The 104215-nt window shown below is 67.3% G+C and carries 86 protein-coding genes, 1 pseudogene and 1 riboswitch (1 of these 88 only partly in view); of the genes and pseudogenes, 30 read left to right on the forward strand and 57 right to left on the reverse strand.

The window, feature by feature from the left end:
* The 3 genes in view from DESTE_RS16250 to DESTE_RS16260 are tightly spaced (each overlapping or abutting the next) and all read left to right on the forward strand, a layout consistent with a single transcriptional unit that may run on beyond the window.
* Positions 1 to 60, forward strand: partial view of a substrate-binding domain-containing protein gene (locus DESTE_RS16250; protein WP_035068896.1) — the end only. It extends 801 nt beyond the left edge of the window; the window shows 60 of its 861 coding nt (coding positions 802-861); the start codon falls outside the window, past its left edge; it ends in the stop codon at positions 58 to 60.
* Entirely contained in the window at positions 53 to 871 is an 819-nt protein-coding gene (locus tag DESTE_RS16255) for a 4Fe-4S binding protein (RefSeq protein ID WP_051384521.1), read from the forward strand. The genes DESTE_RS16250 and DESTE_RS16255 overlap by 8 nt, the downstream gene beginning before the upstream one ends.
* A complete protein-coding gene (locus DESTE_RS16260) occupies positions 868 to 1818 on the forward strand; it encodes a radical SAM protein (RefSeq protein ID WP_035068899.1) in 951 nt (316 codons plus the stop codon). The genes DESTE_RS16255 and DESTE_RS16260 overlap by 4 nt, the downstream gene beginning before the upstream one ends.
* A 124-nt stretch (positions 1819 to 1942) precedes the next feature.
* On the opposite strand, the gene msrA is transcribed toward DESTE_RS16260, so the two are convergent.
* Together msrA and DESTE_RS16270 are read right to left on the reverse strand one after the other, a co-directional pair.
* Positions 1943 to 2650: a peptide-methionine (S)-S-oxide reductase MsrA gene (gene msrA, locus DESTE_RS16265; RefSeq protein WP_156925399.1), complete on the reverse strand. Its 708-nt coding sequence runs from the start codon at positions 2648 to 2650 to the stop codon at positions 1943 to 1945.
* 158 nt (positions 2651 to 2808) lie between these two features.
* Positions 2809 to 3864, reverse strand: a complete 1056-nt coding sequence (locus DESTE_RS16270) for a phosphotransferase family protein (protein ID WP_035070744.1) — start codon at positions 3862 to 3864, stop codon at positions 2809 to 2811.
* A gap of 295 nt (positions 3865 to 4159) precedes the next feature.
* Between DESTE_RS16270 and DESTE_RS16275 the strand changes: the two genes are divergently transcribed.
* On the forward strand, positions 4160 to 5839 hold the full coding sequence (locus tag DESTE_RS16275; RefSeq protein ID WP_035068902.1) for a DEAD/DEAH box helicase: 1680 nt from the start codon (positions 4160 to 4162) through the stop codon (positions 5837 to 5839).
* Between the two features lie 271 nt (positions 5840 to 6110).
* Positions 6111 to 6599 (forward strand): YajQ family cyclic di-GMP-binding protein, encoded by a 489-nt coding sequence (locus tag DESTE_RS16280; RefSeq protein ID WP_035068904.1) that lies wholly within the window; start codon positions 6111 to 6113, stop codon positions 6597 to 6599.
* A 243-nt stretch (positions 6600 to 6842) separates the two neighbouring features.
* On the opposite strand, the gene DESTE_RS16285 is transcribed toward DESTE_RS16280, so the two are convergent.
* Entirely contained in the window at positions 6843 to 7241 is a 399-nt protein-coding gene (locus tag DESTE_RS16285; RefSeq protein ID WP_035068907.1) for a hypothetical protein, read from the reverse strand.
* 199 nt (positions 7242 to 7440) lie between these two features.
* Positions 7441 to 9330, reverse strand: coding sequence for a methyl-accepting chemotaxis protein (locus tag DESTE_RS16290; protein ID WP_245590882.1), 1890 nt, complete (start codon positions 9328 to 9330; stop codon positions 7441 to 7443).
* Positions 9331 to 9728: 398 nt separating this feature from the next.
* Between DESTE_RS16290 and DESTE_RS16295 the strand changes: the two genes are divergently transcribed.
* The 5 genes from DESTE_RS16295 (at position 9729) to DESTE_RS16315 (ending at position 16670) form a co-directional block, all read left to right on the forward strand.
* Complete coding sequence (locus DESTE_RS16295) at positions 9729 to 11693, forward strand: ATP-binding cassette domain-containing protein (protein WP_035068911.1); 1965 nt, start codon at positions 9729 to 9731, stop codon at positions 11691 to 11693.
* Between the two features lie 209 nt (positions 11694 to 11902).
* Positions 11903 to 13309 (forward strand): Na+/H+ antiporter NhaC family protein, encoded by a 1407-nt coding sequence (locus DESTE_RS16300; protein WP_051384523.1) that lies wholly within the window; start codon positions 11903 to 11905, stop codon positions 13307 to 13309.
* A 625-nt stretch (positions 13310 to 13934) separates the two neighbouring features.
* Positions 13935 to 14222 (forward strand): co-chaperone GroES, encoded by a 288-nt coding sequence (gene groES / locus DESTE_RS16305; protein ID WP_035068913.1) that lies wholly within the window; start codon positions 13935 to 13937, stop codon positions 14220 to 14222.
* 43 nt (positions 14223 to 14265) lie between these two features.
* The gene (groL, locus tag DESTE_RS16310; RefSeq protein WP_035068916.1) at positions 14266 to 15912 is read left to right on the forward strand and encodes a chaperonin GroEL; all 1647 of its coding nucleotides are present in this window, start codon (positions 14266 to 14268) and stop codon (positions 15910 to 15912) included.
* 164 nt (positions 15913 to 16076) lie between these two features.
* On the forward strand, positions 16077 to 16670 hold the full coding sequence (locus DESTE_RS16315) for an HAD family hydrolase (protein WP_245590883.1): 594 nt from the start codon (positions 16077 to 16079) through the stop codon (positions 16668 to 16670).
* 390 nt (positions 16671 to 17060) lie between these two features.
* Here DESTE_RS16315 and DESTE_RS16320 read toward each other — a convergent pair whose 3' ends face one another.
* The gene (locus DESTE_RS16320) at positions 17061 to 17327 is read right to left on the reverse strand and encodes a hypothetical protein (protein ID WP_015946683.1); all 267 of its coding nucleotides are present in this window, start codon (positions 17325 to 17327) and stop codon (positions 17061 to 17063) included.
* A 285-nt stretch (positions 17328 to 17612) separates the two neighbouring features.
* Positions 17613 to 17732: riboswitch (SAM riboswitch) on the reverse strand.
* A gap of 315 nt (positions 17733 to 18047) precedes the next feature.
* On the opposite strand from DESTE_RS16320, the gene murJ reads away from it, so the two are divergent.
* On the forward strand, positions 18048 to 19658 hold the full coding sequence (gene murJ / locus DESTE_RS16325; RefSeq protein ID WP_035068919.1) for a murein biosynthesis integral membrane protein MurJ: 1611 nt from the start codon (positions 18048 to 18050) through the stop codon (positions 19656 to 19658).
* A gap of 146 nt (positions 19659 to 19804) precedes the next feature.
* Here the strand turns inward: murJ and DESTE_RS16330 are convergent, their stop codons facing one another.
* From DESTE_RS16330 to DESTE_RS16340, 3 genes are all read right to left on the reverse strand, one after another.
* Positions 19805 to 20182: a hypothetical protein gene (locus tag DESTE_RS16330; protein ID WP_035068922.1), complete on the reverse strand. Its 378-nt coding sequence runs from the start codon at positions 20180 to 20182 to the stop codon at positions 19805 to 19807.
* 104 nt (positions 20183 to 20286) lie between these two features.
* The gene (locus DESTE_RS16335; protein WP_245590884.1) at positions 20287 to 20583 is read right to left on the reverse strand and encodes a hypothetical protein; all 297 of its coding nucleotides are present in this window, start codon (positions 20581 to 20583) and stop codon (positions 20287 to 20289) included.
* A 182-nt stretch (positions 20584 to 20765) separates the two neighbouring features.
* Positions 20766 to 21329 (reverse strand): hypothetical protein, encoded by a 564-nt coding sequence (locus DESTE_RS16340; RefSeq protein WP_035068927.1) that lies wholly within the window; start codon positions 21327 to 21329, stop codon positions 20766 to 20768.
* Between the two features lie 437 nt (positions 21330 to 21766).
* Between DESTE_RS16340 and DESTE_RS16345 the strand changes: the two genes are divergently transcribed.
* Positions 21767 to 22033 (forward strand): transposase, encoded by a 267-nt coding sequence (locus tag DESTE_RS16345; protein ID WP_035065287.1) that lies wholly within the window; start codon positions 21767 to 21769, stop codon positions 22031 to 22033.
* Positions 22027 to 22809 carry an IS3 family transposase gene (locus tag DESTE_RS16350; RefSeq protein WP_051384524.1) on the forward strand — a complete coding sequence of 261 codons (783 nt, stop codon included), beginning with the start codon at positions 22027 to 22029 and terminating at the stop codon, positions 22807 to 22809. The genes DESTE_RS16345 and DESTE_RS16350 overlap by 7 nt, the downstream gene beginning before the upstream one ends.
* 138 nt (positions 22810 to 22947) lie before the next feature.
* Here the strand turns inward: DESTE_RS16350 and DESTE_RS16355 are convergent, their stop codons facing one another.
* Positions 22948 to 23298, reverse strand: coding sequence for a PilZ domain-containing protein (locus tag DESTE_RS16355; RefSeq protein WP_245590885.1), 351 nt, complete (start codon positions 23296 to 23298; stop codon positions 22948 to 22950).
* 691 nt (positions 23299 to 23989) lie between these two features.
* On the opposite strand from DESTE_RS16355, the gene DESTE_RS16365 reads away from it, so the two are divergent.
* Positions 23990 to 25771, forward strand: coding sequence for a sigma-54-dependent transcriptional regulator (locus tag DESTE_RS16365; RefSeq protein WP_035068931.1), 1782 nt, complete (start codon positions 23990 to 23992; stop codon positions 25769 to 25771).
* Between the two features lie 302 nt (positions 25772 to 26073).
* Entirely contained in the window at positions 26074 to 28107 is a 2034-nt protein-coding gene (locus tag DESTE_RS16370) for a methyl-accepting chemotaxis protein (RefSeq protein WP_035068934.1), read from the forward strand.
* 289 nt (positions 28108 to 28396) lie between these two features.
* Here the strand turns inward: DESTE_RS16370 and DESTE_RS16375 are convergent, their stop codons facing one another.
* The 3 genes from DESTE_RS16375 to DESTE_RS16385 form a co-directional block, all read right to left on the reverse strand.
* Positions 28397 to 29488 carry an HD domain-containing phosphohydrolase gene (locus tag DESTE_RS16375; RefSeq protein WP_035068936.1) on the reverse strand — a complete coding sequence of 364 codons (1092 nt, stop codon included), beginning with the start codon at positions 29486 to 29488 and terminating at the stop codon, positions 28397 to 28399.
* Between the two features lie 423 nt (positions 29489 to 29911).
* Positions 29912 to 30823: a PAS domain-containing protein gene (locus tag DESTE_RS16380; protein WP_035068939.1), complete on the reverse strand. Its 912-nt coding sequence runs from the start codon at positions 30821 to 30823 to the stop codon at positions 29912 to 29914.
* Positions 30816 to 32042, reverse strand: coding sequence for an HDOD domain-containing protein (locus DESTE_RS16385; RefSeq protein ID WP_035068942.1), 1227 nt, complete (start codon positions 32040 to 32042; stop codon positions 30816 to 30818). The genes DESTE_RS16380 and DESTE_RS16385 overlap by 8 nt, the downstream gene beginning before the upstream one ends.
* A 637-nt stretch (positions 32043 to 32679) precedes the next feature.
* Between DESTE_RS16385 and DESTE_RS16390 the strand changes: the two genes are divergently transcribed.
* The 3 genes from DESTE_RS16390 (at position 32680) to DESTE_RS16400 (ending at position 35684) form a co-directional block, all read left to right on the forward strand.
* Positions 32680 to 33156, forward strand: a complete 477-nt coding sequence (locus tag DESTE_RS16390) for a CvpA family protein (RefSeq protein ID WP_035068944.1) — start codon at positions 32680 to 32682, stop codon at positions 33154 to 33156.
* Positions 33157 to 33246: 90 nt separating this feature from the next.
* Positions 33247 to 34119 carry a nucleoside triphosphate pyrophosphohydrolase gene (gene mazG / locus DESTE_RS16395; RefSeq protein ID WP_035068947.1) on the forward strand — a complete coding sequence of 291 codons (873 nt, stop codon included), beginning with the start codon at positions 33247 to 33249 and terminating at the stop codon, positions 34117 to 34119.
* Positions 34120 to 34295: 176 nt separating this feature from the next.
* Entirely contained in the window at positions 34296 to 35684 is a 1389-nt protein-coding gene (locus DESTE_RS16400) for a hypothetical protein (protein ID WP_245590886.1), read from the forward strand.
* 324 nt (positions 35685 to 36008) lie between these two features.
* Here the strand turns inward: DESTE_RS16400 and DESTE_RS16405 are convergent, their stop codons facing one another.
* Positions 36009 to 36215: a hypothetical protein gene (locus DESTE_RS16405; protein ID WP_035068950.1), complete on the reverse strand. Its 207-nt coding sequence runs from the start codon at positions 36213 to 36215 to the stop codon at positions 36009 to 36011.
* 223 nt (positions 36216 to 36438) lie between these two features.
* Here DESTE_RS16405 and DESTE_RS16410 point away from each other — a divergent pair, with 223 nt between their 5' ends.
* The 3 genes from DESTE_RS16410 (at position 36439) to DESTE_RS16420 (ending at position 41644) form a co-directional block, all read left to right on the forward strand.
* Entirely contained in the window at positions 36439 to 36621 is a 183-nt protein-coding gene (locus DESTE_RS16410) for a hypothetical protein (protein WP_035068953.1), read from the forward strand.
* 232 nt (positions 36622 to 36853) lie between these two features.
* Positions 36854 to 38047, forward strand: coding sequence for an AI-2E family transporter (locus DESTE_RS16415; protein ID WP_035070763.1), 1194 nt, complete (start codon positions 36854 to 36856; stop codon positions 38045 to 38047).
* 294 nt (positions 38048 to 38341) lie between these two features.
* A complete protein-coding gene (locus DESTE_RS16420; RefSeq protein WP_035068956.1) occupies positions 38342 to 41644 on the forward strand; it encodes a sensor domain-containing protein in 3303 nt (1100 codons plus the stop codon).
* A 304-nt stretch (positions 41645 to 41948) separates the two neighbouring features.
* Here DESTE_RS16420 and lon read toward each other — a convergent pair whose 3' ends face one another.
* The 20 genes from lon to DESTE_RS16520 all read right to left on the reverse strand — a co-directional run bounded on the left by lon (position 41949) and on the right by DESTE_RS16520 (position 63366).
* Positions 41949 to 44672, reverse strand: a complete 2724-nt coding sequence (gene lon / locus DESTE_RS16425; protein ID WP_035068958.1) for an endopeptidase La — start codon at positions 44670 to 44672, stop codon at positions 41949 to 41951.
* Positions 44673 to 44691: 19 nt separating this feature from the next.
* Positions 44692 to 45015 carry an acylphosphatase gene (locus DESTE_RS16430; protein WP_035068961.1) on the reverse strand — a complete coding sequence of 108 codons (324 nt, stop codon included), beginning with the start codon at positions 45013 to 45015 and terminating at the stop codon, positions 44692 to 44694.
* Between the two features lie 114 nt (positions 45016 to 45129).
* Positions 45130 to 45807: a RadC family protein gene (gene radC / locus DESTE_RS16435; RefSeq protein ID WP_035068964.1), complete on the reverse strand. Its 678-nt coding sequence runs from the start codon at positions 45805 to 45807 to the stop codon at positions 45130 to 45132.
* 194 nt (positions 45808 to 46001) lie between these two features.
* A complete protein-coding gene (locus tag DESTE_RS16440; protein WP_035068966.1) occupies positions 46002 to 47126 on the reverse strand; it encodes a DNA polymerase III subunit delta in 1125 nt (374 codons plus the stop codon).
* Between the two features lie 90 nt (positions 47127 to 47216).
* Entirely contained in the window at positions 47217 to 47804 is a 588-nt protein-coding gene (gene lptE, locus DESTE_RS16445; RefSeq protein ID WP_084559509.1) for an LPS assembly lipoprotein LptE, read from the reverse strand.
* 2 nt (positions 47805 to 47806) lie between these two features.
* A complete protein-coding gene (leuS, locus tag DESTE_RS16450) occupies positions 47807 to 50329 on the reverse strand; it encodes a leucine--tRNA ligase (protein ID WP_035068969.1) in 2523 nt (840 codons plus the stop codon).
* A 248-nt stretch (positions 50330 to 50577) separates the two neighbouring features.
* A complete protein-coding gene (nusB, locus tag DESTE_RS16455) occupies positions 50578 to 51075 on the reverse strand; it encodes a transcription antitermination factor NusB (protein WP_035068973.1) in 498 nt (165 codons plus the stop codon).
* Positions 51076 to 51079: 4 nt separating this feature from the next.
* Positions 51080 to 51550 carry a 6,7-dimethyl-8-ribityllumazine synthase gene (gene ribH / locus DESTE_RS16460; RefSeq protein WP_035068975.1) on the reverse strand — a complete coding sequence of 157 codons (471 nt, stop codon included), beginning with the start codon at positions 51548 to 51550 and terminating at the stop codon, positions 51080 to 51082.
* Between the two features lie 99 nt (positions 51551 to 51649).
* Positions 51650 to 52879, reverse strand: a complete 1230-nt coding sequence (locus DESTE_RS16465) for a bifunctional 3,4-dihydroxy-2-butanone-4-phosphate synthase/GTP cyclohydrolase II (protein WP_035068978.1) — start codon at positions 52877 to 52879, stop codon at positions 51650 to 51652.
* An 89-nt stretch (positions 52880 to 52968) separates the two neighbouring features.
* Positions 52969 to 53676: a riboflavin synthase gene (locus tag DESTE_RS16470; RefSeq protein ID WP_035068981.1), complete on the reverse strand. Its 708-nt coding sequence runs from the start codon at positions 53674 to 53676 to the stop codon at positions 52969 to 52971.
* 45 nt (positions 53677 to 53721) lie between these two features.
* Positions 53722 to 54960 carry a bifunctional diaminohydroxyphosphoribosylaminopyrimidine deaminase/5-amino-6-(5-phosphoribosylamino)uracil reductase RibD gene (gene ribD, locus DESTE_RS16475; RefSeq protein ID WP_035070771.1) on the reverse strand — a complete coding sequence of 413 codons (1239 nt, stop codon included), beginning with the start codon at positions 54958 to 54960 and terminating at the stop codon, positions 53722 to 53724.
* Between the two features lie 5 nt (positions 54961 to 54965).
* The gene (locus DESTE_RS16480; RefSeq protein ID WP_245590922.1) at positions 54966 to 55505 is read right to left on the reverse strand and encodes a deoxycytidylate deaminase; all 540 of its coding nucleotides are present in this window, start codon (positions 55503 to 55505) and stop codon (positions 54966 to 54968) included.
* A 365-nt stretch (positions 55506 to 55870) separates the two neighbouring features.
* The gene (glyA, locus tag DESTE_RS16485; RefSeq protein WP_035068984.1) at positions 55871 to 57109 is read right to left on the reverse strand and encodes a serine hydroxymethyltransferase; all 1239 of its coding nucleotides are present in this window, start codon (positions 57107 to 57109) and stop codon (positions 55871 to 55873) included.
* Between the two features lie 379 nt (positions 57110 to 57488).
* Positions 57489 to 58736, reverse strand: a complete 1248-nt coding sequence (gene fabF / locus DESTE_RS16490) for a beta-ketoacyl-ACP synthase II (protein ID WP_035068987.1) — start codon at positions 58734 to 58736, stop codon at positions 57489 to 57491.
* Positions 58737 to 58915: 179 nt separating this feature from the next.
* The gene (gene acpP, locus DESTE_RS16495; RefSeq protein ID WP_035068991.1) at positions 58916 to 59146 is read right to left on the reverse strand and encodes an acyl carrier protein; all 231 of its coding nucleotides are present in this window, start codon (positions 59144 to 59146) and stop codon (positions 58916 to 58918) included.
* A 185-nt stretch (positions 59147 to 59331) separates the two neighbouring features.
* Positions 59332 to 60075: a 3-oxoacyl-[acyl-carrier-protein] reductase gene (gene fabG / locus DESTE_RS16500; protein ID WP_035068994.1), complete on the reverse strand. Its 744-nt coding sequence runs from the start codon at positions 60073 to 60075 to the stop codon at positions 59332 to 59334.
* 256 nt (positions 60076 to 60331) lie between these two features.
* Positions 60332 to 61324 carry a beta-ketoacyl-ACP synthase III gene (locus DESTE_RS16505; protein ID WP_035068997.1) on the reverse strand — a complete coding sequence of 331 codons (993 nt, stop codon included), beginning with the start codon at positions 61322 to 61324 and terminating at the stop codon, positions 60332 to 60334.
* A 184-nt stretch (positions 61325 to 61508) separates the two neighbouring features.
* Positions 61509 to 62549 (reverse strand): phosphate acyltransferase PlsX, encoded by a 1041-nt coding sequence (plsX, locus tag DESTE_RS16510; RefSeq protein ID WP_035069001.1) that lies wholly within the window; start codon positions 62547 to 62549, stop codon positions 61509 to 61511.
* Positions 62542 to 62721 carry a 50S ribosomal protein L32 gene (gene rpmF / locus DESTE_RS16515; RefSeq protein WP_007527626.1) on the reverse strand — a complete coding sequence of 60 codons (180 nt, stop codon included), beginning with the start codon at positions 62719 to 62721 and terminating at the stop codon, positions 62542 to 62544. Before rpmF ends, plsX begins: the two co-directional genes overlap by 8 nt.
* Positions 62722 to 62766: 45 nt before the next feature.
* Positions 62767 to 63366, reverse strand: a complete 600-nt coding sequence (locus DESTE_RS16520) for a YceD family protein (RefSeq protein WP_035069004.1) — start codon at positions 63364 to 63366, stop codon at positions 62767 to 62769.
* Positions 63367 to 63607: 241 nt separating this feature from the next.
* On the opposite strand from DESTE_RS16520, the gene rpmB reads away from it, so the two are divergent.
* The 4 genes from rpmB (at position 63608) to DESTE_RS16540 (ending at position 67153) form a co-directional block, all read left to right on the forward strand.
* Positions 63608 to 63817 carry a 50S ribosomal protein L28 gene (rpmB, locus tag DESTE_RS16525; RefSeq protein WP_035069008.1) on the forward strand — a complete coding sequence of 70 codons (210 nt, stop codon included), beginning with the start codon at positions 63608 to 63610 and terminating at the stop codon, positions 63815 to 63817.
* A gap of 158 nt (positions 63818 to 63975) precedes the next feature.
* Positions 63976 to 64941, forward strand: a complete 966-nt coding sequence (locus DESTE_RS16530; RefSeq protein WP_035069011.1) for a DMT family transporter — start codon at positions 63976 to 63978, stop codon at positions 64939 to 64941.
* Between the two features lie 327 nt (positions 64942 to 65268).
* Entirely contained in the window at positions 65269 to 65991 is a 723-nt protein-coding gene (locus tag DESTE_RS16535; RefSeq protein WP_035069013.1) for an FxsA family protein, read from the forward strand.
* Between the two features lie 43 nt (positions 65992 to 66034).
* A complete protein-coding gene (locus DESTE_RS16540; protein WP_245590887.1) occupies positions 66035 to 67153 on the forward strand; it encodes a rhomboid family intramembrane serine protease in 1119 nt (372 codons plus the stop codon).
* Positions 67154 to 67349: 196 nt separating this feature from the next.
* Here DESTE_RS16540 and DESTE_RS16545 read toward each other — a convergent pair whose 3' ends face one another.
* Together DESTE_RS16545 and DESTE_RS16550 are read right to left on the reverse strand one after the other, a co-directional pair.
* Positions 67350 to 69560, reverse strand: a complete 2211-nt coding sequence (locus DESTE_RS16545) for an ArnT family glycosyltransferase (RefSeq protein ID WP_245590888.1) — start codon at positions 69558 to 69560, stop codon at positions 67350 to 67352.
* Positions 69557 to 70171, reverse strand: a complete 615-nt coding sequence (locus DESTE_RS16550) for a phosphatase PAP2 family protein (protein WP_035069016.1) — start codon at positions 70169 to 70171, stop codon at positions 69557 to 69559. Before DESTE_RS16550 ends, DESTE_RS16545 begins: the two co-directional genes overlap by 4 nt.
* 248 nt (positions 70172 to 70419) lie before the next feature.
* Between DESTE_RS16550 and DESTE_RS16555 the strand changes: the two genes are divergently transcribed.
* Positions 70420 to 71895 (forward strand): MATE family efflux transporter, encoded by a 1476-nt coding sequence (locus DESTE_RS16555; RefSeq protein WP_035069019.1) that lies wholly within the window; start codon positions 70420 to 70422, stop codon positions 71893 to 71895.
* Positions 71896 to 72086: 191 nt separating this feature from the next.
* Here the strand turns inward: DESTE_RS16555 and DESTE_RS16560 are convergent, their stop codons facing one another.
* The 3 genes from DESTE_RS16560 to DESTE_RS16570 all read right to left on the reverse strand — a co-directional run bounded on the left by DESTE_RS16560 (position 72087) and on the right by DESTE_RS16570 (position 77753).
* Positions 72087 to 72389 carry an MTH1187 family thiamine-binding protein gene (locus tag DESTE_RS16560; protein WP_035069022.1) on the reverse strand — a complete coding sequence of 101 codons (303 nt, stop codon included), beginning with the start codon at positions 72387 to 72389 and terminating at the stop codon, positions 72087 to 72089.
* A gap of 33 nt (positions 72390 to 72422) precedes the next feature.
* Complete coding sequence (locus DESTE_RS16565) at positions 72423 to 74204, reverse strand: motility associated factor glycosyltransferase family protein (RefSeq protein ID WP_035070783.1); 1782 nt, start codon at positions 74202 to 74204, stop codon at positions 72423 to 72425.
* Positions 74205 to 74393: 189 nt separating this feature from the next.
* Positions 74394 to 77753: a hypothetical protein gene (locus tag DESTE_RS16570; protein ID WP_035069025.1), complete on the reverse strand. Its 3360-nt coding sequence runs from the start codon at positions 77751 to 77753 to the stop codon at positions 74394 to 74396.
* A 158-nt stretch (positions 77754 to 77911) separates the two neighbouring features.
* Between DESTE_RS16570 and DESTE_RS16575 the strand changes: the two genes are divergently transcribed.
* On the forward strand, positions 77912 to 78736 hold the full coding sequence (locus DESTE_RS16575) for a nitroreductase family protein (protein ID WP_035069027.1): 825 nt from the start codon (positions 77912 to 77914) through the stop codon (positions 78734 to 78736).
* A gap of 411 nt (positions 78737 to 79147) precedes the next feature.
* On the opposite strand, the gene DESTE_RS18700 is transcribed toward DESTE_RS16575, so the two are convergent.
* Complete coding sequence (locus DESTE_RS18700) at positions 79148 to 80017, reverse strand: methyl-accepting chemotaxis protein (protein ID WP_425411706.1); 870 nt, start codon at positions 80015 to 80017, stop codon at positions 79148 to 79150.
* 12 nt (positions 80018 to 80029) lie between these two features.
* Positions 80030 to 81568: pseudogene (locus DESTE_RS18705) on the reverse strand (Cache 3/Cache 2 fusion domain-containing protein); the annotation flags it as partial.
* 168 nt (positions 81569 to 81736) lie between these two features.
* Here DESTE_RS18705 and DESTE_RS16585 point away from each other — a divergent pair.
* Entirely contained in the window at positions 81737 to 82279 is a 543-nt protein-coding gene (locus DESTE_RS16585) for a hypothetical protein (protein WP_035069031.1), read from the forward strand.
* Positions 82280 to 82282: 3 nt separating this feature from the next.
* Here the strand turns inward: DESTE_RS16585 and DESTE_RS16590 are convergent, their stop codons facing one another.
* From DESTE_RS16590 to DESTE_RS16665, 17 genes are all read right to left on the reverse strand, one after another.
* The gene (locus DESTE_RS16590) at positions 82283 to 83890 is read right to left on the reverse strand and encodes a gamma-glutamyltransferase family protein (RefSeq protein ID WP_035069034.1); all 1608 of its coding nucleotides are present in this window, start codon (positions 83888 to 83890) and stop codon (positions 82283 to 82285) included.
* A gap of 204 nt (positions 83891 to 84094) precedes the next feature.
* Positions 84095 to 85867, reverse strand: a complete 1773-nt coding sequence (locus tag DESTE_RS16595; RefSeq protein ID WP_035069036.1) for a YcaO-like family protein — start codon at positions 85865 to 85867, stop codon at positions 84095 to 84097.
* Between the two features lie 1290 nt (positions 85868 to 87157).
* Positions 87158 to 87889 carry a 1-(5-phosphoribosyl)-5-[(5-phosphoribosylamino)methylideneamino]imidazole-4-carboxamide isomerase gene (gene hisA, locus DESTE_RS16600; protein ID WP_035069039.1) on the reverse strand — a complete coding sequence of 244 codons (732 nt, stop codon included), beginning with the start codon at positions 87887 to 87889 and terminating at the stop codon, positions 87158 to 87160.
* A complete protein-coding gene (locus DESTE_RS16605; RefSeq protein ID WP_035069042.1) occupies positions 87886 to 88557 on the reverse strand; it encodes a hypothetical protein in 672 nt (223 codons plus the stop codon). Before DESTE_RS16605 ends, hisA begins: the two co-directional genes overlap by 4 nt.
* Positions 88557 to 89147 (reverse strand): imidazoleglycerol-phosphate dehydratase, encoded by a 591-nt coding sequence (locus DESTE_RS16610; RefSeq protein WP_015946737.1) that lies wholly within the window; start codon positions 89145 to 89147, stop codon positions 88557 to 88559. Before DESTE_RS16610 ends, DESTE_RS16605 begins: the two co-directional genes overlap by 1 nt.
* Positions 89148 to 89208: 61 nt before the next feature.
* Positions 89209 to 90000, reverse strand: coding sequence for a twin-arginine translocase subunit TatC (tatC, locus tag DESTE_RS18710; protein ID WP_035070786.1), 792 nt, complete (start codon positions 89998 to 90000; stop codon positions 89209 to 89211).
* A 659-nt stretch (positions 90001 to 90659) separates the two neighbouring features.
* Positions 90660 to 90977, reverse strand: coding sequence for a Sec-independent protein translocase protein TatB (gene tatB, locus DESTE_RS16620; protein WP_035069045.1), 318 nt, complete (start codon positions 90975 to 90977; stop codon positions 90660 to 90662).
* Between the two features lie 173 nt (positions 90978 to 91150).
* Complete coding sequence (guaA, locus tag DESTE_RS16625) at positions 91151 to 92698, reverse strand: glutamine-hydrolyzing GMP synthase (RefSeq protein ID WP_035069048.1); 1548 nt, start codon at positions 92696 to 92698, stop codon at positions 91151 to 91153.
* A gap of 301 nt (positions 92699 to 92999) precedes the next feature.
* Positions 93000 to 94460 carry an IMP dehydrogenase gene (gene guaB, locus DESTE_RS16630; protein WP_035069051.1) on the reverse strand — a complete coding sequence of 487 codons (1461 nt, stop codon included), beginning with the start codon at positions 94458 to 94460 and terminating at the stop codon, positions 93000 to 93002.
* A gap of 351 nt (positions 94461 to 94811) precedes the next feature.
* Complete coding sequence (locus tag DESTE_RS16635) at positions 94812 to 95453, reverse strand: tetratricopeptide repeat protein (RefSeq protein WP_035069054.1); 642 nt, start codon at positions 95451 to 95453, stop codon at positions 94812 to 94814.
* Complete coding sequence (locus tag DESTE_RS17805; protein WP_084559510.1) at positions 95443 to 95583, reverse strand: CcmD family protein; 141 nt, start codon at positions 95581 to 95583, stop codon at positions 95443 to 95445. The genes DESTE_RS16635 and DESTE_RS17805 overlap by 11 nt, the downstream gene beginning before the upstream one ends.
* A 29-nt stretch (positions 95584 to 95612) precedes the next feature.
* Positions 95613 to 96299, reverse strand: coding sequence for a cytochrome c biogenesis protein (locus DESTE_RS16640; protein ID WP_035069057.1), 687 nt, complete (start codon positions 96297 to 96299; stop codon positions 95613 to 95615).
* Positions 96300 to 96537: 238 nt separating this feature from the next.
* A complete protein-coding gene (locus DESTE_RS16645) occupies positions 96538 to 97215 on the reverse strand; it encodes a heme exporter protein CcmB (RefSeq protein WP_035069059.1) in 678 nt (225 codons plus the stop codon).
* The gene (locus DESTE_RS16650) at positions 97209 to 97868 is read right to left on the reverse strand and encodes an ABC transporter ATP-binding protein (protein ID WP_035069062.1); all 660 of its coding nucleotides are present in this window, start codon (positions 97866 to 97868) and stop codon (positions 97209 to 97211) included. The genes DESTE_RS16645 and DESTE_RS16650 overlap by 7 nt, the downstream gene beginning before the upstream one ends.
* The gene (locus DESTE_RS16655; RefSeq protein ID WP_035069065.1) at positions 97868 to 99793 is read right to left on the reverse strand and encodes a heme lyase CcmF/NrfE family subunit; all 1926 of its coding nucleotides are present in this window, start codon (positions 99791 to 99793) and stop codon (positions 97868 to 97870) included. The genes DESTE_RS16650 and DESTE_RS16655 overlap by 1 nt, the downstream gene beginning before the upstream one ends.
* A gap of 229 nt (positions 99794 to 100022) precedes the next feature.
* On the reverse strand, positions 100023 to 100445 hold the full coding sequence (locus DESTE_RS16660) for a cytochrome c maturation protein CcmE (protein WP_035069068.1): 423 nt from the start codon (positions 100443 to 100445) through the stop codon (positions 100023 to 100025).
* 503 nt (positions 100446 to 100948) lie between these two features.
* Positions 100949 to 101983, reverse strand: coding sequence for a hemolysin family protein (locus tag DESTE_RS16665; RefSeq protein WP_035069070.1), 1035 nt, complete (start codon positions 101981 to 101983; stop codon positions 100949 to 100951).
* 289 nt (positions 101984 to 102272) lie between these two features.
* On the opposite strand from DESTE_RS16665, the gene DESTE_RS16670 reads away from it, so the two are divergent.
* Both DESTE_RS16670 and waaF read left to right on the forward strand, forming a co-directional pair.
* The gene (locus tag DESTE_RS16670) at positions 102273 to 103004 is read left to right on the forward strand and encodes a D-glycero-alpha-D-manno-heptose-1,7-bisphosphate 7-phosphatase (protein ID WP_051384527.1); all 732 of its coding nucleotides are present in this window, start codon (positions 102273 to 102275) and stop codon (positions 103002 to 103004) included.
* Complete coding sequence (gene waaF / locus DESTE_RS16675) at positions 103001 to 104035, forward strand: lipopolysaccharide heptosyltransferase II (protein ID WP_035069072.1); 1035 nt, start codon at positions 103001 to 103003, stop codon at positions 104033 to 104035. Before DESTE_RS16670 ends, waaF begins: the two co-directional genes overlap by 4 nt.
* Positions 104036 to 104215 lie beyond the last annotated feature (180 nt).

Consider the following 104215-nt stretch of genomic DNA (forward strand, 5'->3'; position numbering starts at 1 on the left):
CCCGCCATTTCGCCGCGCGGGCAGGAACTGGTGGAAAAGCTGGGGGTGAAGGATGTCTGATGCGGGTGCGAATGCCGTGCACGCCATGGGCGGCACGGCCAATCTGACGGAACTGAAGCCCCGCATGAGCGCGCGCGCCCGTACCGTGCGCCTGTGGAACCGGGCGATGCAGGTGGTCATGCTGGCCGTCATTGGCCAGTGGTCGTTCTACGGCATCTTTCGTTGCCCCTTTGTGGTGCCGTACGTCAGCTGTCAGAACTGTCCGGTGGTGGCCTGCCACGGGCGGCTGTTCACCATGTTCTGGGGCGTGTGGGCCGGGTGGCTGGCACTGGCGGCCCTGTTCGGACGCGCCTTCTGCGGGTGGGCCTGCCCCGGCGGCACGGTGAACCGTCTGCTCGGGATCTTCGCCCCCCTGCGCCTGAAGCCCGGCAGCCTGGCCGCGCGCCTGCTGCCCCTCGGCAAGTACGGCGGGCTGGCGCTGGCCATGTGGGCCTACTTCGTGCTGGGGCAGCCGCGCGTCAACGTACCCATCCGCACCGGGGAATTCTTCGGCGCGGTGTCCCTTACCTTTGAACATGCCATGCCGCTGTGGCTGGTGCGCACCTGGACTGTGGTGGGCCTGCTGTCGCTGGGGGTGGCCATATCCGCCGCGTGGTGCCGTTTCGCCTGCCCGGCGGGCGGGGTGCTGGAAGTGGTGCGCCGGTTCGCCCCGTTCTCGGTGTACAAGACCGACGCCTGCAACGGCTGCGACAAGTGCCGCAAGGTCTGCTACATGGCCACGCGCCCGGAAGAGACCAACTGTACCAACTGCGGGGACTGCCTTGGCTCGTGCCCGCAGGATTGCATCGGCATCGGGCGGAAGCCGCGATGAACGCGGGCGATTCGCGCCATCCGTGCTTTACCGCCGGGGCGCACGCAACGCACGCGCGCATCCACCTGCCGGTGGCGGCGGCCTGCAATATCCGCTGCGGCTACTGCGACCGGCGGCACGACTGCGTCAACGAGTCTCGCCCCGGCGTGACCAGCCGCGTGCTGCACCCGGCAGAGGCCGCGCAACTGGTGGACCGGGCCGTGGCGGCGCTGCCGCACCTTTCGGTTGTGGGCATCGCCGGTCCGGGCGACCCGCTGGCCAACCCCGGCCCCACGCTGGAAACCCTGGCCCTGGTGCGCCGCGCGCATCCCGGACTGTTGCTGTGCCTGTCCACCAACGGGCTGGCCCTGCCGGAACATGTGAATGCGTTGGCCGAACTGGGTGTGGGGCACGTCACCGTGACCTTGAACGCCGTGGACCCGGTGGTGGGTGCGCGTTTGTACCCCCATGTGACCGGTGATGATGGGCATGCGCTGCACGGCGCGGAAGGCGCAGCGTACCTGCTGTCCCGGCAGGAGGAAGCCCTGACGCGCCTTGCGCGGGCGGGCATTGCGGTAAAGGTGAATACCGTGGTGGTGCCCGGCGTCAATGACGCCCATGTGGAGGCGGTGGCCCTGCGCGCCGCCGCGCTGGGGGCATCGCTGATGAACTGCATCGGACTGATTCCGGTTGCGGGCACGCCGCTGGGCGGCTTGGCCGCACCGGGACCGCAGCTGATGGACGCGGTGCGTGCGGCTGCGGGGCGACATCTGCCCCAGATGCGCCACTGCGCGCGCTGCCGGGCCGACGCCGCCGGATTGCTGGGCGACGGCGGCACGCTGGGCGGGCTGGGCCTGCTGCCCATGCAGCCGGACCATCCGCGCCGGGGGCATGGCCCGTCGGGACTGCCGAATGTGGCAGGCCAGTCAGGCATGTCGGGGTGTACGGGGCGGCGGCGCTGCGACTGAGGGCGGTGCGGCCTTGGGAACGCTACCGCGCTTCCTGACCGAACCACGTGAAAAGACAAAAGGACGCCGTCCCGTCATGGGCGGCGTCCTTTCCTGTTTCCGGGTGGCGGCCCCGCGAACCGGATCACTTTTCCGCGCCCCAGACCTGCTCAAGCCGCCGGTCGCGGCCGCAGCCGGTCCGGTAGTAGGCGTAGCGGATGGGGTTCTTGCGGTAGTAGTCCTGATGATAGTCTTCGGCGGGCCAGAAGATGGAGGCGTCTTCTATGCTGGTGGCAACCGGCTTGCCCAGGCGCGCCTCGATGGCTTTCTTGCTGGCCTCGGCGGCATTGTGTTGCGCGGCATTGGCCACGAAGATGGCCGAGCGGTACTGGTTGCCCCGGTCGCAGAACTGGCCGCCCGCGTCCAGCGGGTCCACGTTGCGCCAGAAAACGTCCAGCAGGGTTTCGTAGCTGACCTTGGCCGGGTCGTAGGTCACCCGCAGGGATTCGGCATGCCCGGTAACCCCGGAGGACACCTGCTTGTAGGTGGGGTTGTTCACGTTGCCGCCGGTGTAGCCAGAAGTGGTATCCAGCACGCCATCCAACTGGTCGAAGGGCTTTTCCATGCACCAGAAGCACCCCCCGGCGAACACGGCGGTGGCCGTCGTTCCGGTGGTTGTTGACCCGGTAGACGCCTGCGCGGTGGCGTCCTGCGCGGCGCGGGCGGTGGCGGGCAGCAGCAGCGCCGCCGCCAGCAGCAGGGCGGAAAGGGGCAGCAGGTGCGCCAGCGCGGTCAGCGCGGCCAGGGCAGGCGCGGTGCTTTCGATGACAGTGGGGTGAAGCAGGGTGGACATGATGCACTCTCCCGTGCCGGAGGCGGTGCGTCGGAAATGGCGCGCCCCTTCGGGCATCATGTCAGATATAGCACGCCCGCGCCGGGAGTACAGGGGGCGTTGTCCTGCATGGCCACGTGGCGGCGGGGTGGCGGAGGCGACGCGCTGGCGGCGGATGGCTATCCACCGGCCCACATGTCCGCCAGTTGCTGGCGGTGGTGCAGCAGGATGTCGCAGTAGTCCAGTTCCATTTCCAGCATGTCCCGGTCGCTGCGGCGCAGCCACTCCGACAACCAGCCGAAGCGGGATGCCAGCACCATCAGCGGCAGGTGACGCAGCGTGTCGGCCTCCATTCCGGCAAGACCGTACGGCGGTACTCCTTCGCGCAGTGCGGTGGTGAACCCTGCGGCAAAGCCGCGCCCCAGGCCCGAAGGATGCTCGAACCCCACGCAGCCGATGCAGTTGGCGGCATCGTACAGCACGGGCTGCGCCCCGGCGAATTCCCAGTCGATGACCCCGCGTAGCGCGGCCAGCGGTTCGGAAACCGGTGCCCCGGTGGCGTCCGTCAGGGCAGAGTCGTCGCCATCTCCGCAGGGCGCCCAGATCAGGTTCAGCGGGTGGGCGTCGCCGTGGGCCAATACCACCGGCTGGGCGGCCAGCACGTCGGGCAGGACCTCCAGCGCGTCGCGTACCGGGTGCAGGCGGCGGGCGGCATCCGGCTGCCTGCGGGCCACCGTTTCGTGCAGCCCGGCGATGAACGCGGGCAGCGGCGGCACCGGCGCGGGGGGCAGTCCTGCGGGCAGGTTGTCCCCGGCCCGGTGCAGGGCCAGCAGCAGGGCGGCCACCGCGCGTCCGCGCCAGCCGTGGTCCAGGTAGTCCGGGCGGGGCGGTTCCGCGCCGGGCACGAAGGGCGAAAGCTGCCAGTACCCGGCGTGGGGCGGCGTGTCCGCCTTCAGCACGTAGCGCAGATCGCCACCTTCCACCGGCAGGTATGCGGGCACCAGCGCGGCCAGTTCCGGACCGGATACGGCGGGGTCCGCCAACTGCGCCAGCAGCTCGCCCATGGCCTCGCGCCGGGGCACCTGCGTCGGGGCCAGCCGTTCCAGCATCCACAGCCGTCCGTCGTCGGCCTGCACCGCCGTGCGCGTAATGCAGCGTTCCGGGCTGCCGGGTAGCGGGAATTCCGCGGCCAGGCGGCGCGGGGTGATGCCGAAACGGTGCAGCAGGTCGAGCATGGAAACTCCGGGGCGGTTGATATGGCTGTTGAGGTAGCGGGAAAATGGAAGGGCGCAGTGTTCCATGCCGGGGGCACCGTGTCCAGTCGACCGGGGGCGGGCACGCGGCGGCAGGGTGATGCGGACAGGTGATGCGGAGAGGGGGAGGAGAGGGCCGCGTGTCCGGCGTCCTCTGGCGTTCCCCGGCATTGCCACGCTCGCCGGGGCAACGTAGAATCTCCCGGCGTTACGGTTCCGCCTTCCGCGTCCCGTGTTCGAACAGCCAGGCCCCCGGCCATTCCGGAGTGTTTCCGCCGTGACCTTCGCCGAACTGCCCCTCGACGCCCGCCTGTTGGCCGGGGTGGAAAGCATGGGCTACCATCTGCCCACCCCCGTGCAGCGCCGGGCCATCCCCGCCGCGTTGTCCGGGCGCGACGTGCTGGCCCTGGCCGCAACCGGCACGGGCAAGACCGCCGCCTACGCGCTGCCGCTGCTGCAACGTCTGCTGGAGGGTCCGCGCGGGCAGGTGCGGGCGCTGGTGGTGGCCCCCACGCGCGAACTGGCCGAACAGATTCACGACCATATCCGGCGGCTGGCCTCCATGACCCGCCTGCGTTCCACCACAGTCTACGGCGGGGTGGGCATCATGCCGCAGGCCCTGCGGCTGCGCACGGGCGTGGAGATCGTGGTGGCCTGCCCCGGTCGGCTGCTGGACCACCTGCGGCGCGGCAACCTGGACCTTTCCGCCCTGGACGTGCTGGTGCTGGACGAGGGGGATTCGCTGTTCGAACTGGGCTTTCTGGCCGACGTGCGGGAACTGCTGGCCGCCGTGCCCGCGCGGTGCCAGCGCATGCTGTTTTCCGCCACCTTGCCGCAGGCCGTGCGCGGCCTGGCGGGCGAGGCCCTGCGCGACCCCGTGACCGTCAGCGTGGACGCGCAGGCCCCGGCGGCCACCGTGGACCATGCCCTGTATCCGGTACCCGCCCACCTCAAGACCCCGCTGCTGAAGGCCATGCTGCGCGCCCGGCTGCTGCCCGGCCTGGCGGAGCATTCCGGCGCTGTACATGCGCCCGAATTGCCCGATTTTCCGGACATGCCGGAAGACGTTGAAGGCGACATCGATGATGGCAATGGCGATGGCATCGACGACGCTGCCGCCAGACAGACCGGCGGCGATCACCCGCCCGCGCACTTCGTCGAGGATGAGCCCCTGGCCGGTGCGGTGCTGGTGTTCGTGCGCACCCGGCACGGGGCGCGCCGCCTGTGGCAGCAACTGGCCTCCACCGGGCTGCACGTGGGGTGCCTGCAGGGCAAGCTTTCGCAGCGGCGGCGTCAGGCCACGCTGGACGGGTTTCGCACCGGACGCTACGCCGTGCTGGTGGCCACCGACGTGGCCGCGCGCGGGCTGGACATTTCGCGGGTAACCCATGTGGTGAACTACGACGTGCCCGCCACGGCGGACGCCTACATCCACCGCATCGGCCGCACCGGGCGCGCCGCGCGTTCCGGCACGGCCATGACCCTGGTGGCCCCCGGCGACGAGACGGCGGTGCGCCACATAGAGCGCGCCCTGGGCGGCCCGGTGACCCGCTGCCGCTTCGAGGGCTTCGACTATGGCGCAGCGGCGCGCAGTCCGGAAGGGGCGCGCCCGGCCCTGCCGCCCCGGCAGGCCCGCCTGCCCGGCGGTCGCAAGCCGCAGCTGCAAGCCGCCGAGGTTCCGGAACCGCCGCGCCAGCCCGCCCGCCCCCGTCCGGCCCGCCATGCCGTGCCCCCGGCGGCCCAAGGTGCCCTGGGCGGTGCGCAACAGCCGCAAGGTCAGCAAACGGCCAAATCTGTCAGGCCGCAGCCCGGCCCCGGAACTTCCGGGCATGCGGGGCAGGATGCGCGCCCCAAGGGCGGTAGGGACGGGATGGGCCGTGAAGGCAGTGGGCGCGGGTCTTCCGGTGGTTCGTCCGGTGGTTCTTCTGGCGGCTCCGGGCCCCAGTCCGGCAGCTGACCGCGCATTCCGGCCTGCGCCGCATCGGCAGCGGGTCAGATCACGGTCCGGCGCAGGCTCCGGTTCGACGCACCTCGCGCTGGCTTGAACCATGACGCTCCCTTTGCTACATCCTGTGTCCTCATGCAGGATCGGCAGGCCTTGTCCGAACCGATCTGGCCCGCCTTGGCCCGACTTGACCTGGCCCGGCCCGACCAACACCTGCGGCCACCCGGCCCCCAGAACACGTTTCAATCCGCGTGCCCACGGCACGCTCCATCCGGAGGTTCGCATGCCCTCGTTCGACGTGGTCAACAAGGTAGAGATGCAGGAACTCGATAACGCCGTGAACAACGTGAAAAAGGAAGTGGACACCCGCTACGACTTCCGCAATTCCGTCACCGAAATCGAACTGCATCGCGGCGACAAGCGCATTCACCTGCTGGCGGGCGACGAAATGAAGATGCGCGCCCTGCAGGACATGCTGCAATCGCACTGCATTCGGCGCAAGGTCGATCCCAAGTGCCTTGAGTTCAAGGACATCGAACCGACGTCCAAGGGCCAGGTCAAGCGCGACGTGGTGATCCAGGAAGGCATCACCAAGGATGTCGCCCAGAAGATCGTCAAGAAGATCAAGGAGTCGAAACTGAAGGTCCAGGCCGCCATTCAGGACGACCAGGTGCGCGTGACCGGCAAGAAGATCGACGACCTGCAGGAAGTCATCCAGTTGCTGCGGGGGGAGGAGCTTGGCGTACCTCTCCAGTTCGTCAACATGAAGTAGGGCGGTGCTCGGGGGCGGCCTGCGGCTGCAACGCGGGGGACGATTAGTGGAAGACCGGGATAACTGCACTCCGTATTTTTTGTGAAATGGCATTCCGACCCGCCGCGTGCCGAGGTAAACGGATTGCCAATCAAGCGAAAACGCCCGGACACATTGCGTGTTCGGGCGTTTGTTTTGATGTGCAGCTGTCGTCGGAAAGTACAGCCCCTGCTGGCTTGTATGGTCCGTTCAGGCAACGACCCTTTACCCGGCACGTCCTTCGCGCACGGCGGCGGCAAAGGTTTCCAGGTCGTTGGGCTGTCCGGGGGTGTGATCTTCCGGGTAGAGCAGGGCGGACATGTAGAACACGGAATCGATGCGCAGGGCGTTGGATGCGCTGGAGGCAAAGCGCGACAGTCGGTCGGCGATGGCATCGCGCTCGCGCCCCTCGAACTGGGGCAGCAGGTCGCGGGCGCGGTCGGGCAGCGAGGTCAGCAGTTGCGCCTTGCGGCGCATCAGGTCGCGGTAGGCGTCCTGGTCCTCGTTGCGATGCAGCGCCTGTTCGGCCTCGTGTTCGATGTCACGCACGGTGGCGGCCATTTCTTCGAGCCAGTGTCCAAGGGCTTCGCGCCCCTTGCGGGCGTCGGGTTCGGTGGCGGGCATGGATGGCACCTCCTGTATAGCCTTAGTACCCTTGTGCGGGCCGGGGCGCAAGCGTTGCGCCCCGCGCCTTGTGCTTCCGCATGGCTGGGCAGCCAGGGGGCATGGAAGGGGCGGCGAATCGAGCAGAAAGGGGCGAGGCGTCGTGCGCCCCGCCCCCGTGCATCGTTGATGGCGGATGAGGGGCCGGAGCCCCCGCGGCTCAGCGCCGCAGTTCCAGCCGTACGCCCTTGCCAGCCGTGCCGCCCGGCGTGCCGCCCGGCGTGCCGCCCGGCGTGCCGCCCGACAACTGCGAGGTGTGCGCATCGCGTCGGTAGGATGCGCTCTTGAAAAAGTCGCATTTGGCGCAGTTGCCGATCTTCTTGGCAAAGGTTTCCTGCACCTGTCCGCCGCAGAAGGTGCCGGTAACCCCGGCACAGCTGAAGCCGTGGTCGGGCCAGGCGGGACAGATGCCCATTTCCTTTTCCTTGGGGCCGCCTTTTTCGCGCCCGCACTTCTTGAATTCCCAGCAGGGCAGGCCCTTGCCGGCCGCCGCTGCGGCTTCGGCCGTGTCGGCCCCGTCGGTTGCGGAGATGCGCGCAACGGTGCGCGAAAGGTCGCTGGAACGCCCGGCCAGGCTGAAGATGTCCTGCGCGGCGTGGTTCATCATGTCCATGGTGCGTCCGGCAATGCCGGTAATGGCCTCCACCGCGCGGTTGATCTCGGCGGATGTGGCCGACTGCTGCTCCGCGGCGGTGGCGATGGACTGCACCTGAATGCTGGTGTTGTCGGTAAGGGTAAGGATTTCCGACAGCGCGGCGCCGGAATCCTGGGCGCGGCGGGCGGCCTCGTTGACGGCGGCGCGGGCCCCGTCCATCTCGCGGGCGGCGGCGCGCGAGCTTTGCTGGATGCCGGTGATCACCTCGCTCACCTCGCGGGTGGCGTTCATGGTCTTTTCGGCCAGTTTGCGCACCTCGTCGGCCACCACGGCGAATCCGCGCCCGGCGTCACCGGCGCGGGCCGCCTCGATGGCCGCGTTAAGCGCCAGCAGGTTGGTCTGGTCGGCGATGTCGGAGATCACGTTCATCACCTGGCCGATGTTGCCCGCCTGCGCGTCCAGCGCGCCCACGCGTTCGGCCAGTTGGCCGATGACCTGCTCCACGCCGTCGATGTGGGCCACCAGTTCGTTCACCTGGCGGGCGCCATCCACGCTGCGGCGGCGGGTTTCGGCGGCCTGGTCTGCGGCGTGGGCCGCGTTGCGGGCCACCTCGAGGACCGTGGCGTTCATTTCTTCCATGGCGGTGGCGGTTTCCGCCGTGCGCTCCTGCTGGCTGTTGGCCCCCGCGTTGGCTTCCTGGATCAGGGTGGCCAGGTCTTCCGCGGCGCGGGTCACCTCGTCGGCAGCCGACATGGAGTCGGCGGCAAAGCGTTCGATGCGCGACGAGGTGCTGGCCAGACTGCACTGGGCGGCGCGCAGCGCGGTCATGTCGCGCAGCAGCACGAAGCTGCCGTGGGCGCGCCCCGCCGTGTCGGTGATGGGCCGCGCGATCAGGGAAAAGTGGATCAGGCAGGAGGCGGCATTCATGTGCGCCGTGGCGCTTGCGCCCGCGGGCATTCCGCAGGCGACGGGAATGGCGATTTCTCCGCTGGCGGCACGGCCTTCGCGGGCCTGGCGCAGCAGTTCCGCGCCCTTGGCGTCGGATGGTGCCGGACGCAGCCCCAGCGCTTCGAGAGAGGCAGGCAGGGCGGGCGCAGTGGATCCCGCGTCGAGCAGGGCCAGCAGTGACGGGGACGCACAGGTCACCATGCCCCTGGCGTCCAGCAGCATGTAGGGTTCAACCCCGTCCAGCGATTCCAGGATGGCCTGCCCGGCGGCGGCGTTGCGCAGCGCTTCGTCACGCAGGGCGGCGATGGCGGCGGCGGCATCACCCATGGCGGCGGGCGTGTCGCCTGCGGCGGCGCTGCTGTCCTTCAGGGCCGTGTCGTGCAGCAGGCGTGCGTCGGCTTTTTGCCCGCAGCAGCGGCCTATCAGCAGGCCGACTGCGGCGATGCAACCCGCAGCCAGGCTGGCAATGCCATGCGCTGCGGAAAGCGTGCCGGAAACAAGCGGCACAAGAACGGCTGCCCCGGCCGTGAGAAGGCCGGTGCCTATGGCACAGAACACGGTTTGTGAAGAAAAGTGGCGCATGGATACCCCGGGGGATTGTGGCGTGTGCGCCATTTCCCATGGCGCTTGATGCGACGGTAGTGCTGCGTCTATCTCTTGCTGTGGAGGCATGTCAATGTTAGCGCGTACTTACGTATGTTTTTGTGTTGTAGTGCTAACGTTCCGGTATCGCAGTGTTTTGTGGACTTGTTTCGTCCGGCTTGCCCGGTGGCCGGTTGCGCGTTAAACTGATTGATTGAACGCTATATCCGGCTGTTGGCGGACTCTCTGCGGACATTTGTTCGGATAGTCGAATTTTTGTTCGGCATTTTTGCGGCAACGTATATTTCTGGTGGGATACACGCATGGCACTGCTCGGCATACAGGACGTCACGCTCAACCTCGGCACCGGCAAGCTGCTGGACGGGGCCACCCTGCACGTGGAGCAGGGCGAGCGCATCTGCCTTGTGGGGCGCAACGGCGCGGGCAAATCGACGCTGCTGCGGCTGATGGCAGGTGACCTGCGCCCCGATGCGGGCGAGGTGGTGCGCACGCCGGGCATGCGCTTTGGCAGCATGCCGCAGGAGGTGCCGGTGGACATGACCGGCCCGGTGTTCGGCATCGTGGCCGGGGGGCTTGGTCTGCAGGGCGCGGCTCTGGCTGCCTTCCATGTGCTGGAAGCCGCGCGCGAGGCGGGCCGCCCCGTGGACGAGGCCGCCCTGGCGGCGGCGCGGCGCGGTCTGGAATCGGGCGAGGGGTGGGAGCACTATGGTGACGTCGTCTCCGTATGCAACCACCTGCGGCTGGACCCGGAGCGCGAGTTCTTCACCCTGTCCGGCGGGCGCAAGCGCCGGGTGCTGCTGGCCCGCGCGCTGGTGGCCTCGCAGGACCTGCTGCTGGACGAACCCACCAACCACATCGACATCGACACCATCGCCTGGCTGGAAGAATATCTGATGCGCCGCGCGCGCACGCTGGTGTTCGTCTCGCACGACCGGGCCTTCGTGCGCCGCCTGGCCACCCGCATCGTGGAGGTGGACCGGGGCAGGCTGCATTCCTACGCCTGCGGGTACGACCAGTATCAGGAGCAGCGCGAGGCCCGGCTGGAGAACGAGGAGCGTCAGTTCGCCCTGTTCGACAAGAAGCTGGCTCAGGAAGAAGCCTGGGTGCGCCAGGGCATCAAGGCCCGGCGCACGCGCAACATGGGCCGGGTGCGCGCCCTGTACGCCCTGCGCGAGGAACGCGCCCGCCGCCGCGAGAAGCAGGGCGGCGTGGCCATGCTGGCGCAGGAGGCGGAACGCTCGGGCAAGCTGGTCATCGAGGCGCGCAACGTGTGCTTCGCCCACGAGAACGCCAAGTCGGTGCTGCGCGATTTTTCGGCGCTGATCCAGCGCGGTGACCGGGTGGGGCTGATCGGGCCCAACGGCTCCGGCAAGACAACCCTGCTGCGCCTGCTGCTGGGCCAGCTGACGCCCCATTCCGGCGAGGTGCGCCACGGCACCCGGCTGGAAATCGCCTATTTCGACCAGCTGCGCACGGCTCTGGACGGCGAGAAGTCGGTCATGGACAACGTGGCCGAGGGCGCGGACACCATAGAGGTCAACGGCAACCGCCGCCACGTGGCCGGGTACCTGCGCGACTTCCTGTTCGAGCCGGACCGGCTGCGCCTGCCCGCCAAGGTGTTGTCCGGCGGCGAGCGCAACCGCCTGCTGCTGGCCAAGCTGTTCACCCGGCCGTCCAACCTGCTGGTGCTGGACGAACCCACCAACGATCTGGACGTGGAAACACTGGACCTGCTGGAGGAACTGCTGGCCGAATATCAGGGCACCGTGCTGCTGGTGAGCCACGACCGTTCCTTCCTGGATGACGTGGTGACCAGCACCCTGGCCTTCGACGACGACGGCAACGTGCGCGAGTACGTGGGCGGCTACACCGACTGGCTGCGCCAGCGCCCGAAACCGGCAGCCGATGGGGCCGGAGGAGATGCGGGGCCACGCGCGAACGGCCAGGCGGGCGACGGCCCAGGCAACGGTTCCGGCAATGGCCCCGCCAACGGCCAGATCCGCAAGCTGACCTTCAAGGAGCAGCGAGAACTGGCCGGGCTGCGCGAGGAACTGGCGGCCCTGCCCGGCAACCTGGACGCGCTGGAGCGCGAGCAGGCCACGCTGGAAGCGCGTCTTGCCGAGCCGGATTTCTTCACCACCGACCCGGAGGGCTTCAACGCCGCCGCCGCGCGCGTAGCCGCGCTGGAAGGCGAGCAGACCGCCCTGCTGGAACGCTGGGAGGTTGTGGAGGCGCGTATCGCCGAGCTGGCCCAATTCCGCGAATGACCGCGAACAGCCGCGAATAACCGGCGCGGCATGATATTCCGGGGACGCCCCCGCCAGTTCGTCTGGACATGCGGCGTCCCCGTTCCTATCTGCACGGTTCGCCGTCGCGCGCGGCAGGCGCGCGGCGGGCTTTTCCATCCGGGTCTGATCCGGACATTTCACACGTGCATGCATCGGCCCGGCAACACCGGGCTTCAAAGGATATTGTCATGTCCCGTACTTCTCATGTCGCCACGCCCCCGCACCAACCCGCCCCCAACCCTGTGGCCCTGCTGCCGCTGGGCCTGTTCCTGGTCCTGTTCATCGGCGCGGGGCTGGCTCTTGGCGCCGCCGGAACGAAGATGGCCTTCTACCAGCTGTCCCCCACGGTGGCCATTCTGCCCGCCATCGCCCTGGCCCTTGTCCTGCGCGAAAGGGCTCCGGCCACGGCGGGCCTGCCCGGCGGGCTGACCCGGCGGGTCAACGTCTTTTTGTCCGGCGCGGGCGAGATCAACATCGTCACCATGTGCGTCATCTACCTGCTGGCGGGGGGCTTTGCCTCGGTGGCGTCGGCCATCGGCGGGGTGGAATCCACGGTGAACCTGGGGCTGTCGCTGGTGCCGCATCGGCTGGTGCTGCCGGGATTGTTCGTCATTTCGGCCTTCGTGGCCACGGCCATGGGCACCTCCATGGGTACCATCGCTGCCGTGGGGCCCATCGCGGCGGGCGTGGCCGCCCAGACCGGCATGGATGCCGCGCTGCTCATGGGCGCGGTGGTGGGCGGGGCCATGTTCGGCGACAACCTGTCCATGATCTCCGACACCACCATTGCGGCCACCCGCACCCAGGGCTGCGACATGCGCGACAAGTTCCGCATGAACTTCGCCATCGCGCTGCCCGCCGCGCTGCTGGCCGTGGCGGTGTTCTGGATGGCGGGCGATGCGGGCAGGGCCGCCGCGCCTGGCGGTTACCGGCTGGTCACGGTGCTGCCCTACATCGCCATCCTGACCATGGCGCTGGCGGGCATGAACGTGTTCGCCGTGCTGTTTGCGGGCATTGCCCTGGCGGGCGGCGTGGGCATGGCCGTGGTGGAAGGCTACACCCCGCTGAAATTCGCCCAGGACATCTACAAGGGCTTTACCGGCATGCACGAGATCCTCGTGCTGTCCATGCTCATGGGCGGCCTTGGCGAACTTATCCGCTATCAGGGCGGGGTGGCCTGGCTGCTGGCCGCCGTGCGCCGGTTCACCGACCGGCCCGGCAGCAGCCAAGGGGCCGCCGCCCGCACCGCAGAGGCGGGCATCTCCGGGCTGGTGGCCGTGGCCGACCTGTGCACCGCCAACAACACCGTGGCCATCATCCTGACCGGGGGCATGGCCCGCGAGATCGCCGCCACCTCCGGCGTGGACCCGCGCCGCAGCGCCAGCCTGCTGGACATCTTCTCGTGCGTGGTGCAGGGGCTGGCCCCGCATGCGGCGCAGGTGCTGCTGGCCGGATCCATCGCGGGCATCTCGCCCGTGGCGGTGCTGTCGGCCAACTACTATTGCCTGTTGCTGGGCGTGGCTGGGGTGCTGGCCATCCTTGTCGGTCTGCCGCGTGCCCCGCGCACGACCGTGACCGAGGTCGAGCGGGTGTAATCACCCAATACGCCCAATGCGCCCGGTACGCCCGAAGCGTGCCCGAAATCTGCCCGGACAGTGCGGCAGGGCAGGTTGCCGGCCTGTCTGCCTGGATATACTGTCCGGGTAGCCTGCCTGGGCAACCTGTTCGGGCTGGCCGCCCAATCTTCCGTATTTTTCGGTTTGCAGACCTGGGGGATACGGGGATAAGGGTGAGATGGACGGATGCGTGCGAAAGTGCCCAATTTTGCAGGTTTTTCCGCAAGGAATACCGGGCGTGCAACCCGCTGGATTTGCAGGGTGCGCGAAGAAAATGCAAAAAAATGCACACGCCCCCCTTTTCAAGCCGTAAACCTGCCTTATTATCCAACGCGGTTGCCATGCACCGCCACCGCGTCAGCGGGAGCGGGCGCGCAGCCGCATCCGGCAGCCAGACCCGGCCCCTGCGGGTTCAGCCACAGCCGAAAAGCCACGATACACCGGGCGAGACGAATTTCGCCCCCCGCCACCCGGCGGGAGGGCGCGCGCGTGACACTGTCATGACGCGCGGCGAGATGACCGCCCTTGTCGCTGGCACTCGCACCCCGTGAGTGCCAAGAGACGGGACAAACAGCGATCACCTAAAGTTGGAGGACTAGTTGTCATGAATCTGAAGCCTTTGAATGACCGCGTTCTGGTGAAGCGCCTCGAATCCGAAGAAAAGACCGCTGGCGGCCTCTTCATCCCCGACACCGCCAAGGAAAAGCCCTCGCGCGGCGAAATCGTCGCCGCCGGTCCCGGCAAGGTCGCGGAAGACGGCAAGCTCATCGCCATGACCGTCAAGAAGGGCGACACCGTGCTCTTCAGCAAGTACGCCGGCACCGAGATCAAGCTTGACGGCGTCGAGCACCTTGTCATGCGCGAAGACGACATTCTCGCCATCATCGAATAACGCCCTGCGAAATCAGAACTTTCTCCCGAGGAGGATGAATACAATGGCTTCCAAGGAAATCCTGTTCGACGTCAAGGCCCGTGAAAAGCTTTCCCGCGGCGTGGACAAGCTCGCCAATGCCGTGAAGGTGACCCTCGGCCCCAAGGGCCGTAACGTGGTCATCGAAAAGTCTTTCGGTTCGCCGGTCATCACCAAGGACGGCGTGACCGTGGCCAAGGAAATCGAACTCGAAGACAAGTTCGAGAACATGGGTGCCCAGATGGTCAAGGAAGTTGCTTCCAAGACCAGCGACATCGCCGGTGATGGCACCACCACCGCCACCATTCTGGCCCAGGCCATCTACCGCGAAGGCGTGAAGCTGGTGGCCGCCGGCCGCAGCCCCATGGCCATCAAGCGCGGCATCGACAAGGCCGTTGAAAAGCTGGTCAAGGAACTCGGCACCCTGGCCAAGCCCACCCGCGACCAGAAGGAAATTGCCCAGATCGGCACCATTTCCGCCAACTCCGACACCACCATCGGCAACATCATTGCCGAGGCCATGGCCAAGGTGGGCAAGGAAGGCGTCATCACCGTCGAGGAAGCCAAGGGCCTGGAAACCACCCTTGAAGTGGTCGAAGGCATGCAGTTCGACCGCGGCTACCTGTCGCCCTACTTCGTGACCGATCCCGAAAAGATGGTCTGCGAACTCGACGAGCCCTTCATTCTCTGCAACGAGAAGAAGATCTCCAGCATGAAGGACATGCTGCCCGTTCTCGAACAGGTGGCCAAGATGAACCGCCCGCTGGTGATCATCGCTGAAGACGTGGAAGGCGAAGCCCTGGCCACCCTGGTGGTCAACAAGCTGCGCGGCACCCTTCAGGTTGTGGCCGTGAAGGCCCCCGGCTTCGGCGACCGCCGCAAGGCCATGCTGCAGGACATCGCCGTCCTGACCGGCGGCACCGTGGTGTCCGAAGACATGGGCGTGAAGCTCGAAAGCATCTCGGTGGCCGACCTTGGCACCGCCAAGCGCGTTGTGGTGGACAAGGAAAACACCACCATCGTCGACGGCGCCGGCAAGTCCGACGACATCAAGGCGCGCGTGAAGCAGATCCGCGCCCAGATCGACGAAACCACCTCCGACTACGACCGCGAAAAGCTGCAGGAACGCCTGGCCAAGCTGGTGGGCGGCGTGGCCGTGATCAACGTGGGCGCCGCGACCGAAACCGAAATGAAGGAAAAGAAGGACCGCGTCGAGGACGCCCTGAACGCCACCCGCGCTGCGGTGGAAGAAGGCATCGTCCCCGGCGGCGGCACCGCCTACATCCGCATCTCCAAGGTGCTGGACGACGTGAAGCCCGCCGATGACGACGAAGCCGCCGGCGTGAACATCATCCGCCGCGCCATCGAAGAACCGCTGCGCCAGATCTCCTCCAACGCGGGCTACGAAGGCTCCATCGTTGTCGAGAAGGTGCGCGAAGGCAAGGACGGCTTCGGCTTCAACGCCGCGTCCGGCGACTTCGAAGACCTGATCAAGGCTGGCGTCATCGACCCCAAGAAGGTGACCCGCATCGCCCTGCAGAACGCGGCCTCCGTTGCCTCGCTGCTGCTGACCACCGAATGCGCCATTGCCGAAAAGCCCGAAGCCAAGAAGGACATGCCCATGCCCGGTGGCGGCATGGGTGGCATGGGCGGCATGGGCGGCATGTACTAGGCCGAAAGGCTGGTACAGCGCGCGCATCATCGCACGTGACTGTGGGCCGGAACCTTCGGGTTCCGGCCCTTTTCGTTTGTGCGGCGGGGGGAACTGCGAGGATGCGGGCCATTTCGACTTGACGCGAACCCGGAGCACGGGCACCACGGGGCAGGAGAGGAACCATGGCGAACGCGAAACACACGGACGCGAACACCGCGCCGGACGGCATGCAACCCACGAACGAGCCCGACAGGCCATTGCTGCCTGACAGGGCGCTGCTGCTGGACTGGGGCGGCACGCTGATGCGCGTCATGCCCCGCTGGATGGGGCCGCAACACGGCTGGACCGACGAGGAACCCATGCCCCACGCGGGCGATGTGCTGTGTGCGCTGGCCGCACGCTGGCGGCTGGCCCTGGCATCCAATGCCTCGGAATCTGAAGAAGAGCCCATCCGCGCAGCCCTTGCCCCCATGGGCGTGGGACCGCTGCTGGCCGGGGTGTACACGTGGCGCTCGGCAGGGTCGCCCAAGCCCTGGCCGCCGTTCTGGGCCCACGTGCTGCGCGATTTGGGTCTGCCTGCCAATAGGGTCGTGATGATTGGTGATGACTGGACCGGCGATGTGTGGGGCGCCACGCAGGCGAGGATGCATGGCATCTGGTTCGATCCGCCGCGCAACGGAACCGTGCGCGAGACGCGCACCGCGCCCCGCGTGCGCACCATGCGCGACTTCCGCGAACTGCCCGACCTGCTGGCCGAACTGGGGTTCGCGAACTGACCGGAATTGGCCGGAATTGGCCGGAACTGACCGGAACTGACCGGAACTGGCCGGAACTAACCGGAACTGGCCGGAACTGGCCGGACCATCGGCCTGCGTCGATCGGAACAATGGCGGCGACGCCGGGGCAGGGGTACCCCGCGCCTGGCCCGGCCGTTGGCCGCCGTGCATGCCGCGTTCATATTCCTTCTGCCGCCAATGTGAACGCCCCCGCCGGTTTCCCGACGGGGGCGCTTTCGTCTGTCGTCATGTGTGCCGGGCCATGGGGGCCGCCGGAGCGCGCGGGCACGCGGGGCGGGGGAGTGGCCCGGAAAGCGATGCGTCGAAGGCCGGGACAGGCAACGCAACGGGCAGGGCGCGCTGCCGGACGCGCCCGCCGAAGGTGCCCGGCTACACCAGGTAGCCGCAGGAATGGATGATGTTCTTGCGCAGGGTGCGCCCCTTCCAGACCGCCTCGGGGCCTTCGCTGCGGATTTCCTCGCTCACGATGTCGCGCAGTTCGCGCATCTGTGCGTCGGTGAGTTGCAGGCGAGTCATGTCACCCATGAGTTCCAGCGGGTCGGACCAGCAGGTGGGCATGGGTTCGTCCTCGTTGTGGTAGAGGTAGTAGATCACACACTCGCCAACGGGCTGCAACTTCTCCAGAAAATCCTTCATCGTGTCTCCCTTTTTCCGCAAAGCCGTCCGGGCTTCGCGTGGTCAATCCGCCGGGGGCTGGGCCGGCGGACCACCGTGCGCCCTTGGGCTGTCCGCCGTCCCGCCGGATGTTCCGGCTGGGTGTGTGGCGGCCCCCGTGGCGCAACGGCCTGTTAGCTGCATTTTTTTTCTGTGGGTGCGCAATTGGCCTGAAATCCACCCACATGCACCGCACGGCTCCAGCGCCGGACGATGCCCCCAAAACAAAAAGGCCCCTCGCGTGGAGAGGCCGACGCCGCAAGCCCGCGATCATGATCCCGTGCGCGACACGGTAGGTGTTGGCACCTTGCCCGACCGACGGCGTCACGTCAGGGCAGGTTGCCGGGCGGTCACAGGGCCGTACCCTCGCGCCTCTCTCCATGAATGGGGCATATCTAGCGGTTGAGTGCACAGTTGTCAATGGATGAACAGGAAATCAGGAAATACTTGTATAGTTGTCTTTTCAGCATGATAGACAGAATAAAAAGTGGTTTCGTATAGTACCACTGCTGATAAAAATGTGACTGCGCGCCCGAAAGCCCGAAAAAAGGGAGCGGGCGATGTCGTTTTCATGGGCAGGGCTGGCGCGGGTGTGGCGCCCGCCCTTTCCGTTGTATGGTCAAGCGGGGCGGTATGGGGTAGTGGTTCCTGCGTACCGCACGTCCATCACGCCTTGCTCGCCACAGGAGAGTCCGCCGCCGCATGAAGCTGTTCACCCGCACCCACCAGATGGGCGCCGCCGCCCTGATCATGGCGGCCAGCGTCTTCGCCTCGCGGTTCATGGGCCTTCTGCGCGACAAGGTCATTTCCTACCTGTTCGGGGCCACGGCAGAGGCGGACATCTACTTCGCCGCCTTCGTGGTGCCCGACTTCATCAACTACCTGCTGGCGGGCGGCTACTTTTCCATTACCCTCATTCCCCTGCTGTCGGAGCGCTTCGAGCGCGATCCGGAGGACGGCTGGCGCTTCTTTGCCGCCGCGTTCTGGTGGATAACCATCACCATCTGCCTGTTGACCGGCGTGGCGTGGTGGTTTGCGCCGGAACTGGCCCGCGTGGCCGCGCCGGGCTTTGACGCATCATCCACGGCGCGGCTGGTGCGCTTCCTGCGCATCATCCTGCCCGCGCAGGCGTTCTTTCTGCCGGGGGCGTGCGTCACCGCGCTGCTGTACATGCGCCGCCAGTTCGCGGTGCCCGCCATGGGGCCGCTGGTGTACAACGGCTGCATCATCGGTGGCGGCGTGCTGTCGTGGCTGCTGGCCCCGACGCGCGGCATGGAGGGGTTCTGCTGGGGCGTGCTGGCGGGTGCGGCGCTGGGCAGCTTTGCCCTGCCGTTACTGGCTGCCGCGCGCGGCGGCGGGGTGCGGCTGGGACCGGTGCTGCGCCACCCCGGCGTGCGCCGTTTCGCCCTGCTGGCCCTGCCGCTGATGATCGGCCAGTCGGTGGTGGTGCTGGATGAGCAGTTCGTGCGCATCTTTGGCTCCATGACCGGCGAGGGCGCGGTGAGCCTGCTCAACTATGCCCGGCGCATCATGCTGGTGCCGGTGGGCGTGGTGGCCCAGGCTGCCGGGGTTGCTTCGTATCCGTTCCTGGCGGCGTTGGCCGCCAAGGGTGAAACCGACGCATTCGACGCCACGTTGTCCACGGCGCTGCGCAACGCCCTGGCGGTGATCATTCCCCTGTCCGTGTGGATGCTGCTGGCGGCGGAACCCACCATGCGCCTGATCTTTCAGGGCGGGGGGTTTGCCGCCGCAGAAACCCTGGCCTCCGCGCCACTTCTGCGCGTGATGCTGTGCGGCGTGGCCTTCTGGGCCGTGCAACAGGTGGTGGGCCGGGCCTTCTATGCCCATCAGGATACGGTGACCCCGGCTGTGGTGGGCACCCTGGCCACGCTGGCCGCGTTGCCGCTGTATGTGCTGGCGGGCCACGCGGGTACGCACGGCACCCTTGGCGTGGCCGTGGCGGGCACGGCGGCGGTGGCCGTGTACACCGTGGCGCTGGCCCTTGTCTGGCGCAAGCGCCATGGTGAGGGTGGACTTTCCGGCATCATCGGGTGCGGCGCGAAATCTCTGGCGCTGTGCGCCGCCGCCGCGCTGCCTGCCTGGCCCGCGCTGGCCTACGCGCCGCTGCTGGCCCCGGCGAGCCCGGCGGGCCAACTGTGGGGGGCGTTTCTGGCGCTGGCCATCAGCGGCCCGGTGTTCGCCGGAACATATCTGCTGCTGGCGCGCCGCTTTGCCCCGGAACTGGCGGAACCGGTGCTGTCGCGGCTGCGTCCGTTGCTGGCCCGCCTGCGGGGTGGGCGGCAGGAAGGCTGACGGACGCCCTCCGTACGGCGGGCTGGTCGCCAGACGGCAGGACACCCCGCGACTCTCGTCTGTTGCCGGATCACATGTGAAAGCCTCCGCTGCGTTGCCGCAACGGAGGCTTCAGTGCATGAAAGACCGGCAGACAGCCTGTTCTGCTACTGTTCCAGGCCGCCCTCACCCTCGTACATCACGCCGCCTTCTTCTTCCATTTCCAGGGTTTCCACCTTTTCCTCCAGCCATTCCAGAACGGCGCGGGCGGTATGGTAGTTCAGCACGACCTTGGAGCGGATGTGGCGGGTGATGACCTTCAGGTTCTCGTCGTAGGGGGCCACTTCATGGCCGAAGCTGCCGTCGGGCGCCACCAGGCGTTCGGAGAACGGCGGCATCTTGTCGGTTTCTATGTAGAAGCTCATTTCGATCTCGCCCTGCGGGTTGATGCCGCCCCACACACCGTGGGCGTATTCCAACCGCACGCCGGAATCGTGCTCGTATTCATAGCGGATTCGGGTCGGGTATTTCGGATCCTGACTCATGGACGCTCCTTGGGAAAGTATGGGACCGGCCAGGTTTGTCCAGGCTGGGCCAGGCAGACAGGCCGGGCAGGGTCTCGGGCGCTCCGGCAAGCCCGGTTGCCGCGTCAGCCGATCAGCGAAACCAGCGTGCCTGCGATGCGTTCGGGCACCACCAGCGGACTCTGGCGGCGGGTGTCGCCCCTGGGGGGGCTGTAGCCCGCGCGTTGCAGGCGCTGGCGTTCGGCCGCCGCATCGGCCTCCATGTCATCGACGACGGTCTGGGTCTTGTCCAGCAGGGTGGGGGACGGCGGCGGCAGGTAGGGTGGGTCGCGCCACGGGTCGAGTGGTGCGGACATGGCCCGCAGCAGCCCGGGGCTCATGCGGCGCAGTCCGGGAAGCTGCATGGCGAAATCCGTGGACATGTCCGCCTCCGGGCCGTTCATCCTGTCCGGTTCCTTGGGCGCGCATTCTAGGGTAGTCGCCGGGTGAAGTAAAGGCGCGCCCCCCGCAACGGAAAGGCCATGGCGCGCTGGTGCACGCCATGGCCCGTGTGATTCGCGGTTCGATTCGCGGTGTGATCGGGGCAGCCCTGTGCTTGCCGGGGCTATTCGGCGCCCGGTTCGTACCCCGGCAACACGATGGACGACGGGGCACCCGCAGCGCCCGAACCCTTGGGACAGTCCTTGAGCAGGGTGCAGATTTCGCAGCCGCCCTTGAACGGGAAATGGGTGACCACGGCGTAGCGGCGCGACAGGGTGGGGCCGTCGCCGTTGTAGGGCAGGCCTTCGGCCTCCAGCGCGGCGCGCAGTTTGTCGGTGGGCTTGGGCGCCGGGGCGCAGCCCACGTCCTCCACTTCGGGCAGCAACATGTGGACCGCACTCATGACCATGGTCTGGGCCAGGGAGTTGATGATGAACGCGTCGGAGGGAGAGGATTCCCACGCGGCGTCCACGTCTTCTTCCACGTCGCTGTCCAGCCACACCACAAGGTACTGGATCTTTCCGGTGTTGATGTGCAGCGCGTGCAGCTTGTCCATCCAGGCTTCCCAGCGCTGCATCAGGCGGTTCATCACTTCGCCGCCGATGCGCGTTTCCTGGCTGGTGTTCATCAGCAGTTCCACGTCGAAGTAGGGCTGCACGTCAAGCCTTTCCGCAGTATGTTCCGCCATGTCCCTGTCTCCTGGGGTTGTGCTCGTGTGGGGGCGGCGTGCGCCGGGGCGCTGCCGCGCTTGCGAGGGCCGGGGCCGATGCCCGCACCTGCATGGCGGACCGGTTCGGCGTTGGCCCGGGGTATGCGGCGTGGCCGGATTGTCCGGCGCTGCTGCGCTATCCCCGTGTTGTCGTGGACGAGACTTTGCGCGAAAGGCACGGGGCGCGTCAAGGGACAAGGGACAAGGGAAGGTGGGGACAAGGGAAGAGGAGGATGGGACAAGGGCGAGGGCGGCAGGGTGCAGGCGCCATGAAGGTGCGCGGGGATGCCCTAGCGCGCAGGCGCGGTGCGCCCACTGGCAAGGGACTGGCAAGAGGCTGGCAGGGGAAGGGTATACTGCCCCCCATTAACAAGGTGGCCCTGTTAAGGTAGTTTTCTTCCATCCTTGGAGGAAGCATGAAACGCCGAGTCTGGGACAGCAAAAGCAAGGCCCGCATTGTGCTTGAGGGATTGCAGGGTCGCTCTGTGGCAAGCATTTGCAGTGAGTATCAAATCACTCAGGGTATGTATTACCGCTGGCGCGACACGTTGTTGGCCAATGCCGCCCTGGCTTTTGAGGTGGGCGCCACTAACCGACGAGAAGAACGCCTTGCGACAGAGAACCAAAAACTCAAGCAAGCCGTTGGCGAACTGACGCTGGAGTTAAAAAAAAACGACTGGTAAGCGGCAAGCGCCGATCCGGCCAGGCCCAGCTTCAGCGCGATGCCGAACTCTTGCCGTTGATCGAGTCCCTGAAAATGGAACATCCCTTTTGGGGCTATCGCCGCGTATGGGCCACCCTTCGGTATAAAAACGGCCTGATCATCAACGTCAAACGAGTGGCACGCCTGATGCGTCTGCATGGCCTTGGGGTGAAGCGCGCAGCCTTGCGGGCAAAGCGCACCCCTTCCGGAAGCAAGCCGCGCCCCGTCCGCCCGTGTCAGTGGTGGGGCATCGACATGACCAAGGTCATGACGGAAGGCGGCTGGGTGTATATCGTGCTGGTGGTGGACTGGTTTTCCAAGAAGATCGTGGGCCACCATGCCGACTACCGGAGCCGGAGCCATGAGTGGCTGCAAGCTCTGGATACGGCTATCCAGACGCACTTTCCCGGAGGCGTCCGGGGGCACGGCCTGAGCCTGATGAGCGACAACGGCTGCCAACCGACAGGAACGGCTTTTATGCGCGACTGCGCGACTCTCGGCATCACGCAGGCGTTTACCAGCTACAACAATCCCAAAGGGAACGCGGATACCGAGCGGACAATGCGTACGATCAAGGAAGAGCTCTTCTGGCTGCACGAATGGCGTAGCCTGGAACACCTCAACCGCGCCCTCTCTGACTGGATAGAAAACTTCAACACCACATACCTGCATTCGGCGCTTGGCTGGAAGACTCCGCAAGGCGTCCATCAGCAGGCAAACAAAACCTGGAGGAATTCTCCCTTAAAGGCCGCTTGATTTAAGGGGGGCATTACAAGGGCGAGAGACAGGCGGCAATGCCGGGGCGGCGGGCGGTCCGGACGCCGGGCAAAAGCGTGCCCTCCGCGCGACCGGGATTACCTTCGGGGCCGCGCGGCAGATGGGGGGGATGGGCGGCTACTGGACGAAGTAGCGTTCCATGAGGGCATGGCTGGCGGTATCACCGCCAATGAACGACGCGCCAACCCGCGTGGCGCCCTTGCCGCGCTCGTTGCGGGTGCTGCGGCAGCGCATGCGCACCGGCGGGTTGCTGTCGTCCAGGCGAAAGATCACCTCGAATTCGGCGTCGGCCAGACGCATGTCCAATTCGGCATTGGGGGGCATCCGAAAACCCACGCCGTTCAGCGAGATGTCGTGCAGTTCCACGGGCTGGTAGCGTCCGTAATGGCCGTCCGGCTCGGTGACGTACACCACCCCCCGGCAGGCGGATGGGATGACGCTCGAAGGAACGCCTGTCCGTGTCGTCACGCGATTTGGCCTCGCGGCGCAGCAGGTAGCGTTCCAGCAGCCCCTCCACGAGGGCCGTCGTGGTGATGCCCATTTCTTCCGCGGCGGTGTCGATGCGCTTCAGCAGGTCGGGGTGAACACGAAGTTCGCGGAATCTTCTCATGGCGGCTCTCCAGGGTTGTCCACAAAAGGCAGACAATGACGCGTGTTGCCAAGACATGAAAAGTCCGTGCCATTTGTGCGGTGCTTGATGTTTTTTTTTGAAAATATTCTATTATAATACCATATTGAATCTTGCTTTATGGTTCGATTCCGGCAAGGGCAGACCGAAAAACGGTCCGGCCGGACTGGCCCGCGTCCGGAGAATACGGACAGTGGGGCCTGTGCGGGGGGCAAGACAGGGCATGGAAACCTGCGTGATGCAGCAGGGCATAAATCTACCCCCCTTTCAGAAAAAACAATGCTGTGGCATAACATATGAACAGGTGCGCGCCGCATGGCCCGTGCTGCTGGACAGCGGGAGTCCGGAGGGGGATCCGGGGGCCGCCGCATCACTGCTGGGGAATGTGTTCATTCAGGATGTTACGGGATTCGGCGTGGCACATCTGGTTGCGCAAGGGCGCGTCCAGGTGTGTCATGACGCGCGGATGCACGACAGGCTGCGCGCCTGCGCGCAAGCGGGGGCCGGCGGATACGGCCGGTGGAAGGGACCATGGCAGACGTTCTGGTGATTGATCCCACGCGGCGGTACAGGGAATACCTTGTGCCCGCCATTACCGCTGCCGGGCATGCGTGCCGCGTGGTTTCCACCTGCGAGGAGGCCGTGGCCAGCGGGCGTCGCCGTGCGTGCGACGTGGTGCTGCTGGACGTGGATACGCCCGGCCCGGATGGGCTGGCCTGCCTGCCGGAACTGTCCGCCATGCGCGGACAGCCGGAGGTGCTGGCCCTTACGGCCCTGCGCACGGGAAACCGGGCGGAGGACGCCATCCGCGCCGGGGCGTGGGATGTGCTGCTGCACCCCATCCCCGAATCCTCGGTCCGCCAGGTGCTGGAACGCTGCCTGTACCATCACGCCGCCAAGGTGGCCCTGATCGGCCAGGCCAACATCAAGCGCGGTGACATCATCGGCGCCAGCCTGCCGCTGGAGCGCTGCCTGCACTCGCTGGGCGTGGCCGCCCGCACCGACACCAACGTGCTGATCCTGGGCGAAACGGGCACCGGCAAGGAATTGTTCGCGCGGGCCGTGCACGAGAACAGCGAACGTGCCGGGCGCGGCTTCATCGTGGTGGACTGCACCAACCTGCCGAGCACCCTGGCCGAAAGCATCCTGTTCGGGCACGAGCGCGGATCGTTCACCGGGGCCGAGGCCGCGCGCGACGGCCTGTTCAAGCAGGCCGACGGCGGCACCATCTTTCTGGACGAAATCGGCGACCTGGATCTTTCGGTGCAGAAGTCGCTGCTGCGGGTGCTGCAGGAACGCACCTTTCGTCCCATCAGCGCCCGCAACGAGGTGCGCAGCGATTTCCGCCTGGTGGCCGCCACCAACTGCGACATCGAGGACATGGTGCGGCGCGGGGCCTTTCGCAAGGATCTGTTCCACCGCCTGAAGACCCGCATCATCCAGTTGCCCCCCCTGCGCGAGCGGCGCGACGACATCGAACCGCTGGCCCGGCACTACGTGGACCGCATCTGCCGCCAGCACCGCCTGGCCGCCAAGCAGATGTCACCCGACTTCGTGGATGCGGTGCAGATCTACCACTGGCCGGGCAACGTGCGCGACCTGATCAACGCCCTGCACTACGCGGTGCAGGCGGCCTTTGCCGAACAGCGGCTGTACCCCCAGCATCTGCCGGTGGAGATTCGCGGCCACGTCATGCGCGCCCGGCGCGATCTGGGCCCCGCGCGCGAGCATGAAGAAGAGGTATACCCGCCCATGCCCGATGGGGGGGCGGTCATGGCAGAACCTGGGAACGGAACCGGGGGCAACGGCCGTGACCACGGGGTGGAGCCCGGCCCGTTCGGCCCTGCCGGTCTGCCTGGATATTCTGACGCGCCCGGTCAACCTGGTGCGTATGTGCAGTCCGGCGCGTACGGCCTGTCCGGTGGACCTGGCCTGCCGGGCGGCGCTGCCATGGCCGGAGGGGCGGGGATGCCGGGTCAGGCGGTTCAGTCCGTTCATTCGGGCGCTGGCGGGGCATTCGTCATGGCCGGTGCCGACCGGCACGGTGAGCCTCGCGCCATGGCAGCGCCATCGTCGGACACCTGTCCGCCGCCCGTGGAGCGGGAGCGGTTCGGCTTCGCCAACGAGGTGTTCCCCTCGTTCCGTTCCGCGCGCGAGGTGACCATGGACCGCATGGAGTCCGCCTATCTCATGGAACTCATCCGGCGCAGCCGGGGCGAGATAGCCTCGGCCATCGCCCTTTCCGGCCTTTCACGCGCCCGGCTGTACGAGTTGCTGCAGAAGCATTCCATTTCGTTGCGCACCGGCAACTGACCGGCACCTTTCCTTCCCTTTCCGTTCCACGGCTACGGGCGGCCCCTTTCGCTGTGCGCGCATGCGGTCTTTCCGCGCGGGGTTTCGCCTGCATGGCGCGGCGCGACGATTGGCGCGCGACTTCCGGTTGCCGGAACGAGACAACGGCTTGTCATCTCTGTTACATGGCAAGAAAGGCAGGCCGCCGGGAAGGCGCGTGCCACGGTTTGAAGCACATTGGGTGATCACGTGTTCCCTAATGTTCGTGAGTGGTTGTCCGATACAAGAAGTACACACTCACCTTGTTACCGTGCGAGGCGTGCATGAAACTGACGATTCTTCGCAAATTGCTCATCCTGGTCATCTGTATCGTGCTGCTGACGGCAGCGGCCATTTTCGGCACGGCCCATCATTTCATGAAGCGCGGTTTCGCCGATGAATCGGCGCAGGCGGTAACCCGGCTGCGCGACGTGGTGGCGCGCAACATCGGCGACCGTTCCGCGAAATTTCTGGAAGAAGCCGCCCTGGTGGCGCAACACGCGGATTTCGTGGCCGCAGTGGCGGCTGGCGACGGTGCGCGTGCGGCTGAACTGGCCAGGCGGCTGATGCGCGAGGTGGGGTCGGACTTCATGACCGTCACCGACGACAAGGGCAACGTGCTGGCGCGCGGCCATTCGGACAAGAAGGGCGATTCCGTGCTCGACCAGGAGACCGTGCGCCGGGCCCTGCGCGGCGACGCCACGGTGGGGGTCATCTCCGGCACGGTGGTGCCGTTCACCCTGCGCGCGGGTGCGCCCATCCGCCACGACGGCAAGGTGGTGGGCACGGTGGCCATCGGCACCTCTCTGGTACGCGAGGGCTTCGTGGACGACATCAAGTCGTTCACCGGCCTGGAGGTTACCGTGTTCAAGGGCGACACGCGCGTCATGACCACCATCGTGCGCGACGGCAAGCGGGCCATCGGCACGCGCATGGACAACCCCAGGGTGATGGAGACGGTGTTCAGCGCGGGCAAGACCTTTCTGGCGCGCAACCAGATTCTGGGCAGCGAATACGAAACGGCCTACTGGCCCATCCTGGACATGGAGGGCAAGACCATCGGCATGTGGTTCATCGGCATGCCGGTGGCCAGCATCCTCGCCGCCCAGGACCGGGTGACCGATTCGTCGCTGGCCGTGATGGCGGGCGTGCTGCCGGTGATGATCGCGGTGGCCTGGCTGCTGGCGCGCGCCCTGTCGCGGCCCATAGCGCGCACCACCGCCTTTGCCACGTCCGTGGCCGGGGGCGACCTGGATTCCGAGCTTACCGTGCGCACGGGTGACGAGGTGGGCCAGCTGGCCGACGCCCTGCGGTCCATGGTGGGTACGCTCAGGGACAAGATCGGCGAGGCCCAGGAGCAGACCCGCCTTGCGGCGGAAGAGACGAAGAAGGCCCAGCAGGCCACGGCGGAGGCCGAAGAGGCCCGCGCACGCGGCGAACAGGCCCGGCGCGAGGGCATGCTGCACGCCGCGCGCGAACTGGAAGGCATCGTGGACATCGTTTCCGCCGCGTCGGAAGAACTTTCGGCGCAGATCGAACAGTCCTCTCGCGGGGCGGAACTGCAAAGCCGCCGCACCGGCGAGACCGCCGTGGCCATGGAAGAGATGAACGCCACCGTGCTTGAGGTGGCCCGCAGCGCAGGCCTTGCGGCGGATACGGCGGGCGACGCCAAGGCCAAGGCCTCCGCCGGGTCGGGCATCGTGGAGGCCATGATCGACGGCATCGGCGTGGTGCAGCGCCATTCCGAAACCCTGAACCGTGACATGGACGCCCTGGGCAAGAGCACCGAGCGCATCGGGGCCATTCTGGGCGTGATTTCCGACATTGCCGACCAGACCAACCTGCTGGCGTTGAATGCCGCCATCGAAGCCGCGCGCGCAGGGGATGCCGGGCGCGGCTTTGCCGTGGTGGCCGACGAGGTGCGCAAGCTGGCCGAAAAGACCATGACCGCCACAAGGGAAGTGGGCGAGGCCATCGGCGGCATCCAGCAGGGGGCCAAGGTAAGCATCGCCCAGGTGGGCGAGACGGCGCGCGAGGTGGAAAGCGTCACCGGCAGGGCGCGCGAGGCGGGGCAGTCGCTGGGGGCCATCGTGGCCCTGGCCGATTCCGTGTCCGACCAGGTGCGCTCCATCGCCACCGCCAGCGAAGAGCAGTCCGCCGCCTCCGACGAGATCAACCGGGCCGTGGAAGAGGTGAACCGCATCTCCACCGAGACCAGCGACGCCATGCGCCAGTCGGCCCTGGCCGTGGGCGAGCTTGCGGCGCAGGCCCAGAAGCTGAAGGCCATCATCGAGCAGATGCAGCGCGAAAACGCCTGAGCCGGTTGCAGGTGTCAGGCCGGGCCATGATTTCAGGCCTGAAATGACGATCGGGATCGTCCCTGCGGGGGCGGTCCCGATCTTGCGTTGGCAGACGCGGCATGGTCACGGTGTCGCCCCGGTATGGCAGGTATGGCAGGTACGGCAGTGGGGGGGCAGTGGGGCAGTGGGGCAGGGGGACAGTGGGGGGGCAGTGGCGCGAAGGGGGCGGAGCGGCGACCGGGACGGGACGAGGAAGGCGACGGGGCAATGGGGGAGGACGCAGGGCGAGCGGCAAGACGCTTCGCGTTCACGAGCACACGGCGTCGCCACTGCGCAACTGGCGCAGCACTTCGGCCACATCCGGCATGTCGGCGTGGTTGCCGCGCAAAAGGTCCAGGCAGGCGTCCACCACATCGGCGGCGTACAGGGTGCCGCTGCCCGCGGAAAGTTCGTCCATGGCCGCTTCCAGACAATGGGCGGGGCGGTAGGGGCGGTGCGAGCACATGGCCTCGGCCACGTCGGCCACGCCCAGGATGCGCGCCCCGGGCAGCAGGGCATCGCCGGATACCCCGTGCGGGTAGCCGGAGCCGTCCAGCCGTTCATGGTGCTGCAAGACCATGCGCGCCACGGGGTGGGGAAAGGGGATGCGTTCCAGGATGTCGTGCCCGAACTGGGGGTGCTGGCGCAGGAAGGCCATTTCGTGGGCGTCGAGCACGGTGGGCTTCAGCAGGTACTGGGCGGGGATGCACAGCTTGCCGATGTCGTGCAGCATGCCCGCCACCCGCACGGCCTCCACCTCGTCGTCGGGCATGCCCAGCCTGCGGGCCATGGCGGTGGCCAGCACGGTGACCCTGGCCTGGTGGGTGCCGGTGTAGGCGTCCTTCAGGTTGGTGACCCGCGACAGCGAATCCACCGTGGCTTCCATCATGCCGCTGAGCCGGTCGTAGGCGGTGCTCAGTTCGCGGGTGCGCTCGGCGATGCGCGCCTCCAGTCCGACCCGGTAGGCCTCGTTTTCCGCCAGCAGGCGCGCCCGTTCCAGGCAGCGTTCCACGGTGTGTTCCAGGGCGCCCATGTCTTCCAGGGGCTTGGTCAGGTAGTCCCAGGCGCCTTCGCGCAGGGCGGCCACGGCGTCGCGCAGCACGCCGGTACCGGAAACCACCACCACGGGGGTGCCTTTGCCCGAGGCCGTGATGGCCCGGATGACCGAAATCCCGTCCAGCACCGGCATGCGCAGGTCCACCAGCACAAGATCCGGCTGGTGCGCCTGCCAGGCATCCAGCCCGGCGCGGCCATCCCCGGCCTGCACGACCTCGTAGCCGCTGTCCGACAGAAAGTCGGCCAGCGAGCCGCGAACCTGCGGGTCGTCGTCGATGACCAGGATGGTGAGTGGTGCGGTCATGGCATGTTCCGGAAGAACGGCGTGGACGCAAGCGGGGCCGGTTGGGATGCGGGGCGGATCGGGCCAGACGGAAATGGACCTGGCTGGAAAGGACGGAGACGAGCGGACTGGACGCGAATGGGCGGAGATGGCGGATCGGTGCGGGCCGGGTTGCCCAGGCCTTCGGGGTACGCAAGTATCCGGGTTACGCAAGTATCCGGGTTACGCACGTATTCGGGTTGCCCAGGCCTCCGGGGCGTCACGGCCAGGCGCGTCACGTCAGTCAGGCCATGGTCGAATACGTATCGAGTATGCGAACACTAACAGGCGGCGGTGACCACCGCAAGGGGGGAGGGCACCGTCCGACGCCGCGACGGCGTCGCGGCGTGCCTGCCGCGCATGAAACCGCATGGCCGGGGCGGGCTGCCCGCCCCGGTGTGAACGCTATGTCGCCGGGTGACGGCCCACCACGCCGCGCAGGCCGGTGCACAGCCCTTCGTGCATGCAGGGGGCCAGGTGCAGCACGGCGGGGAAGGTGGCGCCGGATGCGTGCATGGCCGTGCAGGCCAGCGAGGCGGGCTGTCCGTCGCGCAGCGTTGCGGCGATGGCGGAGGCCATGCGGGGGCGCTCGTCCGGGGCCAGCAGGTCCAGCAGGCCCGCCGCCGGGGGCAGGGCTGCCGGGTCGATGCCGAACTGGTCGGAGGCGGCGCGGTTCAGCGAGCGCAGCACGCCTGCCGGGTCGGTTTCGAACACCGTGACGGACAGCGTGTCGATGAATTCGCGCTGGCGGCGTTCGTGCTCGCGCAGCAGCCGGTACAGCTCGAAGCTTTCGATGGCGTTGGCGCAGTGCTTGAGGATGAGCGAGAGCAGCGAAAGCAGGATGCCGGAAAGGTTCTTTTCGGTGCGCGGCATGGCCCCGATGAACATCCCCCGCACGCGCGAGGTGGTGGCCAGCACGCTGAGCACCAGGCGGTGGCTGTTGTCGGAGGAATACACGGTGATGGGCCGGTTTTCGCGCACGGCCAGGGCGAACACCCCGGTCTCGATGAGCCGTTCCACCTCGCGTTCGATGGCCGGTCCTTCCTCGCTGGGGCGGCACAGGCCCAGCACGAAGTCCGAGGTGTGCTCGTCCACCAGATAGAACGCCGTCACCGAGAACTGCACCAGTTCGCCGATGCGCGCCACGGCCTCGTCCAGCAGGGCGGAGGGTTCTTCCAGCCGGTTGATGCAGGTCTGGAAGTCGCCGAGGTTGAAGGCCATGTCCAGCACGTCGAGCGTGAACCGGGCCTGGTCTTCCAGGTGGCGCAGCCGGGCATGCAGGCCCGCGCTGCCAAAGGTGGGATCGTTGCTAGTCATGCGTTTCCAGGAACCTGATGATTTCGAGCACCTGATATTCCATCTGGTTGGCCGTCTGCACCACCGCGCCGGGGGGCAGGGCCAGGGCGGCCCAGCCTTCGTCGGTCAGGGGCGGTACCAGCACCTCGCCGCTGGTGCCGTAGCCCAGGGCGTTGGCCAGCAGGTCGGCCACGGCCATGATGGCCGGTTCGCAGCTGCCGCTCGCGCTTTCGGGGGTGTGGTGCCGCTGGACGTTGCGTTCCAGCGAGACCGGGCATTTCCATTGTCGCAGGATGGCCCCGCCCATTTCGTCATGGGTGAAGCCGACTATGTCGCGTTCCAGCGAGCGCACCGTGGCGCCGCGCGTCCGGGCCTCCGCCAGCAGCAGCCGCCCGTGGTCGGGCAGTTGCCCGTAGATGGCCAGCCGCCCCAGATCGTGCAGCAGCCCGGCCACGAAGAATCGTTCGCTGTTGCTCATGCGGTGCAGCCCGGCCAGGATGCGCGCGGCCACGCCGCAGGCGATGGAGTGCGTCCAGAAGGCGCGCATGTCCACGAGATCCTGCGGCACCCCCCGGAAGGCCGTCACCACGCTGACCCCCATGGCCAGCGAGACCAGCTGGTTGGTGCCGATGATGGACACGGCGCGGGTGATGGTTTCTATGCGCGCCCGCAGCCCGTAGTAGGCGCTGTTGGCGATGCGCAGCAGCCGCGCGGAAAGGTCGGTGTCCTTGGAAATGATTTCTGCCGCGTCGGCGGCGGAACTGCGCGGGTCGTTGACCACCTCTACCAGGCGGTGGAACACGCTGGGCAGGGTGCCGAAACGCATGTCCTCTCGCAGGACCGATTCCAGCGCCACCGGGCGGGGGGCCGGGTCCGGCCGTACCGGGCTGGGGGCTTCGCCCGGGGGGGCGGGCCACGGCGGGGACGAGGCGGCAAGGCGCATGGCGCAATGGCGCATCAGCGCGGCCACGTGCTGGTTGGCCGGGTCGTGCAGGGCGAAGTGGGCCCGGGTGCGCTCCATGGCCTCGTCGAAGCGGGCGGCCACGGTGGGCGGCATGTCGCCCTCGCCGTCGTCTTCGCCGATGACGGCCGCCTCGGTGACGCCCCAGATCTTGAGGATGCGCAGGCCCGCGGGCGAGAGCACGTCGCCGCACTTGAACAGCAGGCGTCCGTTGCCGTCGCGGATGTCGTCGGCCACGCGCATGCCTGGTTTCAGTTCTGTGATGCTGATGCGTGTCATGAGGCTCCGTGCGGGGGCTGCGGGCAGATGCCCGCAACGGCTCGCGGCCTGTGTGTCGTTCCGGTGTGCCGCCCGGAAGGCGGGCCTGACAGGCTTGGTGCAACCCGGACCGATCCGGTGCAATCGGGCCTGTTCCGGTACACTCCGGGGTGTCCGGCGTGGCCGGGACAACCGGATGGATGCCCTGCCCGGCGAGGGGCGGCAGGCGCGTCAGGTGTGCAAGGGCATACGGACCCGAAGCATAGTACAAGAAATGTCCGGGCGCATGCAACAGGGTTGCCGCGCACCACCTTCGTGCCGCCCCGCGCTGTCCGTGACTGCTGGTGCGGCTGTCCCTTCGTTCCGGCCCGGGGTGCGTTGCTTCCCCTTCGCGGTGAGTTCTGGTAGGTACGTGCCCGGACCGGAAGGCTGCGGAGCCGCGCCGCGCGCGCGTTCCCCACTGTTGTCCGTATGCGCCGTGTTTGCCCCCGTGCGTCGCCACAGGGGCGTCGCGACCGGTTCCGGCCGTGTCGGCAATGCCCCGGCAACGCTTTTCGGTGCATTCCGGCCAGTGGCGGAGTGCAGCCGGTGTACTCCGGCCTGCCCAGTCTGGTTGTCGGGCGCGGCCTCCATTTTTTCTTCGTCCCAAGGAAACCGAATGAATTTCAACATGCTGGACGCAGCGTTCCTGATCATTGTCGGGCTGTTCGTGCTGCGCGGCCTGTTTCGCGGCTTCGTGGAAGAGGTGGCGGGCCTGGTGGGCGTCATCGGCGGGTTCATCCTGGCCAACCGCCACCATGGCGATGCCGCGCCCCACGTGGCCAAGGTGGTGGGCGACCCGGGCTGGGTCAACGTCATCGCCTACGTGAGCGTGTTTCTGAGCGTGCTGCTGGTGGTGGCCATAGTGGCGCGCATCATCCGCAAACTGCTGGTCATCACCTTCGCGGGCTGGCTCGACCACATGGCGGGCGGGGTCATGGGCGCGGCCAAGGGGCTGCTGATCTGTTCCATTCTGCTGGCCGTGTTGCTGCACTTTTTGCCCGAAGCCTCATTCGTGCGCGATTCTCGCGTGATTCCGTACCTTTCGATGATTACCGGCTACGTGAAAACGTTCCTGCCGCAACAATTGTTTTGACAGGCGGCGAACGCCGACCCGAATTTACGCCTCCCCACCCCACCCCACCTCCAACGCCCGGCGTCCCGGGTATCCGACGGATCGCAGACCATGAGCACCGAACCCACGTCCCCGACCTCTCCCCAGAGCCTTCAGGCCATTACCGACGTCATCGACCGCCTGCTGGCCCCCGAAGGCTGCCCGTGGGATCGTGAACAGACCCCGGAATCGCTGGCCGACTATGTCATCGAGGAATGCTTCGAACTGGTGGAGGCCATCCGCTCGGGCAAGGTGCACGACGTGCGCGAGGAACTGGGCGACGTGATGTTCCTGCTGGCGTTCATCGGGCGTCTGTACGCCGACAAGGGGTCGTTCACCCTGGACGATGCCGTGGAAGGCAACGCCGCCAAAATGATCCGCCGCCATCCGCACGTGTTCGCCGAAGGCGAATGCGCCAGCCGCGAAGAACTGCTGCGCAACTGGGAGCGCATCAAGCGCGAGGAAAAGGCGGCGGCCATGGCCGAGGATGGCGCCGCCGACGACGCCCAGGCCGCCTCCGCCGAAGGCTCGCCCGGCGATGCCCCTGGGGGCGTGTTCGCCAGCCTGCCCAAGGGGCTGCCCCCGCTGGTCAAGGCGTACCGCCTGCATTCCAAGGCCGCCCGCGTGGACTTCACCTGGGAGAGCGACGAGGACGTGGAGCAGCAGGTGGAAGCCGAGTGGCTGGAATGGCTGGATGCCTCGGCCAGCGGCGACAAGGAACGCCAGGAGCAGGAACTGGGCGACTTTCTGTTCACCATCGTGGAACTTGGCCGCCGCAAGGGCATCAAGGCCAACGCCGCGCTGGACTACGCCACGCTGAAGTTCCTGCGCCGCTTCGAGGGCATGGAGGCTCTGGCGCGCGAACGCGGGCTGGACTTTCCCAACCTTCCCTTTGAAGAAAAGGACGCGCTGTGGAACGAGGTGAAGGCCGCCGAAAAGGCCTGATGCCCGACCGGTCCGTCCGATCAGACCGGCCCGTCCGATTAAACCGGCCTGATCGACCAGGCTGGCACGCCGGTGTCGCGGCTCCGCACGGCGGGGAGCGGGGTGCGCGCCTTGCCGCCTGTGCTGCCGCGCCCGTTTCCGATCCTCCGGTCTGTCCGGCTGGCCCGGCCCGCGTGATGCATGCCGTGGACGTGATCGGGGCGACAGGGCCGGATGCCGTGCCGCCTGCCACGCCGCCTGCCATGCCGGATGTCGCCGGTTCGGTTGCGATAACGGCCTCGGTCCCTGGCTCCGTCGTTTCCGTCGTAAGCGAGGGAACACCGGACCCGCGTGCCCGGCGCATTGCCGATGCCATCCTCTGCTGGCTGGTCGGCGGGGTGCATCTGGACGCTCCGGCCCGCACGTTTCTGGAGGCCCAACTGGGCGCGTCGGGACTTGCGGGCCTGCCTGCAACGGATGTTGCCGCGCGGCTGGCCCCATTGCTGGGGGCCGGACCGGAAGGACAGGCCTCTTCCGTTTCTCGGGATACCCCCGACACCCCCGATACCCCAGGTACCCCAGCTACCCAAGATACCTTAGATACAGCCGACGCTGCCGCTGAAGGCGCGCTGGAATACCTGCTGTACCCGGACACCGCCTTGCGCCTGTCCGTGGAGAGGGTGCTGTCGCTGCATGCCAGCGAAGAGGCGCACGACGCATCCGTCCCCGGCCTGCGTTCTGGCAGCCTCATGGACGCGGTGCTGGCCTTGCTGCCACCGGACGCCATCGCCGTAGTGCATGTTCCGGACCTCCTCGACACCCCCGGAGACCTGACCACCCCGCCGCATACCGCCCTTGCGGCCCCTGCGCCCCCTGCGCCCCCTGCGTTTTGTGCGCCCGGTGTCGTCAGCATGCCCGGCTCCGTCCGATTCACCCTGCCCGTGCCTCGCTGGACCATGGCCCTGCTGGTGCGCCGTCTGCGGCTGGACCGGGTGATTCCCGCTCCCTTGGCCGTCGCCGTGGCAGAGCACCTGCCGGAACAACAGGGACTGGCGGTGCGCCTGGCCCTGCGCGACGCCCGGTTCGACCTGGCGGCAACCGCGCCCGCCCCGTGTACCGATTCCAGCGACGGTTTTCCCGGACCAGCCCGTGAAACACGTGCCGATCTGGTGCTGCGGTTCATCCGGCGCATGCCCCCGTCCGACCCCGGCTACGTCGAGACGCTGGCCCTGTGGCTGGACCTGCTGCACGACCTGCCGCCCGGCAGGAGCGCGTATGCGGCCCTTTCAGCCCGGCGAGAACGCCTGTCCCGCGCCGCGCGCGAGGCGGACGAGTTCACCGAGCGGCTGGGCCGCCTGAACATGGAAATCCTGATGCTGCAAGGGGTGCACGCCCCGGCCCTGGATGCGGCGGAGGCGCGCCGCAAGGTTCGCCTGATGGACCGGTTGTGTCTGGCCGTGCTGGGCCGCCCCGCCGCGCTGGACCCGGCGGAAGAGGGCATGGCCCCCAAAGCTCCAGACGGGCACGACCTGGGGGCGTTCGACCCGGCCACGGGGCTCGACGACCTGATGCGCCTGCTCTCCTAGGTGGTGTCGTCACGAGCGTTCTTTTGCCCTCTGCCTAGCCGACCCGAAGGGCGCGAAGCGTGCCCGTTGGGCGAGCTTGCGAGCCTTACGGGCATCGAGCGCAGAGCGGTCAGAACAGTTTTTTATTCCGGTCGAGTACGAGAAGAGTACACTCCCTCCATAAAAAACTGTTCTTCCTTGGCAGAGAACAAAATTCCTGCTCGTGTGACACCACCTGGACATCCGCGTCCGTCGCGGTCTTGCTGTCTCCCCGCAAAAGGTCGGGTGCGCCGCAACGGAACCGTTCCGTCACGGCGCACCCCGGTGCCCATTGGCGCCCGCGCGTCAGACGGTGACGTCCACGTGCTCCCCAAGGCCGCGCACGGCCACGGGAGACTCGGTCTCCGTCTGTCCGGCGTCCCGGCGTTCCTGCCGGGGAAGGGCGTCTGCCTGAACGGTCGCAAGCTGCTGCCCGCCCTGTTGCATCTGGCGGGTCTGCTCCAGCACGTTCAGGATGCCCTCCGCGCCACCGGTCAACTGGTCTATCCGCATGGCGCACCTCCTTTCCGGGGGTATGAGTCGCCCCGTATCCCTCCTATCGGCAGGTGGCGCGCTTTCCACAGGGGCGCCCACGAAAACGGATGCATTCCGCACCTGTCTTGCGTATCATCCTGACCAGTCCCCCAATCCTGCCTGCCCGTTCTGCCGTACGGGGCACGGGCAGAACGTGACAGAACGCGCGGGCCGTGCCCGCAGGGGGACAAGGGAGGCAGCCATGCTCATGCCGCAGAACGAAGCCAAGTTTCGCTACTGTCCCTTTCTGAAGACCAGCGACGACAAGATGCGTTTTTGCGTCGGGGCCCAGTGCATGATGTGGCGCTTCAAGCACCCCCAGCGCAACGGCGAAGGCGACGAGGGGTATTGCGGATTGGCGGGCAAGCCCGCAGGCGCCATGTAGACGTCGGACCCGGCCCTTCGGTTCCCCGGCCCGACCACGGTCCGGACTCCGGCCCCGGCTCTGGTCCCGGCTCCGGCTCCGGTCCCGGCTCTGGTCCCGGTCCGAATCCGGACCACGTTCATATCCCTGACCCTGCACCACGGGGCGAGCCGCCTGGGCGTATCCTTCCACCTCGTCCGGTGCGCGGCGCCCATTGCACCGCATGCATCCTTCCACCAACGGGCATCCATCCATGAATACCACCCCGGCCAAGGGAAATCGCGCTGCCGCCTCGCGCAACCTGTTTTCGTACTTTCTCTTCCTGTTGCTGTTGCTAGCCTTGTGGCTGGCCTACCAACTGGTGGAATCCTTCCTGCGCACCCTCATCCTGGGGGCGGTGTTCTCCGCCATCTGCTATCCGCTGTACCTGCGCTGCAAGCCGCTGGTGCGCGGCAGTTCCATCATTGCGGCGTTGCTGGTGCTGACGGGGCTGGTGGTATGCATCGTCATTCCGTTGTGCGTGTTCGTGGCCCTGCTGATTCCCCAGGGCATGCAGACGGTGACGGCCATCAACAAGTGGCTGAGCGGCGGCGGACCGGCTGCACTGCTGTCGGAATCGAACCTGGAGCCGTGGCTGGAGTGGGTGCGGGTGAATCTGCCGTTCATCGACCTGAGCCACATCGACTTCCAGACCAGCCTGTTGCAGATGTCCCGCACGGCGGGGCAGACGTTGATCCAGTGGGGTTCGTACGTGCTGGGCAATACCATGCTGTTCTTCCTGCATTTCCTGCTGCTGCTGCTGGTGATGTTCTTCATGCTGAAGGACGGCAGGCGCATGGTGGAAGGGGTGAAGTACCTGTGCCCCCTGCGCGAGGAACAGGAGGACATGATCATCCAGAGCCTGCGCCGCGTGGCCCGCGCCGTGCTGGTGGGCGGGCTGCTGGTGGCGGTGGTGCAGGGCGTGCTGGGGGGCCTTGGCATGGCCATCGTGGGCATGCCCGGCCTGTTCTGGGGCACGGTGATGGGGTTCGCCTCGCTGGTGCCGGTGGTGGGCACGGGGCTGGTATGGGGACCGGCGTCCGTCTATCTGCTGCTGATGGGGCAGTGGAAGGGCGCGGTGTTTCTGGTGCTGTGGTGCTCGCTGGTGGTGGCCGGGGCAGACTCCTTCCTGCGGCCGTACTTCATGCGCGGCAGTTCCGGGGCCTCGGTGTTCTACATTTTCCTGTCCATCCTGGGCGGGCTGAAGACCTTTGGCATGGCGGGCATCATTTACGGCCCGCTCATTCTCAGTTTCACCATGGTCATGCTGACCCTGTACGGCGAGGAATATCGCGACATCCTGGCCCCCAGGGCGGCGGCCCCGGTGGATTGTCCGGGGCCGGAACCCGTGGCGGAAGGTGGCGGGGACACCGCAACCATGCCCCCGGAAGGAAAGGGCGGCGAATAGCGACGGCCACGCGAGCGCCCCGGTCCGGAAACACGCGGATTTCGTACGCGCGTGGCCTTCTTGCCATTTTTCCGGGTTGCCGGTAGGCGATGGACTGAGTGGGGCGCCGTCCGCCCGCGGCGAGGGGACAATGCCGTGGACGGGGCGGAACCCGCCATGCCCGTTGCCATTGCCCGCGGGGCGTTCGCCGCCGCATGACCGTGCGTTGCGCATGGCGCGGAGCACGGCCCGCCGTTACGCCCGCCCTGTACCGCAAACCGTCGATGAGCCGGGCCTTGGCCCGCAGGGGGAGACGTGTTGCGCGAACCTTCCGGTGTACACACCGTGTCCGGCGCCGCCGAATCGCATGCCGATCCGGAGAATTCCGCCATGGCCGAGACCAGGGTGAACCCAGACGCGCCCCGGCGTTCTGTTCTGCCGGATGCGTCCCAGGCGGATCAGGCGCATCAGGCCCCCCTGCCGTCACGGTCGCCGCTGCCGCCCGCCATTGGCGTTGCGGACGACGGCCTGTTCGCCGGGCTGCCGGACCTGGCCGCCATTCTGGGCACGCCAGCATCGTGCCCAGAGCAGGAAGAGCCGGGAGCATCGCCAGCACTCGGGCCCTCAGCCGCGACTTCCACCACGGCCACCACGGCCGCCACCGCCCCCACCACGCAGGATTCCCCGTCCGGCGCAGAACTGGCATCGTGCGCACCTGACCAGCCCTCCTCCGGCAGATTTTGGCCCCATGGTGATCTTGCCGCGCAGTTCGGCGCGGCAGGCATCGGCGTGTGCGTGTTCGACCCGGCGGGCCAGTTGCTGTACATGAATGGCCGCATGGCCGACCTGCTGGGCTGCGGGCCGGAAGGCATTCCCTCGCTGTTCTGCGCCCGCATGGTGGGGCTGGAAGGCACTGCCGACGTGCTGGCCCTGTTCCTGCGCGTGGCCTCCGGCCAGGACGAAGGCGGCAGCGTGCGCAAGCGTTTCTTGCGCGGCGACGGCGGCACCATGCTGGCCTCGGTCACCCTGTATGCGGTGCATGACGCCCTGGGCCTGCCGCTGCACGTGGTGCACCTGGTGCGCCCGTTGGAACGCCCAACCCGCGCGGATCGTTCCGAAAGGGGCGGCGACCGGCCCGAGGTACTGGCCCGGCGCCGCTTCGACGACGTGCCCTTTCCCGTGGGCTGGTCCGCCACCGACGGCGCGCAGACGCCTGGCACCGCACGGCCCGACCGCTACCGCGCCGCCTTGCATCTCATCGCCCACGCCACCCTGCACGAGGCCGATCCCGACAGCCTGGGCGCGGCCTTCACGCGCATCTTCCGTTCGCTGCTGCCGGGCGAGCCGCCGGAACTGGTGGTCTACCCTGGCGACGGCAGCCGCACCGTGTATTCGTCCGCCGAGGCGGCAGGGTGCAGGGATGCCGCACCCCCCTGCGACCTTGCGGCGCGGGTGTACCTGCGCGGCGAGACCGTGCGTGTGGACGCCGACGAACTGCGCGAACTGGCCGAACTTGGCGAATGCCTGCTGCCCGATCCCGTGCCCGCCCACTGGCTGGGCGTGCCGTTGCGCACCCGCACCGGCGAGGTGCTGGGGGCCATCGTGGGCCAGGTGGCGGGCGAGGAAGATGCCGAGCGGGTCGGACCCGGTGCGCAGCTTGATCAGGCAGAACGGTCCGGTCAGGCAGAGCGGGCCGGACGCAGCGAACCGGTGGGCACGCAGCCCTTGCCGCGTCCCGTGCCCGCGCGGGCCAGGCCGGGTTTTTCGGCGGAGGACCGCCGCCTGCTGGAACTGGTGTCCGGCCACGTGGCCGATGCGCTGGCCGCGCGGCGCGACCTGGGCCGCCGCGCGCTGGACGAAGTGCGTTACCGTGCCTCGTTCAGGGACGCCGTGGCGGGCATGGCCCTGCTGGATGCCGGGGGCAGGCTGCTGGCGGTCAACCGGGCCTTCGAGGCCGCCTTTGGCTATCCCGACGGCGTGCTGGCAGGCACGGAACTGCGCGACCTGCTGCCCCCGGACGTGGCCGGACAGGCCCTGCGCGAGTTCGGCGGGCTGTGGCTTTCGGTGTCGGCCATCCGCGCGGCGGCGGGCATGGGCGAGGCCGCCGGAACCATGGTGGAGACCTCGTGGCCGTTCCTGCGGGCCGACGGTGAAAAGCGCTGGATGCAGCAGAGCCTGCGCATCCTGCCCGGCGAGGCGGGCCACCCCCCGTGCGCGTTGTTGCAGGTCACCCCGCTGGAGGGCGGCAATGGCCGCGCCGGGCGCGACCCGGCCACCCGCGACGAGGAGCGCATGACCCAGACCGCCTTCCACGACGTGCTCACCGGCCTGCCCAACCGGGTGCTGCTGCTGGACCGCGTGGAAAGCGCCCTCAAGCGTGCCCGGCGGCATGATCATTACCGCTTTGCCGTGCTGTTCCTGGACATCGACCGCTTCAAGGTGGTCAACGAAAGCCTGGGCCATCGCGCGGGCGACGAACTGCTGCGCCTGTTCTCGGACCGGGTGCTGCCCTGCCTGCGCGAGGTGGACACCCTGGCCCGCTGCGGCGGCGACGAATTCGCCGTGCTGCTGGACGACGTGGAGGACACCGCCGAGGTGGGCACCATCGTCGAGCGCATCCAGGACGCCCTGCGCACGCCGTTTCCGGTGCACGACACCGAGGTGTACATGGCCGCCAGCATCGGCGTGGTGGTGCGCGCCCGGCAGTACGCATCCGCAGAGGACATCCTGCGCGACGCGGACCTTGCCATGTTCCGCGCCAAGGAATCGGGCAAGGGCCGTTATGAACTGTTCGACGAAGAGGTGGTCCCCGCCGCCCCGGACAAGCTGCGCCGCGAAAACGAACTGCGCCGGGCCATGGAACGCGGCGAGATAGAACTGTATTTCCAGCCTGTTGTTTCGCTGCGCACCGCGCGCATCACCGGGCTGGAGGCGCTGGTACGCTGGAACCACCCGGATATTGGCCTGCTGACGCCGTCGGAGTTCATCCCCCTGGCCGAGGAATCGGGGCTGATCTACCACCTGGACCGGCACGTGCTGGAACTGGGGTGCGCCTCCGTGCGCGCCCTGCGCGAGCGGGCCGGACCCGCGGCGGAATTCGCCCTGAACCTGAACATTTCCGCCCGCAGCTTCCGCCGCTGGAACATGGTGGAAAGCTATTCCGCCGTGATCCTGGAATCTGGCTGCAACCCGCTGGACATACGGCTGGAAATCACCGAAAGCCTGCTGCTGACCGGCGTGGACGCCGTCACCGACAAATTGTGGAAGTTCAAGGAACTGGGCGTCTCGCTGGTGCTCGACGACTTCGGCACGGGCTATTCCTCGCTGAACTACCTGCGCCAGTTCCCCATGGACATGATCAAGATCGACAAGTCGTTCACCAGTCGCGTGCACGAGGAAAAGGCCGCCTACGGCATCGTGCAGTCCATCGTCAGCCTGGGCCGGGGCCTCGGCCTCGGCGTGGTGGCCGAAGGCATCGAACGGCCCGAACAGGCCGAAGTGCTGCTGGAACTGGGCTGCCTGTACGGCCAGGGCTTCCTGTACTCCCGCCCGCTGCCCTTCGAACGCACCGTCAAGGTGCTGGAACGCCACTGCCCCCTGCCGCTGTCGGCGGGGTAGGGGGGATTTTTACGAAGAAGTGGTGTTTGGAGAAGGTTTGATCGGGGGAAGGGACCCTTTGGAAAGGGTCCCTTCCCCCGAACCCCCATCCCCCCAAACTTTTCAATTGGGGGGATGGTACGAAAGAGGGCCGGAAATTCTCCGGCCCTCTTTCTTGGTTTAGTGAAAAGGTGGGTGATAGAGCCACCGAACTGTAGCGGCGATAGGGCGGGAGCCCCTTTGCCTCAGCCGTTAGGCGAGCTTGCGAGCCTTACGGATGAGGACCGCAACGCGCAAAGGGTCCCCTCCCCGGTTCGTTCTTCCCTTATTCGCTTTTCGGAAACGCCAGCGGCAGCAGGTCGTCGATGTGGGCCACGGGGTGGACCTGGATGCGGTGCAGCAGGTCTGCGGGGATGTCTTCCAGGTCCTTGACGTTCTGGCGGGGGATGATGACGTGCTGCATGCCGCGCGCCACCCCGGCCAGTATCTTTTCCTTGATGCCACCCACGGGCAGCACGCGGCCACGCAGGGTGATCTCGCCGGTCATGCACAGGTCGCTGCGCACGGGCTTGCCGGTGATGGCGGAAAGCAGCGCGGTGACCATGGTCACCCCGGCGGAGGGGCCATCCTTGGGGGTGGCGCCTGCGGGCACGTGGATGTGCAGGTCCAGCTTTTCCGAGAAGTCGGGTTCGATGCCCAGCCGTTCGGCGCGGCTGCGCGCATAGGAAATGGCGGCCTGCGCGCTTTCCTTCATCACGTCGCCGAGCTGGCCGGTCATGGTCACGCCGCCCTTGCCCTTCATGGGGGTGACTTCCACGTGCAGCACCTCGCCTCCGTAGGGGGTCCAGGCCAGGCCCAGGGCCACGCCGGGCAGCAGTTCGGCTTCCTTTTCCTCATCGATGAAGCGGGGCGCGCCCAGCAGCTTTTCCAGCATGCGGGGGGTGACCCGGAAGGGACCTTTTTCGCCCTCGGCCTTGCGGCGGGCCACCTTGCGGCACAGCGAGCCGATTTCACGCTCCAGGTTCCGCAACCCGGCCTCGCGGGTGTAGCCGGTGATGATGCGCTCGATGAGCGCGTCGGGCACGGTCACCTCGCGCGGGGACAGGCCGTTTTCCCTGGCCTGGCGCGGCAGCAGGTAGCGGCGGGCGATGGCCAGCTTTTCCTGCATGGTGTAGCCGGGAATGGAGATGACCTCCATGCGGTCACGCAGGGGCGGGGGAATGGTGTCCAGCTGGTTGGCGGTGCAGATGAACATGACCTTGGACAGGTCGAAGGGCACGTTCAGGTAATGATCGCTGAACGAGAAGTTCTGCTCCGGGTCCAGCACCTCCAGCAGTGCGGATGACGGATCGCCCCGGAAATCGGAGCCGATCTTGTCGATTTCATCCAGCATCAGCACGGGGTTGCGCGTGCCCAGTTGCTTCAGGCTCTGCACGATGCGTCCCGGCATGGCCCCGATGTAGGTGCGCCGGTGGCCGCGTATTTCCGCCTCGTCGCGCATGCCGCCCAGTGAGATGCGCTGGAACTTGCGGCCCATGGCGCGGGCGATGGACCGGCCCAGCGAGGTCTTGCCCACGCCGGGAGGCCCGGCAAAGCACAGGATGGGCCCCTTGGACTTGGGGTTCAGCTTGCGCACGCTGAGGTATTCAAGAATGCGGTCCTTGACCTTGGCAAGGCCCAGGTGGTCCTCGTCCAGAATCACCTTGGCCTTGTTGATGTCCAGCCGGTCGCGCGAAAGTTTGGCCCACGGCAGTTCCGCAAGCCATTCCAGATAGGTGCGCACCACGGTGGCCTCGGAAGAATCGGGGTGCATGGAGGCCAGACGGCGCAACTGCTTGTCCGCTTCCTTGCGGACGTCACGCGGCAACCCGGAGCGCTCCAGGGCGCGGGTGAGGTCTTCCAGTTCCTCGTCCTCGTTGCCAGATTCACCCAGTTCGCGGCGGATGGCCTTCATCTGCTCGCGCAGGAAGTAGTCCTTCTGGGCCTTGTCCATGCCCTCTCGCGCCATGCTCTGGATCTTGGCCTGCATGGACGCCACTTCCACTTCCTTGACCAGTTGCTCGTTGACCAGGCGCAGCCGGGCGTCAGGGTCGGTGCATTCCAGGATGGCCTGCGCGTCGGCAACCTTCATGCGCAGGTTGGCGGCGATGAGGTCGGCAAGGCGGCCCGGATCATCCACGGAATTGAGCACGGCCATGATGTCCGAGGTGGCGATGCCGCGCAGCGAGAGGATCTTTTCGCTCTGCTCGCGGGCGGCGCGCATCATGGCTTCCTGCTCCACGGTGGGCGGGCCCAGTTCCGGCTCGGGCAGGGTTTCCACGCGGGCGGTAAGATAGCCGTCGCCCACGCCGAAGGATTCCACACGGGCGCGGCTGATGCCCTGCACCAGCACCTTCAGCCGGTTGTCGGGCATCTTCAGCATGCGCATGATCATCACCACCGTGCCGGTGGGGTGCAGGTCTTCCGGCGCGGGGTCGTCCACCGATTCGTCGCGCTGGGTGCAGATCATCAGGTAGCGGCTGCCGTTGAGGGCGGCGTCCACGGCCTGCACCGACTTTTCGCGGCCCACGAACAGGGGCAGGATCATGTAGTTGAACACCACCACGTCGCGTACGGGCAGCACGGGCAACTCGTCGGGCAGTACGGGCAGTTCCGGTCCGTCGGGGGCATCCGGAGATTCGGTGGCGTCCGGATTGCCGCTCTCGGCGTCGTCCAGACCGTCGAAGTCATGCGCGCGGGCATCGTCACCGGCGCGGGACGGCGTGGACACGGCGGCCTCCCTGCCTGTGGCCTTGCCCCGTACCGTCTCGCCCTGTTCAGCCTTGCCCTGTGCGACCACGGCTGGGGCATCCTGATCGTCGGGCTGGACGTCGATGACGGTGACGCCGTTGGTGGGGGCAGGCGTTGCATCGGGCTTGGCGTCGGGAGGCGTGCCGGACGCGGCGTCGGGCGCAGGAGTGGCCGACGCGGAATCCTGCTGCTTGTTGGGCTTGCCGGTAGTGGGGCCGGATTCGTCGGGGGTGCCGTCGTCGTATATGTCGTCGGTCATGCGGGGTGCTCCTCGCGTGTCAGGATCGGATATGAAAATCGTGCCGGGGGGCGTCCTGCCCGTTGTGCGTGTCCGGCGCATCGGAAGGTTGCGCGTTCACTATGATCTCGTTCAGGGCTTGTTCTTCCACCTCGGTAACCTTGGCGAACATGGGGCCTTTCCACAGGGCCTCGCGCAGGGCGTCCATGCGCTCGTCCGACCCTTGGGCCTCCAGTTCCACACTGCCGTCGGGCAGGTTGCGCACCCACCCGGCCAGTCCCAGGGCGCGGGCGGTGCGCCCGGTCCACGAGCGAAATCCCACTCCCTGCACCCGGCCGGTGACCCTGAATCGGCTGCGAGTCATGGGCGTGTGCTCCCGGTTTTGTCCGGCGTTTGCGTGCCGGGGTGTGTGCTGCGGGGGACGTCATGCCCTGGGGACGGCTGCCGCCTGATCGGGCATGGCCAGTCCAGTCTTCCGTCAGATCAGGCCGTCGTCCTTGAGGCTGTAACAGGCGTCGTCGGTGACGATGACGTGGTCCAGCAGGCGCATGCCGATGGCCTTGGCCGAAAGTTCCAGTTGCCGGGTGATTTCGATGTCTCCCGCCGACGGCGACGGGTTGCCGCCGGGGTGGTTGTGCACCAGGATGATCGATGCCGCCTTGTGCCGCAGGGCCAGTTCCAGGATTTCGCGCGGGTACACGGCGGATGCGTTCACCGTGCCGCGCGAGGCACGCTCCCACGCCATCAGGCGGTTCTGGGTGTCCAGCAGGGCCACCCAGACCTCTTCGTGGGGAGAGGCGGCAAGGCGCATCCGGGCCATTTCCGCCACCGCCTGCGGGCTGCCCAGCACTTCGCGCTCGCGGGCCGGGGTTTCCACGTAGCGGGCCATCACCTCGCGCAGCAGGGCCCAGAAATCCAGCATGGCCGGGCCAAAGCCCTTCACCCCCAGCAGTTCCGAGGGGCGGGCGTCCAGCACGCCGCGCAGGCTGCCGAAGCGTTGCAGCAGTTCCTTGGCCAGGGGCTTGGTGTCGCGGCGCAGCAGCACGTGGCCCAACAGCAGTTCCAGCACCTCATAGTCGGGCAGGGCGGCGGGGTCGTTGCGCAGCCTGGCCCGCACCCGCTCGCGGTGGCCGTGGTAGTGGGGACCAGTGGTCATAATAAGCAGTCGTGCGGGGCGTGCAAGCCCGTTGTACGGGGGGTGCCCATGGCTGTTGGGGCGTGGACCGCATGGCCGACCGCATGGCCGGGTATGTGGCGATTGGGCGCGGCATGCAGGGTATGGTGGGTCGGGTGGGCGCCACAGGTGGCAACGGCAGCCCGCACGGATTGGGGCAGGACGGTTGCCATCCCTCAGTTCCTCTGCCCGCCCGGCGCGTATGCCGGGGGACGGGGCCTGCCAGCCTGACCTGCTCCAGCATGCCCGCCGCCGGACTGGCCGGTACCGGTGGCGGCACGGCGGCTGCGAGCGAACAGGGTGAACAGCCCGGCCACCAGCACTTCCATGGCCTGCTCGGGCGAGCGTTCGCCGCTCTTGATGCCCAGTTCCGCCTCCAGCGCCAGATCCCATATCCGGGCCAGCCCGGCGTGCCCCAACTGCCGGGCCAGTTGCTGCTTGGGCGGCAATACCGAGGGGGGCAGGCGCACCGGTTCGCCCGCCAGCAACTGCCACAGGATACGCGTTTCGCGCAGCAGCATGCCCAGAAAGGGAAACAGCATGGAATCGCCGCCCAGGCGGTCGCGCAGCACCTGACGCCATACGGTCATGGGGGCGTTGCCCGCTTGCAGCGCGCGCATGAAGGCAAAGATGTCGATGTCCGCCGCGTGGTCCACCAGCGCGGCCATGGCGGCGGTAACCTCCCCGTCGCCCGCGGCAAGCGAGAGCTTTTCCAGTTCGGTGGCGATGGCGGTGGCGTCCGGCGGCAGGGCGGCGCAGACAGCCTCCAGCGCACCGGGGGCAAAACGGATGGCGCGCGATGCGGCATGCTGGCGCACGAAGGTGGCCACGCCGCGCTCGTCCAGGCCGGGCGAGCGCCATATCCACTTCTGTTTTTCCGCAAAGTCCAGACAGCGCAGCCTGGCAATGTGGGCGGGCACCTTGGGCTGGCCCTTGTCGAAGGGGACCTCCAGGCACAGGAACGGCCACGCCAGCGGATTGGGCTTGGCCAGCGCGGCAGAGATGCGTTTCCACGTTTCCGCAGGCAGGTTCTGGGCGTTGCGCACCACCAGGGCGTGCGGCGTGGCGAACAGCCCCTGAAGCGTCAGGTGCTCCCAGAAGGCGGGGGGCAGTGGCTCGTCGCCCCAGAAGGCCTGGCGGTCCCAGGTCGCGGACGCGGAGGGAACCAGCCCCCCCAATCCGGCGGACGTCGCGGAATCGTTACCAGCCGCAGGCGGATGCGCGGCCAGCAGCGCGTCGATGCGGTCGCGGGTCAGGCGGGCGTCGGGGCAGATGCAGATGGTGAAGCCGGGTCGGGTCATGCAGTCACCGTAAGGTTGCGGGGCGGCAACAAGAAGGCCCGAAGGGAACGCCTCCCCTCGGGCCGTTATATCCGGGCCTTGGCCTGTGGTCTAGAAGCGCTGGCGCATCCTGTCCACCAGCCGCCGCACCAGTTCGATGCCCACCTTTTCGGCGGCGTCGCGCTCGTTGTAGGTGTCGTACGAGTCGTAATAACCGACGAGTCCCGAACTCCAGACCACGGCGTTGGTGGCGCCGTCGTACACCGTGGCCTCGGCGGCCATGGAGGCGGTGTACAACTGCGTCCTGTCGTCGGAGTCGCGCACGTCGCCGCGCAGGCGGAAGTAGTGCACCCGCAGCTTGATCTCGTAGTCGGCGCGGCCGTCGTCCTTCCATACCGCTAGGCTGCGCGCGGCCACCTCGTCGCGCAGGGCGGAACGCAGCAGGTACGGCAGCCACGAGTACATGGTGGGGTTGTCCACGCTCTTGATCTTGAGCGTCTTGTGCCCGTCGCCGAAAATGCCGGTTTCCTCGCTGGTCAGGTTGTACCCCGCGCAGCCGGACAGTGCAGACAGGGCTGTCAGGGCGGCCAGCAGGGCCACGACCGGGAGCACGCACAGCATGCGCCGCGTCATGCGGGACAGGAATCCGCCGTTGCGGCCCACATTGGGGCCAAGGTTCCTGAGGGACGCGGCGGCCATGGCTAGCTGACCACCACGTTGACGAGCTTGCCGGGAATGACGACGACCTTGCGCACGGTGACATCCTCCAGATGGCGGGCCACGTTGGGTTCCGACAGGGCGGCGGTCTCTATGGCCTTGGCGTCCGCCCCTGCGGGCACGCTGACGCGGCCGCGCAGCTTGCCGTTGATCTGGACCACGATGGTTTCCTCGTCACGAGCCAGGGCTTCCTCGCTCCATTGCGGCCACGGCTCGTCGGTGACGCGCCCGGTGTTGCCGATGCTGGCCCACAGTTCCTCGGCGATGTGCGGGGTGATGGGCGAGAGCAGCGTGAGCACGGTGGCCACGGCGCTGGACAGCATCCGCCGCCCGGCCTCGTCGCCGGACAGTTCGTCCTTGGCCAGGTACAGCGCGTTGACCAGTTCCATCACCGCCGCGATGGCCGTGTTGAACTGGAACCTGTCGCTGATGTCCGCCCCGGCCTTGCGCACCGTGGCGTGTTCCTTGTTGCGCAGATCCTTGGCCTGGGGCGTTGCGGCGTCCGCCGCAGTGGCCGAGCAGGCCTTCACCGGCAGGAGCACGCCGGAAAGTTCCTCGGCCAGGCGCCAGATGCGCCCGATGAAGCGGTAGGAACCTTCGATGCCCGAATCGCTCCAGTCGAAGTCGCGTTCCGGCGGCGCGGCAAACAGGCAGAACAGGCGCACCGTGTCCGCCCCGTAGCGGGCGATCATTTCGGTGGGGTCCACCACGTTGCCCTTGGACTTGGACATCTTGGCCCCTTCCTTCAGCACCATGCCCTGGGTGAGCAGGTTGGCGAAGGGTTCGTCCAGGTCCATGTAGCCGCAGTCGCGCAGGGCCTTCACGAAGAAGCGCGAATACAGCAGGTGCAGGATGGCGTGCTCCACGCCGCCGATGTACTGGTCCACGGGCATCCAGTACTTCAGCGCGGCGGGGTCGAACGCGCCGTCGTTCTTGCTGGCGCTGGTGTAGCGCGCGAAATACCACGAGGACTCCACGAAGGTGTCCATGGTGTCGGTCTCGCGGCGGGCCTTGCCGCCGCACTTGGGGCAGGCGCAGTCCGCGAATTCGGGGGTGTCGGGCAGGGGCGAGCGGCCGTCCTCGTGGGTGCGCACTTCCAGCGGCAGCAGCACGGGCAGGTTCTCGTCCTTTTCGGCCACCACGCCGCAGGCATCGCAGTACACCACGGGAATGGGCGCGCCCCAGTACCGCTGGCGCGAGATGTTCCAGTCGCGCAGGCGGTAGTTGACGGTGCGGCGGCCCTTGCCGGAGGCTTCCAGCGAATCGGCGATCTTCTGCTTGGCGGCATCGTTGGGCAGGCCGTCGAAGTCGCCGGAATTGACCAGCAGGCCCGCTTCGGTCCAGGCGGACTGCATGGCGGCGGTGTCCAGCGCGTCGCCTTCCGGCTGGATGACCACCTGCATGGGCAGATCGTACTTGCGGGCGAATTCGAAGTCGCGCTGGTCGTGCGCGGGCACGGCCATGACCGCGCCGGTGCCGTATTCGGCCAGCACGAAGTTGGCCACCCAGATGGGCATGCGGCGCCCGGTGAAGGGGTTCACACAATATGCGCCAGTAAACACGCCTTCCTTCTCCAGGTCGTCCGACTGGCGCACGATGCGGTCCATGTTGCGGATGCGTTCCACGAAGGCGCGTACCGCCGGGGCTTCGGGCTTTCCGTCAATGAGCTGTTCCACCAGCGGGTGTTCCGGCGCAAGGCTCATGAAGGTGGCGCCGAACACGGTGTCCTGCCGGGTGGTGAACACGGTGATGGAGCCGTCATTGCCCGATCCGCCGGGGCCCTCCAGCGGGAACACGATTTCCGCGCCGATGGACTTGCCGATCCAGTTGCGCTGCATGCTCACCACGCGCTCGGGCCAGCCCGCTTCCAGCTTGTCGAGGTCGGCCAGCAGTTCTTCCGCGTAGTCGGTGATGCGCAGGAACCACTGGGTCAGGTTCTTCTGCTCCACGGCGGAATCGCAGCGCCAGCACAGCCCTTCGATGACCTGCTCGTTGGCGAGCACGGTGTGGCAGTTGGGGCACCAGTTCTGCGGGGCCTGCTTGCGGTACACCAGGCCCTTCTCGAAGAAGCGCAGGAAGAATTGCTGTTCCCAGCGGTAGTATTCTGGCGTGCAGGTGGCCAGCTCGCGCCGCCAGTCGTACGAATAGCCAAGGCGGCGCAACTGGGTGCGCATGTTGTCGATGTTGGAAAAGGTCCACTTGGCGGGATGCGTGCCGTGCTTGATGGCGGCGTTTTCCGCCGGCAGCCCGAAGGCGTCCCAGCCCATGGGGTGCAGCACGTTGAAGCCCTGCATGCGCTTGAAGCGCGCCACCACGTCGCCGATGGAGTAGTTGCGCACGTGCCCCATGTGGATGTTGCCCGAAGGGTAGGGGAACATCTCGAGCACGTAGTACTTGGGCTTGTCGGAATGATGGTCGCAGTGGAAGGCGCCGCTTTCTTCCCAGGTGCGCTGCCATTTGATTTCGATGGACTGGTGGTCGTATTTCGTGCCGCGTTCGGGTTTCATGCCGCGATGGTCCTTGTGGGATGCCCCGCGCCTGTCCTGCCGTTGGTGACCGGGCCTGTTCCGGTGCCGGAGGGGGCGGGTGTCGGGTCTGGTATCTGGTCGGGAAGGCGTGCCCCCCGGCGAAGACCGAGGGCGCGAGCCCGTCAGACCGTAGCCTTTCGGACGCGCGCCTTCAAGTGCCAATTGCGCATTCGCGGGGTGATTCCGGGCGGTTAAGCGCCGCCGAACTCCCCCGCCAGCACTGGGGCTTACTGCCCCTTGGGCGATAGTCGGCCCGACTCCACCGCGCGGGCCACCGCGTCGAGAATGCCGTTGATGAAACCGCGCGAGTTGTCGTCGCCGAACTGCTTGGAAAGCTCGATGGCCTCGTTCATGGCCACCTTGGCGGGCACGTCGTCGCGGAACAGCATTTCGTACACGGCGATGCGCAGCAGCGTCAGTTCCACGCGGCCCATGCGCTCCACGCGCCAGTTCTGCGAAAAGCCGGATACCGCCTCGTCCAGTTCGGCCTGGGTCTTCCACACGCCGTGGATGACTTCCCATGCGTAGCCCTGCGGGGCGGTGGCGGGGTTGTGCCGTTCGGCCTTTTCGTCCTCGGCGGTGCGGTCTGCCACATCGGGCGAGGCGGCATACGCCGCGCGCAACGCACCTTCGCTGGTGGCCGGGGTAAAACTGAGCCCGTACAGCACTTGGAAGGCCAGCGCGCGCTCGCTGCGCCGGGTGGGTTTTTTGCCCTGGTTGGCCATGGGGTTACAGCTGCTCCATCACGCGCACGGTTTCCAGCACGGCGGCGGCGGCTTCAACGCCCTTGTTGCCTGCCTTGGTGCCCGCGCGTTCGATGGCCTGCTCGATGGAGTCGGTGGTCAGCAGGCCAAAGCCCACGGGCACGCCGGAATCGAGCGAAATGTGGGCCAGGCCCTTGGTGGCTTCACCGGCCACGAAGTCGAAATGGGGGGTGGCCCCGCGAATGACCGCGCCCAGGGCGATGATGCCGTGGTAGCGCCCGCTCTTGGCCAGCTTCTGGGCCACGACGGGCATTTCGAACGCGCCGGGAATGCGGACGATGGTCATGTCCTCGCGCTCGCAACCGTGGCGGGCCAGGTAGTCCACCGCGCCGCCCACCAGGCGGTCCACGATGAAGTCGTTGAAACGGGTGGCGATGATGGCGAATTTCAGGCCCTTGGCGTCGAACTGGCCCTCGATGGTCTTGACGTGCAGCATTGGGGGTCTCCTTTTCCGGCGGCGCGCCGGGGCGTGATATGGGACCGGCCTCCGCCCGCGCCGGGCAAGCCGGGCGCGGGCGGGGCGGTTGCGTGTCGCTTAGATTTCGCTGGGTGCGTCGGTGTGCTTCAGTTCCAGCAGATGGCCCATTTTTTCCTTCTTGGTGCGCAGGTACGCCTCGTTGAAGGAGCAGGATTCCAGTTCCACGGGCACCCGTTCCACCACATCGATGCCGTAGCCTTCAAGGCCGATGATCTTCTTGGGGTTGTTGGTCATCATGCGCATCTTGCGCACCCCAAGGTCCACCAGAATCTGCGCGCCGATGCCGTAGTCGCGCAGGTCTGCCTTGAAGCCCAGCTTGTGGTTGGCTTCCACGGTGTCGTAGCCCTGGTCCTGCAGCGCGTAGGCGCGGATCTTGTTGGCAAGGCCGATGCCGCGCCCTTCCTGACGCATGTACAGCAGCACACCCTTGCCTTCGCCCGCGATCTGGCACATGGCCGCCGCCAACTGGCCGCCGCAGTCACAGCGCATGGAACCCAGCACGTCGCCGGTCAGGCATTCGCTGTGCACGCGCACCAGCACCGGCTCGCCGGGGGTGATGTCGCCCTTGACGAGGGCCAGGTGGGTTTCGTCGTGCAGTTCGTTCTCGTAGGCGATGACGCGGAATTCACCGTACTTGGTGGGCATCTGCGCTTCGGCCACGCGCTTCACGGACAGCAGGCCCGACTGCATGCGGTAGCGGATGAGATCGCGGATGGTGGCGATCTTCATGTCGTGCTTTTTCGCAAACTCGATCAGGTCGGGCATGCGGGCCATTTCGCCGTCGTCGCGCATGATCTCGCAGATCACCGCCGCGCCCTTCAACCCGGCCAGCTTCGAAAGATCGACGCTGCCTTCGGTCTGCCCGGCGCGCACCATGACGCCGCCCTTCTGGGCCCGCAACGGAAAGATGTGGCCGGGGGTCACCAGATCTTCAGGCTGGGCCTCGTCGGCCACGGCGGCCAGGATGGTCGTTGCGCGGTCGGCGGCGGAGATGCCCGTGGTCACGCCCTTGCGCGCCTCGATGGACACCGTGAAGTTGGTGCCGAACTTCGAGCCGTTGCGGCGGGTCATCATGGGCAGTTGCAGCTTGTCCACCTGCGCCGGTTCAAGGGCCAGGCAGATCAGGCCGCGCCCGTGCGTGGCCATGAAGTTGATGATTTCGGGGGTGACATGCTGGGCGGCGATGGTCAGGTCGCCTTCGTTCTCGCGGTCTTCGTCGTCCACGAGGATGATCATCTTACCCTTGCGGATTTCCTCGATGGCTTCCTCGGTCTTGCAAATGGGCATGGCTACCTCTGGATATGCGGCGCCGCCCCGTGCGGGTGCGGCGTTCTGGACATGCGTGAAGACCCGGCCCCGGCGTTCTGCGAAAACGCCTAGAAGCCGTGTTCCTTCAGGAATTCAACGGTCAGCGCGCCGCCCCCGCCGGAGCCGGAGGCGACTTGGCCGGAGCCGACAGGGCCGGTGGCGGATGCGCCGCCCTGCCATGCCGAAAGCATGCGCTGCACGTACTTGCCGATGAGGTCCGTCTCCATGTTTACGCGGACTCCGGGCTTCCACCCTGCGATGGTGGTGACCCGCTGCGTTTCGGGGATGACGTTGACCTCCAGAAAATCCGGGCCGCAATGATTAACCGTCAGGCTCACCCCGTCAAGAGCCACGGAGCCCTTGGGTATGACCTGGGGGCCGAATTCCTGCGGAAACTTCAGTCGGTAGCGGCGAGATTCGCCTTCTTCGCGCACCTCGGCCACGGTGGCCACGCAGTCCACGTGGCCCGCCACCATGTGCCCGCCCAGGCGGTCGCCCATGGCCAGGGCGCGTTCCAGGTTCACCCTGTCGCCGGTCTTGAGGTCGCCCAGGGTGGTCAGACGCATGGTTTCAGCTGATGCGTAGCAGGTGTACCATGCCGCGTCACGGCTGCCGCCGTGGGTTTCCACGGTCAGGCACACGCCGTTGGCCGCGATGGATTCGCCCACAACTATGTCGGGCAGCACGAACAGGGGCCGGATGCGCAGGCGGGTTTCCTTGCCCGCGCCCTCCACGGCCACGATGCCGCCCTGTCCCTGAATGATGCCGGTGAACATGAACACTCTCCGAGGCGGCGTGCCGCCGTTGTCTGGAACGTCTCGCTACGCTTTGGGGCGCAGCGTGATGATAAGGTCATCCCCGCTTGACGCGGTGGCGGCCACGCGCAGGCCCAGCGCGTCGTCCATGCGCAGGGGCGCGCGACCATCGAACAGGGGCCGCGCCGCGTTGTCGCCCAGCACCTTGGGGGCCAGGTGCAACTCGAATTCATGCATCAGTCCGGTTTCCAGCAGGGCCAGGCCCAACTGCCCGCCGCCCTCGCACAGCACGTACAGGCAACCGGCCTCGGCACGCAACCGGGCCAGACCCGCGCGCAGGTCCAACCCCGCAGCGCCTGCGCCGCCTCCGTCATTGACGGCATTGGCAGCAGGCAGGCCCCAGACCCGAGCGCCCGTGGCGCGCACCGTGTCGGCAGCCGGGGATGCCGCCGCAGCCTCGGTGGTCCAGAAAACGGTGTCCGCCGCCCGCTGTTGCAGCAGGACAAGGTCGCCAACACGCGCGGCCACTTCGTCCATGCGCGAGGTGACGGCCACGGCCAGCGGCTGGCGGCGCGGGGCGTCGGCGGAACAATTCCCCCCGGCGGTGGCGGAGGAGGGGGAATCCGAAAAATCACCGCAGCGGGCGGTCAGCAACGGGTTGTCGGCGAACAGGGTGCCGCCGCCCACCAGCACCGCGCCGCCGGCATGGCCCACACCAGCGCGGATGGCGTGCACCCTGCGGCGCGAGGCCGCGCAACTTATCCACTGCGAATGGCCCGCGCGGGTGGCAATGCGCCCGTCCAGCGTGCTGGCCAGCTTCAGGATGACGTAAGGCAGGTCCGTCTTTTTCCAGGTGACGAAGTCGGCCACCAGGTCGCGGCAGTCCTGCACGCACACGCCCATTCCGCACTCGCCCATATCCACCTGTACGCCATGCTGGCGCAGAAATTCCGCGCCGCCCCGGGCAACCGGGTTGGGGTCGGCCATGCCAACCACCACATGGCGGATGCCCGCATCCAGCACCGCCTGCGAACAGGGGGGCGTCTTGCCGTGGTGGTTGCAGGGCTCCAGCGTGACCACCAGGGTGCAGCCTGCCGGGTCCACGCCATTGGCTGCCGCGTCGCGCAGGCATTCCACCTCGGCGTGGGGCATGCCGCACGCCGTGTGATAACCGCGCGCCACCACCTGCCCGTCGCGCACCAGCACAGCACCCACTGTGGGGTTGGGCGCGGCGCGCCAGCGGCCTTGCCGGGCAAGGGCGATGGCCTCGTGCATGAAAAATTCGAAGGGATGCGGCGCGGTCATGGAGGCTACCTGCCCCCGCAGGCGCAGCCGCCCCCGCACCCACCGCCCTGACCGGGAGCCGGAGCATCCGGCGGCAGGCACGCGCCGCCCGTGCGCGGGGTAAAGGGCAGTACCTCGTAGTGCACGCCCGATTCGCGCAGCATGTCCTCGGCCAGTTGGTCGGGGTATGATTCCGCGTAACGGATGGCCGTGACGCCGCAGTTGATGAGCATCTTGGTGCAGATGAGGCAGGGCTGGGTGGTGCAGTATATTTCCGAACCGGCCAGCGAAATGCCGTGGATGGCGGCCTGCACGATGACGTTCTGTTCCGCGTGCAGCCCCCGGCAGATTTCGTGGCGCTGGCCGGAGGGCACGCCAAGTTGGGCACGCAGGCAACCCACGTCCAGGCAATGGGCCACGCCCGAAGGCGCACCGTTGTAGCCCGTGGCCAGGATGCGCTTGTCCTTCACCGCAATGGCCCCCACCTTGCGCCGGGTGCAGGTGGAACGCTCGGCCACGAGGTAAGTGATCTCCATGAAGTACTGGGGCCAGGGGAGGCGGGACAGCGTGGACATGGGTACCTCTGCGGCTAAGGTATACACGGTGTCGCCACAAGGTGCCTTTTGGCCCCTGCCAGCGTCAGCCCGCCTTTTCCATGCCGTCACGTACGGCAAGAGGGCGCGATGCGGTCGTCATCCGTAATGCTCGTTGACTCGCATAACGGCTGACGCACTCCGTCATGCAAAGGCGTGCTTCCTCGGCAGGGATCAAAAATCTCTCTTGTGCCGACACCTCGCACTGCGGTCCCGCCGTTTGGAAGAGCGATGGGAGCGCAGTGCCCGGATAAAAACGGGAAGAGAGCCGTGGCAAACACCGGGGCGGTTGTCCGCCCCGGTGTCGTCAGGCCATCAACAGCGTCGGAGTGGCTGGCCTACCAGGCGAACAGCGGGAACTGCCGCGCGAAGACTTCCACTTCGCGGCTGATGGCCGCAAGGCGGGTCTCGTTGTTCACGTTGGCCAAGGCGTCCACGATCCACGCGGCCACCTTTTCCATTTCCGCTTCCTTCATGCCGCGCGTGGTCAGGGCGGGGGTGCCCAGGCGCACGCCGGAGGTCACGAAGGGCGAGCGGGTCTCGAAGGGCACGGTGTTCTTGTTGGCGGTCATGCCCGCCTTGTCCAGCGCGTGCTCGGCGTCCTTGCCGGTGATGTCCTTGGACGTCAGGTCCATGAGCATCAGGTGGTTGTCGGTGCCGCCGGAAACCAGGTCGTACCCGGCGGCGGTCAGGCAACCGGCCAGCTTGGCGGCGTTCTTCACCACCTGCTGCTGGTAGTCGGCAAAGGTGGGGCGCAGCGCCTCGCCGAAGGCCACCGCCTTGGCCGCGATGACGTGCATCAGCGGGCCGCCCTGAATGCCGGGGAATATCTGGCTGTTCAGGGTCTTGGCGTTGTCCTCGTCGGACAGGATCATGCCGCCGCGCGGACCGCGCAGGGTCTTGTGGGTGGTGGTGGTGGTGTAGTGGGCCTGCCCGATGGGGGTGGGATGCAGGCCGGTGGCCACCAGACCCGCTATGTGGGCCATGTCCACCATCAGCTTGGCGCCCACCTCGTCGGCAATGGCGCGGAAGCGGGCGAAGTCGATGGTGCGCGGATAGGCGCTGGCGCCGGCCACGATCAGGGCGGGCTTGTGCTCGCGGGCAAGGGTGGCCACTTCGTCGTAGTCGATGTAGCCGGTTTCCTTCTTCACGCCGTAGAACACCACGTTGTACAGGCGGCCGGAAAAGTTCACCGGGCTGCCGTGGGTCAGGTGCCCGCCGTGCGAAAGGTTCATGCCCAGGATGGTGTCGCCCGGCTTCAGACAGGCGAAGTACACGCCCATGTTGGCCTGGCTGCCGGAGTGGGGCTGCACGTTGGCATAGCCGCAGCCGAAGATGGCCTTGGCCCGGTCGATGGCCAGGTTTTCCGCGATGTCCACGAATTCGCAGCCGCCGTAGTAGCGCTTGCCGGGGTAGCCTTCGGCGTACTTGTGGGTCAGCACGCTGCCCTGGGCCTGGCGGACGGCAGCGGAGACGAAGTTCTCGGACGCGATGAGTTCGAGCTTGCCGGTCTGACGTTCGATTTCAAGAGTGACCGCGCGACCCACTTCCGGGTCTTGAATCAGCAGTTCGTCCATGGTTCGCCTCCGTGGAATGGTTGCGGCCGCGCGGCGTCAGTATGCCGCGCGACCTCTGGAAATATCGCTCTCCCGTGCCCGGTTGGGGGTGGGGAGATGTTCTGCAAGCCTCCTGCGGGCAGGGACGGCAGCCGTTATGTGAGCGCACAGCGCGAACATTACGGCTGCCGATAGCAGCGATGGCCAAGCCCCCTGCACCCCCGTTCAGGCAAGCGGGGTCGGACAAAGTCCGATATCGAGCGGGACTGCAAACGTGCGGAGCGCGAGGCGGGGACGAGGAAAAAAGCCTTTTTGCGGAAGAAGTATACTCTTCGGTATTCGACTGGAGCAAAAAGGTTTTTTGACGACGTAACCGACCGCGATACGTACGTTTGCGCGGCTAGCCCGCCCAGCGCTTGTACAGCATGCAGCAGTTCGTCCCGCCAAAGCCGAACGAATTGCACAGCACGTATTCGGGCTGGTAGTTTTCCGAGCCGCCCGCCATGTAGTTCAGGTCGCATTCCGGGTCGGGCGTGTCGCGGTTGATGGTGCCGGGAATGATGCCGGTGTGCAGCGCAAGGACGCTGAACACGCCTTCCATCCCGCCCGCTGCGCCCAGCAGATGCCCGGTCATGGACTTGTTGGCCGTGATGCGGATGTTCTTGGCGTGGTCGCCGAACACCAGCTTGATGGCCTTGGTTTCGCACAGGTCGTTGAGGTGCGTCGAGGTGGCGTGGGCGTTGATGTGATCCACGTCCTCGGGGCGGATGCCCGCCTCGTCGATGGCGGCGCGCATGGCCTGCGCCATGCCCAGGCCGTCCTCGTGCGGGGCGGTCATGTGATACGCGTCGCCGGAGGCGCCGTAGCCCACCACTTCGGCGTAGATGGTGGCGCCGCGCGCCTGCGCCGATTCCAGCGATTCCAGCATCAGGAAGCCCGAGCCTTCACCGATGACGAAGCCGTCGCGGTCCTTGTCGAACGGGCGCGAGGCCTTGGCGGGGTCGTCGTTGTTGCCGGTGGACAGCGCCTTCAGCGCGGTGAAGCCGGAAACGCCCATGGGCGTGATGGTGGCTTCAACGCCGCCGGTGATCACCGCGTCGCAGCGGCCCATGGCGATGTCGGTGTAGGCATAGCCGATGGCATGCTGGCCCGAGGCGCAGGCGCTGGTGGTGACCAGGTTGGGACCCTTGGCCCCGGTGAAGATGGAAACCTGGCCCGGCGCCATGTTGGAGATCAGCATGGGGATCATGAACGGCGAGACGCGGTTGGGGCCGGACTCGACGAGCTTGGAATGGAAGACCTCTATGGTTTCCAGCCCGCCAAGCCCCACGCCCAGCAGCACGCCCACGCGGTGGGCGTTGGCGTCGTCGATGACAAGGCCGGAATGCTCGACGACCATCTTGCCGGTGGCCACCGCGAACTGGACAAAGCGGTCCATGCGCTTGGCCTGCTTGGCCGGGATGAATTGCTCTGGATCGAAGCCCTTGACCTCGCCCGCGATGCGCGAGGTGTACTCCGAAGCGTCGAAGTGGGTGATGGGCCCGATGCCGGACTTTCCGGCCACCAGGTTCTCCCAGCTTGTCGCAAGGTCGTTACCAAGGGGGGTGATGGCCGCAAGGCCGGTCACGACGACACGCTTTCCGGTCATTAAATGTACCTCTTGGCGGTAGTGGGCCGAACCCGCGCAAACGGGATGGATGTGGAACGATGGCGAGTGGTTGCGCGCCGTCAGCGTGGTTCCGGCCGTGCGGAAGAAAAGCGCGAGAGCGTCTTATGACCTCGTCATAAGACGCCCGCATGCGATCTTCGTTGCGTGAAGAACAGGCCCTACTGCTTGTTCTTGATGTAGGCGATGGCGTCCTGGACCTTGAGGATCTTCTGGGCATCGTCGTCGTCGATTTCGATGCCGAATTCCTCTTCCATGGCCATTATCAGTTCGGTCAGGTCGAGCGAGTCGGCGCCAAGGTCTTCCACGAAGGAGGCTTCGGGCTTCACTTCCTCGGCGGACACGCCAAGCTGATCCATGATGATCTTGCCGATCTTTTCTTCAACGGACATGGTCCCTCCAATGCTGTTTTTCTCGTTTCGGTGCCGGTCGGTGCTGCGTACGCGGCGTTCTACACAAGCCGTTTCGTCCGGGATGCCTTTTGTACGGCTGGCAACGCCTGCCTGCAAGCATTCCGTGGCAGGGATTTGCTGGCAAATTCCTGCGGGCTGTCCCTTCGTTCCCTTCGTGGGCCGCCCTAGCAGTACATGCCGCCGTTGACGGCGATGACCTGCCCGGTGATGTAGCCCGCCTTATCGGAAGCCAGAAAGGCCACGGCATCGGCGATGTCCTGGGGCTGGCCCAGTCGCCGGAGCGGGATGGCTTCGATATATGCCGCGCGAACCTCGTCGGTGAGCTTCGCGGTCATGTCTGTTTCGATGAAGCCGGGAGCCACGGCGTTGACCGTGACGTTGCGCCCGGCAAGTTCCTTGGCGGCGGACTTGGTCATGCCGATCAGGCCCGCCTTGGCGGCGGAATAGTTGATCTGCCCGGCGTTGCCCATCTGCCCCACCACCGAGGTGATGTTGACGATGCGGCCCCTGCGCTGCCTGGTCATCAGCTTGGCGGCCTCGCGCAGGCAGGTGAACGCGCCGGAAAGGTTGACGTCCAGCACGCGGTCGAAGTCGTCGTCCTTCATGCGCAGGATAAGCCCGTCCTTGGTGATGCCCGCGTTGTTCACGAGCACGTCCAGGGTGACCTTTTCCCTGATTTCTTCCTGAAAGAACGCGGCTACGGCGGCGGCGTCGGAAACGTCCAGCCGGAAGGCCCGCGCCGAACCGCCCGCGGCGTTGATGCCGGCGGCCACGGCTTCGGCTTCCTCGGGCTTGCTCACGTAGGTGAGGTAGACCTGAAAGCCCTCGCGGGCCAGGGTTTCCGCCACGGCCTTGCCGATGCCCCGGGAGCCCCCGGTGACCAGCGCGGTGGAAGTGAGTTCGCTCATTCGGCCTTTCTCATGTTGCGGGTTGCAAAGGGCACCGCCTTATACCGCAAAGACAGTGCGACTTCAATTGGCCCGTTTCGGGGTATCCTGAGGGGAGGCGTTGATTCTCTTCAGGAGTCCCTCTGACCGTGCGCACGTTGATTTTTTGTTGCTGGCAAGGAAAACGAGGCTGCCATGAGGGAGTATACTCTTATCGTATTTGACCGAGATGGCAGACGAAGTCTGACGAAGCCAGCGGCAAAAAGGCAATGTGCGCCTAGAAGTGAAGAAGCGCAGAACCCCAGGTAAACCCACCACCAAAGGTGGCCAGCAGTACGCGCATGCCGGGGCGCAGCACGCCCTTGGCCCGCGCGTCGGCAATGGCCAGCGGCACGGACGCGGCGGATGTGTTGCCGAATTCGTGCAGGTTCACGAACACGCGCTCGGCGGGGATGCCCAGCCGGTCGCCCACGGCCTCGATGATGCGCAGGTTGGCCTGGTGTGGAATGAGCAGGGCCACGTCGTCGGTGGTCAGGCCGTTGCGCGCAAGTACATCCTGGCTGATGGCGGCCATGTTGCGCACGGCGTGCTTGAACACGTCGCGCCCGTTCATCTGCACGAAGAAATCGTCGCCCACCGGATCGCCCTTGGCGTAGGGGGTGTGGGTGCCGCCGCCGATGGTCAGCAGGCCGCCCAGGTTGCCGTCGGACGCGCAGAGCACGTCTTCCAGCAGGGCGCCTTCGCCGTCGGCGGTAATCACCGACGCGCCCGCACCATCGCCGAACAGCACGCAGGTGGTGCGGTCGGCCCAGTTCAGGCGGCGGGTCAGGGCTTCGGTGGCGGTCAGCAGCACGCGGGCTTCGGGCTGGGCGGCCACGATGGCGCGAGCCATGGACAGGCCGTACACGTAGCCCGAGCAGGCGGCGTTGAAATCGAAGGCCATGGCGCCCACGATGCCCAGCTTGGCCTCCACGAGGCAGGCGGTGTTGGGGCACAGGTAGTCGGGTGTGCAGGTGGCGTTGATGACGTGGGTTATCTCGCCCGGCTCCATGCCCGCGTCGGTCAGGGCCATGCGGGCGGCTTCCGCAGCCGCGTCGGAGGCGTTCTGCCCCTCGGCCAGGCGGTGGCGCTGCTTGATGCCGGTGCGGGTGGTGATCCACTCGTCGGTGGTCTCCACGAATTTTTCAAGGTCGAAGTTGGTCAGCACGTCCACGGGTGTGTACGCACCGAACCCCCTGACCCGGCAGGCAATATCGCGCGATGCTGTCATGTGGCTGGTTCCGGTCGGCGCGCGGGGCGCCGCAGGTGCAGGGTGGGGGGCGCTAGAGCATTTCACCGTCAGGGATGTCTGCCTAAAAATGCTCTGGCTGCGCGGGGAGCGCCGCCCGTACCGAAGGCGCAGGCGAAATCGCGTTTCGCCGACTGGCGCCGGTGGGAGCGTTTCAAGAATCGTCCTATTTGATGGCCTTGCCGTAGCGGGTGAGTTCCTCGTTGGCGCTGATGGCCTTGACGAGGCGTTCGTTGGTCTTTTTTTCCACAAAGGTGGCGGCCAGCTTGACGGCGCTGCGCACTGCCTTGGAATTGGACTTGCCGTGGCAGACGAAGGCGATGCCCTGCAAGCCGAGCAGGGGAGCGCCGCCGTATTCGGCATAGTCCACGAACTGGGCAAAGCGGCGGAAGGCGGATTTGGCGAGCAGGGTGCCGATCTTGGGCAACAGGCCGGAGAGCAGTTCGCGCTTCAGCACGCGGCCCAGCGACGTGCTGAGCCCTTCGCTCAGCTTCAGCGCCACGTTGCCGACAAAGCCGTCGCAGACCACCACGTCCACCTCGCCGCTGAAAATGTCGCGGCCTTCCACGTTGCCCACGAAGTTGATGCCGTTCTGGGCCAGCTTGAACAGTTCGTAGGCTTCCTTGACCTGGGTGTTGCCCTTGCCTTCTTCCTCGCCGATGCTCAGAAGGCCGATGCGCGGCGATTCGCACGACAGAAGGTCGCGCGCGAAGGCGTCGGCCATCAGGCCGAACTGGAACAGGTGGTGCGGCTTGCAGTCCACGTTGGCCCCCACGTCCAGCAGGACGATGGGGTTCTTTTCCGTGGGCATGATGGAGGCGAGCGCGGGCCGGTCCACGCCGGGAATGCGGCCCATGATGAACATGCCGCAGGCCACGGTGGCGCCGGAATGCCCGGCGCTGACGATGCCGTGGGCCTGTCCGTCGCGCACCAGGCGGCAGGCCACCTGGATGGAGGCATCCTTGCGGCGGCGCAGGATGTCGGAAGGCTTTTCGTCCATGCCGGCGACTTCGCTGGCGTGGACAACGTCATAGGCGACGCCGTCAAGGGGGATCCTGGCCAGTTCCGCCTGCACCTTCGCCTGGTCGCCGACCAGCAGAAGGGCGATCCCCTTGTCGCGCGCCGCCTCAATCGCGCCGGGGACCACCACGGAGGGGCCAAAATCCCCCCCCATGGCATCCACGGCGATGGTGGTCGCGTTACTCATTAGGCTGAGCGACCACCTGACGGCCCTTGTAGGTGCCGCAGCTCGGGCAGGCGCGGTGCGGAACGGTGGGCTCGCCGCAGGCGCAGTACACGATGGTGGGGACGGCCACGCGGTCGTGCGAACGGCGCATACCCTTCTTGGACTTGGACTTCTTGTTCTGCTGAACGGCCATGACGTTCCTCTCCTGGATGTCCCGCCGAGGGCGGCGGGGGTTGTGCTACTTCTTTTCGATGGTAAGGCCGCGCAGGGCGGCAAGCCTGGGGTCGCCTTCCTCGCTCTTGCAGGAGCAGGAAGCGGCGTTCAGGTTGCTTCCGCACGACGGGCACAGGCCCTTGCAGCCAGCGGAGCACAGCGGCTTCGTCGGCAGGGCCAGCAGAAATTCTTCCCACAGCAGGCCGGACAGGCTTACTTCAACGCCCTGCCCGGAAGGGGAGACACGGATCACGGCTGCGTCCACGTCCTCGAAGTCGCTGTCTACTTCAGGCTCCGCCGTGCCCGACTTGCCGTGCTTGCGCACATCGTCCTGCGCGGGCTGCGGGGCCGGAAACGGTTCAAAGCTGTCGAAGGACTGGTCGATGGCCACTACCGCCGGTTCGGCGCACCGGTCGCAGGGCGCGCTGATGCGCCCCGTGAGCCTGCCGCGCACAAGGCAGCCGTCGTCCTGCGGCAGCAGGAACACCGAACCGCGCAGCGGCTCGACGATGGTGAACGGCAGTGAAAACTCGGCGATGGGGCCTTGCCAGACGGACTGGTCGTCAACCTCGTATTCGCCGCCGCCCGCCGGAATGTCCTTGAGCGGAATCCAAATCTGGTGCATGGCTACCTCGCGAGCAGCGATTACTACATGCGAACCCTTCGGGCTGTCAAGAAAGGGGTTGCGTTTTTCAGGGCGGCGGTATAAGACTCCCATCTCTCGCGGCGGCAAACATCCAGAATGCGTCCGGAACGTGCCCGGCACATCGGTCGACGCCCGCCCCGCGCGGCGCCCCGGCGGTAGAACGCCACCGGCGGCACACCAGAACGACCACGCGAACTTTGCACATATACGGAGGAAAGTCATGTCCAAGCAGTGCGATGTGTGCGGCAAGAAGGCCCAGGTCGGCCACCATGTGAGCCACTCGAACATCAAGACCAAGCGTCGGTTCGAGCCGAACCTGCAGAGCGTCCGCCACCAGTACCCCAACGGCGAAGTGAAGACCATCAGCGTCTGCACCCGTTGCCTGCGCTCCGGCGCGGTGGTGAAGCCCGCCGTCCGCAAGGTCGCCTAAGGCTTTCCGATCCGAGCGTTCAAAAGCCCCGGTGGTTTCCGCCGGGGCTTTTTGGCGTTGTCGTTCCGGGCGTGACGGTGGCCCTTCGTCACGCAAACGTCGCCATGCGCCGGGCATCCCCCGCTTTTCGCCCGGTGCCGCTCGGGGTAGGATGCCCCATGTTCTGGACGCTTCCCGCCCTGCTGGCGGCCCTGCTGGCCGCGCTGGACGCCACCCTGCTGCGCCGCTTTGCCGGGGATCTGCCCCCGGCGCGCATGGTGGCCTATCCGGTATTCTGGAGCCTGCCGCCGTTTCTGGCCCTGCTGGCGGTGCGCGGCGTGCCCGACCTGCCCGCGCCGTTCTGGCTGGCCACCCTTGCCGCCGTGCCGGTGAACATGGCCGGGCATCTGTGCACGGCATGGGCGGTGCGCCTCTCTCCCGTGTCGCGCACGGTGCCCTACCTGTGCTTTTCCCCGGTTTTCGTGGTGGTGCACGAATACCTGCTGCTGGGGGTTGCGCCACGTCCGGCGGGGGTGGCCGGGGTGCTGCTGGTTGTGGCGGGCAGCTGGGTGCTGAACGCGGGCAGGGCGGAGCCGCATGCGCACGTCGCCAGCGGCCTTGCTGCCCGCATCCTGCGTCCCTTCCGAACCCTGGTTGTCGAGCGCGGCGCGCGGGTCATGCTGGGGGTGGCCCTGTTGTGGGGGCTGGGCAGCGTGCTGAACCGCCAGATGGTCCTGTACGCCCCGCCCGCCGTGGCGGGTGGGGTGTTCTTTGCCATTTACGGCCCGGCCATGCTGGCGGGGCTGATGCTGTTAGGCGGGGTGCGCCCGCGCATGCTCGTCGACCGGCCGTTGCGGGGCGCTGCCATGGGAGCGGTGCTGTTTCTGGCCGCGTACGTGCATTTCACGGCCATAAGCCTGACCACGGCCGCCAACATGATCGCGGTGAAGCGACTGGACGGGGTGTTCGCCGTGCTGTTCGACCGGTTGTCCGACTGGCGGGCCGGGTGCCTCCGAGGTCGGCGCACTGCCCGTCGGGATGACGCCGTTGATCGGCGCGGAGAGGGGCGCGCCGCCCGCGATGGCAGGTTGCCCGGCGCGGCACTGATGGCCGCCGGAGCCGCCCTGGTGGTGCTGACGTCCTGACGGCCGTACCTTTGGGGGGGGCGTCAGCCTGTGATTGCACTGCGCCGTGCAGGCGTGGCGCATTCCGGGTGAAGCCTCCATTCCCCGCATTTTTCCGGCGGGATACGTCTTGCCGCCTGACCCTTCCGTGACTATCCTCTACTGAATGGACGCACGCATGCGTGGCGCAGCCATGGGTTGCCGCCCGCAGGCATGACGCCCCGCGCCGTCTCCTCGTCACCGTAATCTCCGCGTCCGCACCCCCGGCTGCCGTCACGTAACCGGCACCACGGATGTACCCCCGCGAATCCGGCGCACCTTTCCCACCGCAACCATCCCGGAGCCGTCATGCCCCGTCTTGGTCTTGTCCTGCTGCTGGTCCCCTTTCTTGAATTCTACGTGCTGGTGGAGGTGGGCGCACGCATCGGGGCGTTCAACGCCGTGCTGCTCGTGATCCTGTTCGCCATGGTGGGCGTGTGGATTGCCCGTGCCCAGGGCATGGGCACGCTGGCCCGCATCCAGCAAAGCCTGGCCCAGGGCGTGCTGCCCGCCGACGAGATGCTGGACGGGCTGTTCCTGCTGCTGGCGGGCATCCTGATGGTGATACCCGGCTTCGTGACCGGCGCCGTGGGGGTGCTGCTGCTGCTGCCCCCGGTGCGCAGGCTGGCCGCGCACCTGCTGCGGCGGCACATGAACGCCACCCTGCAGGCTGAAGGCCGGGCGGGTGACCGCGCGGGCGGAGCGTCGGTGCATGTGCGCACCTGGTATTTCGGCCCCGGCGGGGCGCGGCACACCGAAACCTTTGGCGGCGGGCCCATGTTCGGGCAGGGACGCGACGGCGCTTCTGGTCTGGACGGCACGCCCGGCGACGGTCCCCAACCCTACGGCCCGGACCTGGGGAGCGGTGGAGGGAGTGCCCTGGACGACAGGCAGGAACCCCGCCGCACCGTGGTCATCGACTGCGAGCCGGTGGAGCCTTCCGCTCCGGCGAATGGCTCCGGCAAGGCTGGCGAGCCCGGCAAGGCTGGCGGCACATCGGGCGGTTCCACGGGTGATTCGGGCGCGCGCTAGCGCGCCGCCCCCGGCTCTCCCTTTCACGGTCGCCGCACAGCCCATGCCCCCTCCCAACGGATCAGACCGCTTCCGCCGCTCCCGCCCGGTGCGTTCCGGCGGTGCATCCGCGCTTGCCGGGCGTTCCGCCGTGGCCTCCGGGCTCGGAGCCCCGCCGGAACACCTGGCGGCGGCCCTGCGTCGCAGGCCCGTGCTGCCCCTGTGCTGGCGCGACCTGACCGTACCCGTTCCCCCGGTCCAGAACTCGGCGTTGCCTGCGCCGCTGCCGCAGCTTCCTCCGTTCACCATGCAGCGCCTGCCGCGCTGGCGGCTGGTGCTGGAGGCGCGCAGCATTCCGTTCATGGCCGTGCGTCGGGGCGAGCGGCAGCACCTGTTCGTGCCTGCGTTGTACGAGCGGCTGGCCCGGCTGGAACTGCTGGCCGCCGAGGGTGAGGACGCCGCCGCCCGTGCCCGCCCCCCCGCGCCTCCTCCCGCCCCCCTGCGCGCAAACGTCCATCTGACCCTGCTGGGCCTGCTGCTGCTGGCCCTGTGGCACGGGGTGCGCATGGGCTGGTGGTGGGATATGCACCTGCCCCTGCCCGACCTGGACCCCGACGTGTGGCGCGATGCCGGGGCCATGGACGTCTACTACACCGTCGCGCGCGGGCAATGGTACCGCGTGGTTACGGCCCTGACCCTGCATGCCGACAGTCCGCACCTGTTCGGCAACATCCTGTTCGGCAGCTTCTTTCTGATTCCCCTGTGCCGCCGTGTGGGCAGCGGCCCCGGCTGGCTGCTGACCATTATGGCGGGCGCGGGCGGCAACGTGCTGAATGCGCTGGTGCGCCCGGCATCGCACGTCAGCCTGGGTTTTTCCACGGCGTTGTTCGGCGCGGTGGGGCTGCTGTCCGGGCTGCTGGCGGTGGAGGGCGGCTGGAGCGGCTGGCGACGCATGGTGGTGCCGCTGGCCGCCGGGCTGGCCATTCTGGGCATGCTGGGCAGTGAAGGGGAGCGCACCGACCTTGGCGCGCACCTGTTCGGCCTGGTGGCGGGCATCGTGGTGGGCATGGCCGCGCAGGGGCTGCGCGAATGTTTCGGCCCGCCGCCGCGCTGGCTGGAATGGCTGGCTGGAGCGGCTTGCGCCGCGTTGCTGGTGGGCTGCTGGATGCTGGCGTTGCGGTGACCTGGCTGTCCTTAGGGAGCAAGGGGCGCAAGGGGCGCAGGCAGGGTGGAACAGGACAGGACGGAACAGGCGAGACAGGGTGAACAGGGCGAACAGGGCGAACAGGACGGGGGCGCGTTTCCTTTTCAACAACGCAAGACTGCCGTGGAGGCGACTCCACGGCAGTCTTGCGTTATTGTCTTGCGTGTATTGCCGACTACTGGGCCTGCGCCGTTGCCGGGGCGGGAGCAGCCGGGGTGTCCGTGGCGCCCACGCCGGGCGGCGGCGGGGGCGGGGTGGGCACCGGCAGGGGTTGGGGCGTGGCCGGGGCGTTGTCCTGCGGCTGCGGGCCGGGCAGAGGCACGGCCGGGGTTTCCGGCGTGGCGGGCTGCCGACCAGGCTGCAAGGGCTGCACGGGCTGGGGCGCGGCGGGCGCGGCGGGCGTGGTGTGGTCGGTGCCGTTGCCCTCACCGGGCGCGGGCTGCGGCAGGGCCGGTGCATCGGGCGCCGGGGCCTGTTCGCCGGAAACGGAGGGTGCGGCTCCATCACCATCGGGGGTGGGCGTCACCGGATTCTCGGGTGTTGCGGGCGGCACGGGGGCGGAACGCTCCGCCAGCACGTATTCGCGGTCCACGATCCACTGGCGGTGCACCTCGTGCAGGTCGGCGGGCTTGTCGGTCCATTCCGCGAAGCGGTCGGCGCGCATGGCCACCACCAGTTGCGGGAACACCGCCACGGCGGCCCGCAGCGAGTCCTCGTCGGAAAGTTCCTCGATGTTGGAGCCCGCGTAGTAGGTGTAGGTGCCGGAGTACACCTTGTAGCTCACCGGGTGGTACCCCTTGCGGATGTACTCGCCCATCAGCTCGGCCTGGGCGCGGGGGCTCATGATCGGGTCCAGCGAGGGCGCGGTGAGCAGGGCGGCGGGCACGACGAGTGCGGTGACGAAGGCGGCCAGGGTCAGCAGACCGCCTTCCGGACGGCTGCGGTCCACGGCCTTCCACAGCAGCACGGCGAACACCAGGGTGACGCCTGCGAGGATGGGCGCGCCGCGCACGATGTCGAGCATGGCGAGCGCCTGCGGCTGGAAGCGCACGCGCACCATGTCCGGCGCCCACTGCCACAGCGAGGCGGCGCCCAGACCCAGCGCCAGCACCAACAGCAGCAGCGCCGTCAGGCCGAAGTACATGCGGCTGCCGAACCCGTTCAGCCGCAGCAGGGCGCGGGCGGTGACCACGGCCAGCAGCGGGAACAGCGGCAGCAGGTAGATGACGATCTTGATGCTGACCGCCGTCAGCAGGGCGAACGAGGTGATCAGCGCCAGCCAGATGTAGGCCATGCCGTCGCCTTCGCCCTTGCGGGTGGCCAGCACCTTGCGCATGGACGCGGGGGAGAAGGCGCGCCCCCATGGCAGGAACGGCAGCACCAGCGTGAACGGCAGCCACGCGGCGGGCAGGGTGGCCAGGTAGTGCCACCACGGCTGCTCGTGATGCCAGGAGGCGGTGGCGCGATCCACGATCTGGTGGCGCAGGATGTTGCGGATGAGGTCCGCGTAGCCTTCAAACCATACCGCGCCCACCCAGGCCAGCAGGGTGGCCAGCATGATGCCGCCGCCGATGGCCACGTCCATGCGGTTCAGGCGGCGGGGCATGCCGCGCCACAGCCCGTAGGCCAGCCCGGCCAGCAGCGGAAATGCCAGGCCGAACGGCCCCTTGACCAGGGTGGCCACGGCGGCCAGGGCAAAGGCCGGGACGATCCAGCGGAAGGCCAGGGGCAGGCGCAGCCCCCGGTACATGCAGATGTGGGCCAGCGTGATCACGGCGGCGAACAGCAGGTCCATGCGGGCGTAGTGGGTCACGCCCAGGAAGTACAGGCCGCACAGCAGCACCAGCCCCGCCGCGAACGATTCGCGCTTGTCGCATCCGGCCACCAGACGGGCCAGGGCATAGGTGGTCCACAGCACCAGCAGTCCGGATACCGCGGCCCCCAACTGGAAGACCATGGGACCGTCCACGCCGGGGATGGCGTCCAGCAGGCCGAGGAACCAGAAATATACGGGCGGCTTGTCCGGGTAGGGGATGCCGTTCAGATGCGGCACCAGCCACTGGCCGGTGGCCAGCATGGTTTCGTAGACGTTACCGTGGCGGATTTCGTCCGAAAACCACAGCGATCGCGCATCCAGGGTGAAGGCCGTCTGCGCCGCGTAGATGAGGGTGAGCGGCAACAGCGGGAACAGGGCCAGCAGGTCGAACAGGCGGGTCAGGATGCCTCGGGCGCGACCATTGGGCTGCGGGGGCGGACAGGTTCCGGCAGGCTTGCCGCCTGCGGCCCCGGTGGCGTTGGCGGCGGCGCCGGGCGGGGTCTGCGGCGTTTCCGGAGAAGCGGCGGCCTTGGCCTGGGAGGCGGCGGTTTCGGTCTGCGGATCGGTCATGGAGCGGTCCTGTGGGTGAAGCGGTGTATGATGAAGGCGGCAAGGCTGCCCAGCAGAAGCCCCGCCAATACGTCGCTGGCGTGGTGCTGCCCCAGCAGCACCCGCGAATAGCCCACGGCGGCCACGTATCCGCCAAGGGCAAGGGATGCGGCCATGTGCTTCCAGCGCATGGCCAGCGGCGGGCAAGCCCCGGCGATTTCCGCCGTGTGGCCGGAGGGCAGCGAATTGTGCGGCCCGTCGAACGAAAAGGGCACCCACGGCCCCGCCACGCCGGGCCGGGTGCGCCCGGCGGTGATCTTGATCACCCGCACGAGCAGGAACGCAATCAGCAACTGCACCGCCACGTAGGCCAGGACAAAGCGCACGGTGCGCAGGTCGTGGCGGCGACGGGCGCGCCAGAACAGCGCTCCGTACACGGCATACATGGCCGGGTTGCCCCAGTCGGTCAGCACCATGACCAAACTGGCCGTATCGGGGTTGGCCTGCCGCCACGCGCGCCAGTAGGCCGTCACTTCGTCTCCGGCGCCAAGGCACACGGTGGACAGCGCAAGCAGCGCCAGCAGCGGCAGGATGCACAGCAGATGGTGCGAAAGGGGGTACGGCTGACGCATTGCCGCCTTATAGGGTGAAACCGCAGTGAAGGGAAGGGCGCGAGCGGGCCGCGCCGCATGCCGTCGCCGGGGCGGGCGCCCGGACCGGTCCGGCTTTGAACCGCGCGGCAGGCGGGGCGGGTGGACCTTTCTTCCTGCCGGGGCGCGACGTACCGTGTCGCGCGGCCAGGGTGCCTTGACGCCTCTTTTTCGCTAGGGTACTTGGTACGGCTTTTCCGCAACACGGACTGTACGCCACGGAGGATGGAATGTTGTCGAAAATGGTGGCAGGCCTTACCGGGCGCTGGAATGCGCCGGGCGGGTACCGCGAGGTGCTCGGCATCAGCCTGCCGCTGGTGGCCAGCATGGCCTCCACCACGGTCATGGAGTTCACCGACCGGCTGTTCCTGAGTCATTATTCGGTCGAGGCCATCGCGGCGGCCACACCGGCTGCGGTGGTGCATCTGCTGTTTCTGCTCACCTGCATGGGCATCACCGGCTATTCCGGGGTGTTCATTGCCCAGTACATCGGTTCCGGCGCGCCGCGGCGGGTGGGGGCGGCACTGTGGCAGGGCGTGTACATGGCGCTGTTCTTCGGCGCGGGCATGGGCCTGCTGTGGTACGCCGCGCCTGCCATCTTTGCCTTTGCCGGACATTCTCCGGGGGTGCAGACGGGCGAGGTGGCCTATTTCCGCATGCTCACGGCAGGGTCGGTGCTGCCGCTGGTCAACAGTTGTCTGGCCGGGTTCTTTACCGGGCAGGGCCGCACCCGCCCGGTGATGGTCGCCAACATGGTCGCCACGGCGGTGAACATTCCGTTGGACTACGCCCTGATATATGGTGCTTGGGGCCTGCCGGAAATGGGCATTGCCGGGGCGGGCCTGGCCACGGCCACCGGGTGGGGCGTGGGCACGCTGCTGTTCGTGTGGATGGTGTTCACCGCCCGTAATGAACGGTGCTACCGGGTGTGGAGCGGGCGCGGGTTCGAGCCGGAACTGTTCCGGCGCATGGCCCGCTACGGCCTGCCCAGCGGCATCAACGGGTTCGCCGAACTGTTCTCGGTGACGTGGTTCGTGTTCCTGGTGGGTGAACTGGGCGAAACGGCGCTGGCCGCCACCAACATCACCTTTTCCATCAACATGGTGGCCTTTCTGCCCATGATAGGCATGAACATTGCCGTGGGCAGCATGGTGGGGCAGGCCATGGGGCGCGGCAGTCCCGTCGATGCCGAGCGGGTAACGTCCAGCACCCTGCACGTGGCCACGGCCTGGATGTTCGCGCTTTCCCTGCTGTTTTTCTGCGCGCCGGGCCCGCTGTACGGACTGTTTCTGGGCGGCGCGCACGACGCGGCCATGGCCGCGCAACAGGCCGAAATCCGCGATCTCGGCGTGGTGTTGCTGCGCTTCGTGGCCGTGTACTGCCTGCTGGACGGGGTGACCATTGTCTACACCGGCGCGCTGAAGGGTGCGGGCGACACCTGGTTCGTCATGTGGAACATGCTGCTGGGCTGCCTGATCGGCCTGGTGCTGCCCACGCTGGCCCTGCGGGCCTCGGGCCTGATGACCCTGAACACGCTGTGGGCGACCTTCACCGCGTTCATTCTGTTGCTGGCCGTGATATCATGGCTGCGTTTTCGGCGCGGCGCATGGAAACGGCTGCAGTTGGTGGAGACGGCGCATCCGCTGCCCGATGCGCCCGATGCGCCCGATGGGTCCGCTGGCCCCGAAGACGAAGGAAAGGCCTGATTCGATCTGATCCGGTCTGATTCGGTATGATTCGATCTGATGCGATCCGGGGCGGCATGGGGCAACAGGCCTCGCGCCTTTATCCTTTCCCGGCGGGCATGTGGTAGCCGGAAAATACGAAGCAAAACGGCCGCGCGGCAATTACCGCGCGGCCGTTGTCGTTCACGAAGGGCGAATTTCGGGCTCTGGTCTCAGCTTTCGGCCAGCCTTGCCTCCACGGAGGCCACCTTGCCCGCCATGCGGCCCACGGGGCCTTTGCGCAGGTCCACCTTCAGGGTCATGTACACCCGGTCGCAGTCCGCTTCCAGCGCGGCCAGGCAACGGTCGGCCACCTGCATGACCTCGGCCCGCCCGCCTTCGATGGTGGTGCCCATGGGACCCAACTGGTACGGCAGGCCGCTCTCCTGAATGACCGACAGCACGCGGGCCACCCACTGGCTGACGCTGGCGCCCTTGTCCATGGGAAAGACGGCGATTTCGGCAAGAACGCTCATGGTGTCTCCGCGCGGTTGTTGATTGGCCGGACGTTACGCGGCCTGCTGGCTCGCGCTGGTCATCACTTCGTCGATGCGTCGGATCTTGTCCAGCACCCGTCGTGCGATCTGCCGGAATTCCGTCATCTGGGGCAGGCCGAACCTGTCGCGCCCGTGCACCAGCCCGGAAACATCCATGATCTCGTTGTACAGGTACGGCGTGCAGATGGGATCCTGCCGCAGGAAGAAGTGCACCCGGCCCAGCATTTCGACGATTTCCGCGCCGTGGCGTTCCGGCTTGCGGAACAGCGTTTCCAGCCGTTTCTGCGCATTGCGCAGCGAGGTGCGCCACTGCGGCAGGCGCGGGGCGAACAGGGGCTGCTCGCACGGGGTCATGGCCGCGTCCAGGCGCTGGCGGAACCCGGCCAGAATGTCGGCGTGCCCCATCACGTTGCCGCCTGCACTGTCGCCGTCCACCGGGAGCGGCAGTTCACGGTCGATATCCTCGGGCGTGATGTCCCGCGCGCCCCGGATCAGCGCCCCGCCGCCGTACAGGTTCACCACGTCCAGTTGCAGGGTGCGGATGTCCTGTTCCATGTCGCGCAGGGCCGTGGCGTAGGGCAGGGTGGAGCGCACCGGTCCGTCGCGGCCCGGCAGGTCCAGCGTGCCCACGGTGATGGCGGCGGCATGGTGCCCGGCGGCGTGCGACGTTTCACCCCGCCAGCCGAAGTCCTGCCCGGCCAGCACCATGCGTCCCGCGCCCATCCAGTGCAGCAGGCGCAGCAGGGCCACGCTGACGTTGCCCGCCGCATCCAGCACCAGATCGTCCTTGCCCGCGATGAAGGTGGCCATGCCGCCCACGGTCCACAGCGGCAGGGTGGGGCCGGGGTAACGGCGCACCACTTCGGGCTGGACCTTGGTGGAATAGATCAGCGGCACGTGGCGGGCCCATTCCGGGTCCAGCCGGTCGTAGACGCGGAAGATGCCGTCGCTGTAGTCGATGCACAGGGCGAGGTCGGGGTGGATGCCCACGGCCTGCATGGCGGGCAGGGTTTGCAGTGCCGCCGTGACCAGCGCCCGGTCGGCCAGCCGGGCCACGGCAGGGGCCGATGCGGCCAGCGAAGGCCCGGCGCCCGCGACGACGGCGGGCAGTCCGTCCAGCGCGCCGCGCAGCGACTTCATGTCGCCGTCGGCCAGGGCGCGGCGGAAGTTGGAAAGCTCGTTGCCCACCATCACGTCCTGGGCGCGGCGCAGGGTGGAAAGTTCCACCGACAGGGCGTCCAGCTGCTCGCGGCAGATGCGGACCCAGTGGGCATAGGCGGGGCCGATCTGCTGGCTGGCCAGGTCGGCCTGCAGCAGGATGCGCCCGAACAGGAATTGCTTGTCGCAGCCCCGGATGGCGGCCACCAGCGCGTCGAAGCTGGGCTCCACGAAGGTCAGCCGACCCGACTCGATGAACGGACGGTAATCCGTCAGCCCCAGGCACAGGCTGAGCATGGCCGGGTCCGGCTCCACCACCAGCAGCCGGTGGCGGGGCGGCGTCTTTTCCAGCATGTGGTTGATGCCGTAGCCCAGGTTGGCCCCCACTATGATGGTGGCCGAACGCTCCGCCTGCTCCGTCGGGGGCCATGACCGGTAGGCGAAGTGGGGCGGAAAGGCGTCAAACAACCGACGACCGTCCTCCAGTTCAACGTCCAGCATGTTCCAGCGGTTCAGGCGCAGGCGAGGGGCCAGCGCTTCGGGCGCGGGAGCGTGTGCGGCCAGCCACGCGGCCACCTGGGGCTGTGCGGCGGTCAGGGCCTTGGTGTTGTCGGCGAGGAATTGGGTGTGGTTCATGGGCCTGCCCATGCATGATGCATGCCGTGCGAGAGGTTGTGGCGGCCAATATGCACGGGGATGCCGCACGTGGGGTGCCATACGGTAGGACGGCAGGCCGGGCCGGGAAACAGTCCGCCCCCTTGGCGCGGTGCGCGAAGGGGGCGGTGATAGGGTGCAAGGGGCGTGGCGTGGAATGGTTGGAACGGCCTATGGTGCGGTGGTTCCCGATTCCGTTGCCGTCGGAACTGTGGGGGGCACCGGTTCGGCGGGTGTTGCCGGGTCCGTGGGCAGCGGCGGCACCGTGATGGGACCATCCAGCGTTTCCGGGGCCTTTCGCAGGGGGGCCTTGTAAGTGGGCGTGCTGTCCGCCGGGCTGTCCACCCCGTCGGGAAGGACAGTGGCAGCCGGGGGAACGGGAACAATGGGGCCGTCCAACGTTTCCGGTGCGGTGCGCCGTACGGGTTTATACGGCACCAGGCTCCCTTTCGCGGTGTCAGTGGGAACTGTGGTGTCCGTGGGTGCCGGAGGGGCCGGGGTGGCGGATTCCGCAGGTGTGACCGGCATGGTGGATTCCGTTGCCGGGGACGCCACTTCCGGCGTCGCGGAGGACATCGGTGACTCCACAGGCTCCGGCAGGGCCGGGATTTCCGGAGCGGCGACCGGCGCACGAACTTCACCGCCCGCGTCATGCGGTGCAGTGGGGGGCTCGGCAGGGGGCATGGCAGGGGGCACGGCAGGTGCAGACTGCACAGGCACGGGAACCGATTCCGGCGTGGGAACGGGGGCTGGCGCCGGGGCCACTGGTTCCTGCGGGGCCGGTTCAAGCTGAACCGGTTCGGTGCTCGGGGGGTGGGGAACCTGTTCCGTTGGGATCAGGTCTGCCGGAGGTGTAACGGGTTGCATTCCAGGAGACACCGTCGCGGGTGCAGTCGATTCCGGGGCCGGGACGGCAGGCATGACGGGAGGTTCGGCAGGCATTGGCGTTGCGCCATCGCCAGTGCCCAGGCTTTCTGCAGGCAGACCTTCCGTGGCGGCGTCCTGGGGCCCGGCGGGCGCGGGGCTGGTTTCGGTCCCGGCAGGTGGCGCGATGCGGATGGTCAGATCCGGCACGGGCGTCGGGGCGGGGGCCGTCACCGCAGGCTTGGCCGGTGCGGGCGGCGTGACCACGGGCATGGGCGTGGTATCACGTGCGGGCACGAATGGCCCCTTGGGCTGTTCCGCCGCCGTTGCCGCGCCGATGGATTTGGCATCGCGGCCCACCAGGATGGCGCGGGTTTCCCACGGGTTCAGGTGCAGTACCATGCGGCCCCCCTCCAGCGGCAGGGGGGTGCCTTCCTCCAGGTCCACGGCGGGGTTGCCCGCGCCGAACAGTTCCAGAAGTCTGGGCGTGGCGGCCATGTCCAGGCGTTCGGTCACGGCCTCGCGTCCGAAGTTGGTGACGGCCACCACCATGCCGCGCCCGCCGGGCAGTTCCACGGCCAGGGCGATGCTGCCACGCCCTTGCGTGCGCAGGCGTGCTGCCACGCGCCCGGCGGCGATGCCGGTGCGTTCGCGCATGGCGGTGATGGCGTGCACCCCGTTGAGGAAGGAGTGCGGGTCGAGCAACTGTTCGTCGGGCGTAGGGTAGGCCACCGGGGCGCGGGGCATGCCCTGCCTGGTCAGCACGGTGGTACGGGCGGTGCGGTACAGGGCGTACGCGCCGCGCGGGGCCAGCGCCGGGTCCCAGCGGTCCTCGGAATCGGCCATGACGTGCCAGTCCAGCGGCAGGGCGCCCGCCAGGTCCTGCCCGTGCAGCACCAACAGGCCCGGCTGCATGGCCTTGAAGAAGACCAGGGCCAGATGCCCCCGGCGGATCGTTTCGCGTGCGTCGGCCCTGGCCGCGTCGGCATGGCTGAAACCCGCGCCCAGTGCGGCAAGGCCCGCACCGGTGACGGGCAGCATGTCGCCCGCCCCGCCCAAAGGCATGGTGGACGCCCACAGGGATGCGCGCGTGCGCATGGTCGTGCGCATGTCGTCCGCCAGGGCGGCATCACCCGCCACCGAGCCGGGCGGCAGCATGCCGGGGGCCAGTTGCGGCAGGGCGTAGTCCACGCCGTCCGGGCCGGGAGTGGCGTGCACCAGACGGCGCATGTCGATGCCAAGGCGCAGGGCGTCGTCCAGCAGGGCACGCAGGGGGCGCGCATCGCCGGTAAGCAGGGCATGCTCTGCGGCGGGACTGGTGACGGTGTCTTCGGCCACGTCGGCGGATTCGTGCAGGGTGCGGGCCAGCAGCGGCAGGGGCAGCCGGTCGCGCTGCCATGCCCACCCGCCGTAGCGGCGGGTTTCGCGGCCCAGGGACAGGGCGGCGGTGGGCGCGGGTTCCAGCCCAGGGGCATGGCCGGGGTCGCCCTGATTGCCCTGATTGCCGAAGACGGCGCGGGGCAGCGGGTCCAGCCCGGTCAGGGGTTCCACCCGGAAGCCTGCCAGGGCCATGCCGCGCAAGCCGATCTGCTGGATGATGCTGGAAGACAGGATGCGCCGCGCGGCGGCGGAAGGGTCGTCCCAGTGCAGCACGGGCATGTCGTAACGCTCTGCATGGCGGTAGGCCCAGCGGCGCAGGGTGCCGTCGGCCCCGCGCACTTCGCCGGTGATGGCCCAGCCGCCGGGGCGCGCCCAAGCCAGCAGGTCGCGCGAGAGGGATGCGGGCAGCAGTCCCTTTTCCGCCAGCAGGTCGTGCTGGGCGCGGGTGAGCGGGCGGGCCTGCCATTCCGTTGCGCTGGCGGGTAGGTACGGCCACAGGTCGCGCGGAATTTCCACCATGCAGTAAGCGCCGGGGTATTCACGCACGTTGCGCGCGGCCAGAAAGAAGTCCGGCCCCATGCCGGTGGCGGCGGGGATGATGTCGGTGCCCAGCAGCATGCGGCTGTTGTCGGTCAGACGGCGCAGGCGCAGGAATTCGTCGTCGTTGCCCGCCGCCTCGGAAAAGCCGTGCTGGATGGTGTCGTCACCGGTCAGGGTGGCGCTGCGGTCGTATGCCCAGATGGCCCCGGCGCCGCCGGATGGGGCAACGTACAGGCCGCGCGCGCCCGTGCGGCGCAGCAGTTCCTGCGCTCTCGGCTGGGCCAGGATGGCGAAGGCCGAGGGCGTGCCGTCGGCGATGAGCGCCATGGGATGCACCAGCAGCCAGGTATCTGCGGCACGCAGCAGGTTTTCCGGGTCGGGCGGCAGTGAGGGAGAACGCCAGCCCAACTGGCTGCCGGACACCACGCGCGCAAGTTCCGAACCGGAACCCAGCAGCGACTGCTTTTCCAGCCACTGCATGTAGCCGGGGTCCGCCCGGGTGACCGAGGGGCCCTGCGGCAGCAGCAGTGACTTCTGTTTGGCCGGGGGGGAGCCGCACCCGGTCAGGAGCAGGCTGAGGGTCAGGCACAGGACGAGGTTCAGGGCTCGGGACATGGCCGGGCGGGGGGGCAATATGGCTGCATGCCGGTGCGCGGCGGCGGCGCGCGGCAGGCCGGATGGCAGGTGGAATGCGGGCAGACTGCGGAGCATGAGGGCAATGGTGCGGAGCACGGCGCGGTTCGGCATGCGAGTCTCCTTTATCATGCCGACATTACAGGGGACAGGGGGGACTGTCAAAGGCGGTATTGCGGCCATGCCACGCCATTTTTGCTTTACACGCGGCGTGAAGCGGGGCAAACCGGCACCTGTGGCCATTCGGGCCACGGAGTACAGGGAGGACCTTCATGCCGTTTTTCGAAGTGGACGCGCAGAAATGCAAGCGCGACAACATCTGTATTGACGAATGCCCCATCCGCATCCTGATCGCCGACAAGGAAACGGGCGTGGCCAAGATGCGCCAGGGGGCCGAGGATGCCTGCATCCGCTGCGGCCATTGCGTGGCCGTCTGTCCGAGCGGGGCGGTGCGCCTTGAGGGCATGCCCTTTGACGAATTTGCCCCGGTACGCCGCGAACTGGCCATAGAGGCCGACGCGGGGGAACAGTTCCTGCGCGGGCGCCGCTCCATCCGCACCTTCAAGGAACAGCCGGTGGAGCACGACGTGCTGGTCCGGATCATGGACACCGTGCGCTGGGCTCCCACCGCCAGCCACCGCCAGCCGGTGCGCTGGGTGATGGTGGAAGACCCGGCCCGCACCCGTGAAATCGCCAGCCTGATCATCGACTGGATGATGTACCTGCGCGAGCACGATCCGGAAACCGCCAAGCGCCACAACGTGGCCGGGCTGATCGCCGGGTCGCGCAAGGGCGTGGACCTGGTGCTGCGCGGCGCGCCGCACATCGCCGTGGCCTGCTGCGACGGCGCGGCCACCTGGCCCGCCGTTGATTCGGCCATCGCCCTCACCTATCTGGAACTGGCCGCCCATGCCCACGGCGTGGCTGCCTGCTGGGGCGGTTATTTCACCTACGCGGCCAATGCCTACGCGCCCCTGCGCGAACTGCTGGGCCTTGGCGAGGACGACCGGGTACAGGGCGCGCAGATGCTGGGGTATGCGAAGTACCGATACAAGCGTATTCCGTGGCGGAAGCCGCTCCCCGTCACCTGGAAGTAGCCCCCGCGGTCTGGCCGCGCGGATCGTGGGCGATGGCGGCGTCAAACGCCATTTCCGCTCCGGGTCATGTACGGTAAGAGTACACTCCCCATCGCGGAAATGGCGTTTTCCTTGCCCTCGCCGCACGCTGCGCACGGCCAGGAAGCCTTGAAGTGATGAGCTGTTAGAAAGAATGAAGAAATGAAACCGCCCCGACCGGAATCCTGGTCGGGGCGGTTGTTTTTTGGGAGGAGGAAGGGAGAGCATACTCTTTTCATTTGCCTTCAGGCATGGTCGGCAGGCGGAGCGATGTTGTCCGAGGACAAGGAAAACGGCGATGCAGCGAGGGGAGTGTACTCTTTGGTACATGACCCGAGCGGCATCGCCGTTTGACGCAGGCATCGGGCAAGAGCGCCCGCATGACGGCCATGCCTAACGCATGCGTGCCATGACCTGGCGCAGCGCCTCCGCCTGCTCCGCCAATGCCGCCACGGCCCGGGCGGCCTCGCGCATGGCGTCCACGGTTTCGCCGGAGATGCGGTCCACCTCGCCGGTGGCGCGGCTGATTTCCTCGCTGGCGGCCGATTGCTGGGACGCGGCAGTGGCGATGGCCCGCACCCTGTCGGCGGTGGTTACGGCAATGGTGACGATGTGCTGCAGGGTCTGGCCGGAGGCATCGGTAAGTTCGGCGGACCGGCCCACGTTGCGGGCGGCGTTTTCCGTGGCCTCCAGGTTACGGGCGGCCCCGGCGCGGATGCGCGTGACGGCCTCGCCCACTTCGCGGGTGGCCCCCATGGTCTTTTCGGCCAGTTTGCGCACCTCGTCGGCCACCACGGCAAAGCCGCGTCCGGCGTCTCCGGCACGGGCCGCCTCGATGGCGGCGTTAAGGGCCAGCAGGTTGGTCTGGTCGGCGATGTCGGAAATCACGTCCATGATCCGGCCAATGCCCTCGACCTGGGTGCCCAGTTCGCGCATGTCGGTGCGCAGGGCCTCGGCGTCGGCGGCCACGGCGGTGCTGGCGGATACGGCTTCGCGGGTGATGGAGGCGCCGTCCTCGGCCTTGGCGCGGGCCTCGTCGGCGCTGGCGGCGGCCTCGTCGGCGGCGCGGGCCACCTCGACCACCGATGCGTTCATCTGGTCCATGGCGCTGGCGGCCTCACCGGCGCGGGCCTTCTGCACGTCGGCCCCGCGTTCGGCCAGCTCCACCTGGCGGGCCAGCCCTGCGGCGGCCTCGGCCACCACCTGCGAGATGCGGTCCGCCTCGGCGGCCACTTCGCCGATGAGGGTGTTCTTGTCTTCCATTTCCTGCTGGTGGGCCTTGATGTCCGTCAGGTCGGCGAAGATGGAGAACGCGCCGATGAGGTTGCCGTCCAGGTCCAGCAGGGGGGCGGTGTCCAGGCGGGCGTGCACGGTGCCGCCGGTACGACGGGACAGGGTCAGTTCCGTGTTCAGGATGGCCCGGCGTTCGCGCATGCAGCGGCCCACCACGGTGTCGCGCCCCGCCTCGCCGTAGAAGAACAGGGCAACGTCGGCGCCCAGGTGCTCGTCAGGTGTGCCGGAAACCCCCAGCAGGTCCAGCATGGCCTGGTTCACGTAGCTGATGCGGTTGTCGGTATCCACCACGTAGCTCGGCATGGTCATGCCGTGCAGAATGCCGTTGGAAAAGCCCAGGCGGTGCTTGATTTCGGCCACCATGGCCCGCACGCCGCCGATGGTGCGGCCGATGTCGTCATCGGCCAGGTAGTCGATGGCCGCGTCGTAGTTGCCTTTGGCCACTTCCGCCGTGAAGCGGCGCAGGGTGCCCAGCGGGCGCGACACGGTGCGCAGCAGCCCGAACACGAAGACCAGGGCCACGCCCAGCGCCACCACGGCAATGACGGCGGCGTTCTGCAAGAGGTGCGTATCCAGCCCGTGCACCATCTCCGAGCGGGTCATGCGCACGGCCACGCGCCAGTCCCACGGTTCGAAATGGCGTACGTAGGCGCGCAGGGGCACACCGCCCATGGTATATTCCACGGGGCCGTCCTTCACGTCTTTGAAGAAGGGGGCGATGCCCGCCTCTTGCAACGTCTTGCCGCGCAACGTGGGATGGTGGAGAATCATGCCCGAGGCATCGTAGACAAAGGCGTAGCCCGCACCCGCCACGCGCACCTTGTCCATCATTTCGGCGAGTTGCGGTGTGCGGATGGGGCGACCCACGAAGACCACGGCGATGATGGCGCCGTCCTCGTCGCGCACGGGCTTGTAGGCGGTGATGTACCAGTCGTTCACCACGAAGGCGCGCCCGGTGTAGGTCTGGCCTGCCATGACCGCCTTGTAGACGGGGCTGTCTTCCGGAATGTAGGTGCCCACGGCACGCTGGCCGTCCGTGGTGCGCACGTTGGTGGCGATGCGCACCAGTTTGCCGGGCAGCACCTGGAACAGCGTGGCGGCGCCGCCCGCCATCTTTTGCACGTGGTCCACCACGTCGTTGTTGTCGCGCATGGGCTTGCGGCCAAGCAGCGAATACTGGAACAGGCCGGGCATTTCGACCGTTTCCTTCTGCTTGGTGACCTGGTTGATCACGTCGACCTTCTGCATGTCGGCCTTGCGCACCATCAGCGGGCCATCGGCCAGCAGTTGCGATTCGAACAGGGCCAGGTCGGAGGTGACCTTTTCCTGCGTGATGGCGTGCTGCATCTCGATGGTGGAGACAAGGTTGTCCGTGGCGGACTTCAGGTTGAGCTGCCCGAGGTCCACCAGGTCGCCCCGCACGACGATGGTGAGCACGATGGCCATGAACGCCACCGTGCTTGCCACGATGGCGGCGCTGCCCAGGTAGAATTTGGTGCTGAAACGCATCCGCTGGAACATGGACCCCCCAAAGGCTGATGGTGACCGCAAGGCGATGCCACGCAAGGAAGCTGTGTGGACGGAATGCGGCCCTGATGTGAAACGAGTGTGTCCGGCACTGTGAGTGTTGAGTAGTGTTAATCAAAGAAGCGTCAAAATCAACATGATACATGATGATAGGAGTGCGGAATGAGCGGAAGCGAAGGAAAGGACAGGTTCGATACCTCCGGGTTCGTCATGCGCAGGCAGGACGTGGGCGATGCCGACGCCACCATGACCGTGTCGCGCGCGGGGCGCAGGCCCCCCTTCACCCCGGCGGCAGAGCGCATCGTGATCCTGGGGCTGCCGGGCAGCGGCAGGCGGCAACTGGCGGAACTGGTGGCGCAACGCTTCGGCATGCAGGCGGCCGCGCCGGAGGACGATGCCGCACCCGAAGTGGTGACGGAGCTGTGTTGCCGTACCGGGCTGGTGCTGGCGGCACCGGTATCCGCCGTGCGCGACGAACACCTGCGGGCCTGTCTGCGCGACGGGGCGCGGGTGTTCTACATGATGACCAACCCGGTGCGGCTGGCCGCGGAGCTGGGATTGTCCGGCGAGCCCGGCGAAAGGTTCTGCCGCGAGGCGCTGGAACTGGAAACCCTGTGCATGGGCGTGCTGCATTTTCTGTTGCCGGACGGAAGAACGCCGGAACAACTGGTGGTCAACGTGTGCGAGAGCCTGGGCGTGGCCTGAGCATCACCACGCGGCCACGCAGCCGTCGCCGCGCGGGTCTGCCGCGCCTTCCAGCGTGCCGTCCGCATGGCGCACGATGGCCCCGGCATGTCCCATGACCGGGTCGTAGTCGTCCACCATGCGCACGGGGTGCCCGGCGGCGCGCAGCGCGTCGGCAACGTCCGGGGCGATGCGGCCCTCCAGCCGCAGATGTACGGCGTCGTCTCCCCACGTCCGCCCCAGCAACCAGCGCGGGGCGCTGACGGCCCGTTGCAGCGACTGGCCGAAAACCACATGGCGTGTGAACACGGCGGCCTGGGTCTGGGGCTGGCCCTCGCCGCCCATGGTGCCGTACGGCATGACCCTGCCGTCGGCCAGCAGGGCCATGGCAGGGTTCAGGGTGTGGAACGGCTTGCGGCGCGGGGCCAGCGAGGCAGGGCTGCCCGCCTGGAGGGAAAAGCCGCAGCCCCGGTTCTGCCAGGTGATGCCGGTGCGCGGCAGGACCACGCCGGACCCGAATTCGAAGTAGATGCTCTGGATGCAGCTGACGGCGCGCCCCTGCGCGTCCACCGCGCCCAGCCACACCGTGTCGCCGCCGGAGGGCGGCGCGGGCCACGGCAGGGCGCGGGCCATGTCCACGTCGCGGGCAAGGGCGTCCAGCCGGTCGGGGTGCAGGGGGTTCACGGGCGGGTAGGGGGCATGGTCGGGGTCGCCCACAAGGCCGTCGCGCATCCGGAAGGCGCGCTTGGTGGCTTCCACTATGGCGTGGAGGTGGGCGAAGGTTTCCGGCTCGATGGAGGCGCCAGCACTGCGCAACCGTTCGAAGATGCCGAGGATGCACAGCGAGGCCACCCCCTGCGACGGTGGTGGCAGATTGAATACCTGCCCTTGCTCCAGGCGCAGGGACAGCGGAGCCACCAGCGACGCATGGTGGTCCGCAAGGTCCACCGCCGTGAGGGGCGAGCCCGCTTCGGCAAGGTCTGCGGCCATGGCGGCGGCCACCCGCCCTCGGTAGAAGTCGTCCAGCCCGCGCGTGCCCAGCGTGTGCAGGGTATCGGCCAGGGCGGGCAGGCGCAGGGTGCTTCCTTCCGGCGGGCACGCGCCGTCTGACAGGAACTGTGCGGCAAAGCCGGGTTGCGCGGTCAGCGATTCCACGTTGGCACGTACCAGTTCATGGTGCCCTGTGGTGACGGTAAAGCCGTGTCGGGCGTGCCATTCTGCTTCTTCCAGCAGGCGGGGCAGGGGCAGGGCCGGACCCCAGGCGCAGGCGTGGTCCAGCGCCGCCGCCCAGCCGGATACGGCTCCTGCCACGGTGATGGCGGCCAGCGGGCCGCGTCGGGGTATCTGGTGCGTATGCCCCGCCGCGCGCAGCAGGTCCGGGGTCACCGCAGCGCCGGAGCGTCCGCTGGCGTCGATGCCCACAGGGGCGGGCGCGCCGGGTTCGTGAATCAGCCAGAAACCGTCGCCGCCAAGGCCGGTCATGTGCGGGTAGACGGCGCACAGCGTGGCGGCTGCCGCCACCACGGCCTCCACGGCATTGCCGCCTTCGCGCAGGATGGCAAGGCCCGCCTGCGAGGCAAGGTGGTGGGGGGTGACGACCATGCCCCTGCGGGCGCGCGGCGTGTGCAGCATGACCGGGCTCCTTGGCGATGAAATTTCAACGGGCATCCGCTGTCGGCCATGCCATCAGCCTGCCCGTGATGTGTCGGCACTGGGCCGTCTGCATCCACCCCTACCAGAAAGTTTGAGGGAGGGGATGGGGTCCGGGGAAGGGGAGGGTACTTTTCAAAGTACCCTCCCCTTCCCCGGTTAACTCTTTATTTTCTTCTCCCCGTGTTATCCCCGCAACCTCAGGTAATTGCGGAACAACCGGCGGCTCATGCGCGACCACGTGTCGAAGTCGGCGGTGGATTCCAGTCCGGGCACCAGCGCCTTGACCACGGGGAATTCCAGGTCGGCGTGGGTAAGTTCCACGTACACGGGCGCCATGCGGTTGACGGCGAACAGGGTTTCCAGCAGCGCCAGATTGCGCTGGGGCGATTCCAGGGCCAGGTCGGGCAGGTCTTCCAGCTTGCGTTCGGGCAGGCCGCGCACGCCGGGGCCGGAGGGGCCGCCGTTGGGGTAGGCGAAGGGCGTTTCGGTCATGGCGGAAAGCACGGCCCGGCGACCGGAAAGGCCCGCGCCGGTGCCGCGCGCCACCTGACCGCGCGGCCCTACCACGAAGCACTTGTAGCAGGGCACGCCGAACTCGGTGGTCAGGTCCTGGAACTGGATGTGGATGCCGCGCGCGGCGTAGTCGTCCAGCAGGGATTGCAGGCGCGCGTCGTCCGTGACCAGACGGAAGCACTGCGAACGGTCATAGGGCATGGTGGCTTCGGCGTCGCGCTCAAGGATTTCTGTGAGCGCGGCCACCTTGGCCTCGGCCATGATGTTGCCGGTGGCGAGGCCGGTGGAGCCGGACGCCGAGAACAGGGCGATTTCGTCCAGATTGCAGAACAGATAGGCCATCTGTGCGGGCACCAGCACGGGCCGCGTGCCGCCCGCGTCGTCGGGGGTGTGCCCGGTGAGCCAGTACAGGGGCTGGTCCTGATAGGGCGCTTCCAGCGGGATGGCGTGGGGAGGCAGCACCTCGCGGCCATCGGCCAGCAGTTCGGACAGGCGGGCGCGCAGCAGCGGCTGCGGGGTGGCCCGGTCGAGCACGTGCGGTTGCCCGTCCACCTCGCCCACGGAGACGTAGGACGAGGCGCGTTCCACCATCTCCATGGCGTAGGAGGCGCGCGCGTCGGCCAGGGACAGGCCCCGGCCGTAGGTGGTGCCCTCGCCCTTCAGGGTGTAGTCGAGCGCGCCGCAGCGCACGGTCATGTCCACATTCCAGCGGCGCAGCAGGGCAATGGGCGAAAGGGACGCCTCGTGGCGCATTTCGACCCCGGCAATGATGCCGTTTTCCACCAGTCGCTCCAGCGCGATGGATGCCGTCTCGTGCGACGGCGGGCGCTGCCAGGGGGCGGGGTCTGCGGGCTCCATGGCCAGCAGGGCGCGGATGTCGGCGGCGGTGGCCACCGGGCGCTCCGCGCCGTCGAGAATTTCCGCCGGGTCGAACAGCGGGGGGATGTCCATATCCTCTAGCTGCGGCAGCATGCGGTGGTTGTGCATGTTGTCGCGGAACACCTCGCACCATGCGCGGTGCAGGTCGTGGTCGGGCTGGGCGTGCCAGCGCAGGGCGATGTGCGGGGTGGCGGCTTCGATGGCGGCAAGGGCTTCCGGCGTGGGGGCCGGAGCGGCCTGAAGCAGGCCGGAAAGGTCGGGGTTCAGCAGGCACGCCTCGCGCAGCAGGGCGGTGGTGGCGGGGCGTGCGATGGGATCAAGGCCGTCCAGAAGGGCAGCCATGCGTTCCGGGGGGAACACGGCGGCAATGCGCAGCAGATGGCTGTGCAGGAATTCGTCACGGGGCGTGGCCTCCAGCCGGTCGAGGCCCTGTTCGAAGGTCATGTCCGCCGGAGGCTCGCAGGCGAAATAGCCGGTGGTGGCCTCTGTAGAAGTGTGCGCGTAGCGGTAATGCAGGGTGGGGAGGGCGGCGGGGCTGGCCGCAGGCTTGGTCTGGTCGGGCATTGGTCCTCCGTGAGTGTGCGTGGGGAAGGCATAGCGTATGGGGGGCAGGGGGGGAAGGGGGGGGGAGGTGGTGCACGGTTGCACCCGGCTTCTACGGAGACCGTCGTGCCCCGTTGACCACGCTCGATTTTGTTATGCCTCCGGCGGGCAAGGGGCCATGGAACGATGGCCCCTTGCATCCCCGCGTTCCAAGGGGCTGCGCCCCCTGGACCCCCGAGTCGTCCTGCACCGCATTCCTTCGTCGCCAGCTTCCCTTCGGCGCAAGGCGCCTTCGGGTGATCTGGTGCCGGGAATGCGATGTGCACATGGCTCTCGGTGGCATAGCACAACGAGGGTGCTTTTACCTTCCCCCTCGTCGCGGCGCGCATCCGTTACCGCCGGAGCTTCCGCCGTCGCAAAGCCTCCGGCGGCGATCTCCGGCTGCGGATGCGTATCGCCGCGCGAAGGTTTTTGCGCTCAAGCGAAGGGCGTGCATTTTCATGGAAGTAAGCAGGTGACCACAATACAACAACGCGTTTGTCCATCGCTCGTGTTTCGTGCGTAGAAGCGTGTGACGCCGGGCTTTGACGGCGGCACATGCGTCGCGACGAGGGCGTTGGTAGAGGTGCTTCGTTGTGCCATGCCAGCGGGAGCCTTGTGCGCATACGCATTCAGCCGAGCAGATCGCCCGAGGCGCGCCAGCGCCGCAGGGAAGCTGCCCGGCGCAAGAATGCGGCGCAGGGTGAGTATTGCTGAGGCAACTGGGTGTGGTTGTGGCTACGAGAGTGATGTGCGCATTGGCGTCACCGGCGGCAGATCACCCGAAGGCGCCCTGCGCCGAAGGGAAGCTGCCGCCGAAGGGACGCCGCGCAAGATACGCCGGGGGCCCAGGGGGCAGCGCCCCCGGAGCGCGGGGTTGCAAGGGGCCGCCGCTCAGCGGCCCCTTGCCCGCCGGAGGCATAACGAAATCGGGCGTGATCAACAGGGCACGACTGTCTTCGTAGATGCCGTGCCCACTAACGCGCCAGCCCTCCACCCGCCGGAGGCATAACGAGATCGAGCGTGGTCAACGGGGCACGGCTGTCTTCGTAGAGGCCGGGCACAACCGCGTACACCCCTTCCCCCTGCCCGCCGGAGGCATAACGAAATCGGGCGTGATCAACAGGGCACGACTGTCTTCGTAGAGGCCGGTCGCAACCGCGCACCACCTAATTCCCATGCTCTGGAGGCACAATGAAAAAGGGGCCGCGCTACCGCAGCCCCCTCGCTCAACTCTCCTGTCCAAATCTCTCACGCGCCCGCGCCCCACACTTATTGCGCCGCAATCCACTCCATGGCCGCGTGTAGGTCGAGGGTGCCGGTGTAAATGGCCCGGCCAGTGATGGCGCCTTCCACGCTTGACGTCTGCGTCAGCGGGTATAGCGCCCGCACGTCCTCCAGCGTGGCCACGCCACCCGCCGCGATGACCGGCACCGGGCACATGCCCGCCAGCCGTTCCAGCGCGGCCAGGTTTACCCCGGTCTGCATGCCGTCGCGGTCGATGTCGGTGTAGATGACAAAGGCGGTGCCCGCGTCCAGCAGGCGGGGCAGCACGTCGTCCACGGTCAGGCCGGAATCGGCCACCCAGCCCTTGGTCTTCAGCCTGCCGCCTTCGGCGTCCAGCGAAACCCCGATGCGCCCCGGAAAGGCGGCGCACAGGCGGGCGTACAGGTCCGGTTCCTCCAGGGCCACGGTGCCGATGATCAGCCGCTGCACCCCGGCGTCAAGGTAGGCCTTGGCCGTGGCCTCGTCGCGGATGCCGCCGCCAAGCTGTACCGGCACAGAAAGGTCGGCGCAGATGCGGCGGATCAGCTCGAAGTTGGCGGGCATGCCGCTGAAGGCGCCATCCAGATCGATGACATGCAGCCATTTGGCGCCCTGGTCCTGCCAGTGGCGGGCCATGGCGGCCGGGTCGTCGGAAAACACGGTTTCGGCGTCGGCGCGGCCCTGCCGCAGCCGCACGCAGCGACCGTCCTTGATGTCCACGGCGGGGAAAAGGATCACAGACCGAACTCCTTGATGGCCTTGCGCATCCCTTCCTTGGCCAGGTCAAGGGCCGACAGCCACTTTCCCTTGCGCCCCATGAACTTGCCCACTTCCAGCAGGTTGTCCGCAAGGCCCATCTGCTTTTCGTCGTAGTTGGAACGCTTGACCAGGGTGCCGCCCTTCACGTCGATGAGGAAGACATCCATCATGATGCTGGCCGATTCGGTGACGCCCATGTCGCTGCCCTTGCGCTCGCGCATGTCGACGACCTGGGGCACCAGCAGAAAGTCCACGTCGGCCTTGCGGCCCACTTCCACCCAGTAGGCCAGCGCCTGCGGCCGACCGCCGGTGCGCCCGCCTACCTGGGCGGAAAGCGAGGGCTTGGTGGCGGCAAAGCTGTAAATCCGCTTGGTTTCGCCACGCAGGATGTCGCCGAAGGTGCGGTCGAGATCGGCAAAGGTTTCTTCAGACACCCGCTGCTGGTCCTCGGGAATGTACCCGGCCAGCAGATCGGCCATGGCCGTGGGCTGGGTGAAGGCGGCCACGCCGATGGTGGCCTCTGGCAGCGGGGCCGGGCCGCGCTGGCGTTGCGAGCAGCCGGGCAGGGCGACGAGCAGGGTGAGGACGAGCAGCGCGAGCAGCGCGCCCGACACCGGGAAGGCGATGAAACCGCGATGGGTACGCATCAGTCTAGGCTCCCTTTGGTGCTGAGCAGCGTCTCGCGGTCACGGCGCACCGCCTGGCGCAGGGCAAGTCCCAGCCCCTTGGCGGCGGATTCCAGCAAGTGGTGACCGTTCCTGCCGTACAGGAACGAGACGTGCAGGTTCATGCGGGCGGCCGAGGCGAACGCCTTCAGGAACTCGCGCCACAGGTCGCGTTCCTGCCCGGCGATGACGGGCGGCAGAAGGTCGTCCCCGCGCCATTCAAGCCACGGACGACCGGAAATGTCGATGCAAACGTCGGCCAGCGCTTCATCCATGGGCACGCGGGCAAAACCCACGCGGGCGATGCCCGACCGTTCTCCCAGGGCTTCGGCCAGGGCCTGGCCCAGGCACAGGCCCACGTCCTCCACGGTGTGATGGGCGTCGATTTCCAGGTCGCCGGTACAGGACAGGGTAAGGTCGAACCCGGCCCAGAACGCGGCCAGGGTGATGACATGGTCCGCCATGCCGAACCCGGTATGCACGTTGACCAAGCCCTGCCCGTCCACCACGAGGTCGAGGCGGATGGAGGTCTCCTTGGTTTCGCGGAACACGGCGGCGCTGCGTTGGCTCATCTCGGGCTCCTTACGGGGTGCAGGGTTCATGTGTGTGGACCGTTGCGGACTGCAGCGCGGGTTAGTCGCCCTGCATGGCCGTGTCGGGATCGGGCTTGTCACCCTCGCCGGACTCTGCTTCTTCCGCCGCATCGTCATCTTCCGCGCTGCGCTTCTTCTTTCCGAATGTGGCGGCCACGAGGATGCTTATTTCATACAGCACAAGCATGGGCGCCGCCATCATCATCTGCGAGAAAACATCCGGCGGGGTAAGGATGGCCGCCACGACGAAGATGCCGAGGATGGCGTACTTGCGGGTCTTGCGCATCCCCTGCGCGGTGACGATGCCAAGCCGCGACAGGAAGAACGCGAACAACGGCATCTCGAAGATCAGCCCGAAGGCCAGCAGCATCTTGAGCGTGAAGCCCAGATACTCGTCCAGTTTGGGCATGGGCGCGATGGTGTCGGTGGCGAAGCCCACGAAGAACTCGAAGGCATACGGGAACACCTGGAAATAGCAGAACGCCGCACCCGCCACGAAGAACAGCGCAGAGGCCCCGGCAATGGGGATGACGTGGCGCTTTTCCTCGTCGTACAGGCCGGGCGCGATGAACGACCATATCTGGTAGAACAGGTACGGGCTGGCCAGGAAGGCCCCGGCCACCAGCGCCACCTGCATGTAGACGAAGAACGCCTCGGGCAGGGCGGTGTAGATCAGCTTGGCCCCGGCCGGCAGCGCCCGGGTCAGCGGGATCATCAGGTAGTTGAACAGCTGTTCGGCAAAGCCGTAGCAGGCGAAAAAACCCACGGCCAGCGCGATGAGGCTGCGCACCAGGCGCACGCGCAGTTCGGAAAGATGGTCCAGCAGGGTCATGGAGCGACCACCCTCGGTGGCGGCTTCGTCTTCCTTGCTGGCGCGGTCCACGGCTTCGCTGAGGTCGCGCGGGGGGGCGGACACCACGGCGGTCTCCGGGGTGGAGGCTTCGACCGGGGCGTCCGTGTCGTCAGGGGGCGGAGAGTCGGAGCCGTTCCGACCCGCCGAAGCAGCGGCATCGGAGCTGTCCGAGCCGGAACCGTCCGTGCCGTCCGGCTCGTAGTCGGGCAGCACGGCGGCAGCGATCACGTTTTCGACGGACCGCGCCTCGGCGGGTTCGGAGCCGGTCGAAACGGACCCAGCCTGCCCCGCGTCGGGGGCAGCGCCGTCAGGGGCGGTACTGTCAGGGGCGGTACTGTCGGGGGCGACACCGTTGGAGCCTTCGCCCTCGGGCGCATCAGTGGGCGCCGGTGCATCCCCCGCGGCATCCTCTGCGGCAGTCTGGGCGGCTTCTCCGGCTGCGCCTTGCGGGGCATTCGCCTGCTCGGCGGCCTTGCGCTCGCAGGCCTCTATGGCGTCCAGTTCGCAGGCGTTGCGTTCCGCCGCGTCCGGATCGTACGCGTCCGGTTCGGTGGCGTCCGGTTTGTCCGTCGCCGGAAGCTTCTCGCGGTCGCCTTCGGACACGGGCCCCGCCTTGGCGGCGTCCTTGTCGTCCCGGCTCATGCGTTCTTACCGGTGGATTCGGTGGCGGTTTCCACGGTGGTGGCAGCCGCTTCGGCCTTTTGCGGTTCTGCCTTGGGGGCTTCGGCCTTGGCCTTGTCGTCGAAGAATTCCTTTTCGGCTTCCTTCTTGCGGCGCTCGTGATCGTCGAGTTCGATCTCGGTGTTCAGCGTGCGCTGAAAGTCGGTGGAAACCCTGCGGAATTCACCCAGTGCCTTGCCCAGTGTACGCGCGATGTTGGGCAGGTTCTTGGGACCGAGGACGATGAGGGCCACGACCATGATGACGAGAAGTTCCGTGCTGCCGATGCCGAACATGGAAGACAGACCGCCTTGGTTGCAGTGCTGCGGGTCGGGGCCGGGATGACCGGCCATGCCCCGTGGGCGCCGCGCGTGGGCGCGGCCCTTCGGCCGAAGGTGGCGGGGGCGTCACGGGGGCCTTGCGACCCCCGCGCGTCCGCCGGGCATTCACTGGTGCGAACGCCGTCCGCCTATTCCCATTCGATGGTGCTCGGCGGCTTCGAGGAGATGTCGTAGACCACGCGGTTCACGCCCTTAACCTCGTTGATTATCCGGCTCGAAATACGCTCAAGCAGTTCGGAAGGCAAGCGTGCCCAGTCCGCCGTCATGGCGTCCACACTGTCCACGATGCGCAGGGCGATGACGTGCTCGTAGGTGCGGCCGTCACCCATGACGCCCACGGTCTTCAGCGGCAGCAGCACGGCAAAACCCTGCCACACCTTGCGGTACCAGCCGGAGGACATCAGCTCGGCCTGCACGATCTTGTCGGCCTTGCGCAGGATGTCCAGGCGTTCCTCGGTGATTTCGCCGATGACGCGAATGGCAAGGCCGGGGCCGGGGAAGGGGTGGCGCCAGATGATGAAGTCCGGCAGGCCCAGTTCGCCCGCCACCTTGCGCACTTCGTCCTTGAACAGTTCGCGCAGCGGCTCGATGAGCTTCAGGTTCATCTTTTCCGGCAGGCCGCCCACGTTGTGGTGGCTCTTGATGACGGCGGAAGGACCCTTGTGCGACACCGACTCGATCACGTCGGGGTACAGGGTGCCCTGCGCCAGGAAGTCCACGTGCCCAAGGGCTTTGGCTTCCTCGTCGAACACCTCGATGAAGGTGTAGCCGATGATCTTGCGCTTCTGCTCGGGGTCGTCCACGCCTTCCAGCTTGTCGAGGAAGCGGCGCTGGGCCTGCACGTACTTCAGGTTCAGGTCGAAGTGCTCGCGCAGGTAGTCCACCACTTCCTGGCCTTCGTTCAGGCGCAGCACGCCGTTGTCCACGAAGATGCAGTGCAGGCGCTTGCCGATGGCCTTGTGCAGCAGCACGGCCACCACGGTGGAGTCGATGCCGCCCGAAAGCGCGCACACCACGTGGCGGTCGCCCACGGTTTCGGCCATTTCCTTGATGGCGCGCTCGACAAACGAGGACATGGTCCAGTCGGCCTTCAGCCTGGCCACATGGAACAGGAAGTTGCTGATGATGCGGGCGCCTTCCTCGGTGTGGTGCACTTCGGGGTGGAACTGCACGGCGTAGATGCGGCGGGCATTATCGGCCATGGCCGCCACGTCCAGGGTGGCGGTGCGGCCCACCACGGCAAAGCCGGGCGGGGGCGTCTTGACCTTGTCGCCGTGGCTCATCCACACGCGGGTGGGGGCAGACTTGTCGATGCCGTCCCACAGCGGGCAGTCGCCCAGCAGGGTAAGGTCGGAGGGGCCGTATTCGCGGGTTTCCGAGGTGGCCAGCTGGCCGCCCAGGTTGTGCCCCAGAAGCTGCATGCCGTAGCAGATGGCCAGAACCGGCACGCCGAGTTCCAGCAGGCCCTTGTCCAGGGTGGGGGCGTCTGCCTCGCCCACGCTGGCCGGGCCGCCGGACAGGATGACGGCGGCGGGCTTCATGGCGCGCACCTGGTCCGCCGTGACGATGCAGGGGTGGATTTCGGAGTAGACGCCAGCCTCGCGCACGCGGCGGGCGATGAGCTGCGTCACCTGCGAACCGTAGTCGATGATGATGACCTTGGTCTGTGCTTCCATGTGCTGTCCTCTGTCGCCCGCGCGGGGTGCTTCGGGCAATCGTGATATGCGTTGTGAGGCTGTGGTGTCTGGCTTGGCGCTTGCGGGGAGGGCATTTCTGCCTTTCTGCTGCAATGCGTGATCTCAGCCGCGAAGGGAGTTTCGGTTCCGGCAAGGAAGGCGAGGGGCGGCAAGGGGAGCGTGCGGCAGCCGTTATGCGAGCTTGCGAGCATTACGGATGGCGACCGCAGCGCGCTCTGCCGGTACGTGACCCGAGCCGCCTCCGATGCCTGACGATGCCGGAACCGGAAATACCGAGCGGCTAGTTGTTGTCGATGCGGTAGTTGGGCGATTCCTTGGTAATGATCACATCATGCACGTGGCTTTCACGAAGCCCCGCCGCAGAGATTTCCACGAACTGCGCCTTGTCCTGCAATTCCCTGATGTCCGCCGCGCCCACGTACCCCATGCCGGAACGCAGGCCGCCCACCAGCTGGTACAGGCTTTCGGCCACCGGACCCTTCACGGGCACGCGGCCCACGATGCCTTCGGGCACCAGCTTCTTGCTCTTTTCCTGGAAGTAGCGGTCGGAGCTGCCTTCCTTCATGGCGTCGATGGAGCCCATGCCGCGATAGATCTTGTACGAGCGGCCCTGATAGAGAATGGTTTCGCCCGGGCTTTCGTCGGTACCGGCGAACAGGCTGCCGATCATCACGGTGTCCGCGCCCATGGCGATGGCCTTCACCACGTCGCCCGAGAACTTCACGCCGCCGTCGGCGATGATGCAGCGGTCAAGCTCGCGTGCGGCGCGCACGGATTCGAGGATGGCGGTCACCTGGGGCACGCCCACGCCCGCCACGATGCGGGTGGTGCAGATGGAGCCGGGGCCGATGCCCACCTTCACGGTGTTGGCCCCCGCCTTCAGGATGGCTTTCGCCCCTTCGTAGGTGGCCACGTTGCCCGCCACCAGCTGGCACTTGGGGAAGGCGCCCTTGACCATTTCGATGGCGCGCAGCACGTTGCGCGAGTGGCCATGGGCGGAATCCAGCACCAGAAAGTCCACGCCCGCGGCCAGCAGGGCGCCCGCGCGTTCCTCGCAGTCCTTGCCGATGCCGATGGCGGCGCCCACGCGCAGGCGACCGTTGTCGTCCTTGCACGAATTCGGGTACTTCTGGACCTTGTCGATGTCCTTCATGGTGATGAGGCCCTTCAGGCGATTGCCCTCGTCCACCACCAGCAGCTTTTCGATGCGGTGCGCGTGCAGCAGGTCCTTGGCCTCGTCCAGGGTGGTGCCCACGGGCACGGTGACCAGGTTCTTGCTGGTCATCACCTCGCGCACCTGGGTGCCTTCCAGGTCCTTGACGAAGCGCACGTCGCGGTTGGTCAGAATGCCCACCAGTTCCACCCCGCGCACCACCGGCAGGCCGGACACGCGGTATTCGGCCATCAGCTCCAGGGCCTGGCGCACGGAATAGTCGGGGTCGATGGTCACGGGGTCGATGATCATGCCGCTTTCGGACTTCTTGACCTTTTCGACTTCGATGCGCTGGCGGTCCACGGGCATGTTCTTGTGGATGACGCCCACGCCGCCGTTGCGGGCCATGGAAATGGCCATGCCGGAATCGGTCACGGTGTCCATGGCGGCGCTGAGCAGGGGAATGTTGAGGCGGATTTCGGGGGTGAGCCAGGTGGAGACGTCCACGAGGTCGGGGGTGACTTCGGAATAGCCGGGCTGCAGCAGGACGTCGTCGAACGTCAGTGCCTTGCACACGATCTTGCTCATGATCTCTCTCCGGGCGGGTTGGTTGGAGCGTCCGGGCCGCGCGGCTCCGGACCGTTTTCCCCGTCTGCCTCCGAACGAAGGGCGGGTCGTTGGGCTTGGCAGGTTTGACAAATATGTCAAAATTTAATCAACCATCATACTGGTCGGGCCGGGTATTTGTCAAGAATCGGGTTGGTTCCCCAATCAGTTGCGGACAGGAGGCGGAGCACCGGGCGCAGGGCCGTTTCCAACTGCATCCCGGCGCTGCCTGGCGGCGTCAGAAGCGGAGGCCGCGACGGTGTTTCGCATGCACGAAAGGGGCGGTGGTCCGCCCCTTCCGGTGTGTGTCGTCATGTTGCGGGGTTGCGCCCGCTACTGCTTTTTGTCCTGCTTTTTTTCCTCGGGCACCTTGCCGGTGTCGCCGTGGGTGGGCGACTCCAGTTCCTGCCGGGCCTGGGCCTTGAGGTCTTCCGGGGCCTTGGCGTCTTCCAGTATGGCTTTCAGATGGGCGTTACCCTTGGCTTCGGCCTTCAGGTAGTGGCGGTACAGGATGCCAAGGTTGAAGCGCGCGGCGGGCTGGGGATCGATTTCGATGAGCCGCTCGAAGGTTTCCGCAGCCTTGTCGAAGGATTGCTGCTGATACTGGGCGATGCCCAGCATGTACAGCGGCTGCGGGTCCGCCGGGGCGGCCACCACGGCGCGGGCCAGAAAGCTTTCGGCGCGGGCCCAATCGGAGTGATCCAGAAAGTGCTGGCCAAGGGCGAACAGCGCGCCCGCGTCGGTGGGGTTCTGCTGCACCTTCTGCATCAGCGCGGACACCACTTCCATCTCGCCATCGTGTTCCCCTGCCTGTTCCTGCGCGGCGGGGCCGCGCCCCTGCTGCACCAGCGAAGGGTTGGACAGACGGTACAGGAACGACGCGCCCAGCATGCAGGCAAGGCCAACGCACACGGCCAGCAGCACCAGCTTGCGGCTGCCGTCCAGCGGAGTCATGGTCAGGGTGCTATTTGTCATTGGCCAGCATCTCCATGTGGCGAATGCGCCGGTCCAGGGTCTGCTGCGCGCGGGCCATCAGGAACAGGTAGCCGCCGATGCCGAGCCATACGGCCACGTTGGCGATCAGGAGCCATTGGGTACTTTCCATATTTTTCGAACCTCCTGCCTTTCACAAGGCTAGATGGTGGTTTCCGTCGCAAGCACGTCGATGCGTGCCGCCATGCGCCGCTGCGTCGCGCGCAGCCAGGTCAGCGCCACCCACAGAAAGCCGAAGGCGACGATGCAGACGATGACGGTGGTCTTCATTTCCGGTTCCAGTCCCCCGCCTTTCGATGCGAACACGGCGGGGTGGATGGAGCGCCACAGCCGGGCGGACAGGAACACCAGCGGCACGTCGAGGAAGGCCACTATGCCCACCACGGCGGAAACGGTGCCCAGCCGCTCGCGCGGCAGATCGAGGGTGCGCAGCACAAGGTAGCCCGCGTACACGAACCACATGACCAGAGTGGTGGTCAGTCGCGGGTCCCACGTCCACCAGACGCCCCAGGAGTGGCGGCCCCAGATGGAGCCGGTGATGAGGGCAAGGCCGCTGAACAGCACGCCCACCTCGGCGGCGGCGCCGGACAGCGCGTCCCACTTCCAGTTGCGGGTGCGCAGAAAGGCGATGCTGGCCGCAAACACGGTAAGGAAGCTGATCAGCGACCACCACGCCAGCGGCATGTGAAAGTAGAAGATCTTCTGCACGATGCCCATGGCCTGTTCCACGGGGGCGTACACGAAGATCAGGTATTGGCAGAGCGCGAGGGCCAGGCCCGCGATAATCCCGACAAGGGGCATCACGGGGGAAAGCCGGTTCGTTTGCATGGGTGCCTCGCTGCCGCCTGGGCGGCATTGTATTTCTTTTCCGGGGGAAGGGACCCTTTGAAAAGGGTCTCCTTCCCCCGGACCCCCATCCCCCCAAACTTTTTATAAGGGGATGTTCAAAGTTCACTACTTGTCCGGAATCGGACCGCGAAGCGGGCCGGTTCCGAAAATGGGGTCAAGGGGGCGCGGCCCCCCTGCGGGGGCCAGGGGGCAGAGCCCCCTGATCAGTTGCTTTCAGCTATTCTTCCCCGCCGTACACGAAGGGAAAGAGCACGATGCCTGCGCCAAGGAACAGCGCGTCAAAGGCGGCCACCAGCCCCAGCCATGATTCCACCCCTTCGGGGATGTCGTCGGCGAAGGCGGCGGCGCCCACCCGGATGCCCGCAAGCAGCACCGGGACCAGCAGCGGAAACAGCACGATGCTGAGCAACGATTCGCGGGCGGCCTGCCCTTGCGACAGCGCACCCAGCAGCGCGCCCAGGGCCACGATGCCCACATCCGCCAGCAGCACGGTGGCCAGGCCCACATGCCACAGGGGTGATACGGACTGGCCCAGGAAGACGATGGCGGCGGGCAGGAACACGGCCTGGGCGCAGAGCAGCAGGGTAAACCCGGCAATGCCCTTGCCCAGCCACACGGCCTGCACCGGCACAGGGGCCAGCAGCAGGCCGAAGCGCGCGCCGTTGGCTTCCTCGATGGCGAACAGGGTATTGAAGATGAGCACCTGACAGAAGGCGGACGCCAGCCAGAAGATGGCGGCGGCACCCTGCGGGCCCATCACCTCGCCCACTCGCTGCGACAGACTGAACACGAAGATCAGCAACAGTCCCAGCAGCAGGGCCTGAACCAGGCCGGTGCCGCGTGACAGCAGCAGGCGCAGGTCTTTCGATGCGATGGCAAGGGCGGCGCTCAGCATGCCACGGCCTCCGGAACGTAGTCGGCGGCAGGGCCGCTGTAGACCACGCGCTTTTCGGCAATGGCCAGCACCCGGTCGGCCCGGGCAAGGTCTTCGGTCACGGAATGGCTGATCCAGACGATGCCCGCGCCCCGGTCGCGCGCGGCGGCGATTTCGCGATGCAGGATGGCCATGGACCGGGTGTCGAGCCCGGTGCCCGGTTCATCCAGCAGCAGCAGCGACGGCGACAGCAGCAGCACCCGTGCAAGGTTCAGCCGCTGGGCCATCCCGCGCGAAAAGCCGCCCGCCCGTTCGAAGGCGAAGCGCTTCAGTTCCATGCGCTCAAGGGCGGCCAGCAAGGCGTCTTCAGAGCAACGCTCCGGAGCAAGGCCGTGCAGGCGCGCCCAGAAGGCCAGGTTCTCGAAGGCGGTGAGCTCGGGATAGATGAAGGTCTGGTGACCGAGGTAGCCAAGGGCTTCGTCCGCGATGCCGCGTTCCACGTTGCCCGAGCTGGGGCGGGAAAGTCCGGCCATCAGCTTGAGCAGCGTGGATTTGCCCGCCCCGTTGGGACCGGCCAGCAGCGTGACCGTGCCGGGGGACACCTCGAACGAGACGTCCTTGATTACCAGCCGGTTGCCGTAGAACTTGGCGACCTTGGTCAGCCGGAGCAGCATCATGCCTCCTGCCCGTCTCCGGTGTCGTCGTCCTCTTCGCGCGACGAGGACGGACGGCGCAGCCCCAGAAAGGGCGCGATGCACATCAGCGTGCCGCCAATCCACACCCAGTTCACCAGCGGGTTGACGCTGACCTTCAGGGTGGCCGCGCCGGAGGAATCGACCCCCAGCAGGGTGGCGTACAGTTCGTCGCCAAGGCCGAAGATGGTGGCCGCCTCGGCATAGGCCTGACGGTCGAACTTGGCGTACAGGCGGCGCTGGGGCGACAGCACGCCCACGGGCGCGCCCTCGCGGGTGACGTTCAGTTCGGCCTCGATGAAGATGAAGCCCGCGCCTTCGCCCTCGTACAGGTTCACGTAGCGCAGGTCGTACTTGCCCAGCTTTACCGTGGCGTCGCGGGGAATCTCCACTTCCTGCTCCAGCTTGTACGGGCCGGAAAAGGCCACGCCCAGCACCATCAGGGCCAGGCCCAGATGCACGCCGTGGGCGGCCAGCGAAGCGTTGTTGCGCCGCACGTGGCTTTCCGTGGTCAGCAGGATGATGATGCCCGCCACGCAGGCCGCGCCAGCGCCCGCGCCAAGGGCGGCCATGGGCATGCGGTAGGTGTACCAGGTCATGGCGGTGACGGCGGCCATCACCCCCAGCACGGCCAGCAGCTTCGGCATGCTGCGCACGCCGCCCTTCCAGCCCAGCCAGGGGCATATGGACAGCAGCACGGCAATGCCCGCGAACAGCGGCAGGCACACCCGGTTGTAGAAGGCGGGCTCCAGCCCCATGGGCTTTTCGACCCAGAACTTGCTGAACACAGGCCACATGGTGGCAACGAGAATGATGGCGGAAAGGGCCAGCAGCACCCAGGCCACCAGCACCAGGAATCCTTCGCGGCTGTCGATGCCGGAAAGGGGCTTGGCGTCGTCCTTGCGCCAGATCAGCGTCACCGCCACGGTAAGTGCGATGGAGGCCAGGATGAAGATCAGCAGCGGGCGGCCCACGCCGCCGTCGCCGAAGGCGTGCAGCGAATCAACAACCCCGCTGCGCACCAGATAGGTGGCGAAGAAGGCGGAGATGGTGGTCAGCGCCATGAGCAGGATGTTCACGCGGTGCAGCTTGCCGCGCCGCGACTCGATGACCGAGGTGTGCAGGAACGCGGTGGAGACCAGCCACGGGATGAGCGAGGCGTTTTCCACCGGGTCCCATGCCCAGTAGCCGCCCCAGCCCAGTTCCATGTACGACCACCAGCCGCCCAGCACGATGCCTGCGGTCAGGAACAGCCACGCCGTCAGGGTGAAGGGCCGGGAAATGCCCGCCCACGCGCCCTCGCGGCCATAGCCGTTGCTCATGGCCTGGGCCAGGGCGAGACAGCCGGGGATGGCGAAGCCGCCGTAGCCCAGGAAGAGCAACGGCGGATGGAAGATCATGCCGGGGTTCTGGAGCAGCGGGTTCAGACCGTTGCCGTCGGCAGGGGCCGGGGCGGCGGTGATGAACGGATTGCTCCACGCGGTGAGGATGAGCAGGAAGAAGGCCATGACGGCCAGAAAGAACAGCCAGTACCACAGCTTGGTCTGGGGGCTGAGGTCGCGGTAGCCGCGGGTAAGGGCAAAGATGACCCCGAACAGGGCCACGGACCAGCCCCAGAACAGCATGGACCCGGCCTGTCCGGCCCAGAAGGCCGTCAGGCGGTAGAACAGCGGCAGAGCGCGGTCGGTGTAGCTGGCGACGTAGATGAGCGAGAAGTCGAAGTTGACAAGGGCGTGCAGCAGCACCACGGATGACAGGGTCATGAACCCGGTCAGCATCAGGTGCGCCTTTTCGATCCACGGCAGTGCCGTGGAGCGCCCCTGCCACAGTTGCGCGGCTGCCGCCCCGGCAAAGAAGAGGGCGAATAGCAGCGACGCGACAAGCAGCAAGTAGGCGGAAAGGTGCATGAAGTCTCCTGCCGATATGTGAGGGATGCGTAGACGCGGTGAGCCTGCCGCCGGACCGGAGTGCCGGAGGGCGTGGAGCGAGGCGGAATCCGCCGCGCGGTGTGCCTCTGGCGCATGATCCGGATGGAGGCGCGGACATGGATGTGCGGCGCGTGCCGACACGGCCACCCGTCAGCCGCGGGGCCGGAACGGAGGGCGGGCCAGTCCGCGCTGCGTCAACCGCCGGACGTCATCCCTTACGGTTTTCTTTTTCGTATTTCGAGGGACACTTGGTCATCAGCGTCTTGGCGCGGAATTCACCGGCGGTTCCGCCCTGGGGCATGCCGCCTTCCACGATGACCTCGACGCCTTCCTTGAAGGTGTCGGGCACGGCCCCGCGGTACATCACCCGCACGGTCTGCCCGGGATTGTCCTTGTCTTCGAGCAGAAAGCGCACCCCCGGACCGTCGTCCAGCCTGGCGATGCCCTGGGTGGCCACCGTGCCGAACATGCGGATGGACTGCAATTTCTCCGAGGGCATGGCGAGGGCTTCCGAAACGTTCAGGAAGTACACGCTGTTCTGGGAAAAGCCCGAAAACACCAGATAGCCCACCCCGCCCAGAAACAGGGCGAGGGCCACGAGGTACAGGCTTTTGCCGTTCTTCTTCGACATGTGTGGTCCTTATGGCTTCCCTTCTCGCTCCGGTGGTGTCGAGCCTGTGGCCGACCATTCCCGGAAAGGAGGGAAGTGCGCCGCCGCATCACGCGAAGGCCGGGGGATTGCGTCCCTCCATGCCGTTGCCGGAAGGGTTCCTTTGGCTGCGCGGGCGCGTTCGTGGTGCAGGCGCCGATGGCGCCGTGCGGGCGGCTGGCGTGGCCGTCCGCATGATCCGCCGGTCGTTTACCGGCCGCGAACTGTGTATCGACTCGCGGCACCGTGTGGCGGCACCGGATTGCATCGGGGCGTAGCCGTGTGACCATCCGGAGAAGAGGTGCCCGAAATGGCCCCGGTCCCTACGGAAATGTCGCATGCGGCTGCATCTGGCATACGGCGTTTCCGCCGCCGTGGCAAGGGGGTAGCCTGCGTGCAAAGGCTTTCACAACATGCGTTCTCGCAGGGTAACATGCCGGAATCAGCGTGGATATGCTTACAGTTTTGATTGCTAACAGTAATTATTACTTGTCACGTGCCAGTTCCGCACGGCGGCGTCGGGCCAGTTCCTGCAAATCGTCCACCCGGTCCGTTTCGTCCACGATTTCGCGGCCCAGTATCTCTTCCAGCACGTCTTCCAGCGAAATGACCCCCGCAAGGCCGCCGTACTCGTCCAGCACCACGAACAGGTGGGTGCGCGCATCCAGGAATTGCAACAGGGTGCGGTCCAGGGTCTGGGTGTCCGGCACGAAGTGCACGGGCTGCATCACTTCGGAAAGGCGCAGGGCGTCGTTGTCATCGGCCACTTCCTTGAGCACGCGGCGGCGGGTGACTATGCCCACCACGTCTTCGTTGTGCTCTCCCCACACCGGCACGCGGCTGTAATGCCAGAAGTCCGGCTGCTCATGGGCGTCGGCCACGGTCATGGCGGCAGGCAGCGAAAAGACCACCGTGCGCGGGGTCATGATTTCGTGCACCCGCTTCTGGTCCAGGGACAGGATGTTGCGGATGGACAGTTCTTCATACGGCTGGATGCGACCGGCCCGGCGCGACAGGCTGACGATGGCCCGGATGTCGTCTTCCGTGGCATGTGGCGCGCCGCCGCCGGGCGGGGTGAACAGCCGGGTGATACGTCCCCCCAGCCAGATGACCGGCATCAGCACCACCACCAGCACGCGTATCGGGCGGGCCACGTATTCCGACAGCGTGCGCGCATGGGCAACCCCGATGGTCTTGGGGATGATTTCGCCCAGAATCAGCACCAGCACGGTGAACCCGGCGGCAAAGGCGGCCATGTTCGCGTCGCCCAGCACTTCCGCCGCATAGGCCCCGGCAATGGCTGCCCCTGCCGTGTTGGCCACGGTGTTCAGGGTGAGTACGGCGGTGATGGGTTGTTCGATGCGCGAGCGCAGTTCGAACAACACCTGCCCCGCCTTGCGTCCCGATTTGCGCAACTGCTCCACGTGGCTCCACGGCACGGAATACAGGATGGCCTCAGTGACGGAACAGCAGGCCGAGATGATGAGCGAAAGCCCAACGGCCACGGTGAGCGCAAGCATGCAATGTCCTGTGCGCCGATACGCGGCGTACGTGTTGGAAGTGTGCCGTCCGGTGCGGATGTTCCGACGGCGGAATCGGCAGGTGGTGCGGCGGGTGGCGGACACATCATGCCGCCGGGCCACCGCATCGCTACAACCTAAGCGGCCCGGAGGCGAATGGCAACGCATGACCGGGGCGCGGGCAGCAATGCGGGGTATGCCGGGTTGCATCAGGGCGGCAAACGCACAATGCGGGTGCCGCGCCGCCGCCTTGAAAAAAGCGGCCCGCCGTGCCACAAGTTGCCCCACCATGAACCGGGCATCAACCACCAGTACATTTCCCGGCGCCGTGCTGCTCGACCGCGACGGCACCGTCATCGAGGACCGGCACTACCTGTCCGACCCTTCCGGCGTCGCGCTGCTGCCGGGCGCGGCCCGGGGCCTTGCCGCCCTGGCCGTCGCCGGGGCGCGGCTGTTTCTGGTTACCAACCAGTCGGGCATCGGCAGGGGCTACTTTACCGAAGCGGACCTGCACGCCTGCAACGACCGTCTGGGTGAATTGCTGGGCGAGCACGGCGTGGCGCTGGCCGACACGGCCTTCTGCCCGCACGGCCCGGACGACGGCTGCGCCTGCCGCAAGCCCGCGCCGGGCATGTGGCTGACCCTGCGCGACCGGCACGGCCTGTGCGCCGCCACCACCGCCATGGTGGGAGACAAGCCCGAGGATGTGGCTTTTGGCCGCGATGCGGGGCTGGGCCGCGTGGTGCTGGTGCTGACCGGCAAGGGGCAGGCCGCCGCGCGCACCCTGGGCGTGCCCGTGCCCGAAGGCGATGCCGCCGTGCGCGAACCCGACCCCGCCGATCTTGCCGCGCGTCCGGACTGGCCGCACGCCGTGGCGCGCGACCTTGCTGCCGCCGCCGCGTGGCTACTGGGCGCGGCAGCGGCGGGGCAGGGGGGCGACGACGTTGCCGCTCCGGACGCAACGGGCGCATCTCCTTCCGATTCTTCTTCCCCGGATAGTACGCGGAGCGAACCGTCATGAGCCGTATCGGTGTCTGGAATACCGCCTTTCTGGGCGACGCGGTGCTGACCCTGCCACTGTTGCGCACCTTGCGCGCCAACTACCCCGATGCCGAACTGCACTTCTGGGTGCGGCGCGGCGTGGGCAGCCTGTTCGCCGCCCAGCCGGAGCTTTCCGGCGTGCACGAATTCGACAAGCGCGGCGGCGAAAGCGGCCTCATGGCCGCTGCCCGCGTGGGGCGGCAACTGGCGCGCGAGCATCATTCGCTGTGGCTTTCCGCCCACACCAGCCTGCGCAGCGCCTGCATCGCCCGCTGGACCAGCGCCAAGGTGCGCATCGGCTACGACGCGCCGTGGTTCAATTCGTGGTTCTACACCCACACCGTGCCGCGCCGCTTTGATGAACTGGACGAGATCGAACGGCTGCTGCAACTGGTGCGGCCCCTGAACCTTCCCCAGGTTCTGGACTGGCCGGAACTGGTGCTGCCCGAACCCGCCCGTGAACAGGCCGCCGCCTTCCGCGCCGCGCATGCCGCCCCCGGCGTGCCCCTGCTGGGTGTCCACCCCGGCTCCGTGTGGGCCACCAAGCGCTGGCCCGCCGAGTACTTTGCCGAGGTGGTCCGCCGCGCCGCCGCCGCAGGCGCGCGCGTCGTGCTGTTTGCCGGTCCCGGCGAAGAAGCCGTGGCCCGCGAGGTGGCCGAGCGTTCCGGCACCCTCGGCACGCCCGCGCTCATCGACCTGTCCGGCGCGCTCAGTCTCGTGGACCTTGCCGCGCACCTCGCCATCCTCGACTGTTATCTGTCCAACGACTCCGGCCCCATGCACATCGCCTGGGCCCAGCGTACCCCCGTCACCGCCATCTTCGGCCCCACTGTGCGCCGCCACGGCTTTTACCCGCGCGGCCCCAAAGCCACCGTGCTCGAAACCAGCCTGGACTGTCGCCCCTGCGGTCTGCATGGCCCCCAGCAGTGCCCCCTGGGCCACCACCGCTGCATGCGCGACATCACCCCCGATACCGTGTGGCAGGACGTGTCCGCGAAACTGTTCGGGTAGATACGATTGATGAAAGAATTGCGGGGGTGAGGTACGAATTGGATTTCTATGCCGAGCGCCCTACACTGAAAATCAAGTCAAAGAGTAGGCCACAACCCAACTCTGACCGGCTTTCTGCAAAGCCCATCTTCGTCTGGGGAAAGCCACATAAGTTATAGCGATCAAGTGCTGAAAGTTCAT

Origin of the sequence: Nitratidesulfovibrio termitidis HI1 (assembly GCF_000504305.1) — a bacterium.
Lineage (GTDB): Bacteria > Desulfobacterota > Desulfovibrionia > Desulfovibrionales > Desulfovibrionaceae > Cupidesulfovibrio > Cupidesulfovibrio termitidis.

Bases quoted from the DNA above. Each gene is read 5' to 3' on its own strand.
- DESTE_RS16520 (WP_035069004.1), bottom strand. From the start codon at position 63,366: ATGCACCAGATTTGGATTCCGCTCAAGGACATTCCGGCGGGCGGCGGC.
- DESTE_RS16535 (WP_035069013.1), top strand. From the start codon at position 65,269: ATGCCCCGTCTTGGTCTTGTCCTGCTGCTGGTCCCCTTTCTTGAATTC.
- DESTE_RS16370 (WP_035068934.1), top strand. From the start codon at position 26,074: ATGAAACTGACGATTCTTCGCAAATTGCTCATCCTGGTCATCTGTATC.
- DESTE_RS16565 (WP_035070783.1), bottom strand. From the start codon at position 74,204: ATGAACCACACCCAATTCCTCGCCGACAACACCAAGGCCCTGACCGCC.
- DESTE_RS16345 (WP_035065287.1), top strand. From the start codon at position 21,767: ATGAAACGCCGAGTCTGGGACAGCAAAAGCAAGGCCCGCATTGTGCTT.
- DESTE_RS18700 (WP_425411706.1), bottom strand. From the start codon at position 80,017: ATGGAAGACAAGAACACCCTCATCGGCGAAGTGGCCGCCGAGGCGGAC.
- DESTE_RS16400 (WP_245590886.1), top strand. From the start codon at position 34,296: ATGCATGCCGTGGACGTGATCGGGGCGACAGGGCCGGATGCCGTGCCG.
- nusB (WP_035068973.1), bottom strand. From the start codon at position 51,075: ATGGCCAACCAGGGCAAAAAACCCACCCGGCGCAGCGAGCGCGCGCTG.
- tatB (WP_035069045.1), bottom strand. From the start codon at position 90,977: ATGTTCGGCATCGGCAGCACGGAACTTCTCGTCATCATGGTCGTGGCC.
- DESTE_RS16590 (WP_035069034.1), bottom strand. From the start codon at position 83,890: ATGCTGCACACGCCGCGCGCCCGCAGGGGCATGGTCGTCACCCCCCAC.
- murJ (WP_035068919.1), top strand. From the start codon at position 18,048: ATGAAGCTGTTCACCCGCACCCACCAGATGGGCGCCGCCGCCCTGATC.
- DESTE_RS16295 (WP_035068911.1), top strand. From the start codon at position 9,729: ATGGCACTGCTCGGCATACAGGACGTCACGCTCAACCTCGGCACCGGC.
- DESTE_RS16465 (WP_035068978.1), bottom strand. From the start codon at position 52,879: ATGCCCATTTGCAAGACCGAGGAAGCCATCGAGGAAATCCGCAAGGGT.
- DESTE_RS16260 (WP_035068899.1), top strand. From the start codon at position 868: ATGAACGCGGGCGATTCGCGCCATCCGTGCTTTACCGCCGGGGCGCAC.
- DESTE_RS16575 (WP_035069027.1), top strand. From the start codon at position 77,912: ATGCCGTTTTTCGAAGTGGACGCGCAGAAATGCAAGCGCGACAACATC.
- lon (WP_035068958.1), bottom strand. From the start codon at position 44,672: ATGACCGACGACATATACGACGACGGCACCCCCGACGAATCCGGCCCC.
- DESTE_RS16280 (WP_035068904.1), top strand. From the start codon at position 6,111: ATGCCCTCGTTCGACGTGGTCAACAAGGTAGAGATGCAGGAACTCGAT.
- DESTE_RS16440 (WP_035068966.1), bottom strand. From the start codon at position 47,126: ATGACCCGACCCGGCTTCACCATCTGCATCTGCCCCGACGCCCGCCTG.
- leuS (WP_035068969.1), bottom strand. From the start codon at position 50,329: ATGAAACCCGAACGCGGCACGAAATACGACCACCAGTCCATCGAAATC.
- DESTE_RS16405 (WP_035068950.1), bottom strand. From the start codon at position 36,215: ATGCGGATAGACCAGTTGACCGGTGGCGCGGAGGGCATCCTGAACGTG.
- DESTE_RS16255 (WP_051384521.1), top strand. From the start codon at position 53: ATGTCTGATGCGGGTGCGAATGCCGTGCACGCCATGGGCGGCACGGCC.
- DESTE_RS16300 (WP_051384523.1), top strand. From the start codon at position 11,903: ATGTCCCGTACTTCTCATGTCGCCACGCCCCCGCACCAACCCGCCCCC.
- DESTE_RS16380 (WP_035068939.1), bottom strand. From the start codon at position 30,823: ATGACTAGCAACGATCCCACCTTTGGCAGCGCGGGCCTGCATGCCCGG.
- DESTE_RS16655 (WP_035069065.1), bottom strand. From the start codon at position 99,793: ATGCACCTTTCCGCCTACTTGCTGCTTGTCGCGTCGCTGCTATTCGCC.
- DESTE_RS16530 (WP_035069011.1), top strand. From the start codon at position 63,976: ATGTTCTGGACGCTTCCCGCCCTGCTGGCGGCCCTGCTGGCCGCGCTG.
- DESTE_RS16330 (WP_035068922.1), bottom strand. From the start codon at position 20,182: ATGAGTCAGGATCCGAAATACCCGACCCGAATCCGCTATGAATACGAG.
- acpP (WP_035068991.1), bottom strand. From the start codon at position 59,146: ATGTCCGTTGAAGAAAAGATCGGCAAGATCATCATGGATCAGCTTGGC.
- guaA (WP_035069048.1), bottom strand. From the start codon at position 92,698: ATGGAAGCACAGACCAAGGTCATCATCATCGACTACGGTTCGCAGGTG.
- DESTE_RS16545 (WP_245590888.1), bottom strand. From the start codon at position 69,560: ATGACCGATCCGCAGACCGAAACCGCCGCCTCCCAGGCCAAGGCCGCC.
- DESTE_RS16595 (WP_035069036.1), bottom strand. From the start codon at position 85,867: ATGCCCGACCAGACCAAGCCTGCGGCCAGCCCCGCCGCCCTCCCCACC.
- DESTE_RS16505 (WP_035068997.1), bottom strand. From the start codon at position 61,324: ATGACAGCATCGCGCGATATTGCCTGCCGGGTCAGGGGGTTCGGTGCG.
- rpmF (WP_007527626.1), bottom strand. From the start codon at position 62,721: ATGGCCGTTCAGCAGAACAAGAAGTCCAAGTCCAAGAAGGGTATGCGC.
- DESTE_RS16365 (WP_035068931.1), top strand. From the start codon at position 23,990: ATGGCAGACGTTCTGGTGATTGATCCCACGCGGCGGTACAGGGAATAC.
- tatC (WP_035070786.1), bottom strand. From the start codon at position 90,000: ATGACCCTGCTGGACCATCTTTCCGAACTGCGCGTGCGCCTGGTGCGC.
- DESTE_RS16610 (WP_015946737.1), bottom strand. From the start codon at position 89,147: ATGAGCCAACGCAGCGCCGCCGTGTTCCGCGAAACCAAGGAGACCTCC.
- DESTE_RS16320 (WP_015946683.1), bottom strand. From the start codon at position 17,327: ATGAAGGATTTTCTGGAGAAGTTGCAGCCCGTTGGCGAGTGTGTGATC.
- DESTE_RS16540 (WP_245590887.1), top strand. From the start codon at position 66,035: ATGCCCCCTCCCAACGGATCAGACCGCTTCCGCCGCTCCCGCCCGGTG.
- fabG (WP_035068994.1), bottom strand. From the start codon at position 60,075: ATGAGCGAACTCACTTCCACCGCGCTGGTCACCGGGGGCTCCCGGGGC.
- msrA (WP_156925399.1), bottom strand. From the start codon at position 2,650: ATGTCCACCCTGCTTCACCCCACTGTCATCGAAAGCACCGCGCCTGCC.
- DESTE_RS16650 (WP_035069062.1), bottom strand. From the start codon at position 97,868: ATGCTGCTCCGGCTGACCAAGGTCGCCAAGTTCTACGGCAACCGGCTG.
- fabF (WP_035068987.1), bottom strand. From the start codon at position 58,736: ATGACCGGAAAGCGTGTCGTCGTGACCGGCCTTGCGGCCATCACCCCC.
- groES (WP_035068913.1), top strand. From the start codon at position 13,935: ATGAATCTGAAGCCTTTGAATGACCGCGTTCTGGTGAAGCGCCTCGAA.
- DESTE_RS16285 (WP_035068907.1), bottom strand. From the start codon at position 7,241: ATGCCCGCCACCGAACCCGACGCCCGCAAGGGGCGCGAAGCCCTTGGA.
- lptE (WP_084559509.1), bottom strand. From the start codon at position 47,804: ATGGCCGCCGCGTCCCTCAGGAACCTTGGCCCCAATGTGGGCCGCAAC.
- radC (WP_035068964.1), bottom strand. From the start codon at position 45,807: ATGACCACTGGTCCCCACTACCACGGCCACCGCGAGCGGGTGCGGGCC.
- DESTE_RS16335 (WP_245590884.1), bottom strand. From the start codon at position 20,583: ATGTCCACGGATTTCGCCATGCAGCTTCCCGGACTGCGCCGCATGAGC.
- DESTE_RS16385 (WP_035068942.1), bottom strand. From the start codon at position 32,042: ATGACACGCATCAGCATCACAGAACTGAAACCAGGCATGCGCGTGGCC.
- DESTE_RS16665 (WP_035069070.1), bottom strand. From the start codon at position 101,983: ATGCTTGCGCTCACCGTGGCCGTTGGGCTTTCGCTCATCATCTCGGCC.
- DESTE_RS16415 (WP_035070763.1), top strand. From the start codon at position 36,854: ATGAATACCACCCCGGCCAAGGGAAATCGCGCTGCCGCCTCGCGCAAC.
- DESTE_RS16430 (WP_035068961.1), bottom strand. From the start codon at position 45,015: ATGACTCGCAGCCGATTCAGGGTCACCGGCCGGGTGCAGGGAGTGGGA.
- DESTE_RS16645 (WP_035069059.1), bottom strand. From the start codon at position 97,215: ATGCTGAGCGCCGCCCTTGCCATCGCATCGAAAGACCTGCGCCTGCTG.
- DESTE_RS16560 (WP_035069022.1), bottom strand. From the start codon at position 72,389: ATGAGCGTTCTTGCCGAAATCGCCGTCTTTCCCATGGACAAGGGCGCC.
- DESTE_RS16375 (WP_035068936.1), bottom strand. From the start codon at position 29,488: ATGACCGCACCACTCACCATCCTGGTCATCGACGACGACCCGCAGGTT.
- DESTE_RS16270 (WP_035070744.1), bottom strand. From the start codon at position 3,864: ATGCTCGACCTGCTGCACCGTTTCGGCATCACCCCGCGCCGCCTGGCC.
- DESTE_RS16340 (WP_035068927.1), bottom strand. From the start codon at position 21,329: ATGGCGGAACATACTGCGGAAAGGCTTGACGTGCAGCCCTACTTCGAC.
- DESTE_RS16605 (WP_035069042.1), bottom strand. From the start codon at position 88,557: ATGCGTACCCATCGCGGTTTCATCGCCTTCCCGGTGTCGGGCGCGCTG.
- DESTE_RS16635 (WP_035069054.1), bottom strand. From the start codon at position 95,453: ATGACAAATAGCACCCTGACCATGACTCCGCTGGACGGCAGCCGCAAG.
- DESTE_RS16555 (WP_035069019.1), top strand. From the start codon at position 70,420: ATGTTGTCGAAAATGGTGGCAGGCCTTACCGGGCGCTGGAATGCGCCG.
- mazG (WP_035068947.1), top strand. From the start codon at position 33,247: ATGAGCACCGAACCCACGTCCCCGACCTCTCCCCAGAGCCTTCAGGCC.
- DESTE_RS16550 (WP_035069016.1), bottom strand. From the start codon at position 70,171: ATGCGTCAGCCGTACCCCCTTTCGCACCATCTGCTGTGCATCCTGCCG.
- groL (WP_035068916.1), top strand. From the start codon at position 14,266: ATGGCTTCCAAGGAAATCCTGTTCGACGTCAAGGCCCGTGAAAAGCTT.
- DESTE_RS16660 (WP_035069068.1), bottom strand. From the start codon at position 100,445: ATGTCGAAGAAGAACGGCAAAAGCCTGTACCTCGTGGCCCTCGCCCTG.
- plsX (WP_035069001.1), bottom strand. From the start codon at position 62,549: ATGAGTAACGCGACCACCATCGCCGTGGATGCCATGGGGGGGGATTTT.
- DESTE_RS16570 (WP_035069025.1), bottom strand. From the start codon at position 77,753: ATGCCGAACCGCGCCGTGCTCCGCACCATTGCCCTCATGCTCCGCAGT.
- DESTE_RS16670 (WP_051384527.1), top strand. From the start codon at position 102,273: ATGAACCGGGCATCAACCACCAGTACATTTCCCGGCGCCGTGCTGCTC.
- DESTE_RS17805 (WP_084559510.1), bottom strand. From the start codon at position 95,583: ATGGAAAGTACCCAATGGCTCCTGATCGCCAACGTGGCCGTATGGCTC.
- ribD (WP_035070771.1), bottom strand. From the start codon at position 54,960: ATGACCGCGCCGCATCCCTTCGAATTTTTCATGCACGAGGCCATCGCC.
- DESTE_RS16470 (WP_035068981.1), bottom strand. From the start codon at position 53,676: ATGTTCACCGGCATCATTCAGGGACAGGGCGGCATCGTGGCCGTGGAG.
- DESTE_RS16640 (WP_035069057.1), bottom strand. From the start codon at position 96,299: ATGCAAACGAACCGGCTTTCCCCCGTGATGCCCCTTGTCGGGATTATC.
- DESTE_RS16585 (WP_035069031.1), top strand. From the start codon at position 81,737: ATGAGCGGAAGCGAAGGAAAGGACAGGTTCGATACCTCCGGGTTCGTC.
- glyA (WP_035068984.1), bottom strand. From the start codon at position 57,109: ATGGACGAACTGCTGATTCAAGACCCGGAAGTGGGTCGCGCGGTCACT.
- DESTE_RS16315 (WP_245590883.1), top strand. From the start codon at position 16,077: ATGGCGAACGCGAAACACACGGACGCGAACACCGCGCCGGACGGCATG.
- DESTE_RS16390 (WP_035068944.1), top strand. From the start codon at position 32,680: ATGAATTTCAACATGCTGGACGCAGCGTTCCTGATCATTGTCGGGCTG.
- waaF (WP_035069072.1), top strand. From the start codon at position 103,001: ATGAGCCGTATCGGTGTCTGGAATACCGCCTTTCTGGGCGACGCGGTG.
- rpmB (WP_035069008.1), top strand. From the start codon at position 63,608: ATGTCCAAGCAGTGCGATGTGTGCGGCAAGAAGGCCCAGGTCGGCCAC.
- guaB (WP_035069051.1), bottom strand. From the start codon at position 94,460: ATGAGCAAGATCGTGTGCAAGGCACTGACGTTCGACGACGTCCTGCTG.
- ribH (WP_035068975.1), bottom strand. From the start codon at position 51,550: ATGCTGCACGTCAAGACCATCGAGGGCCAGTTCGACGCCAAGGGCCTG.
- DESTE_RS16410 (WP_035068953.1), top strand. From the start codon at position 36,439: ATGCTCATGCCGCAGAACGAAGCCAAGTTTCGCTACTGTCCCTTTCTG.